General features: G+C 28.1%; 125 protein-coding genes, 2 tRNA genes, 1 other RNA gene and 1 pseudogene (2 of these 129 running past the window's edge). 113 read left to right on the forward strand and 16 right to left on the reverse strand.

The window, feature by feature from the left end; all coding sequences use genetic code 11:
- The 5 genes from ACZ5CK_RS02790 to ACZ5CK_RS02810 all read right to left on the reverse strand — a co-directional run.
- On the reverse strand, positions 1-931 hold the 5' portion of the coding sequence (locus ACZ5CK_RS02790; RefSeq protein ID WP_464582390.1) for a glycine C-acetyltransferase. The gene continues 254 nt to the left of window position 1, outside the view; 931 of the gene's 1,185 nt are visible here — the first part of the coding sequence; its start codon is at positions 929-931; the stop codon falls past the left edge of the window.
- An 11-nt stretch (positions 932-942) separates the two neighbouring features.
- Positions 943-1,980, reverse strand: a complete 1,038-nt coding sequence (gene tdh, locus ACZ5CK_RS02795; protein WP_464582943.1) for an L-threonine 3-dehydrogenase — start codon at positions 1,978-1,980, stop codon at positions 943-945.
- Between the two features lie 149 nt (positions 1,981-2,129).
- Complete coding sequence (locus ACZ5CK_RS02800) at positions 2,130-2,636, reverse strand: hypothetical protein (protein WP_464582391.1); 507 nt, start codon at positions 2,634-2,636, stop codon at positions 2,130-2,132.
- Positions 2,633-3,505 carry a Crp/Fnr family transcriptional regulator gene (locus ACZ5CK_RS02805; RefSeq protein ID WP_464582392.1) on the reverse strand — a complete coding sequence of 291 codons (873 nt, stop codon included), beginning with the start codon at positions 3,503-3,505 and terminating at the stop codon, positions 2,633-2,635. The genes ACZ5CK_RS02800 and ACZ5CK_RS02805 overlap by 4 nt, the downstream gene beginning before the upstream one ends.
- 23 nt (positions 3,506-3,528) lie before the next feature.
- Positions 3,529-5,553 carry a transglycosylase domain-containing protein gene (locus ACZ5CK_RS02810; protein ID WP_464582393.1) on the reverse strand — a complete coding sequence of 675 codons (2,025 nt, stop codon included), beginning with the start codon at positions 5,551-5,553 and terminating at the stop codon, positions 3,529-3,531.
- 87 nt (positions 5,554-5,640) lie between these two features.
- On the opposite strand from ACZ5CK_RS02810, the gene ACZ5CK_RS02815 reads away from it, so the two are divergent.
- The 15 genes from ACZ5CK_RS02815 (at position 5,641) to miaB (ending at position 18,278) form a co-directional block, all read left to right on the forward strand.
- Positions 5,641-6,195: a TIGR03936 family radical SAM-associated protein gene (locus tag ACZ5CK_RS02815; RefSeq protein WP_464582394.1), complete on the forward strand. Its 555-nt coding sequence runs from the start codon at positions 5,641-5,643 to the stop codon at positions 6,193-6,195.
- Positions 6,196-6,197: 2 nt separating this feature from the next.
- Positions 6,198-6,557, forward strand: coding sequence for a response regulator transcription factor (locus ACZ5CK_RS02820; RefSeq protein WP_464582395.1), 360 nt, complete (start codon positions 6,198-6,200; stop codon positions 6,555-6,557).
- Entirely contained in the window at positions 6,558-7,958 is a 1,401-nt protein-coding gene (locus ACZ5CK_RS02825; RefSeq protein WP_464582396.1) for a PP2C family protein-serine/threonine phosphatase, read from the forward strand.
- 21 nt (positions 7,959-7,979) lie between these two features.
- Complete coding sequence (locus ACZ5CK_RS02830) at positions 7,980-8,732, forward strand: YebC/PmpR family DNA-binding transcriptional regulator (RefSeq protein ID WP_464582397.1); 753 nt, start codon at positions 7,980-7,982, stop codon at positions 8,730-8,732.
- A 42-nt stretch (positions 8,733-8,774) separates the two neighbouring features.
- Entirely contained in the window at positions 8,775-9,548 is a 774-nt protein-coding gene (locus ACZ5CK_RS02835) for a hypothetical protein (RefSeq protein ID WP_464582398.1), read from the forward strand.
- A gap of 10 nt (positions 9,549-9,558) precedes the next feature.
- Positions 9,559-10,377, forward strand: coding sequence for a CheR family methyltransferase (locus ACZ5CK_RS02840; RefSeq protein WP_464582399.1), 819 nt, complete (start codon positions 9,559-9,561; stop codon positions 10,375-10,377).
- A 1-nt stretch (position 10,378) separates the two neighbouring features.
- Entirely contained in the window at positions 10,379-10,837 is a 459-nt protein-coding gene (gene lspA, locus ACZ5CK_RS02845) for a signal peptidase II (RefSeq protein WP_464582400.1), read from the forward strand.
- On the forward strand, positions 10,819-11,781 hold the full coding sequence (locus tag ACZ5CK_RS02850; protein ID WP_464582401.1) for an RluA family pseudouridine synthase: 963 nt from the start codon (positions 10,819-10,821) through the stop codon (positions 11,779-11,781). The genes lspA and ACZ5CK_RS02850 overlap by 19 nt, the downstream gene beginning before the upstream one ends.
- 184 nt (positions 11,782-11,965) lie before the next feature.
- Complete coding sequence (locus ACZ5CK_RS02855; RefSeq protein WP_464582402.1) at positions 11,966-12,523, forward strand: YceD family protein; 558 nt, start codon at positions 11,966-11,968, stop codon at positions 12,521-12,523.
- Between the two features lie 22 nt (positions 12,524-12,545).
- Complete coding sequence (gene rpmF / locus ACZ5CK_RS02860) at positions 12,546-12,731, forward strand: 50S ribosomal protein L32 (protein WP_464582403.1); 186 nt, start codon at positions 12,546-12,548, stop codon at positions 12,729-12,731.
- Between the two features lie 2 nt (positions 12,732-12,733).
- Entirely contained in the window at positions 12,734-13,726 is a 993-nt protein-coding gene (gene plsX / locus ACZ5CK_RS02865; protein WP_464582404.1) for a phosphate acyltransferase PlsX, read from the forward strand.
- 12 nt (positions 13,727-13,738) lie between these two features.
- Entirely contained in the window at positions 13,739-15,565 is a 1,827-nt protein-coding gene (gene glmS / locus ACZ5CK_RS02870; protein WP_464582405.1) for a glutamine--fructose-6-phosphate transaminase (isomerizing), read from the forward strand.
- Positions 15,566-15,580: 15 nt separating this feature from the next.
- Positions 15,581-15,946, forward strand: coding sequence for a ribosome silencing factor (gene rsfS / locus ACZ5CK_RS02875; RefSeq protein ID WP_464582406.1), 366 nt, complete (start codon positions 15,581-15,583; stop codon positions 15,944-15,946).
- Positions 15,947-16,038: 92 nt separating this feature from the next.
- Positions 16,039-16,854 carry a 30S ribosomal protein S2 gene (rpsB, locus tag ACZ5CK_RS02880; RefSeq protein ID WP_464582407.1) on the forward strand — a complete coding sequence of 272 codons (816 nt, stop codon included), beginning with the start codon at positions 16,039-16,041 and terminating at the stop codon, positions 16,852-16,854.
- A 74-nt stretch (positions 16,855-16,928) separates the two neighbouring features.
- The gene (gene miaB / locus ACZ5CK_RS02885; RefSeq protein ID WP_464582408.1) at positions 16,929-18,278 is read left to right on the forward strand and encodes a tRNA (N6-isopentenyl adenosine(37)-C2)-methylthiotransferase MiaB; all 1,350 of its coding nucleotides are present in this window, start codon (positions 16,929-16,931) and stop codon (positions 18,276-18,278) included.
- Positions 18,279-18,363: 85 nt separating this feature from the next.
- On the opposite strand, the gene ACZ5CK_RS02890 is transcribed toward miaB, so the two are convergent.
- The 3 genes from ACZ5CK_RS02890 to ACZ5CK_RS02900 form a co-directional block, all read right to left on the reverse strand.
- Positions 18,364-18,720: an HD-GYP domain-containing protein gene (locus tag ACZ5CK_RS02890; RefSeq protein ID WP_464582409.1), complete on the reverse strand. Its 357-nt coding sequence runs from the start codon at positions 18,718-18,720 to the stop codon at positions 18,364-18,366.
- 118 nt (positions 18,721-18,838) lie between these two features.
- Entirely contained in the window at positions 18,839-20,437 is a 1,599-nt protein-coding gene (locus ACZ5CK_RS02895) for an IS1634 family transposase (RefSeq protein WP_464581035.1), read from the reverse strand.
- 298 nt (positions 20,438-20,735) lie between these two features.
- A complete protein-coding gene (locus tag ACZ5CK_RS02900) occupies positions 20,736-21,626 on the reverse strand; it encodes an HD-GYP domain-containing protein (protein WP_464582410.1) in 891 nt (296 codons plus the stop codon).
- A 99-nt stretch (positions 21,627-21,725) separates the two neighbouring features.
- On the opposite strand from ACZ5CK_RS02900, the gene ACZ5CK_RS02905 reads away from it, so the two are divergent.
- From ACZ5CK_RS02905 to ACZ5CK_RS03050, 30 genes and pseudogenes are all read left to right on the forward strand, one after another.
- Positions 21,726-21,800 (forward strand) — tRNA-Thr (locus ACZ5CK_RS02905).
- 262 nt (positions 21,801-22,062) lie between these two features.
- Positions 22,063-23,013: a tRNA lysidine(34) synthetase TilS gene (gene tilS / locus ACZ5CK_RS02910; RefSeq protein ID WP_464582411.1), complete on the forward strand. Its 951-nt coding sequence runs from the start codon at positions 22,063-22,065 to the stop codon at positions 23,011-23,013.
- The gene (gene ftsH / locus ACZ5CK_RS02915) at positions 23,000-24,913 is read left to right on the forward strand and encodes an ATP-dependent zinc metalloprotease FtsH (protein WP_464582412.1); all 1,914 of its coding nucleotides are present in this window, start codon (positions 23,000-23,002) and stop codon (positions 24,911-24,913) included. Before tilS ends, ftsH begins: the two co-directional genes overlap by 14 nt.
- Complete coding sequence (locus ACZ5CK_RS02920; RefSeq protein WP_464582413.1) at positions 24,876-25,286, forward strand: thioesterase family protein; 411 nt, start codon at positions 24,876-24,878, stop codon at positions 25,284-25,286. The genes ftsH and ACZ5CK_RS02920 overlap by 38 nt, the downstream gene beginning before the upstream one ends.
- Positions 25,287-25,311: 25 nt before the next feature.
- Complete coding sequence (locus ACZ5CK_RS02925) at positions 25,312-26,043, forward strand: winged helix-turn-helix domain-containing protein (protein WP_464582414.1); 732 nt, start codon at positions 25,312-25,314, stop codon at positions 26,041-26,043.
- A 47-nt stretch (positions 26,044-26,090) separates the two neighbouring features.
- On the forward strand, positions 26,091-27,383 hold the full coding sequence (locus ACZ5CK_RS02930) for a sensor histidine kinase (protein ID WP_464582415.1): 1,293 nt from the start codon (positions 26,091-26,093) through the stop codon (positions 27,381-27,383).
- Positions 27,358-28,677 carry a pyrimidine-nucleoside phosphorylase gene (locus ACZ5CK_RS02935; protein ID WP_464582416.1) on the forward strand — a complete coding sequence of 440 codons (1,320 nt, stop codon included), beginning with the start codon at positions 27,358-27,360 and terminating at the stop codon, positions 28,675-28,677. The genes ACZ5CK_RS02930 and ACZ5CK_RS02935 overlap by 26 nt, the downstream gene beginning before the upstream one ends.
- Positions 28,677-30,518 (forward strand): phosphodiester glycosidase family protein, encoded by a 1,842-nt coding sequence (locus ACZ5CK_RS02940; protein ID WP_464582417.1) that lies wholly within the window; start codon positions 28,677-28,679, stop codon positions 30,516-30,518. Before ACZ5CK_RS02935 ends, ACZ5CK_RS02940 begins: the two co-directional genes overlap by 1 nt.
- Positions 30,519-30,543: 25 nt before the next feature.
- On the forward strand, positions 30,544-32,628 hold the full coding sequence (gene fusA, locus ACZ5CK_RS02945; protein ID WP_464582418.1) for an elongation factor G: 2,085 nt from the start codon (positions 30,544-30,546) through the stop codon (positions 32,626-32,628).
- A gap of 133 nt (positions 32,629-32,761) precedes the next feature.
- A complete protein-coding gene (locus ACZ5CK_RS02950) occupies positions 32,762-33,289 on the forward strand; it encodes a cob(I)yrinic acid a,c-diamide adenosyltransferase (RefSeq protein WP_464582419.1) in 528 nt (175 codons plus the stop codon).
- Between the two features lie 4 nt (positions 33,290-33,293).
- Positions 33,294-33,575 carry a DUF503 domain-containing protein gene (locus ACZ5CK_RS02955; RefSeq protein ID WP_464582420.1) on the forward strand — a complete coding sequence of 94 codons (282 nt, stop codon included), beginning with the start codon at positions 33,294-33,296 and terminating at the stop codon, positions 33,573-33,575.
- A 13-nt stretch (positions 33,576-33,588) separates the two neighbouring features.
- Positions 33,589-34,164, forward strand: coding sequence for a bis(5'-nucleosyl)-tetraphosphatase (symmetrical) YqeK (gene yqeK, locus ACZ5CK_RS02960; protein WP_464582421.1), 576 nt, complete (start codon positions 33,589-33,591; stop codon positions 34,162-34,164).
- Between the two features lie 25 nt (positions 34,165-34,189).
- Positions 34,190-34,912: a hypothetical protein gene (locus ACZ5CK_RS02965; RefSeq protein ID WP_464582422.1), complete on the forward strand. Its 723-nt coding sequence runs from the start codon at positions 34,190-34,192 to the stop codon at positions 34,910-34,912.
- 4 nt (positions 34,913-34,916) lie between these two features.
- Positions 34,917-36,101: an LCP family protein gene (locus ACZ5CK_RS02970; protein ID WP_464582423.1), complete on the forward strand. Its 1,185-nt coding sequence runs from the start codon at positions 34,917-34,919 to the stop codon at positions 36,099-36,101.
- Positions 36,102-36,193: 92 nt separating this feature from the next.
- Positions 36,194-37,171: an ABC transporter permease gene (locus tag ACZ5CK_RS02975; RefSeq protein WP_464582424.1), complete on the forward strand. Its 978-nt coding sequence runs from the start codon at positions 36,194-36,196 to the stop codon at positions 37,169-37,171.
- Positions 37,161-37,790 (forward strand): ABC transporter ATP-binding protein, encoded by a 630-nt coding sequence (locus ACZ5CK_RS02980; RefSeq protein ID WP_464582425.1) that lies wholly within the window; start codon positions 37,161-37,163, stop codon positions 37,788-37,790. The genes ACZ5CK_RS02975 and ACZ5CK_RS02980 overlap by 11 nt, the downstream gene beginning before the upstream one ends.
- On the forward strand, positions 37,790-38,236 hold the full coding sequence (gene ndk / locus ACZ5CK_RS02985) for a nucleoside-diphosphate kinase (protein ID WP_464582426.1): 447 nt from the start codon (positions 37,790-37,792) through the stop codon (positions 38,234-38,236). The genes ACZ5CK_RS02980 and ndk overlap by 1 nt, the downstream gene beginning before the upstream one ends.
- Positions 38,233-39,399 (forward strand): class I SAM-dependent rRNA methyltransferase, encoded by a 1,167-nt coding sequence (locus tag ACZ5CK_RS02990; RefSeq protein WP_464582427.1) that lies wholly within the window; start codon positions 38,233-38,235, stop codon positions 39,397-39,399. Before ndk ends, ACZ5CK_RS02990 begins: the two co-directional genes overlap by 4 nt.
- Before the next feature lie 4 nt (positions 39,400-39,403).
- The gene (locus ACZ5CK_RS02995) at positions 39,404-40,054 is read left to right on the forward strand and encodes a hypothetical protein (RefSeq protein WP_464582428.1); all 651 of its coding nucleotides are present in this window, start codon (positions 39,404-39,406) and stop codon (positions 40,052-40,054) included.
- A 4-nt stretch (positions 40,055-40,058) separates the two neighbouring features.
- Positions 40,059-41,172: pseudogene (gene glgD / locus ACZ5CK_RS03000) on the forward strand (glucose-1-phosphate adenylyltransferase subunit GlgD).
- 10 nt (positions 41,173-41,182) lie between these two features.
- Positions 41,183-42,427, forward strand: a complete 1,245-nt coding sequence (locus ACZ5CK_RS03005) for a glucose-1-phosphate adenylyltransferase (RefSeq protein WP_464582429.1) — start codon at positions 41,183-41,185, stop codon at positions 42,425-42,427.
- Between the two features lie 11 nt (positions 42,428-42,438).
- Positions 42,439-43,467, forward strand: coding sequence for a DUF4899 domain-containing protein (locus ACZ5CK_RS03010; RefSeq protein WP_464582430.1), 1,029 nt, complete (start codon positions 42,439-42,441; stop codon positions 43,465-43,467).
- The gene (locus ACZ5CK_RS03015) at positions 43,467-43,730 is read left to right on the forward strand and encodes a hypothetical protein (protein WP_464582431.1); all 264 of its coding nucleotides are present in this window, start codon (positions 43,467-43,469) and stop codon (positions 43,728-43,730) included. The genes ACZ5CK_RS03010 and ACZ5CK_RS03015 overlap by 1 nt, the downstream gene beginning before the upstream one ends.
- 1 nt (position 43,731) lies before the next feature.
- Positions 43,732-44,616, forward strand: coding sequence for a radical SAM protein (locus tag ACZ5CK_RS03020; protein ID WP_464582432.1), 885 nt, complete (start codon positions 43,732-43,734; stop codon positions 44,614-44,616).
- 13 nt (positions 44,617-44,629) lie between these two features.
- Positions 44,630-45,958: an electron transport complex subunit RsxC gene (rsxC, locus tag ACZ5CK_RS03025; RefSeq protein ID WP_464582433.1), complete on the forward strand. Its 1,329-nt coding sequence runs from the start codon at positions 44,630-44,632 to the stop codon at positions 45,956-45,958.
- The gene (locus ACZ5CK_RS03030) at positions 45,955-46,938 is read left to right on the forward strand and encodes an RnfABCDGE type electron transport complex subunit D (protein WP_464582434.1); all 984 of its coding nucleotides are present in this window, start codon (positions 45,955-45,957) and stop codon (positions 46,936-46,938) included. The genes rsxC and ACZ5CK_RS03030 overlap by 4 nt, the downstream gene beginning before the upstream one ends.
- Positions 46,935-47,639, forward strand: a complete 705-nt coding sequence (locus ACZ5CK_RS03035; RefSeq protein ID WP_464582435.1) for an RnfABCDGE type electron transport complex subunit G — start codon at positions 46,935-46,937, stop codon at positions 47,637-47,639. The genes ACZ5CK_RS03030 and ACZ5CK_RS03035 overlap by 4 nt, the downstream gene beginning before the upstream one ends.
- Complete coding sequence (rsxE, locus tag ACZ5CK_RS03040; protein ID WP_464582436.1) at positions 47,639-48,256, forward strand: electron transport complex subunit RsxE; 618 nt, start codon at positions 47,639-47,641, stop codon at positions 48,254-48,256. The genes ACZ5CK_RS03035 and rsxE overlap by 1 nt, the downstream gene beginning before the upstream one ends.
- Positions 48,253-48,828 carry an electron transport complex subunit RsxA gene (gene rsxA / locus ACZ5CK_RS03045; RefSeq protein ID WP_464582437.1) on the forward strand — a complete coding sequence of 192 codons (576 nt, stop codon included), beginning with the start codon at positions 48,253-48,255 and terminating at the stop codon, positions 48,826-48,828. Before rsxE ends, rsxA begins: the two co-directional genes overlap by 4 nt.
- A 13-nt stretch (positions 48,829-48,841) precedes the next feature.
- Positions 48,842-49,189: an RnfABCDGE type electron transport complex subunit B gene (locus ACZ5CK_RS03050; RefSeq protein WP_464582438.1), complete on the forward strand. Its 348-nt coding sequence runs from the start codon at positions 48,842-48,844 to the stop codon at positions 49,187-49,189.
- A 12-nt stretch (positions 49,190-49,201) separates the two neighbouring features.
- Here the strand turns inward: ACZ5CK_RS03050 and ACZ5CK_RS03055 are convergent, their stop codons facing one another.
- The 6 genes from ACZ5CK_RS03055 to ACZ5CK_RS03080 all read right to left on the reverse strand — a co-directional run bounded on the left by ACZ5CK_RS03055 (position 49,202) and on the right by ACZ5CK_RS03080 (position 57,508).
- Positions 49,202-50,878: a ligand-binding sensor domain-containing protein gene (locus tag ACZ5CK_RS03055; protein WP_464582439.1), complete on the reverse strand. Its 1,677-nt coding sequence runs from the start codon at positions 50,876-50,878 to the stop codon at positions 49,202-49,204.
- 196 nt (positions 50,879-51,074) lie between these two features.
- Positions 51,075-53,444 carry an efflux RND transporter permease subunit gene (locus tag ACZ5CK_RS03060; protein WP_464582440.1) on the reverse strand — a complete coding sequence of 790 codons (2,370 nt, stop codon included), beginning with the start codon at positions 53,442-53,444 and terminating at the stop codon, positions 51,075-51,077.
- Positions 53,445-53,448: 4 nt separating this feature from the next.
- Positions 53,449-53,874 carry a hypothetical protein gene (locus tag ACZ5CK_RS03065; RefSeq protein WP_464582441.1) on the reverse strand — a complete coding sequence of 142 codons (426 nt, stop codon included), beginning with the start codon at positions 53,872-53,874 and terminating at the stop codon, positions 53,449-53,451.
- Entirely contained in the window at positions 53,874-54,569 is a 696-nt protein-coding gene (locus ACZ5CK_RS03070) for a hypothetical protein (protein ID WP_464582442.1), read from the reverse strand. Before ACZ5CK_RS03070 ends, ACZ5CK_RS03065 begins: the two co-directional genes overlap by 1 nt.
- 1 nt (position 54,570) lies before the next feature.
- Positions 54,571-55,818, reverse strand: coding sequence for a S41 family peptidase (locus ACZ5CK_RS03075; protein ID WP_464582443.1), 1,248 nt, complete (start codon positions 55,816-55,818; stop codon positions 54,571-54,573).
- 34 nt (positions 55,819-55,852) lie between these two features.
- Positions 55,853-57,508: a uridine kinase family protein gene (locus ACZ5CK_RS03080; RefSeq protein ID WP_464582444.1), complete on the reverse strand. Its 1,656-nt coding sequence runs from the start codon at positions 57,506-57,508 to the stop codon at positions 55,853-55,855.
- A gap of 103 nt (positions 57,509-57,611) precedes the next feature.
- Here ACZ5CK_RS03080 and ACZ5CK_RS03085 point away from each other — a divergent pair.
- Both ACZ5CK_RS03085 and ACZ5CK_RS03090 read left to right on the forward strand, forming a co-directional pair.
- Positions 57,612-57,686 (forward strand) — tRNA-Gln (locus ACZ5CK_RS03085).
- Positions 57,687-57,796: 110 nt separating this feature from the next.
- Positions 57,797-58,669: a LysR family transcriptional regulator gene (locus ACZ5CK_RS03090; protein WP_464582445.1), complete on the forward strand. Its 873-nt coding sequence runs from the start codon at positions 57,797-57,799 to the stop codon at positions 58,667-58,669.
- Positions 58,670-58,933: 264 nt separating this feature from the next.
- Here ACZ5CK_RS03090 and ACZ5CK_RS03095 read toward each other — a convergent pair whose 3' ends face one another.
- Together ACZ5CK_RS03095 and pulA are read right to left on the reverse strand one after the other, a co-directional pair.
- Positions 58,934-59,830 carry a 3-hydroxyacyl-CoA dehydrogenase gene (locus tag ACZ5CK_RS03095; protein WP_464582446.1) on the reverse strand — a complete coding sequence of 299 codons (897 nt, stop codon included), beginning with the start codon at positions 59,828-59,830 and terminating at the stop codon, positions 58,934-58,936.
- A gap of 196 nt (positions 59,831-60,026) precedes the next feature.
- Positions 60,027-62,621, reverse strand: a complete 2,595-nt coding sequence (gene pulA / locus ACZ5CK_RS03100; RefSeq protein WP_464582447.1) for a type I pullulanase — start codon at positions 62,619-62,621, stop codon at positions 60,027-60,029.
- A 256-nt stretch (positions 62,622-62,877) separates the two neighbouring features.
- On the opposite strand from pulA, the gene ACZ5CK_RS03105 reads away from it, so the two are divergent.
- The 66 genes from ACZ5CK_RS03105 to cas3 all read left to right on the forward strand — a co-directional run.
- Positions 62,878-64,230: an MFS transporter gene (locus tag ACZ5CK_RS03105; protein WP_464582448.1), complete on the forward strand. Its 1,353-nt coding sequence runs from the start codon at positions 62,878-62,880 to the stop codon at positions 64,228-64,230.
- Entirely contained in the window at positions 64,214-64,786 is a 573-nt protein-coding gene (locus tag ACZ5CK_RS03110; RefSeq protein ID WP_464582449.1) for a CYTH domain-containing protein, read from the forward strand. The genes ACZ5CK_RS03105 and ACZ5CK_RS03110 overlap by 17 nt, the downstream gene beginning before the upstream one ends.
- Positions 64,774-65,952, forward strand: a complete 1,179-nt coding sequence (locus ACZ5CK_RS03115; RefSeq protein ID WP_464582450.1) for a vWA domain-containing protein — start codon at positions 64,774-64,776, stop codon at positions 65,950-65,952. The genes ACZ5CK_RS03110 and ACZ5CK_RS03115 overlap by 13 nt, the downstream gene beginning before the upstream one ends.
- Before the next feature lie 316 nt (positions 65,953-66,268).
- Complete coding sequence (gene rpsL / locus ACZ5CK_RS03120; RefSeq protein WP_464582451.1) at positions 66,269-66,643, forward strand: 30S ribosomal protein S12; 375 nt, start codon at positions 66,269-66,271, stop codon at positions 66,641-66,643.
- A 12-nt stretch (positions 66,644-66,655) separates the two neighbouring features.
- The gene (gene rpsG / locus ACZ5CK_RS03125) at positions 66,656-67,123 is read left to right on the forward strand and encodes a 30S ribosomal protein S7 (protein WP_464582452.1); all 468 of its coding nucleotides are present in this window, start codon (positions 66,656-66,658) and stop codon (positions 67,121-67,123) included.
- Between the two features lie 20 nt (positions 67,124-67,143).
- A complete protein-coding gene (gene fusA / locus ACZ5CK_RS03130; RefSeq protein WP_464582453.1) occupies positions 67,144-69,222 on the forward strand; it encodes an elongation factor G in 2,079 nt (692 codons plus the stop codon).
- Between the two features lie 32 nt (positions 69,223-69,254).
- Positions 69,255-70,454 carry an elongation factor Tu gene (gene tuf / locus ACZ5CK_RS03135; protein WP_464582454.1) on the forward strand — a complete coding sequence of 400 codons (1,200 nt, stop codon included), beginning with the start codon at positions 69,255-69,257 and terminating at the stop codon, positions 70,452-70,454.
- Between the two features lie 88 nt (positions 70,455-70,542).
- A complete protein-coding gene (rpsJ, locus tag ACZ5CK_RS03140) occupies positions 70,543-70,851 on the forward strand; it encodes a 30S ribosomal protein S10 (protein WP_047265687.1) in 309 nt (102 codons plus the stop codon).
- A gap of 30 nt (positions 70,852-70,881) precedes the next feature.
- The gene (gene rplC / locus ACZ5CK_RS03145; protein ID WP_464582455.1) at positions 70,882-71,505 is read left to right on the forward strand and encodes a 50S ribosomal protein L3; all 624 of its coding nucleotides are present in this window, start codon (positions 70,882-70,884) and stop codon (positions 71,503-71,505) included.
- 34 nt (positions 71,506-71,539) lie between these two features.
- Positions 71,540-72,217 (forward strand): 50S ribosomal protein L4, encoded by a 678-nt coding sequence (rplD, locus tag ACZ5CK_RS03150; RefSeq protein WP_464582456.1) that lies wholly within the window; start codon positions 71,540-71,542, stop codon positions 72,215-72,217.
- Positions 72,217-72,516 (forward strand): 50S ribosomal protein L23, encoded by a 300-nt coding sequence (gene rplW / locus ACZ5CK_RS03155; protein ID WP_464582457.1) that lies wholly within the window; start codon positions 72,217-72,219, stop codon positions 72,514-72,516. The genes rplD and rplW overlap by 1 nt, the downstream gene beginning before the upstream one ends.
- Before the next feature lie 16 nt (positions 72,517-72,532).
- On the forward strand, positions 72,533-73,357 hold the full coding sequence (gene rplB / locus ACZ5CK_RS03160; protein WP_464582458.1) for a 50S ribosomal protein L2: 825 nt from the start codon (positions 72,533-72,535) through the stop codon (positions 73,355-73,357).
- Positions 73,358-73,374: 17 nt separating this feature from the next.
- Positions 73,375-73,659, forward strand: coding sequence for a 30S ribosomal protein S19 (gene rpsS, locus ACZ5CK_RS03165; protein ID WP_464582459.1), 285 nt, complete (start codon positions 73,375-73,377; stop codon positions 73,657-73,659).
- Positions 73,660-73,673: 14 nt separating this feature from the next.
- A complete protein-coding gene (gene rplV / locus ACZ5CK_RS03170) occupies positions 73,674-74,126 on the forward strand; it encodes a 50S ribosomal protein L22 (protein ID WP_464582460.1) in 453 nt (150 codons plus the stop codon).
- A gap of 12 nt (positions 74,127-74,138) precedes the next feature.
- Complete coding sequence (gene rpsC, locus ACZ5CK_RS03175) at positions 74,139-74,771, forward strand: 30S ribosomal protein S3 (RefSeq protein WP_464582461.1); 633 nt, start codon at positions 74,139-74,141, stop codon at positions 74,769-74,771.
- A 22-nt stretch (positions 74,772-74,793) separates the two neighbouring features.
- Complete coding sequence (rplP, locus tag ACZ5CK_RS03180; RefSeq protein WP_464582462.1) at positions 74,794-75,222, forward strand: 50S ribosomal protein L16; 429 nt, start codon at positions 74,794-74,796, stop codon at positions 75,220-75,222.
- Entirely contained in the window at positions 75,219-75,425 is a 207-nt protein-coding gene (rpmC, locus tag ACZ5CK_RS03185; RefSeq protein WP_072864136.1) for a 50S ribosomal protein L29, read from the forward strand. Before rplP ends, rpmC begins: the two co-directional genes overlap by 4 nt.
- 6 nt (positions 75,426-75,431) lie before the next feature.
- Positions 75,432-75,734 (forward strand): 30S ribosomal protein S17, encoded by a 303-nt coding sequence (rpsQ, locus tag ACZ5CK_RS03190; RefSeq protein WP_464582463.1) that lies wholly within the window; start codon positions 75,432-75,434, stop codon positions 75,732-75,734.
- Positions 75,734-76,102, forward strand: a complete 369-nt coding sequence (rplN, locus tag ACZ5CK_RS03195) for a 50S ribosomal protein L14 (protein ID WP_464582464.1) — start codon at positions 75,734-75,736, stop codon at positions 76,100-76,102. The genes rpsQ and rplN overlap by 1 nt, the downstream gene beginning before the upstream one ends.
- Positions 76,103-76,111: 9 nt before the next feature.
- The gene (rplX, locus tag ACZ5CK_RS03200; protein ID WP_464582465.1) at positions 76,112-76,429 is read left to right on the forward strand and encodes a 50S ribosomal protein L24; all 318 of its coding nucleotides are present in this window, start codon (positions 76,112-76,114) and stop codon (positions 76,427-76,429) included.
- Between the two features lie 17 nt (positions 76,430-76,446).
- Positions 76,447-77,001 (forward strand): 50S ribosomal protein L5, encoded by a 555-nt coding sequence (rplE, locus tag ACZ5CK_RS03205; protein WP_464582466.1) that lies wholly within the window; start codon positions 76,447-76,449, stop codon positions 76,999-77,001.
- Positions 77,002-77,015: 14 nt separating this feature from the next.
- On the forward strand, positions 77,016-77,201 hold the full coding sequence (locus tag ACZ5CK_RS03210) for a type Z 30S ribosomal protein S14 (RefSeq protein ID WP_014296355.1): 186 nt from the start codon (positions 77,016-77,018) through the stop codon (positions 77,199-77,201).
- Between the two features lie 13 nt (positions 77,202-77,214).
- Positions 77,215-77,619 carry a 30S ribosomal protein S8 gene (rpsH, locus tag ACZ5CK_RS03215; RefSeq protein WP_464582468.1) on the forward strand — a complete coding sequence of 135 codons (405 nt, stop codon included), beginning with the start codon at positions 77,215-77,217 and terminating at the stop codon, positions 77,617-77,619.
- A gap of 14 nt (positions 77,620-77,633) precedes the next feature.
- Positions 77,634-78,188, forward strand: coding sequence for a 50S ribosomal protein L6 (gene rplF, locus ACZ5CK_RS03220; protein WP_464582469.1), 555 nt, complete (start codon positions 77,634-77,636; stop codon positions 78,186-78,188).
- A gap of 14 nt (positions 78,189-78,202) precedes the next feature.
- Positions 78,203-78,565 (forward strand): 50S ribosomal protein L18, encoded by a 363-nt coding sequence (gene rplR, locus ACZ5CK_RS03225; RefSeq protein WP_464582470.1) that lies wholly within the window; start codon positions 78,203-78,205, stop codon positions 78,563-78,565.
- A 17-nt stretch (positions 78,566-78,582) separates the two neighbouring features.
- Positions 78,583-79,116 (forward strand): 30S ribosomal protein S5, encoded by a 534-nt coding sequence (gene rpsE, locus ACZ5CK_RS03230; RefSeq protein ID WP_464582471.1) that lies wholly within the window; start codon positions 78,583-78,585, stop codon positions 79,114-79,116.
- A 3-nt stretch (positions 79,117-79,119) separates the two neighbouring features.
- The gene (gene rpmD, locus ACZ5CK_RS03235; protein ID WP_464582472.1) at positions 79,120-79,305 is read left to right on the forward strand and encodes a 50S ribosomal protein L30; all 186 of its coding nucleotides are present in this window, start codon (positions 79,120-79,122) and stop codon (positions 79,303-79,305) included.
- Between the two features lie 13 nt (positions 79,306-79,318).
- Positions 79,319-79,774 (forward strand): 50S ribosomal protein L15, encoded by a 456-nt coding sequence (gene rplO / locus ACZ5CK_RS03240; RefSeq protein ID WP_464582473.1) that lies wholly within the window; start codon positions 79,319-79,321, stop codon positions 79,772-79,774.
- Positions 79,774-81,051: a preprotein translocase subunit SecY gene (secY, locus tag ACZ5CK_RS03245; protein WP_464582474.1), complete on the forward strand. Its 1,278-nt coding sequence runs from the start codon at positions 79,774-79,776 to the stop codon at positions 81,049-81,051. Before rplO ends, secY begins: the two co-directional genes overlap by 1 nt.
- Before the next feature lies 1 nt (position 81,052).
- Positions 81,053-81,712: an adenylate kinase gene (locus ACZ5CK_RS03250; RefSeq protein WP_464582475.1), complete on the forward strand. Its 660-nt coding sequence runs from the start codon at positions 81,053-81,055 to the stop codon at positions 81,710-81,712.
- Positions 81,709-82,461: a type I methionyl aminopeptidase gene (map, locus tag ACZ5CK_RS03255; protein ID WP_464582476.1), complete on the forward strand. Its 753-nt coding sequence runs from the start codon at positions 81,709-81,711 to the stop codon at positions 82,459-82,461. Before ACZ5CK_RS03250 ends, map begins: the two co-directional genes overlap by 4 nt.
- An 11-nt stretch (positions 82,462-82,472) precedes the next feature.
- Positions 82,473-82,730: a translation initiation factor IF-1 gene (gene infA, locus ACZ5CK_RS03260; RefSeq protein ID WP_464582477.1), complete on the forward strand. Its 258-nt coding sequence runs from the start codon at positions 82,473-82,475 to the stop codon at positions 82,728-82,730.
- A 4-nt stretch (positions 82,731-82,734) separates the two neighbouring features.
- Positions 82,735-82,851: a 50S ribosomal protein L36 gene (gene rpmJ, locus ACZ5CK_RS03265; protein WP_047265664.1), complete on the forward strand. Its 117-nt coding sequence runs from the start codon at positions 82,735-82,737 to the stop codon at positions 82,849-82,851.
- A gap of 21 nt (positions 82,852-82,872) precedes the next feature.
- Positions 82,873-83,241, forward strand: a complete 369-nt coding sequence (gene rpsM, locus ACZ5CK_RS03270) for a 30S ribosomal protein S13 (RefSeq protein WP_464582478.1) — start codon at positions 82,873-82,875, stop codon at positions 83,239-83,241.
- A 17-nt stretch (positions 83,242-83,258) separates the two neighbouring features.
- Complete coding sequence (rpsK, locus tag ACZ5CK_RS03275) at positions 83,259-83,642, forward strand: 30S ribosomal protein S11 (protein WP_464582479.1); 384 nt, start codon at positions 83,259-83,261, stop codon at positions 83,640-83,642.
- 21 nt (positions 83,643-83,663) lie between these two features.
- Entirely contained in the window at positions 83,664-84,293 is a 630-nt protein-coding gene (gene rpsD / locus ACZ5CK_RS03280; protein ID WP_464582480.1) for a 30S ribosomal protein S4, read from the forward strand.
- A gap of 92 nt (positions 84,294-84,385) precedes the next feature.
- Positions 84,386-85,441, forward strand: a complete 1,056-nt coding sequence (locus ACZ5CK_RS03285; RefSeq protein ID WP_464582481.1) for a DNA-directed RNA polymerase subunit alpha — start codon at positions 84,386-84,388, stop codon at positions 85,439-85,441.
- 5 nt (positions 85,442-85,446) lie between these two features.
- A complete protein-coding gene (gene rplQ / locus ACZ5CK_RS03290) occupies positions 85,447-85,863 on the forward strand; it encodes a 50S ribosomal protein L17 (RefSeq protein WP_464582482.1) in 417 nt (138 codons plus the stop codon).
- Between the two features lie 238 nt (positions 85,864-86,101).
- A complete protein-coding gene (gene rho, locus ACZ5CK_RS03295; RefSeq protein ID WP_464582944.1) occupies positions 86,102-87,358 on the forward strand; it encodes a transcription termination factor Rho in 1,257 nt (418 codons plus the stop codon).
- Positions 87,359-87,376: 18 nt separating this feature from the next.
- On the forward strand, positions 87,377-88,123 hold the full coding sequence (locus ACZ5CK_RS03300; RefSeq protein WP_464582483.1) for an alpha/beta hydrolase: 747 nt from the start codon (positions 87,377-87,379) through the stop codon (positions 88,121-88,123).
- An 11-nt stretch (positions 88,124-88,134) separates the two neighbouring features.
- A complete protein-coding gene (locus tag ACZ5CK_RS03305) occupies positions 88,135-90,339 on the forward strand; it encodes a methyl-accepting chemotaxis protein (RefSeq protein WP_464582484.1) in 2,205 nt (734 codons plus the stop codon).
- A gap of 89 nt (positions 90,340-90,428) precedes the next feature.
- Positions 90,429-91,718: an amidohydrolase gene (locus ACZ5CK_RS03310; protein ID WP_464582485.1), complete on the forward strand. Its 1,290-nt coding sequence runs from the start codon at positions 90,429-90,431 to the stop codon at positions 91,716-91,718.
- A 3-nt stretch (positions 91,719-91,721) separates the two neighbouring features.
- Positions 91,722-92,633, forward strand: coding sequence for a tRNA modification radical SAM protein MnmL/YtqA (mnmL, locus tag ACZ5CK_RS03315; protein ID WP_464582486.1), 912 nt, complete (start codon positions 91,722-91,724; stop codon positions 92,631-92,633).
- 3 nt (positions 92,634-92,636) lie between these two features.
- Positions 92,637-92,962: RNase P RNA component class A (gene rnpB / locus ACZ5CK_RS03320), an RNA gene on the forward strand.
- 108 nt (positions 92,963-93,070) lie between these two features.
- Complete coding sequence (locus ACZ5CK_RS03325) at positions 93,071-94,231, forward strand: hypothetical protein (RefSeq protein WP_464582487.1); 1,161 nt, start codon at positions 93,071-93,073, stop codon at positions 94,229-94,231.
- Between the two features lie 50 nt (positions 94,232-94,281).
- Entirely contained in the window at positions 94,282-95,061 is a 780-nt protein-coding gene (locus ACZ5CK_RS03330; RefSeq protein ID WP_464582488.1) for a hypothetical protein, read from the forward strand.
- A 21-nt stretch (positions 95,062-95,082) separates the two neighbouring features.
- Positions 95,083-96,267 carry a class I SAM-dependent rRNA methyltransferase gene (locus ACZ5CK_RS03335; protein WP_464582489.1) on the forward strand — a complete coding sequence of 395 codons (1,185 nt, stop codon included), beginning with the start codon at positions 95,083-95,085 and terminating at the stop codon, positions 96,265-96,267.
- Between the two features lie 180 nt (positions 96,268-96,447).
- Positions 96,448-97,101 carry a CoA transferase subunit A gene (locus ACZ5CK_RS03340; protein ID WP_464582490.1) on the forward strand — a complete coding sequence of 218 codons (654 nt, stop codon included), beginning with the start codon at positions 96,448-96,450 and terminating at the stop codon, positions 97,099-97,101.
- The gene (locus ACZ5CK_RS03345) at positions 97,101-97,751 is read left to right on the forward strand and encodes a 3-oxoacid CoA-transferase subunit B (RefSeq protein WP_464582491.1); all 651 of its coding nucleotides are present in this window, start codon (positions 97,101-97,103) and stop codon (positions 97,749-97,751) included. The genes ACZ5CK_RS03340 and ACZ5CK_RS03345 overlap by 1 nt, the downstream gene beginning before the upstream one ends.
- Before the next feature lie 12 nt (positions 97,752-97,763).
- A complete protein-coding gene (gene kal / locus ACZ5CK_RS03350) occupies positions 97,764-98,159 on the forward strand; it encodes a 3-aminobutyryl-CoA ammonia lyase (RefSeq protein WP_464582492.1) in 396 nt (131 codons plus the stop codon).
- The gene (kce, locus tag ACZ5CK_RS03355; protein ID WP_464582493.1) at positions 98,159-98,977 is read left to right on the forward strand and encodes a 3-keto-5-aminohexanoate cleavage enzyme; all 819 of its coding nucleotides are present in this window, start codon (positions 98,159-98,161) and stop codon (positions 98,975-98,977) included. The genes kal and kce overlap by 1 nt, the downstream gene beginning before the upstream one ends.
- Positions 98,978-98,990: 13 nt before the next feature.
- Entirely contained in the window at positions 98,991-100,025 is a 1,035-nt protein-coding gene (gene kdd / locus ACZ5CK_RS03360) for an L-erythro-3,5-diaminohexanoate dehydrogenase (protein ID WP_464582494.1), read from the forward strand.
- 19 nt (positions 100,026-100,044) lie between these two features.
- A complete protein-coding gene (kamA, locus tag ACZ5CK_RS03365) occupies positions 100,045-101,337 on the forward strand; it encodes a lysine 2,3-aminomutase (protein WP_464582495.1) in 1,293 nt (430 codons plus the stop codon).
- A complete protein-coding gene (locus tag ACZ5CK_RS03370; RefSeq protein WP_464582496.1) occupies positions 101,334-101,744 on the forward strand; it encodes a MaoC family dehydratase in 411 nt (136 codons plus the stop codon). The genes kamA and ACZ5CK_RS03370 overlap by 4 nt, the downstream gene beginning before the upstream one ends.
- A gap of 3 nt (positions 101,745-101,747) precedes the next feature.
- Positions 101,748-102,731 carry a lysine 5,6-aminomutase reactivase subunit KamB gene (gene kamB / locus ACZ5CK_RS03375; protein ID WP_464582497.1) on the forward strand — a complete coding sequence of 328 codons (984 nt, stop codon included), beginning with the start codon at positions 101,748-101,750 and terminating at the stop codon, positions 102,729-102,731.
- The gene (gene kamC / locus ACZ5CK_RS03380; RefSeq protein WP_464582498.1) at positions 102,719-104,068 is read left to right on the forward strand and encodes a lysine 5,6-aminomutase reactivase ATPase KamC; all 1,350 of its coding nucleotides are present in this window, start codon (positions 102,719-102,721) and stop codon (positions 104,066-104,068) included. Before kamB ends, kamC begins: the two co-directional genes overlap by 13 nt.
- Positions 104,061-105,617, forward strand: a complete 1,557-nt coding sequence (kamD, locus tag ACZ5CK_RS03385; protein ID WP_464582499.1) for a lysine 5,6-aminomutase subunit alpha — start codon at positions 104,061-104,063, stop codon at positions 105,615-105,617. Before kamC ends, kamD begins: the two co-directional genes overlap by 8 nt.
- Positions 105,614-106,426 (forward strand): lysine 5,6-aminomutase subunit beta, encoded by an 813-nt coding sequence (gene kamE / locus ACZ5CK_RS03390; RefSeq protein WP_464582500.1) that lies wholly within the window; start codon positions 105,614-105,616, stop codon positions 106,424-106,426. Before kamD ends, kamE begins: the two co-directional genes overlap by 4 nt.
- Positions 106,426-107,163 (forward strand): 3-oxoacyl-[acyl-carrier-protein] reductase, encoded by a 738-nt coding sequence (gene fabG / locus ACZ5CK_RS03395; RefSeq protein ID WP_464582501.1) that lies wholly within the window; start codon positions 106,426-106,428, stop codon positions 107,161-107,163. The genes kamE and fabG overlap by 1 nt, the downstream gene beginning before the upstream one ends.
- A gap of 409 nt (positions 107,164-107,572) precedes the next feature.
- Entirely contained in the window at positions 107,573-108,778 is a 1,206-nt protein-coding gene (locus ACZ5CK_RS03400; protein ID WP_464582502.1) for an acetyl-CoA C-acetyltransferase, read from the forward strand.
- Between the two features lie 200 nt (positions 108,779-108,978).
- Entirely contained in the window at positions 108,979-109,515 is a 537-nt protein-coding gene (locus ACZ5CK_RS03405; RefSeq protein WP_464582503.1) for a DUF996 domain-containing protein, read from the forward strand.
- Positions 109,516-109,865: 350 nt separating this feature from the next.
- Positions 109,866-110,570, forward strand: a complete 705-nt coding sequence (gene cas6 / locus ACZ5CK_RS03410) for a CRISPR-associated endoribonuclease Cas6 (protein ID WP_464582504.1) — start codon at positions 109,866-109,868, stop codon at positions 110,568-110,570.
- Positions 110,571-110,580: 10 nt separating this feature from the next.
- A complete protein-coding gene (cas8a1, locus tag ACZ5CK_RS03415) occupies positions 110,581-112,335 on the forward strand; it encodes a type I-B CRISPR-associated protein Cas8b1/Cst1 (RefSeq protein ID WP_464582505.1) in 1,755 nt (584 codons plus the stop codon).
- A complete protein-coding gene (gene cas7i, locus ACZ5CK_RS03420; RefSeq protein ID WP_464582506.1) occupies positions 112,328-113,200 on the forward strand; it encodes a type I-B CRISPR-associated protein Cas7/Cst2/DevR in 873 nt (290 codons plus the stop codon). The genes cas8a1 and cas7i overlap by 8 nt, the downstream gene beginning before the upstream one ends.
- A complete protein-coding gene (gene cas5b, locus ACZ5CK_RS03425) occupies positions 113,187-113,930 on the forward strand; it encodes a type I-B CRISPR-associated protein Cas5b (protein WP_464582507.1) in 744 nt (247 codons plus the stop codon). Before cas7i ends, cas5b begins: the two co-directional genes overlap by 14 nt.
- Before the next feature lie 10 nt (positions 113,931-113,940).
- Positions 113,941-115,343 carry the 5' portion of a CRISPR-associated helicase Cas3' gene (gene cas3, locus ACZ5CK_RS03430; protein ID WP_464582508.1) on the forward strand. The gene runs 751 nt beyond the window's last position, so 1,403 of the gene's 2,154 nt are visible here — the first part of the coding sequence; it begins with the start codon at positions 113,941-113,943; the stop codon falls past the right edge of the window.

Below are 115,343 nucleotides of genomic sequence, written 5' to 3' on the forward strand. Positions count from 1 at the left end.
TATTTAATTTATCTTTAAAGTATTTTGCGTTTTCCCATAATCTTTCTACTACCTCACCACTTTGGGTTAAAATTCTAACAGCTTCTAGAGCTGCACCGGCTTCAGCAGGTGATAAAGAACTACTGAATAAAAATGGTCTAGCCTTTTGTTTTAAATATTCAATCAATTCTTTTTTACCAGCAACAAAACCACCAACTACACCAAATGCTTTGGATAAAGTACCAACTTCTATATCAACACGTCCATGTAAATAAAAATGATCAACAATTCCTCGACCGCTATCTCCTAAAACACCTTCTCCATGGGCGTCATCTACCATAATAATGGCCTCATACTTTTCTGCAACATCGACAATTTCTGGTAATGGTGCTAAATCTCCATCCATGCTAAATACACCATCAGTAATAATCAATAATCTTCTAGCACCATTTACTTTTGCTTCTTTTAATTTTTCTTCTAAATTCTTCACATCTTTGTGCTTCCATACATATTTTTTAGCTTTTGATAACCTTACACCATCAATAATACTTGCATGATTTAATTCATCAGATAATATAGCATCTTCAGCTGTAGTAATTGCTGGAATAACCGCTTGATTAGCATTAAAACCTGATTGGACAACTAAGGTAGCTTCAGTTTTTTTAAATTCAGCCAATTCTTTTTCTAACTGGTGATGAATATCCATTGTTCCTGCTATTGTTCTTACTGCACCAGGGCCAACTCCATATTTTTCAATAGCTTTAATAGCGGCTTCTTTTAATTTTTCATTGTTAGCAAAACCCAAATAATTATTAGAACACAAATTTAGAACTTTTTTTCCATCAACTTCAAACCAAGCTCCTTGGGCACCATTTAGGGTTCTTATAGTTACAAAAAGTCCATTTTCCTTCAATTCATTCATTTCGGAATTTAATTGGTCGTAAAAATTCATAATATTCCCCCTTATTCAGAAATTTTTAATACAATTTTCCCACTTTTTTTAGCATTCATTAATTCAAATCCCTTTTCGAATTCTTCCATTGGAAGAATGTGGGTTATTAATTTTGATAAATCAATTTTCTTTGTTCTTAGCCATTCAGATGCAATTTGCCATGTTTCAAACATTTTTCTTCCAGTAATACAATGAATAGTAATATTTTTAAATACAGCGGTATTCATTTCAAAAGGTACAGGATTTGTTGGAAATACTCCTAAAATGGCAGCTTCTCCTCCATTAGTTAATGCTTCTATTCCTTGATTAAGAGCAGTAGTGTTTCCGGACATTTCCAATAATACATCTGCACCATCTCCATTAGTGATATTCATAACTTCTTCAACTAAATTTTTTTCAACAGGATTAATAATATAATCTGCACCCATTTCTTTTGCCATTTTTATTCTGTATTCGGAGACTTCGCTAACAATAATTGTTGCAGCTCCTGAAATTTTTGCCACTTGAACAGCTATAGCACCTATAGGACCTGCTCCGGTGATTAATACAGTTTTTCCTCTTAAATCAGCAGCAGTAGCGGTATGTATGGCATTTCCAAGAGGCTCCATGACAGAAGCGAATTCTTTTGGAATTGAAGGATCTATTTTCCATAATACAATTTCTGGAACTGCAACATATTCGGCAAAAACACCATCTCTATCAACACCTAATATTTTCATATTTTTACAAACATGCATTTTTCCAGTTTTACATTGTTTACAGACACCACATGGTATATGTGTTTCAGAAGCAACAATGTCACCAGGTTTTAATCCTTTAACCATAGGTCCGACTTCTACAACTTCACCAACAAATTCATGTCCGTCTATTTGCGGAGTTTTTATTCTTTCTTGAGACCAATCGTCCCATTTCCATATATGTAAATCTGTGCCACATATAGAAGCATTTAAAACTTTAACCTTAACTTCATTTGGTTCTTTTATTTCTGGGATTTCTACTTCATCTAAAACAAATCCTTTTCCTGGTTGTTTTTTCACGATTGCCTTCATAGTTCCCAATATTCTTCACCGTCCTTAATTAATTTCATTAGTAGTTTAACTCAAAATTGAAAAAAATTTCAATGTCATTTTTTTCAGGTTATAAACCATTATTTGTTTTGAAAGCAAATAAATGTCAATTATATTCATTTTGCTTAATATTACAATTGTTCTTTGTTAGAATTATATATGTAAAATTCATCATCTTCTGTAATAAGTTTTTTTTCTTTTAAATCATTTATTTTATCTGTTGATATGTAATTATTTATAAAATCTTTTGGTAAACCCTTAATGGTATGGCTTCTAGCATATACTTTTTTTAAATTTAATAACAATATTTCTTCTTCTCTTTTTTTCATAAAAGATGCTATTTCAAGGAATGTAATTTTTAGATTTAAAAAGAATTTATTATAATAATCTTCATCTTTAAGTAATTCTAAAAATAGTTGATATGAATCTTTTTTGTATTTGCTTTTTCCAACTTTATAATAATCTATTAAGTTGATACCATAGACTAAAGAATCAAGGCCAAAATAATCTCCTTCGCAAAAGACTTGTCCTAATTTTTCTTCATCATTGTAGTTTAACGTAGAAATTATTATTCCGCTTTGAACATAACCTATTTCTCTTATATCTTTTGATAAATTTGTAATTAATTCACATATCATTTCTGATCACCATCTTTATTTTCTTTAACTTTCTCTTCATCAATATTTTCCTCATTAAAAATGTTAATATAGGTTTCATAATTTTCTAATCTAATAAGCATTTCTCCCCATGCAGGAACACCCCAAAATCTTAATATTTCCAAATATTCCTCTAAAAGTTCTTTTATTTTTATAGGATTTTTACAGTACATACAAGATAAATATAAAAAATATTTTACTAAAGCTCTATCTTCGATTTCTATGGATTTTTCAAATCCATAAATTAAATCATCACATAATTGATCACTATCTTGACTTTTTCTAATATAATTTGTTGTGTAAACTATAATGCCAGCCAGATCAAGTTGCTCTTTATTGAATAAAGATTTAAAACTTTCTGTGGCTATTTCAGGATCTTCCGGAAGTTCTGATTCGAAAATTTCTCCAGCATTTAAAATTTGATCTAATTCAGCTAAAATTATGTCGGTTTCTTCCATTCTAAGATCATCTAAAATATCATTTCTGTTGGTTACTTGTGCTTTGTTTATTAGTAATTCTGGTATGTTTGGTGTTATATTAAATAAGCTTTTGTAAAATAAATTAATATATAATTTAGAAATATGTTCTAAAAAAAGTGAAAACTCTTTTTCTTCCAATAGAGAGATTATTGTTGATTTATCAAATTTCAGTACTTCGACTTTAGTATTTGCAATATAACTTTCTAATAAGGGTTTTCCAGTCAAAAAACCCATGGCACCTATAAATTCTCCAGAACCTAATTCGAGATTTTTTAATGAGGTATTCACTTTTCCAGATATAATATAATAACAAAAATTATATGTCTCATTTTCTTTTAATATAATTTCACCAGGGTTAAAAAAATCTTTCATAATAAGCCTCTTTTCTTTTTTGTTTATTTAGTGATATCTTCTATAACATTATATAAATCTGGGAAAAAATAATCAAGAAATAGTTTTTCTTTAATGAATTTATTATATATCTCTTTTTCTCCTAAATCAAAATCTTTTTTAACCTCTTTTATTTCTGTATTATCAAGTTCAAACAGATTGAAATTTTCATTTTTGATGTTTTTAATATATTTTAAATATAAATCTGGGAATAGCATCTCATAGTTTTGTATATTATTTAAAAATATTTTTTTGCTAATATTTATTTTTTCTGGACTTATTTTGTTTATAATAAAATCTTCAAAATAATCAGTTGATGTTTTAGATGAATTAAAATAAAATACAGGAACTTTAATTACAGGGTTATAAGAATAATAGTTATTTAGAATTTTTCGTGCAATTGGCAAAGCGTGTGTTGTAGATAATAAAAATTTTCCATCTTTTCTTACTGAAAGTGAAATTTTTCCATCATATCCTGTAAACCATACAGATGATTCTGCGGTACCAGTTTTTCCATAAAAATCTTTTTTGTTAGAAAATAAAGTTTTTGCTGTTCCTTCGAATACGACACTTTTTAAAAGAGAGTTTATTAAGCTATATGATTCATTACTAACATTTTGGATTTTTTTCTCTATTTCAGGTATTTTTCTAAAAATTAAATTGCCATTTTTATCATATATTTCATTTATAATATAAATTTTTGGTATTAAACCGTAATTTGGAAATATGGTATAAGCTCTAGCTATGTTATAAACATTGCTTTCCAATGTTCCTAAAGAAAGAGTAATATCTTCAGGGTAATATCCATCGATGCCAATATTTTTTAAGAAATTTTCAACAAGGGATACGGATTTTTGCGGGGAATTTTCCAAACTTAGAAATAAATGAATAGAAGGTATATTTATAGAATTTATTAATGCTTCTTTAAGCGTTACTTCCCCTTTGAATGTTTTTTCGAAATTTTGTGGAGACCAATTTCCTATTTTAAATGGCTCATCAATTAGTTTTGAATCAGGATTAAATCCTTTATTTAAAGCTAATAAATAATAAAATGGTTTTATTGTAGAACCAATTTGTCTTTTTGAATAGAAAACATCATATTGATTTCCAAAAAAACTTAAAATTTCTCCAGTTTTGTTATTAATTATTATTGAACTCTGTGAAGCTTGCCATGAAATTTTTACAGTTTCAAATAAATCTCTATTAATAGTAGATTTTATTACATAACCTCCACCATTCAGATTTAATTTAGATTCTTCGTTTTTTATGGCTAGCACTAACTGTAAATTATTTTCATCAAAATTTGGTTTTTTAAATGTAATAGAATTTAATTTTTGAGTATATTTCTTATATTCATTTTTAGAAATTAATTTATTGTATAATAGAGAGTTTAATATAATTAAACCTTGATTTTTAGCTCTTAATGGGTATTTATATGGGTTGTAATATTCAGGTGCATTTATTATACCAACTAATATAGAGATTTCACTTAAATCTAGATCTTTCAAATCTTTACCGAAATATCTTTTTGAAGCAGCACCAAAACCGTAAATATCATTTCCCAGATATGCAATATTTATATAAGATTCTAATATTTCATTTTTTGAATAATTTTTTTCAATCCAAAAAGATATAAATATTTCTAAAATTTTTCTACTAATCAATTTTTTTCTAGTAAGATAAATATTTTTAACAACTTGTTGTGTAATTGTGCTTCCACCATATGATGTTTTATTTGTTAAATTTATTATTATAGATCTAATAATTCCTTTCAAGTTAAAGCCGGGATGCCCATAAAAATCTCTATCCTCAGACCATAATAAAGTAAAAAGTAAGTCAATTGGCGCTTCATTTAATTTTTTATAAATAAATTTTGGAGGTAAAATTTCAGTGCCATCAGAAAAAAGGTAAGTGTTATAATTACTATCAAAAGAAAATATGGACTTTTTTAAATAAAGATTATGTGCATAAGAAAGTAATAATAATCCTGTTATAATAACTATAATAACTCCGGACAAAAAATATTTCAATTCTATTCCTCCGTTTAAAATGATTTTAATAATAATAGTATATAATATCTCTACTTAAATATTATATCATATAATGGAGTGAGAGTTTTGAAATATCTTTTAAAATTTAAAAAATATGCTAAATCAATATATATTTCGCATAATGATACATTGGAAGAGCTTGAGAGAATGTTTAGAAGATCTAAAATAGATATGGAATATACAAAAGGATTTCATTCAAAACCAAAAATTAGTATTTCACAAGCTGTTCCGTTAGGATATATAAATAGAGTATTATATGTTTTATTAAATACAAAACAACCTCAAAATTTTTCAAATTTTAACAATTATGTATCAGAAGGTTTCAAATTAATAGAGTATAAACCAGTTGAAGAAAATTATAAATTAAAAATTGATTATTATGTTTTTAAAGTATATATGTCAGAAAATTTATTTTTAAGATTTAAAGAAAAAATATCTTTAGATGAAAAGATTAAAGAAAAATTTTTAGATTTGTCTTATCAAATTAATAAACAAGGTATTTATGTGCTAAAATATAAACAAAGATATAATAAAATTTATAATATATGGAAAACATTTGATGATATGAAAGGTGATTTTACATTTTATCCTATTGTTTGCGATGCGATTTGGGGGGATTGAATTTGAGCAAAAGAATTTTGATTGTAGATGATTCTAATGTTTTGAGAAAAATTTTATCTTTTAATTTTAAAAAAGAAGGTTTTGAAGTTTTTGAAGCACAGGATGGTGAAGAAGGTCTAAATAAAATAAAAGAATTAAAACCAGATGCAGTATGTTTGGATATAATGATGCCAAAAATGGATGGATTTACAGTATTAAAAAAATTAAAGGAAGAAAACATTAAATTACCGATATTAGTCCTTACAGCTAAAGGTGGAGAAGAAGATGAACAACTTGCCCTGTCTTTAGGAGCATTTAAAGTGGCAACCAAACCCTTCAGCCCTAAAAATATAGTAGATATTATTAAACAGGTGGTGGAATAAATGGATAAAGCCACCGAATATGGATTGGAAATTTATCGGGAATTAAATAGTAAAATTAAGTATTATAAGGATGAACCTAAAAGCTTGGAAGAAATTAAAGGCAGAGTAAAGAATTTAGTTGAAAAATTGTTAGAAGAAAGCGAGAATTATAGAGTACAACTTGAAGAATTTTCTTTACAATTAGAAGCTCAAGTTGAAGAGTTGTCGAAGCTGTATGAAGAGTTAACCGCTGTTTTGGATATTGGAAAAATTTTACATGAAACGCTTGATCCGAGAAAATCCATGGATAGAATATTAGAAAGAGTAAATGATATAATATCTTATGAAGACATTATAGTGGGGGAGTTTTCTGATTTTCCACCAAGAAAAGATTTTAGCATTCTTCATGCGGATTTTAATAAATTAGATTTTAATAACACTGTTGATATTATCGATTATTTAAACGCTTCCAATAAAATAAAGCCGATTATCTTCGAAAGAAATCCATTAACTGATGAAGAAATTCCCATAATGTTTATTCCTATTGAGTCCAGGATTAAAACATGGGGTTTTTTTCTGTTTTATGGTTCTAAAAAAGGTATATTTACTGCAGGCAATAGAAAAATTATGGAATCGATTGCTGAACAAATTGCTTTTAGTTATGATACATTAGATTTTTTAAATAAAAAAATAGAACAAGAAAAATTAGGGGAGCAATTAAGGATAGCATCAGAAATTCAAAAATCTCTTTTACCTAAGGAAATTCCAGAATTTGAAAATGTGGATATAGAAGCGTTTTATAGACCCGCTTATGATATTGGTGGCGATTATTATGATGTGGTTGATCTTGGAGATAAAGTGTTTTTAGTTCTTGCTGACGTTTCAGGAAAAAGTGTTCCTGCTGCATTAATAATGACGTCTTTCAGATCGATATTACGTCATGAGTTAGAAAAAGAGAATCAATTAACTACTATTGTATCAAATTTAAATAATTACATTTCTAAAGAAATTCCGCAAGATAGATTTGTAACATCTATTTTTATAATGTTGGATTATAAAAACAAAAATATTGAAATGATTAACTGTGGTCATAATCCGACTCTTGTAATGAAAGATAATGAATTGATGACTTTTGAAGCTGAATATATGCCTGTTGGAATAATGGGAGATTTTGAGTTTGATAGTCAAAAATTAGAATATAATAATAATATATATATTGCATTATATACAGATGGTGTAACAGAAGCTAGAAATAAGGATAGTGAAGAATTTGAAATGGAAAGGCTTACTAAAATATTTATTGAAAATAAAAATAAATCAGCAAAAGAAATTGTAGATAACTTAATTAGTGAATTAGATACTTTTGTTGGGGAAGCGCCTCAACATGATGATACAACAATAATGATAATTAAATCAAAATGATTTTAAAGGAGGTATTTTATTATGTCAGGACATAACAAGTGGGCAAATATAAAACATAGAAAAGCTGCACAGGATGCCAAGAGGTCTAAAATTTTCACAAAGCTAATTAGAGAATTAACTGTAGCTGCTAAAGAAGGTGGAGCAGATCCAGAATCAAATCCAAGATTAAGAACTGCTATTGAAAAAGCTAAAGAAGCAAATATGCCAAAAGATAAAATTGAGGCATCAATAAAAAAAGGTGCTGGTGGAACTGAAGGAGATGCATATGTAGAGATAATGTATGAAGGATATGGTCCTGCAGGAGTAGCTATAATAATGAGAGCTCTTACAGATAATAAAAACAGAGCAGCTCAAGAAGTAAGACATATTTTATCAAAACATGGTGGAAGTTTAGCAGAAAGTGGAGCAGTTGCTTGGAATTTTGAAAGAAAAGCTATGATTACAGTTCCTAAAGAAGAAGTTTCTGATTTAGATGAATTTATGATGGTAGCTCTAGATGCTGGTGCTGAAGATGTTATTGAAGAAGACGAAATACAAGTTATAGCTTCACCGGATGATATGGCACAAGTTAGGGATACTCTAAAAGATATGGGGTATTCAGTAAAAGCTACTTTAACTTATATTCCCAAAACAACAGTAAAAGTAGCAGGTTCAGATGCTGAAAAATTATTAAAACTTCTTGATGCATTAGAAGATAGTGATGATATTCAAGAAGTATTTGCGAATTTTGAAATTGATGATGAGGAAATGGAACGTTTAGCTCAAAATATGTAATTTATAAGGGGCTTTAGGCCCCTTGTTTTTAAAAGGTGATTTATGAAAAAAACGTTGATATTAATATTTCTAATATATGGAATTTTTGTATATAGTAATAATATGTATGTTTCGTATACAAATAAAGGAGAAATAAAATTAGATTATAATTATAATTTTGAAGCAACTAACCTGTATGTTGCTAATATTGATTTTTATATTGAATCGAGTAATGAAAGTAATAATTATATAAAGGTACCTGGAATAAACGAAATTTTAAATTACTTAAAATTTTATCAACCTGGATTTAGTATAAATTATAGATATAAAAATAGTATATTTAATGATCCAGATTATTTTCTATGGTTGAAAGATTCTTTCATTTTATCTTTTTCAAATGTTTTTTTTAATAATCCATTATCTTATAGTGTTTCTAATGGAATGATTGGAATAAATTTTAAGAGTAAAAATAGTAATTATTTTTATTGGATAAATTTATATGACTTTTCTGAAACATCATTAGGATATTATTATGGAAATCGCTTAAAATTTGGTTTTTTTTCAAATACATTAAGTAAAAAATATGATTATGGAATTTTTATGGTATTTGGTAATAATATAATTACATTATCCAAGGAAAAATTTTATGCTATTTTTATAAATAAAAATATTTATGCTTATTTAAATTTCAAAAATAATGAGAATGATATAAGAAATTCCTTTTTTTATATGAAAGGAAATAAATTTGAAATCAATATACCTATTATAAATAATGATATTCTTTTTATGATTAATTCAAATAAAAGTATTGGAATTAAGTTTAATTTTAAATTTTAGGAGGATTATTATGGATGAAAAAACTTTATATTCTTCACCATATGATGATAAGGAATATGTATGGCTATTAGATAATATTGCTAAACATTTTCAACTTGATTTAAGAGGTTATAAACAACATAGGGTTAGAAGAAGAATTGATATGATTATGAGAAAATATTCTTATAAAAGCTATAAAGATTATTTTAAAGATCTGAAAATGAGTAATAAATTATGGGATGAATTCTTAGACAAACTAACTATTAATGTAACAGAATTTTTTAGAAATCCTGAAAAATGGGATTATTTAAAGAAAAAAATATTACCAGAAATTTTAAAAAAAAGCGGCACAAAAACAAAAATATGGAGTGCAGGTTGTTCTACAGGTGAAGAACCATATACCCATGCAATATTATTAGAAGAGTTAAAGGCACCTAAAAATATAAAAGTGCTAGCTACAGATTTAGATAAGTTTGTAATAGAAAAAGCCAAAAAAGGTATATATAATGAAAGGTCTTTAGTTAACATTCCTGAGGATATAAGAAAAAAATATTTTAGAAAAATAGATAAAGATAAATATGAAATATTGTCTTTTGTTAAAATGAGAGTTACGTTTAAACAACATAATCTTTTAATGGATTCCTTTGAAAAAAATGTAGATTTAATTTCTTGTAGAAATGTTGTTATATATTTTGATATGGATGCAAAGAATGAATTATATAAAAATTTTGCAAATTCATTAAAAAAAGGCGGAATATTATTTGTAGGATCTACTGAAAGGATTTTTAATTATAGAAGTTTGGGATTAGAAGTAATAGAACCATTTTTTTACCAAAAAGTGAGTGATTGAATTGGATTGGTTGATTCCATTTATACTAATATTTGATCAAATAACAAAGAAAATTGCTCAAGAATATTTAAATGGAAAAACAATATCTATAATAGGAGATTATTTTACATTATCGTATGTAACAAATACAGGTATAGCTTTTGGTATGTTTCAAGGACATCCTTTTATAATGGGAATTGTTGCAACGTTTGTTGTTACGGTGATTTATATTTATAGAAAAATCCATTTGAGGAGAAATAAATCATTTTTATTTGATTTAGCCACAATATTTATTATAGGTGGTGCTTTAGGGAATATTTATGATAGAATAAGAATCGAATATGTAGTTGATATGTTTAGTGTAAAATATTTTTCGGTTTTTAATGTGGCAGATTCTTTTGTTACAATAGGAGGAATTTTACTGGCTATTTATTATTTGAATTTAAAAGGGAGTAAAGATTCGTGGAAGAAAACTTTCTAGTAACCAATAGAGAAGATGGATGGAGATTAGATAAATATGTAGTTGAAAAGGTCCCGGACTGGATTTCAAGAAATTACGTGCAAAAAGCTATTAAGCAAGGGCAAATAATCGTTAATGGTAATTTAAAAAAGCCTTCATATAAAGTAAAAAATGGAGAAATTATATCTATTGAAGTTCCAGATAAACCACCTGTAATAGAAGTATTGCCAGAAAATATTCAGTTAGATATATTATATGAAGATAAAGATATCATAGTAGTGAATAAACCACCTTTTATGATTGTTCATCCGGTATATAATAAAGTCAATGGGACATTAGTAAACGCATTGCTATATCATTGTAAAGATTTACAAGGTATAGGTGGAGAAATAAGGCCGGGAATTGTTCATAGATTAGATAAAAATACATCAGGAGCTATAGTAATAGCAAAAAATGATTTAGCTCATCAATCATTGAGTAAACAATTTAAAGAAAGAAAAACAAAAAAAAATTATATTGCTTTAGTGAAAGGTATATTAAAAAAGAAAGCTGGAGAAATAAATGCGCCAATAGCAAGGCATCCGAATATAAGAATAAAAATGGCGGTTGTTCCAGGAGGTAAAGAATCAATAACTGCTTATAAAGTTATAAAGGAATTTAAAAATATATCATCATTAGTTTGGATTAGATTAAAAACTGGTAGAACGCATCAAATAAGAGTTCACTTTAAGTATATAGGACATCCATTATTGGGTGATGAAGTATACGGAAATCCTTCTGGAGATTATAAATATGATATTAGTAGGCAGATGTTACACGCTATAAAACTTGGATTGTATCATCCAAGAACAAATGAATGGATGGAATTTGTAGCTCCAATTCCGCAGGATTTTAAAAGCGCAATTATAAATTTAGATAAGGTTTCCAGAAAGTATAAAAGAGACAAAGACTCAAAGATTGTTTGATTTCATAAAGAACATTATTTTATAATTTCCTTTATTTTAAGACATGTAATCAAGCTGTCTGAGTGATTTTGTCTTTTTGGATATTCCAAACTTAGAAAAAGAATGAAAAATATAACAGAAAATTAACATACTCTTGTTATATATTAAAAAATATTGTCGTAAAATAAAGCGCGAGGTGTTTTGTATGTTAAATGATAAATTAAGAGATCCTAGATTAATTTACGATCTTGATAAAATAGAAGAAAAAGAAAACTTTGCTTTTAGTTTAGAGTGGGAAAAAATAGATACCCCTGAAGGAGTGTTTAATATAGTTTCTCCTGTAGATGTTGCTTTCTCGATAGAAAAAAATTCTGAAGGTTTTATAATAAAAGGAAATGTTTCTTTAACAATAAAATTAATATGTTCGCGATGTCTAAAGGAATTTGAACAGCCTATTTTAGGAGAAATAGAAGCTTATTATATTGATGAAAAGTTGCAATATTTATATACAAAAAGCGAAAAATTGGAAAGCCTAGATAATATTATATTTTTTAATGAAAGCAAAGTAGATATAACTGATAGAATAATAGAATCAATCTTAATGGAAATTCCAGATAAACCATTATGTAAAGAAGATTGTAAAGGTTTATGTCCAGTATGTGGTATTGATTTAAATGAAAATCCAAATCATTCTCATGAAGAAGAGTATATTGATCCAAGAATGGAAAAATTATTAAATTTATTTAATGATGAGGAAAAATAATAAATTTTAGGAGGGATTATAAATGGCTGTACCTAAGCAAAAAACATCCAGAGCTAGAACACACAGAAGAAGAGCTGCAAATTTATACAAAGCAGTTAAGGTAAATGTAGTAAAATGTCCAAATTGTGGAGAACCAAAGCTCCCCCATAGAGTATGCTTGAACTGTGGCTACTATAACGGAAAACAAATATTGGAAATAGGAGATTAATAATGAGTAAAAAAGCCAAAATAGGCTTGGATTTATTTGGTGGAGATAACGCGCCCAATTCTAATTTAGAGGGCGCGATTTTTGCTTTAAAAAATAACTTTATTGATGAGTTGTATTTAATTGGGGGAGAAAGAAGTTTAGAAAAGGATATTCCAAAAGAATTGATCGATAGAGTTAAATTTGTTGAAGCAGAAAATATAGTTGACAACCATACAAAACCTACAGAAGTTTTAAAATTAAAGAAAAGTTCGATATATGTAGGTAATGAAATGATGAAAAAGGGTAAATTAGATGCTTTTGTAAGTGCGGGGAGTACAGGAGCACTATTAGCTGCTGGGACTTTTATTACAGGTAGAATAAAAGGAATTGATAGACCCGCATTAGTTATTCCATTACCAGGAAAAGGTGGGAAACCAAGGGTTTTAGTTGATGGAGGAGCGAATGCTGAATTAAAACCTGCGCATTTTATATCTTTAGCCAAAGAAGGAATAGCTTTTGCTAAGTTTCTTGGTATAAAGAATCCTAAAGTTCAAATATTAAATATAGGAACAGAAGAAAGCAAAGGGTCAAAGCTTGTAAAAGAAGCAGCAGAGTATTTAAAAAAAGATGAAAGAATAAATTATGTTGGGTATGTTGAAGGAAGAGATATTTTTGAAAAAGATATTGACGTAATTGTTACTGATGGTTTTACTGGAAATACAACATTAAAAACAATAGAAGGAACAGCTTATTATATATTATCTGAATTAAAAGAAAAAATATCTAAAGGTAATATTTTAACTAAAATAGGTGCTTTAATGATGAAAAAAACATTGTATAGTTTAAAATCCAGTTTAGATTATAGACAATATGGCGGAACTTTTTTCTTAGGGATTAATGGTATTTTGATTAAAGCACATGGTTCATCAGATAGTGAAGCTATTTCAAATGCATTAAAAGTAGCTAAAAAAGCAGTTGAGGAAAATATTGTGGAAAAGATAAAAGAATTGTTGTAGGAGGTAATTGTGATGTGTGGAATTGTGGGATTGGTAGGGAAAAAAGATGTAAAAGTAAAAGATATTATTAATGGATTACAAAAATTAGAATATAGAGGATATGATTCATCTGGGATAGCTTTTTCTCAAGAAGATAATATAGAATTGATAAAAACAACAGGAAAAATAGAAAATTTAAGAAAAGAATTAGGAAATGAGATAGATAATAACATAAACATAGGAATAGCTCATACAAGATGGGCAACACACGGTGGAGTAACAGATTTAAATGCTCATCCCCATACTGATTGTACAGGAAAAATAGCATTAGTCCATAATGGGATAATAGAAAATTTTCAAGAGTTAAGAAAAGAATTAATAGAAAAAGGACACAAATTTAAATCAGAAACTGATACAGAAGTAATAGCTCATTTAATTGAAGAATATTATAACGATGATTTGTTTGAAGCGGTATTAAAAGCAATAAAAAGATTAGATGGTGCATATGCAATAGGTGTAATACATTCTGAAGAGAAAAAAATAGTTTCAGTAAGGAAAGGAAGTCCTTTAGTAGTAGCATACAATGATGATTATGCATTATTAGCATCTGATATTACTCCAATAATAAAATATACAAAAAATGTATATTTTATGAACGATAATGAAATGGCTGTATTAGAACCAGGGAATATAGAATTCTATAATATAAATGGTGAAAAGATAAACAAAGATTCAGTATATATAGATTGGGATGAAAAAGCAGCAGAAAAAGGTGGATATGCTCATTTTATGTTAAAAGAAATAAATGAGCAACCAGATGCATTAAAAGCAGCAATTGCTGGAAGAATAAAAAATGGAGAACCAATAATAACAGAAATAGATAATTTAAAAGAATTTATAATAAAAAAATTAAGGAAGATATTTATAGTAGCTTGTGGAACAAGTTACCATGCTGGTTTAACCTTTAAATATTTTATGAATAGATATTCGAAAGTAGATGTGGATATAGAAGTAGCTTCAGAATTTAGATATATGAATCCTCATGTGGATAAAAATACATTAGTGTTAGCAATATCTCAATCAGGTGAAACAATAGATACATTAGAAGGTATAAGAATAGCAAAAGAAAAAGGAGCAAAGGTAATAACAATAAGTAATGTATATGGGTCAACAATCCCAAGAGAATCTAATGGTGCAATATATATGAATACAGGGCCTGAAATAGGAGTTGCGGCCACAAAAACATATACAGCTCAAATAGCAATATTATACGCATTAGGTGCTAAAATAATAGAATTAAGAGAAGGTTTAGATGAAGAAATAAAAGATATATTAAAAAACATAGAAAAAATGCCAGAATTATATGAAAAAGTATTAAAAACAAATGAAAAAATAAAAGAATTATCAAGAGAATATGTGAGTTATCAACATATGATGTATATAGGCAGGGGATTTGGTTATCCAACAGCATTAGAAGGAGCATTAAAATTAAAAGAAATAAGTTATATACATGCAGCAGGATATCAAGCCGGAGAATTGAAACACGGACCAATAGCATTATTAGACGAACAATTTCCAGTATTTGCTATAATTCCTAAAGATTCATTATATGAAAAAATGAAATCTAATTTAATGGAATCTAAAGCAAGAAATGCAAATATAATAGCAATAACAACAGAAGGAAATGATGAAATAAAACAATTAACAGATGAATATATAATGGTTCCGAAAACGCATGAAGCATTATACCCGTTATTAATGGCTCCAGTCATTCAATTGTTTTCATACTATGTTGCAGTATTAAGAAATTTAGATCCGGATAAACCAAGGAATTTAGCTAAAAGTGTTACAGTGGAGTAATGGAGGTGAAAATTAGTGAAGATAAAATCAGAAGAGGAAATTTTTGATTTGGTTAAAGAGTTAGTTAAAGTTTTAGATGAAAAAGATGGTATAAATATAAAAGTATTAGATATGAGGAATTCTCCTTTATTGATAGACTATTTTATTATAGCTACGGGTAATTCTGAAACACATATTAACGCATTAAGGGATAGTGTTGTAGAAAAATTTAAAGAGAAAAATCATGAATTATTATATTATGATAAAGATAAGGGATATGAATGGTTAATAGTTGATGGTGGTAGTATTGTAGTGCATATATTTACTGAAAAAGCAAGAGAATTTTATGATTTAGAAAATTTGTGGATAAATGCAGAAAGAGTTAATATTGATTTAAAATAACCTCACACACCGTTATGGAGTTTCCTCGGTGCCTGAAAAGGTCGGAAACATAGTGCGGTGGAGGTAAAAACCAAAAACTCGGAGGTGTTGGTATGGCAGTTATTAGTATGAAACAACTTTTAGAAGCTGGGGTACATTTTGGGCATAGAACAAGAAGATGGAACCCTAAAATGAAACCATATATTTTCACAGAAAGAAAAGGTATTTATATTATTGATTTGCAAAAATCTTTAAAAGCAGTAGAAGAAGCGTATGAATTTGTTAGAGATCAAGCTGCTGAGGGAAAAGTTATATTATTTGTAGGAACTAAAAAACAAGCACAACAAATTATTGCAGAAGAGGCAAAAAGGGCAGGAGCATATTATGTAAATAACAGATGGTTAGGAGGATTATTAACTAATTTCCCAACAATCAAAAAGAGAATTAAAAAGTTAGAAGAATTAGACGAATTCGTTAATTCTGAAGAATTTGAAAAAATGCCTAAAAAAGAGCAAAGTAAAATAAAAAAAGTTTATGAAAAATTAGATAAAAACCTTGGTGGTTTAAGAGGAATGAAAAAAATACCAGATTTATTATTCCTTATCGATCCTAGAAAAGAACAGATAGCAGTTGCAGAAGCCAATATGTTAGGATTGCCTGTAATTGCTTTAGTTGATACTAATTGTGACCCTGATCCAATAGATATTGTAATTCCTGGAAACGATGATGCAATAAGAGCAATAAAGTTAATAACATCAAAGATTGCTGATGCTTACATAGAAGGAAGAGAAGGAAGAATGGGTGAAGAAGAAGTCGTCGCATCTTCAGAAAACGAAGAAACTGTAGTAGATGCAGTAGAAGAAGTTACGAAGGCAAAAGTAGAAGCAGAAGAAAAATATGGAGAAATAGTTGAAGAAGACAAGGAGTAATTAGAAGATAATTAAATAAAAAAATTGATCCCGGGGTTATCTCCGGGATTTTATTAAATTTTGGAGGTGAATAAATGAAATTTTATATCAAGACATTTGGTTGTCAAATGAATGTAAATGAATCTGAAATCATGACGGGAGTATTAGAAAAAGAAGGCTTCGAATGGACAGAAAATCCACAAGAAGCAGATTTTATAGTTTTAAACAGTTGTGCAGTTAGAGAAAAGGCTGAACATAAATTATATGGCGCTATTGGTCAATATGAAAAGTTAAAGAAAAAGAATGAAAATTTAGTAATAGCTGTTGGCGGATGTGTTGCAGAAAAGGAAAGAGAAAATATTCTAAAAAGATTTCATGGTGTAGATTTTGTTTTTGGAACAAGAAATTATATGAATATAAAAAAAATGTATGATAAAGCTAAACAAGGAAAAAGGTTTTCTGATTTTTCAGATAATTTTGATAAAATCACAGCAGATTTACCAAAGCACCCATATAGTAAACATCATGGATGGATAAATATAATTTACGGATGTAATAAATATTGTACATATTGTATAGTTCCTTATACTCGACATTTCGAAAAGAGTAAACCTATAATAGATATTCTTAATGAGGTAAAATATTATAACGATAATAAATATAGAGAGATAACATTTTTAGGTCAAAATGTTGATTCTTATGGAAAAGATTTTGGAGATGGAAAGCCTAAACTAGATATTTTGATAAGAGAAGCTGCAAAATTTGATTCGATAAAAAGAATTTGGTTTTTAACCTCATATCCAACAGATATAACAAATAAATTAATTGAGGAGGTTTCAAATAATGCTAAAGCTGCAAAAAATTTTCATTTGCCAGTTCAAGCGGGGAGTAATAATATATTAAAAAAGATGAATAGAAGGTATACTCGAGAATTTTATCTTGATTTAATTGAAAAAATAAGAAAACAAGTGCCAAAAGTTACTATTTCTGGCGATATTATTGTAGGATTTCCTGGTGAAACTGAGGAAGATTTTATGGATACTGTTGAATTGATAAAAAAAGTTAGATATGAAAGATTGAATTTAGCAGAGTATTCCCCGAGAGAAGGAACCATATCGGCGAAATATTATGAAGATGATATACCAAAAAGAATTAAAAACAAAAGATTTCAATATTTAATGAATATTCAAAAACAAATTAATCATGAAGAAAATGAGAAATATTTAGATAAAATAGTTACGGTTATACAGGAAAATAAAACTAAAAGTGGTGCTTATATAGGAAGGACTATAAACAATAAAGTAATTATTTTTGAAAGTGAAGAAATTTTAGTAGGAAGATTTGTAAAAATAAAAATTAATAAAATATCAGCAGGGCCTTTATATGGAGAAATTGTAGCCAAGGAAAATGAGAAAAATTTTAATAAAATAGAGTCATATGTATAATAAAATATAAAATACAGCCTGATTTTTCAGGCTGTATTTATTATATATACTAAAAATAGAATAATAATATTTTTAAGTGTAATAATTAAATAAATTTTTCTTTTGAAAGAAATTCTTTAATAAAACTAATAAACTTTTCTCCTAAAATTGGATCAAATTTTTTTTCTAAATTAAATTTTATATATTCTATAGCTTCTTCTGGAGTTAATATACCAAAATGTTCAGATGTAGCCGTGTGAGTTGCAAGATCAAACCAATCAACAATACCTATAAATCTAGCTAAATAAGGTATTGATTCTCCTTTTAAATGGTCAGGATAACCGCTTCCATCCCAATTTTCATGATGATGCCTGACAACATCCATAGCATACCATAACTCTTTTCTGTTGGATAAAAAAATAGATCCTGCAACTGTGTGTTCCAAATCCCCTGAGTTTGACACTACTTTTGTAACTCAAATTCTCAAAAAGAGAAATAATAAGAAAAACAGCGATTGTTAACTTTTTGTAAAAAGAGAAATTAGCCACACACCTCCCTCTTTTTAGCTATTCATGCGTATTTTAGAAGTATTTTTCTTTAAATTCATCTAAATCCATCATTTTTTTAGGTTTTTCTATTTCTAATATTTTTAATATTGATTTTTGAAATTCATTTAAATTGGCTCTTAATGCAAATAATTTGTCTTTTAATCTTACTTCTGAATATTCCATATTTTTAATAGTCTCTCTAATTTTTTCATGTGAATAATCAATGTTATTTTTTTCTAGTTCTAATTCTAATGTTCTTTGCATTATGTAAGATATGAAACTCATTACTATATGACCTTTTATTCTTTTAGGAGTCCAATGAAATATAGGTCTTGTTTCTAGATAATTTTTTAATGTTCTAAATGTTTCTTCTACTTTCCATAATGTATGATACTGTTCTAATATTTGTTTTGGATTTAATTTAGTATTTGTCATTATTCCATAATATCCATCGTATTTTTCATCATTTTTTATTTTTTCATTATCTAATATATAATTCTGTTTATTTTCTTCTTTTAAATATTTTTTAGCTCCTCTTTTATTCATTGAATCTACATTATTATTTTCAAGCATTTTCTTTGCTTTTTCAATTAATCTAAGTCTATCTGCTCTATCTTTTTTAGCTCTTTCTTCTGAATATATTATGAGTAATCTATTATTATCGTATTGAACTTCTCTATATTTTATTCCTTTTGCTATTTCTATGAATTCTCCATCAAATATATTTACTTTTTTTAATTGTTTAATTGATTTACCTACTATGAATTCATAATTGGAATTTTCTACTACTTCTATATTTTTTTTACTCATCATTCCTCTATCTGATACTACTATTACTTTTCCTAATTGATATTCTTTTTTCATTGTTTCAACTGCATCTTTAAATGTATGTCCTTCAAATGTATTACCTGGATATATATCAAAACTCACTGGCATTTTATCTTGATCTATTGACATACCTAATACTATTTGTGATTCATTAAATTTCTTATCTTTTGAATATCCCATTTGTAATATCTCATTTGTTTGTTGTGTTTCAAAGGCTAATGTAGTTACATCGTAAAATACTAAATCTACTGTTGTATTAAACAAACTTATTCTTTGATTATACAAATGTTTTTCTATACCTTCTTTATTTTCTGCTAATACATCTAATGTTCTATACAACCAATGCAACATAACTTCATCTTTTTCTAATTCTTTTCCTTCACTAACTTCTACTGGTGTATATCCTAAATATTCTAAATTATTAAATATTCCTAATTTACTCCTCGGTTCTATTATTCTATTCATTACCATTATTTTTAACATCTCTTCTACATCATATGTTGTATTCATCTTCTCAAAATATCTTTTCATTTCATATCTGTCAAATATCTTATTTACTATTAATCGTATTCCGTAATTCTTTCTTGCTATTTCTTCCATTAAATCATCATCTATTTTTTCGTATCCTTCTATTTCAAATATCCTTAACAAACTATCTACAAGTTTAATTATATCTTTTTTAGTGTAATTATCAACATTTCCAAAATTTACCACTGTCTTTTGTTTAACCTTCTTACCTTCTCTTACACTTTCCATTATCCTTAAATATCTCTTACCTTTAACTTTTGATATTTTAGGATACATTATAATCATCCCCTTTTAGTGGTTGTCATATATATTATACCACTAAAAGAAGCTAAATAACAATATGTATAGTTAATTATATGTAACAAAAGTTAGCCACACATTTTTTCGACTTCCTGAAAAATACGCACCTCAAACCCGCATTCTACCGTCCTATTTACCCAAAAATCGCCATTTTTGTGTCAAAGTCAGGAAATAGAGTCATATGTATAATAAAATATAAAATACAGCCTGATTTTTCAGGCTGTATTTATTATATATACTAAAAATAGAATAATAATATTTTTAAGTGTAATAATTAAATAAATTTTTCTTTTGAAAGAAATTCTTTAATAAAACTAATAAACTTTTCTCCTAAAATTGGATCAAATTTTTTTTCTAAATTAAATTTTATATATTCTATAGCTTCTTCTGGAGTTAATATACCAAAATGTTCAGATGTAGCCGTGTGAGTTGCAAGATCAAACCAATCAACAATACCTATAAATCTAGCTAAATAAGGTATTGATTCTCCTTTTAAATGGTCAGGATAACCGCTTCCATCCCAATTTTCATGATGATGCCTGACAACATCCATAGCATACCATAACTCTTTTCTGTTGGATAAAAAAATAGATCCTGCAACTGTGTGTTCCAAATCCCATTCTTCAAGATCATAAATTCTTGTTTTAGAAAATAGCATTAATTGTTCAATTCCAATTCTTCCAATATCATGTAACATTGCTAAATCGTATATTAAATTTATCTCATCATCAGATTTTTTTAAATATTCAGCAAATTTTTTTGAATAAAATGCAACACGCTGGGTATGACTCATGCTACTTTTTTTATCTTCTACCTCAAATAATACAATTAAATTTTTGATAAATTCAGCAACTTCTTTTCTTTTTTCTTCCAACAAATATAATAAATCAAAAGGAGATTCATTGAAAAACTTAGAAAGGAGTTTTAATAAAATTAATTGAAAGTTTTCTGTTGAAAAATCAAGTTTGAAAAGATAATTATCTTTCTCGATTAAGAATAGTTGTTCACTTTCTAATAAAATATAAGTTTTTGAAGTATCCAATCTTTTATTAGATATTATTAATTCAGCATCATTATAATCATTAACATATTTGAAAAAGAACGAGTGTAATAAACCTTTAGTTAATTTTGTAGAATCATATAAATTATAAATTTTAAATGACATAAAATCCCTCCTTCTAAAAAATTATATCATATTTTAATAAAAAATTGACAAATTTTTCTTGACAAAAAAAAATTTAAAATATATAATATGTTGGAACATGCCGGTGTAGCTCAAGGGTAGAGCGGCTCATTCGTAATGAGTAGGTTGGGGGTTCGATTCCCTTCACCGGCTCCAGAAGTTTTGCTTAGCAAATATTTAAGATATTTTTAGTAGAGACCTTAAACTAAAATTCTCCTTTCAGGAGAATTTTTTTATTTATTATCGAATATTAAAAAAGTTTAAAAAGAAATGAAGGTTCGAAAATTTCTTAAGCTTTTGCTTCGTAAATAACTAATGACTAACTTTTTAGACATCATATGATGTAGTTGAAAACTTTTTTAAAATAAATAAAAAAATATGTTATAATTATTATAGGTGAAGATTGGAGATGTGAAAAATGAAATTGGAGTTTGAAGTTTTAAAATTTATTCGAAAATATAATATGTATGAAGAAGGTGACAGAGTTTTATTAGGAGTCTCTGGTGGAAGAGATTCCATGGTTATGTTAGATATCTTGCATAAATTAAAAGAAAATTTGAATATTTCTATAGGAGTAGCTCATTTTAATCATTCATTGAGAGAAACTGCTGATCAAGAAGAAGATTTTGTAAATAAAGAGTGTAGAAAAAGAAGTATACCATTTTATTCTAAAAAGGTTGATGTAAAGAAGTATGCTGAAGAAAATAAAATGGGAATAGAAGAAGCAGCAAGAAAACTCAGGTATGCTTTTTTTAATGAGATTCTAGATAATAAAATGTATGATAAAATAGCAATAGCTCATTATTCCAAAGATTTAACAGAAACGGTAGTATATAGATTAATAAAAGGAACAGGAATATTAGGAATTGGTGGTATAATGCCAATATACAAAAATGTTACAAGACCGATATTAAGTTTAAATTTTGAAAATTTAGAAAAATATGTTACAATTAACAATGTTAAATATGTTGTTGATGAATCAAATTATGATACAAAATATGCTAGGAATAAGATTAGACATGAAATATTGCCAAAGTTTGCAGAGATAAATGAGAAATATGAAGATGCTGTTTTTAGATTTTCAGAAATAACTTGGCAATATAGGGAATATATTAATAATAAATATAATGAAAGAGTGGTTTTTAAGGATAACAAATATATTTTGAAGATAGAAAATGATTTCTTTGATAGTGAAATTTTAAGAATGGTATTTTTGGAATTCGGTGAATTTCCACCATCCAAAGAAGAAGTATTGAAAATATTAACTATGAAATCTAAAGGGAAAAGAAAGATAAATAATTTGTCCATTACAAAAGAAAAAAACATGCTCTATATATCAAAGGAGGTAAATACTCTTGGCGGAAAATAAAGGACCTAATAGTAATAATAGAAAAAGATTACTTGGAATAGTCGCTGTTTATTTTGTCATAGGTCTTATAATATTTTTTATTATAAGAGGCATGACTGTAGACTCAACGAGTTTAACAATTAGTTATACAGAATTTATGGATATGGTTGATAGAGGAAAAATTTCTAAAGTTTTAGTTAAAGATACTGGAACCTTGAACATAAAAACTATTGATGGGCAGACTTATGAATTATTCGCTCCAATAGTATTGAGAGATGCGAATTTAGTAGATAAATTGATAAATAAAAATATTGAAGTAGACTTTAAACAGGATGTTACATCTGGTTGGTTATATGGAATATTAAGTTATGTAATTCCATTTATAATACTGATATTTTTATGGATGTTAATGTTGAGGCCTTTAACAGGGAGAGGGCCGCAAGGGATGAATTTCACAAAAAGTCCTGCTCGAAAATACGACCCTGAAAAAGAAAAAGTAACTTTTAATGATGTTGCAGGTGTTGATGAAGCAAAAGAAGAATTAGAAGATATAGTCAGATTTTTAAAAAATCCTCAAGTATTTAATAAAATGGGAGCGAGAATGCCGAAAGGAATTCTATTAGTAGGACCTCCTGGTACTGGAAAAACATTGATAGCAAGAGCAGTAGCTGGTGAGGCGAAAGTTCCATTTTTCTATATAAGTGGTTCTGATTTTGTGGAATTATTTGTAGGTGTTGGTGCAGCAAGAGTTAGAGATTTGTTTGCACAAGCCAAAGCAAATGCGCCTGCTATAATATTTATAGATGAAATAGATGCAGTTGGAAGGCAAAGAGGTGCAGGCCTTGGTGGCGGCCATGATGAAAGAGAGCAAACATTAAATCAATTATTAGTTGAGATGGATGGATTTGATCCAAGAGTTGGAATTATAGTAATGGCTGCAACTAACAGACCAGATATATTAGATAAAGCATTATTAAGACCAGGAAGATTTGATAAAAACGTAATATTAGATTTACCAGATGTAAAAGGGAGAGAAGAAATTTTAAAAATCCACATGCGTGGAAAACCTATTTCTCCAAGTATTGATATAGCTGTTTTAGCGAGAAGAACACCAGGCTTTTCTGGTGCTGATCTTGAAAACTTAATAAATGAAGCTGCTTTATTATCAGCTAGAAAAGGGAAGAAAATTATTGAGATGGATGAATTAGAAGAGGCTATAGATAGAGTTATCGCTGGTCCTGCCAGAAAAAGCAGAGTTCTTTCGGATAAAACGAGAAAAATCATTGCATATCATGAATTAGGACACGCAATTGTTGGAGCGCTACTCCCTAATGCTGATCCGGTACACAAAGTAACAATAGTTCCTAGAGGTCATCAAGCTTTAGGGTTTACTCTACAATTGCCATTAGAGGATAAATATTTGATGACTAAAGATGAAATTCTTGATAGAATAACTGGAGTTCTTGGCGGTAGAGCTGCAGAAGAACTTGTGTTTAATCAGATAACTAGTGGTGCTGCGAATGATTTACAAAAAGCTACAGAATATGCAAGAATTATGGTATTAAAATTTGGCATGAGTGAAAGATTGGGACCAGTTGCATGGGGGGCGGAAGAGGAAGAGGTTTTCTTGGGAAAAGAATTGGCTAAGATGAAAAATTATAGTGAAGAAACTGCAAACGAAATAGATAATGAGATAAAGAGAATAATTATAGAATCATATGATAAAGCAAAAGCTATTTTGTCAGAAAATATGGACAAATTACATGAAATTGCAAATGTGTTATTAAGTAAGGAAACCTTGAGTGGCGAGGAGTTAAATGAATTATTAGGGGTGAAAAAAAGCGATTCCTCATCTGAGGAGGTGGAAGATGATGGAGGTGATTTTGAAAGAAATAAAGAAACTGGAGAGGAAGGAGTTTAATTATTCGTTTAGTGTAAATGATGAAAGTTTTTTGTGGTCAGAAAGAGAAGAATATAAAGATTTTAATTTACTTTCTACCACAGCATTATTAGAAGAAATTTTTAGAGCATCTACAGAAATTCTTGAACCGTTTATTCCTGAGTATGTAGCGGTAGTTTCTTCTGCGAAAATAAATCATATTGCACCAACACCTTATGGATTTAAAGTATATATGAAATTTAAAATTGTTTATGTAAAAGAAAATAAAGTAAAGTTTTTTGTTGAAGTATATGATGAGATTGAAAAAATAGCTGAGGCAGAGTTTAAAAAGGTTATTGTTAGTAAAAAGGCATTAAAAAGAAAAACTAATGAGAAATCATCAAAATTAATTTAGTTATATTGAAGGGAGGAACAAAAAAATGGGTAAAAAAGTTATCATGATTATTGAAGACGATCCAGCTATTTCTGAAATGTTAAATTTTAATTTAACAAAAGAAGGATACGATGTAGTTTTAGCTTCGGATGCTGATGAAGCAGTTAAGGTTATTGAAGAAAAAGAGGTGGATTTTTTCATTGTTGATATTATGTTACCAGGTTCTATGGATGGTTTTGATTTCATTAGAACTGTAAAAAGCAATGATAAATTCAAGAATGCTCCAGTTTTAATTTTAAGTGCTAAAGACGATCCGGCTGATAAGGTAGCAGGTTTAGAATTGGGAAGTGATGATTATGTCACAAAACCATTTAATGTACGAGAATTGATTGCAAGAATAAAATCTATCTTCAGAAGGCAACAGCAAGCTATGCAAATAAAGGAAGAAGGTCCTAAAAAAATTATTGCAAAAGACTTAGAAATTGATACAGAAAGATACGAAGTTTTAATTAGAGGAAATCCAGTTGAATTAACACCACTTGAATTTGAATTATTAACATTTTTAGCAAAAAATGAAGGTAAAGTGTTTAGTAGAGATGTATTATTAGATAAATTATGGGGATATGATTATTTTGGAGATACTAGAACAGTTGATGTTCATATTAGAAGATTGAGAACAAAGATAGAAGAAGATCCTTCGAATCCTAAATATATTATCACTGTTAGAGGAAAAGGATATAAATTTAGAGATCCAGGAAAAGAAAAATTAGATTATTAAATTAAAGCGACAGGTGAGTCTGTCGCTTTTTTGAAATAGGTGATAAAATGCTTTATGTATTAATTGTATTGTTATTTTTAATAATATTATATTTTGTTTTTAATAATTATATATTTTTAAAAAGAGAGAATACTAAATTAAAGAAGTCTATAGCTAAAGTTTTATCTATTAGTGCGAATGACCCAGCTTCTGAATATTTAATACATTCTTTGGAAGAAAAAATAAATAGTTTAAATAAGAAAGTATCTCTTGAAAAAACAAAAAGAAAAAATATTTATTCGATATTGAATAATATTTCAGAAGCAATAATGCTAATTTTTTATTCTGAAGATTCTGATACTTTGGTTTTAGATTATGCGAATAAGAGTGCTCAAAATTTATTTATAACTTCAGATTTCTTGGGAAAAACACTTTCAGAAATTTTAGAAGACCATAATTTAATTGATATAATATTAAAAAGTTATAGGGAAGATAAAAATATCAGTGATGAGATTATCGTTTATAGTCCTAAAAAAACTTTTTTTCATTGTGAAATAAAAAAAGTTTTTTTAGAATCAGAGAAAAATCAAAAGTATAGAATAATAGTTTTAAGAGATATAACAAAAGAAAAAGAATTGGATTTGATGAGAAGAGAATTTTTAACAATAATGTCTCATGAATTAAAAACTCCATTAACTGTTATTCATGGATACTCTGAAACATTATTGATGAATGAAGAGGCTTTATCTCCTCAAGCATTGCGATTTTTGAGGATAATAGAAGATGAATCATCGAGGTTAACTAGATTGATAAATGATTTATTGGATATAAATAGGCTAGAAAGAAAAGATTATGAATATCAATTTAAAGAAATAAATCTTTCAAATTTATTGAAAAAGATGTATGCAATTTTTAATTCATTAACAAAAGAAATGGATATTGATCTAATATTAGAAGTAGAAGATGATTTAATTATTTATGGTGATGAAGATCGTTTAATGCAGGTGATTTATAATATATTAGATAATGCAGTAAAGTTTACGCATATCAAAGAATCTAAAGAGAAAAAAGTGTTTATTAGATTATATGAATCTAATGGTGAAGTAATATTTGAAGTTGAAGACACCGGAATAGGAATTCCAGAGCGTGAAAGAAATAAAATATTTAATTTATTTTATAGAGTTGATAAGTCAAGGACTAGACAGGTTCCGGGAACTGGATTAGGATTATATATTGTTAAAGAAATTTTAGAAAAACACAGAGCATATATAGAGGTGGATAGTGAAGAAAATCAAGGTACATTGATTAAAATTATTTTTAAAGGGAGGAATAACATTGAGGCCAGTAGATATAATTTATAAAAAAAGAAATGGAGAATTAAATACAAAGGAAGAAATAGAATTTATGATAAATGGTTATGTAAATGGTCAAATACCAGATTATCAAATTTCAGCATGGTTAATGGCTATATTTTTTAATGGTATGAGTAAAGAAGAAAGATATTATTTGACAATGGTTATGAGAGATAGTGGTGATATAATCGATTTATCAGGTATTCAAGGAATAAAAATAGATAAACATTCAACTGGAGGAGTAGGAGATAAGACTACATTAGCTTTAGGTCCATTAGTAGCTTCTGCAGGACTTAAAGTTTCTAAACTATCTGGTAGAGGATTAGGACATACAGGTGGAACAATAGACAAATTAGAGTCAATACCAGGTTTCAAAACTGCAATATCTAAGGATGAGTTTTTTAGAATTGCTAATGAAGTTGGAATGGTTGTTGCAGGTCAAACAGGTAATATTGCCCCTGCAGATAAAAAAATTTATGCATTAAGAGATGTAACGGCAACTGTTGATGAAATTTCCCTGATTTCAGCAAGTATAATGAGTAAAAAATTGGCTGTTAATTCTGATGGAATAGTTTTAGATGTAAAAACTGGAAGTGGCGCTTTTATGAAAAGTGTAAAAGATGCAATAGAATTAGCAAAATCTATGGTTGAGATAGCTGAATTGAATAATAGAAAGATAATAGCTTTAGTAACTAATATGGATCAACCTTTAGGAGATAATGTAGGAAATTCTTTAGAAGTATTAGAAGCGATTGATACGTTAAAAGGGGAAGGGCCAGAAGATTTTACAGAATTGTGTATTGAGTTAGGCGCAAATATGCTAGATTTATCAGGATTATATACATATGAGGAAGCATTAAAAGTTTTAAGAAAAAATATTGAAAATGGGAAAGCTTTAGAAGTTATGAGAAAATGGATTAAAGCTCAAGGTGGTGATGAAAGAGTAATAGATAATCCTGAAGAAATCTTGCCTATTTCTAAAAATATAGTTGAATTTAAAGCTGAAAAAGAAGGATATATTTCTCATATTGATGCAGAAAAAGTTGGGATAGCATCAATGGTTTTAGGTGCTGGTAGAAAGAAAAAAGAAGATGAAATTGATTATTCGGTTGGTATTAAAATTTTGAAAAAATTAGGAGCTAAAATATCAAAGGGAGATGTAATTGCAAAATTATATGTTTCAGAAAAGAGTAATGTAGAAGAAGCTTTAAAATTATTAACTGAAGCATATGAAATTACAGAAAATCCTCCACATGAAGAAAAAATGAAATTAATATATGAAAAAATTGTAGGAGGTAAATAATGTATAAGAAATTCTTTCTTATATTTGCTGTATTGATATTATCTTTAGTTGCATTATCACAGGTATATTATATTGATATAACAAAAGAATCAACAGAATTTTATTCAATGAAATTTTCTGATAAGATTTTTGTAGATGTAGAACAAATTGTCTCATTTTTTAAATTACAACAATTTCCATCTAAGAATATAATATATCTGTCAAATCCTAAAAATAATGATATTTTGGAACTAGATTTAATAAAAGGCACAGCAAGGGTTAATTTTAATATTAATAGATCTTTTTCATCTGCAGTACTATCTAAAGATAAAAAATTATATATATGGATTGATGCTGTTAATGATTTTTTAGGATTAAAATCTTTCCATATAAATAATGATATTTTTGTTTATAACAGTATTCCAAGAATTATAAAAATCGAATATTCTTTTGATAAAATTATTTTTACATTAAGCCATTTAATAAACAATAAAATGATAAAGATTGAAAAGGATGGTTTTTTAATATATCCAGCAGTTAATGAATTTCCAGTCCCTCAGGATATGGATTTCAAAGTAGTATCTGATAATGTAGTAAAATATACCATAAAAAATTTTGAGAGTTATGATATATCTATATCTAAGAGAAGTATTATACTTTCTTTAAATAAATCAAAAATTAATAATAATTCTAAAGAAGATAATATAACAAATAATGTTGCTATAAACACAAACACAGAAACAGTAACATCGACAACAATTTCTAAGACCGATGAAAGTAATACTGATCAATCATCACCTTTAGAAAAAAAATTAAATGAAATAAAAAATAAAACAACAGTTTCAAATGCTAGTTCAGGAAATATTAAAACTTATAGTATTGACACAGAATTGCTTAATGTGGAAAATAAAATGATAGAAATAAATGGAAGAATAGTTCCAGTCCACATTGCAAGAATAAATCCAAAAGAGATGGAAATTAAAGTTATATTTAATAATTTAGGTTCTCCGAAAGATGCGGAAGATTTTTTAAATGAAAAAAAGCCAATTTTAGCAATAAATGCAGGATATTTTGACGTATCTACTTTAGAACCTATTGGAAAGATAATAACTGATGGTAAGATACAACATATATCTTCTTATTTGAGGCCATGTTTTATTATTGATAGTCATAATATACCAACTATCAAAGATGTAGTTATGGAATACAAAATATATGTTAAGAACGTTTTGTTTTGGATAAAAGCAATAAATACAGCTTGGAAAGGTGATGTTAAACTATATACAAGTGAATATAAAGGGAAAATAAAAGAAAGTGATGAAGATTATATATTTTTACTTATTGAGAATGGCTATGTAGTTCATATAGGAAAAGAAAGACCTATAAAAAATCAAAAATTATTACTTATAGATAGAAAATATTTAAAATATATAAAAGATGTTTCTGAAGGAGATGAAGTTGTTTTTAATATTGATATAAACCAACAGATAGCCATTAAAGAAATGGTAGAGGGTGGTCCTTTAATAGTTTCTGATGATTTGATGCCAGAAGCATTGAAAGAGGAGAAATTATCCTATTCATCGAGCATTATTGGCCGAAAAACACCCAGAACGATAGTTGCAATTGATAACGATAATATGGTATTATTTATAGTAGTTGATGGTTACATGGAATCGAATCCTGGTATAAATTATGATGAAGCTCAAATACTAATAAAAAAGATAGGAAATATTAAACAAGCAATGATGTTAGATGGTGGAAGTTCTTCATTATTTTATTATAATGGAAAAATATTAAATTATAGGTCTGAAAATTGGAGAAATAAAATTCCTGCTTTCTTAGGGGTATTTAAGAAAAAATAGATTTTACAGTGGGGGTGTATAGTGTATGGGAATCATTGAATCAGATAAAAAAAGAATAGTGGGTCTTTTTGGACACCACGGATGTGGGAAAACCACGTTAATGGATGCAGTTTTGAAAAATTATAGTGGGGCAGATAGAATTGGTCAAAGATACTTAGATTCAGAAGAGGTTGAAAAAGATAAAGGTGCAACTTTTTCAAATCATGTAGTATCTGTAGACTATAAAGATTCAAGGATTTACTTTTTTGATACCCCAGGGTTATCGGATTTTTTAGGTGATATAGATGTTGCAGTGAATGCTGTAGATAATGTCGTTTTAGTTGTTAATGCAAGTTCTGGTATTGAAGTTACAACAGAAAGAATTTGGAAAATAGCAAGAAGAAATAAAAAGCCTATATTTATTTTAATTAATCAGCTTGATAAAGAGGGAGTAAATTTTGGTGCCCTCGTATCTTCTATTAAAGAATTTTTTGAAGATGGAGTTAAAGTTGTTCCGTTACAGACTCCTATTGGTGAAGGATTAGAATTTAAAGGAATAGTAAATTTAATAACTAAAGAAGCATTCGAATATGAATCAGATCAATCTGGGAAAGATAAGAAGTTAGATAAAATTCCAGAAAATGCACAAAAATATTATGAAGAATATCATCAAGAATTGATTGAAGATGTAGTAGAAACAAATGAGGAGATGATGGAAAAATATTTAGAAGAAGGGGAAGAAGCTTTAAATCCTGATAATGTATTTAAGGCATTACATCAAGCATTTGAAGAAGATGAAGTTGTACCTATAATAATTACTTCAGCTGAAAAAAACATAGGTATAGATAGATTTATGGAAATGATTAAGTTGGTTGGTATGTATCCATCAGAAAGAACTTTTAAAGGTAAATTAGGAGAAAATGAAATTATTGTTGAAGGAAAAGAAGAAGAGCCTTTTGTAGGTTTAGTAGTAAAGAATGCAGTAGACCCATTTGTGGGTAAATTAACTTATATAAGGGTTTTAGCTGGGACAATAAAAGCTGGTGATTCCTTTGTAGAAGTTCAAGAAGACTCAAATGAAAAAGTTTCTCATATTTACGTTCCAAAATTTGATAAAAATGAAGAAGTTTCTGAAGCAGGAGTTGGAGATATAATAGTTGTTCCTAAATTAAAAAAGAGTAGAATAAATGATACAGTTGCTCATTCATCAAGATTAGTGAAAATAGACGTTCCAGAATTCCCAGAACCAATGATTTCAAAATCTGTAAAACCAACATCGAAAAATGAAATTGATAAAGTAAATAATTCTCTATCAAAATTACAAGAATCAGATCCAACATTTTCATGGGAATTTGATCCTGAAACAGGTGAAACTATTGTTTCAGGTTTAGGAACAACTCATTTGGAAATCATGATTGAAAGATTAAAGAAAACATTTAAAGTAAATGTAGAAGTCGGAAAACCAAAAATAGCATATAGAGAAACAATTAGAAGAAAAGTTGTTGCTGAATATAAACATAAAAAACAAACTGGTGGCCATGGACAATATGGACATGTAAAAATAGAATTAGAGCCATTACCAAGAGGAGAAGGATATGAATTTGTGGATAAAATTGTTGGAGGAGTAATACCAAAGAACTTTATACCTTCTGTAGATAAGGGTATTAGAGAAGCAATGAAAAAAGGTGTTGTTGCAGAATATCCTGTAGTTGATATTAAAGTTACATTATTTGATGGTTCGTATCATGATGTAGATTCTTCAGATATTGCGTTCCAAATTGCGGCAAGGCAAGCATTTAAAGATGGAATGAAAAATGCAAATCCTGTAATATTAGAACCAGTTATGAAAGTTGAGGTATATACTCCAACAGAATATACAGGTGATGTTATGGGTGAAATATCATCAAAACGCGGAAGACCAATGGGTATGCAATCATTAGGAAGAGGAATGGATAGGATAGATGCTGAAATACCTTTAGCTGAAATGCTTGATTTTTCTCCTAGATTGAGTTCTATAACAAGTGGAAAAGGTTATTTTACAATGAAATTCTCAACATATCAAGAAGTAACCCCAGATATTCAACAAAAAATAATTCAAGAAAGAGAAAGAGAAAAAGAGGAACAAGAATAATAAGAATAATAATTAAAGATGGTTGCAAATGCAACCATCTTTTTATTTTATAAAAAGTTCTTAAAAATTCACATTTAAAATGGTATAATAAAATAGATAAAACTATATAGTTTTATAAAAAGGAGGTCTATTGATGTCAATAAGCACAGGTGGTGGCGATAAAGGAAAAACTAGTCTCTGGTCAGGAGAAAGAGTGTATAAAGATAGTTTAAGAGTAGAAGCATATGGAACTATAGATGAATTATCTTCTTTTTTAGGAGAAGCAAAACATTATGTAAAATCTTTTGAAGTAAAAAAAATAATTAATGAAATACAAAATGATTTATTTAAAGTAGCAGGAATTTTAGCTTCTAAAAATAAAGAATTTATACAACCTATAGAAACATTAGATGTTGATAAAATAACGAATTATATAAATTTATTTGAAAATAAAATAGGATTGAAAGGATTTGTAATACCAGGAAATACAATAGAATCGGCTAAATTAGATATATGTCGAACGATTTCTCGAAGAGCTGAAAGAAGAATAATTACACTTTCAAAAGAAGAAAAATTACCTGTTGAACTTTTAAAATATATTAATAGATTATCTGATTTATTATTTATAATGGCAAGATATGAAGAATATTTAATAAATAAAATTGAATATAAAAAATGGTGATTAAATGAAAATATTAGTTGCAACGTATCAATTTAGAATAAATGAAATTTTTTCATTGAAAGATAAAAGAAGTATTATTAAAAAGCTTATAAATGGATTAAAGAAAAAATATAATATTGCAATATCCGAAAGCGGTTTTAATGACCATAAAAAAATAGGAGAAATTACTGTAGTTACTTTATCTAATGATGTAGATTTTTTATTAAATTTATATGAAACAATAGAAAATAATATAGAGTATTCTTATGGTTTAAACATAATAAGATCCAATTATGAGATTTTATAGGAGTGAAGAGAGATTGAATGAAATAATAAAAGAAATTAATATTATACTTAAAAATATTGTATCGGAATATAGATTGAAACATATTATGGGAGTAGTATATACAGCAAAGATTCTTGCTAATAAAAATAATATTAGTGAAAAAAAATCGGAAATAGCAGCATTGGGGCATGACCTGTTTAGAGATGTAAAACCCTATAAACTTATTAGAATCTCAAAAGCATATGAAATAGATATTTCATATATAGAAGAAAGAAATCCTATATTGTTGCACGGTAAGATTGCTGCAGAATTTTTAAGAAGAAAATTTAAAATAAAAAAAGATATATATGACGCAATATATTATCATACCAGTGGATATAAATACTTTGATACTCTTGGGAAAATTATTTTTATTTCAGATTCTATTGAACCTACTAGAAAATATGAAAATGTAGAATACTTTAGAAATTTGGCTTTTTATGACTTAAATAAAGCATATATTGAAATACTAAAAAATAAAATAATATATGCATTAAAAAAAGAACATTTATTATTACCAGACACAATAGATGCTTGGAATTATACTAAAATAATAAACTTTAATAAATAATAGAACTTTTTGGAGGTGTATTAAGTTGGCAGCTAGAATTCAAGTTGGTGGAAGTAGAAGATCTTCAGGGAAATGGATTTGGATTTTATTAATATCTATAATCATTATATTGGTGAGCGGAATATTTTATTATTATAACAGTTTAAAAAATTCAGCTGATATGAAAGCTGACGCGGTAAGCTATTTAGTAACTTATGAAATGCCACAAAAAACTGAATTATATTTTATTAGAGTAAAAAATAACTCTAGGAAAATTTTTATTGTTAAAAGTTCAGATAATATTTTCTATTCTGATAAAGGATTAAGTATTGACTCATTAAAACCAGAAGAAGCTTTAACTAATTTTGAACAGATGTTTGATATAACACCATCAACTATAAAATATCATTTTGTATTAAAAAGTGAAAGTATTAGAGAAGTAGATTCTTTGTTAAAAGGTAGAGGTAACTCGATTGATGATTTCTTTGATACATTAAAGACAAGAAATGCAGGAATTATGGATATACTAGTTTCTAATAATTTTGTTAATGAAATTAGAAAATTTGGAAATACAAATCTCTCATTTAATGGTGCTTTTGCTTTATTACAAGCTTTTTCAAAATATTCTATAACAAGTTATGATAAGTTAGTTATTAAAACATTATTATCTAAACCTGTAGAAATAAATTTACCAGAATTAAAGAAAAAAATGAAAAGAAATTATGTGGATAAAACAGTTATTGAATCTTTGAAAACTATTTTGGAGTGATCAAATGAAATTTTTAATGTATTTTTTAGGCATTATTTTTTCATTAATTGTGATAATGTCTATGTTTTTCCCTTTTTTTAATATTTATGCTAAAATGGATAAATTGCCAGATCCATATTATTTTTTAGTATTAGGAATGGACACAACAAATGTTACCGAAAAGGTTTCAAGAACTGATTCTGTTCTATTAGTTGGAATTAGCGAAGGGAAAAAAAAGATTTTAGTTTTGCCGATTCCTAGAGATTTATTAGTAAATGTAAATAATGAAACTCTGAGAATAAATGCTATTTATGTAAAATATGGTATTGGAAAATTGAAAAACATTATAGAAAATACATTTAGTATTAAAGTGTCAGACTATATAATATTTGATTATAGTTTATTTAAAGAAGTTGGAGATATATATTCTCCCGTGAAAATATATGTTCCAAAAGATATGTATTATGAAGACTTTCATCAAAACCTTCATATAAATTTTAAACAGGGATACAATTATTTGAATGGTGAAGAATTGCTATATTATGCTAGATTTAGGCATGATGCTTTAGGAGATTTAGGGAGAATACAAAGACAAAAAGATGTATTATTTGCTCTTATGAATGCTGCAAAAAATTCAGGATTGTCTAAAATTTTTTACTCAATCGATAAGGTATTAAAAAAAACGGTTAATTCATTTGATTTTAAAAAATTGTTTTCTATTTTTTTAGTATCTAAAAAAGCAAGCATAACCTTTTTATCTTTGCCTATAGATGTAGTAGGGGATTATGTGAAATTAAAAACTGATAAAATAGAATATATGAATAAATATTTGTCTGATTTTGAAAAACCACCTGAAAATAAAAAAATTTGGATTACATTAATTAATAATATGAAAAATTTTAATTTGAGCTTTTATACAGTTACAAGAAATAGGTGGAAAAATGCATATGGATTTTTAATAGAAATAGTAGATATATTACCTAATATAGAAGGAATTAATAATAATAAATCCTATTTAATAATTAAGAATGAAAAAATAAGAGGTAAAATACTTAGCGAAATAAAAAAAAGATATTCTAATTTAGTTTTTCAAATAATAGATATTAAAGAAAATCCAATTCTTTACTTTTCTGTAGTGAAATTTTTAAGTGAAAACTTCTATAATACTCTTAATTCAGATGTTATTGTATTGGTGGGAAGCAATTTATGAAAGAAATCTTATTATTGGTGAAAGGTTTTTTTAAAAAAAATAAAAAACATTTTCTTTTTCCTTTTTTATCAATATTTATAGGAGTTTGGGGGATGATTGTAGTAATTTCTGTAATAAAAGGATTTGATAAATCCTTAATTGATTCTTTGACATCAATTTATCCTCATATTATTGTATATGATAAATATAATGAAAAATTAAAAGACGAAAAATTTAAAATGTATTTTTCAACATTCCAAGGTTTTTTTAATCATGATGGAAAAAAAATAACAGCAACTTATTGGAAAATTGATAACATTAAAAATTTTAATAACATCATAATTAAGGGCGATGCTAGTTCTTGTATTGTTGGGGATGTATTAGCCCAAAGTATGAATTTAGCTTTAGGAGATAAGATCAATTTATTTTATACAGATAATTCAGGGAAAATTAAATTAGAAAATATAAAAATAACAGGAATTTTTCATTCCGGAATATATATAATAGATTCCACTTTTTTAATAAAAAAAGAATCATATGAGAATTTGAATTATACGGGAATTTACCTAAATAATCCAAAAGAAGCAAAAAAAATAAAAAACACTTATTTGAAAAATTATTTGGCATCAACATGGGAAGAACAAAATGAAAACTTTTCAAAAGCAGTTGAAATTGATTCCTATTTTGCATTAATAATTACATTTTTTGTTGTATTAATGAGTGGTTTTAGTATTTCTAATTCTGTTATGTATTCTATTTTTGTTAGAAAAAAAGAAATAGGTATTTTATATTCTCTTGGATTAACTCAAAAAAAGATATCCTTAGTGTTTATTCTTGAAAGTTTGATAATATCCATTTTAGGTTATGTTTTAGGATTATTATCAGCAATTTTTACTATATTTATTTTAAAATCTATTGATATAAAATTACCATCAGGAGTGTTTTATATAGATAAAATTCCTTTTTATATATCTTTTAATGATATACTTCTAAGCTTTATATTTATAATAGGACTGTCTGTAATTTTTTCATACACTTCATCAAAAAGATTATTATCCTTTGATCCTGTTGAGGTGCTACATGATGAATAATTTAATTGAATTAAAAAATATATATTTTTCTTATGATAAAACAAAAAATGTATTAAATGATATTAATTTAAATATAGAGGAAAACAATTTTTACGGTATATATGGTCATTCAGGAAGCGGTAAAAGTACTTTATTGTTTATAATTGGCAATTTATTAAAACCAGATCGTGGAAAGATAATGTATGGTTTTGATAATATAAAAAAAAGAATAGGGTTTGTTTTCCAGTTTTTTAATTTGATAAATGAGTTAACCATTTTAGAAAATGCAAAATTAGCTCAATATATAAGAACTAAAGATGAAAATATTGATGAAATAAAAGAATATTCTGAAATATTAGGTATAGATGGTTTACTACATAAATATCCTGGTGAAATATCTGGTGGTGAAAAACAAAGAGCCAGTATTTTAAGAGCGATAGTTGGAGATACAAAAATCATTTTGGCAGATGAACCTACAGGGAGTTTAGATACGAAAAATAAATTAATAGTATTTGAATTATTTCAAAAGTTGAATAAATTGAATAAAACCATTATAGTTGTTTCTCATGAAAAAGAATTAATGAATTATTGTAATAAAGGAATTTATATTGAAGATGGATATTTAAAGGGGGAATTTTGATGAAAGAAAGAGAATTTTTATTTTTAAAGCCTAATACTGTTAGAAGAGGTTTAGTTGGTGAGGTTATAAGCCGATTAGAAAGAAGAGGAATAAAAATTATTGCAATGAAAATGATAATGGCTACAAAAGATCAGGTAGAGGAATTATATAAAGAACATAAAGGGAAAGATTTTTATGAAGATTTAATAGAATTTGTTTTATCTGGACCAGTTGTTGTAATGGTTTTAGAGGGGCCAAGAGTTATTGATATGGTGAGACATATTATAGGTAATACAGATCCATTAAAAGCTTCTCCAGGAAGCATCAGAGGAGAATTTGGTATGAGTGTAACTAAAAATATAGTTCATGCTTCAGACTCCATTGAAAATGCAGAAAGAGAAATGAAAATATTTTTTAATGAAAAAGAATTAGTTGAATATAGATTGGATGTGCAACACGACTTATGATAATTGTAAAATTAAAAAAAGGAAAAGAAAAAAAGATAAAAAATGGATATTTGTGGATATTCAAGGATGAAATTTCTGAAATAACAGGTGAAAAAATTGATGGCGAATTATGCAATGTTTTTTCTAATAATTTTGAATTTATTGGAAAAGGAATATTTTCTAAATCATCTAATATAACAGTAAAAATTTTATCTTTATCAGATGAAGAAATAGATGAAAAGTTTTTTTATAAAAGATTTATAAAAGCATTAAAGCTAAGAACGGGATTCGGAAAATCTTATCGTTTTTTCCATGCAGAAGCAGATGGGATTCCAGGATTAATTATAGATAAATATAATGATTTTTTAGTAATTCAATTTAGAAATAAATGGGTAGAAAAAAATAAAGATAGCATTATTAATACTTTAAAAGAAATATTTGGAAATGAAATAAAGGGAATATATGAAAGGAGTGACTTTGAAACTTCATCAAAAGAAAATTTGGAAAGATATGTTGGAGTTTTGTGGGGTGAGGAACCTTCTGATAATTTAATTATTGAAGAAGAAGGAATAAAATATATTGTGGATATAAAAAATGGTCAAAAAACGGGGTTCTTTTTTGATCAAAGAAAAAACAGAATATATATTAGGCAATTTTCAAATAATACTATAGGTTTGGATGCATATTCATATACAGGTGGATTTGCACTAAATATGGCAAAATTTGGTGCTAAAAAAGTAATAGCTGTTGATAAAGATAAATATGCTTTAGAATTATTAAAAGAGAATGCTAAGTTAAATGATATAGAGAATAAAATAGAAATAATTTATGGTGATGTTGAACAATATCTTTTGGAATCTTCAGAAATATTTGATTTAATGATGTTAGATCCTCCATCTTTAATAAAGAAAAAAAATGAAAGGTTTAAAGGTGTTCAAATATTTAAAGGAATTTCTGAATTAGGTATTAAAAAGTTAAAAAATTTTGGTATTTTAAGTTTGTGTAGTTGTGCATATCAAGCTGATATTTCATTGTTAATAGAAGCATTAAGAAGAAGTGTAGAAAATGAAGGGATTATGTTGCAAAATTTAGATATTATAATCCAGTCTAATGATCATCCATGGATACTTCAAATACCAGAAAGTTTGTATTTAAAATGTTTATGGATTAGAGTTTTGAGGTGAAAAAATGCCAAGTATTTTAGCGCATATATTATATTCTATGAAGAGTTCACAAGAATATTGGAAGCCGGAATTGTATTTGGGAGCACAAGGACCAGATGTCTTTTTTTATGCTAATGAAAAAAAATATGTGGAAATTGGATCTCGATTACATGAACTAAAAAGTTCAGAATATGCAAAAATAATGAAAAATTTTCCTGAAAGTTTTCGTTTGGGTTATATTTCTCATATGGAATTGGATGAAAAATTGCATTCATTAATAAATAGTTATTATTCAGAAAGTATATCACATACTAGGTTTGAATATAATTTTGATGAAATATTATCTTTAAAATTTTTTGGAACGCATTTTATAGAAAATAAATGGTGGAAAATATTAAAAGTAAAGGATATAAGTAGGATATCGATTGAATTCAACAATATGCTAAAAAGAGAATTTGGGATTAAAGATATAAATTATGAATATGCATATAATAAAATGCTTAAAAATTTAAGATTATTATTTGAATATCCCAATTTTAAGAAATATATATTAGTAAAAATATTAAAATTAATTGGTTTGGATTATTCATATTTATTTCCTGAAATAAAGAAAGAAGATGAAAATAAGTTATACCATCTTGAAAAGGAATTTTTTTTAATTCTTAAGGGGGATTGATAAAATGAAAATATTAGGTTTAATTTTAGCAGGATCATCGACAAGTGGAATTAAAGAGTTAACCAAAAAAAGAGCAAGTGCAGCTGTTCCTGTTTTTGGAAAATATAGAGCTATAGACTTTACTTTGAGTAATTTTGTCAAACTCTAAAATTAAAAAAGTTGGGGTATTAACTCAATATTATCCTAGGAGTTTAATGGATCATCTTGGCAGTGGAAAAGAATGGGATTTGGATAGGAAAACAGGAGGTTTGTTTATATTACAGCCATATTTTAAAAATAAAGATGAAATACCGGTTTATAAAGGTACGGCAGATGCAATATTTCAGAATATGACATTATTAAGAAGAGGCGATGAAGATTTTGTATTAATTGGTTCTGGTGATCATATATATAATTTTGATTTTAATAAATTATATCACTATCATTTATCTAATGCAGCTGATATTACTATATTAACTAAAGAATTAGTTGATGATGAATTTATAAATACTTATGGTCAGATTATTACAGATGAGGAAGGGCGAATTTTAGAGTTTTACGAAAAACCTGAAAACACGAAATCTAACAGAATATCTCTTGGTGTATATTTTATAAATAAAGCATTATTAGTTGAGTTGTTATATACGACAATTCCAAATGGAGGAAAGGATATTGTTCATGATTTGATTATTCCGAATTTGAATAAATTAAGAGTGTTTTCATATGATTTTAAAGGTTATTGGTCTAATATAAAAAAATCTATAAAAACATATTATAAAACCAATATGGATATTTTAAATGATAATATAAGGAAAGAATTATTCTATAATAATAAAATTTATACTAAATTAAAAGATTATGCACCACCTAAAATAAATATTAATGCAAATATAAAAAAATCATTTATAGCGGATGGAACTATAATTAATGGGAATGTGAAAAATTCTATTATTTCAAGAGGGGTTAAAATAAGGGCTGGAGCTATAGTAGAAAATTCAATAATTTTGCAGGATACTATAATTTCTGAAGGAAGTGTCATAAAAAATGCAATAATAGATAAAGATTGTGAAATAAGAGAAGGAAAAAAAGTAATAGGTGAAAATAGAATTTTGGTAATTGAAAAAGGTACGATTATTTAGGGGGGATAATATGAATATTGTTGCTTTAATATTAGCAGGAGGGCAAGGTACAAGATTAGGTGTTATTACGGAATATTTAGCAAAACCAGCCGTTCCATATGGGGGAAAATACAGAATAATTGATTTTGCTATTAGCAATTGTGTGAATTCGGGAATATACAATGTAGGAGTTTTAACTCAATACAGACCTCATGTTTTGAATAAACATTTAGGTATAGGAAGACCTTGGGACTTGGATATAAAAACAGGTGGATTAACAATTTTACCTCCTTATGTAAGTAGTACAGATCAGTCATGGTATATGGGTACGGCAGATGCTATTTATCAAAATGTAGAATATATAGACACATATGATCCGGATTTTGTATTAATTTTATCAGGTGATCATATATATAAAATGGACTATAATGAAATGATAGATTTTCATATAGAAAAAAATGCTGATGCAACAATTGCATGTATGGAAGTTCCTTTAAATGAAGCTCATAGATTTGGAATAATGGTAACAGATTCTTTTGGGAAAATTGTAGAATTTCAAGAAAAACCCAAAGAACCAAGAGGAAATTTAGCTTCTTTAGGTATTTATGTATATTCCTGGAAAGTTTTAAAAAAATTATTGATAGAAGATGCAAAAGATCCAAATTCTGAACATGATTTTGGGAAAAATATAATTCCAAGAATGCTTGAAGAAAAAAATAATCTTGTGGCATTTAATTATGAAGGATATTGGAGAGATGTTGGAACATTAGAATCATACTGGGAATCAAATTTAGAGCTATTAGGGCCATTACCTTTATTAAATATTCATGATGTTAATTGGAAAATATATACTCAATCTGAAGAATTACCTCCAGCATTTATTTCAGATAAAGCTAACCTTTCTGGATCTTTAATTAGTGAAGGATGCGAAGTTTATGGAGAAGTTCATAATTCTGTTTTGTTCCAAGGAGTAATTATTGAAGAAGGCGCTATTGTTAAGGATTCTGTTATTATGAATAGATGTATTATAAGGAAAGGAGCATATATAGAAAAAGCAATAATAGCAGAAAATGCAGAAATTGGAGAAAATGTAAAAATAGGAATAGGAGAATTCAAAGAAAATAAATTCAATAGCAAAATTTATAATTCTGATATAACTTTAATAGGATTTAATGTTTCTATTCCTTCAAATATAAGCATTGGTAAAAATGTTGTAATTGGTAATTCTGTAAAAGATATCCCTGATGATGTACCTTCAGGAGGCTATGTATTATAGGGGGTGGCCAGATGGATTTTTATGCTGTGAAATTTTATGCTACGTCATCTCTAACTGCAGAAGTTTTAGTAGGATATATGTTTGGTAAAAAGAAAGGAAATCCTGAATATAAAATGATTTCAATACCAAAATCAAAATTGCCAAAATATGAAATACCTGATATTAATTTATCTTATATAGAGTTTAAATCTGCATTAGAGGAATTATATTATAAAGCAATAAAAGACTCAACGGTTTTAGATTTAAATAAACAGTTTTTGGCATTTGTTCAATCAACGATGAAAAGATATGGCCCGGAAATTATTAATGCTAAAATGTTTTTAGCTGTAAGGGACTCTGATGTAGCAGTTGTAAAAGCGATTATTTCAGAAATATTTGAAGATTGGGAGGGAGAAGTAAATTTAAGAATTGTAGCTGAAAAGTTAACCTATCAAGATTTAGTATGGTTAATGACAGAGCATAGAAGCTTTTCGGAGAAAGAAAAATCTTATTTGAATAGAGTAGATGTTCAGTCTTCTCCTGAAGTATTACCATTATCTGACCCGCTAAATGGTATGACAGTGAATAATATAGATGTTGGGGATCCGATATATACTTTGGTTATTGATGCTGTTGATCCAGCTAATCTTAATAGATTAAAAGAAATGTATCCTGACAAGTTTGACGAAGCTGGGAAAAATATTTTACCAATCGAATCGAAGCTTATTGCTAAGGAATTAATACCAGATACCGATTATTATTTTATTAAAGTAGATCTAGGTGGAAGGCTTATTGGGAAGACTGTAATTTCAAAAAATTTAAAAATGATGGTTGATAGTAATAAAATAGAAGAAATGCATAGGAAAAGAGAAGAATATTTTAATCCTCCTGAAGATAAAATAATTGGAGATATTTTGAAAGAATCTATTGCAGGTTTAAAAAAAGAAGCAAATTTACCTGAAAATAAAGTTAAAAGCAGTGATATATTAATAATTTTTGGATTATCAATAGGTTTAATTATAGGAGCAATATTATTGGGTATATGGTTAGGTGTTTTTTAGTGAAAATATATTCATTAATCTTAATAATTTCTTTAATAATTGTTGGTATTCTATTTAATCTATTTATGATAGATTACATATATACAACATCTGTTGCTATGAATAAAAGATTGAAGAAAAATCTAAATACTATCAACATAATAGAGAAAAAATTATGTAATAATGAATATAATAAAAATATAATTTATGAAACAAAATCATCTACTTTACTAAAAATTACTTTTGATAATGGAATTGAAGGAATTATAATTCAGGAGGAATAATATGAAATTAAAGTTATCTTATGCTACAGCAATAGCCTTAGGCTTAAAAAAAGGAAAGTTGAAGTTTGATATGCCAACTGCATATTTAATGTTAGGTGAAAAATGTATATTTAATTGTAGTTTTTGTGCTCAAGCAAGGGAGGCAAAAAGCGATAAAGATTATTTATCTAGAATAAAATGGCCTGAATATTCATTAAATGAATTTATTGAATCTATAAATACTAATAATCCTTTTAAAAGGATCTGTATTCAAGTTGTAAATTCTTATAATTATTTTGAAGAATTAAAAAATTTTTTAAATGAAATAAAAAATATTGAGGTATTAAAAGCGGTATCTTTAAGACCAAAAGATATTGAAGAAGTGAACGAAATATTTAAATATAATATAGATAATTTGGGGATTTCCATCGATGTAGCAAGTGAGAAATTATATTCCGAAATTAGAGGGGGGAGTTTTAACTCTCTCTTTAATATTTTAATTGAAGCATCAAAAAAGTATCCTAAAAAGATAACGACACATATAATAGTTGGTTTAGGTGAAAATGATGAAGAATTAATAAAATTAATGTTGAAAATGAAAAAATATGATATATTAGTTTCTCTTTTCTCTTTTACACCAGTAAAAGGAACTAAATTAGAAAATAGAAAACCTCCTTCAATAGAAAGATATAGAAAGATTCAATTTGCAAGGGAAATTATAGAAAAATATGATGTAAATATTGAAGATTTTAAGTTTTATGAAGGTAAACTAATAAAATTACCAGACGTAAATATTAATATTGAAGAAGCTATAAAAACCAGTGGATGTAGCTATTGTACAAGACCATATTATAATGAAAAACCAAATAAAGTATTATATAATATACCACAAATCAGAAAATCATGAAAGGAGGAAGGAAATGTCTCTATTGACTTTTAAGGGTGGAGTGCATCCACCTGAAAAAAAGGAGTTGGCAGAACATAAAGAAATAAAAGTTTTGCCATTACCAGAAAAGGTATACATCTATACTACTAACCACATAGGGGCTCCAGCAAAAGTTTTGGTAGAACCTGGTCAGAAAGTAAAGACTGGGCAAAAAATCGGAGAAGCAAATGGTTTTATATCCGCAAATATTCATTCTTCTGTGACTGGTGAGGTAGTAGAAATTACTAAAATGACTAATGCTGCAACTGGAACAAAGAATGACGTTATTGTTATTCAAAGAACTGGAGAAGATGAATGGGATTTAATACCAAATCATGGTGATTTTTCAAAAAAGTCTCCTAAAGAGATAGTAGAAATTGTTAAAGAAGCTGGAATTGTAGGGTTAGGCGGAGCTATGTTCCCTTCACATGTGAAAATGAGTATTCCTGAAGGTAAGAAGGCAGAATATTTGATTATCAATGCAGCAGAATGTGAACCTTACATAACAATAGACCATAGAATGATGTTAGAAAGATCAAAAGAAATAGTTAAAGGTATTAAAATTATTATGCATGCAACAGGTGTAAAAAAAGCATATATAGGCATAGAAAGCAATAAGCCTGATGCAATAGAAAAAATGAAAGAAGCAGTATCAGGAGAATCAATTGAAGTAAAAGTATTAAAAACAAAGTATCCACAAGGTGCAGAAAAACAATTAATTTATGCAATTACTAAGAGAGAAGTTCCATCAGGTGGATTACCATTAGATGTAGGAGCAATAGTTTTTAATGTTTCTACAACTTATGCAATTTATGAAGCCGTAGAAAAAGGAAAACCTTTAGTGGAAAGAGGTATTACATTAACGGGTGAAGGTGTAAAAAAACCTGGAAACTTTATATATAGAATAGGAACATTAGCTAAAGACTTATTAGAACATGTAGGATTAGTAGAGGAAGAAAAAATAGATAGAATACTGTATGGTGGTCCAATGATGGGAATTCCATTACCTAATATTGAATTACCAACATTTAAAGGCAACAATGCTTTAACTGTAATGACAAAGGAAGTAGCCCCTAAAAAAGAGCTTTTTCCATGTATCAGATGTTCTAAATGTGTTCAGGTATGTCCAATAAATTTAATGCCATATTTATTAAAAATGCAAGTTGAAAAAAGAGAATATGATAAAGCTCTTGAATATGGATTAATGGACTGTATAGAATGTGGATCATGTTCATATGCATGTCCTGCTGGAATAGAATTAGTAAAAACATTTAAAACGGGTAAAAAGGTAGCAAGAGCTTTAAAAGGGAGGGCAAAAAAATGAAGTTGAATGTTGCAGCGGCACCACATTTAAGATCAAAAGATAGTGTTAGAGCTGTGATGGTAGATGTATTAATAGCCCTCATACCATCAGTTATTGTGTCAACATGGGTATTTGGATTAAGGGCATTGTGGATAATGCTATATACCATGGTTTTAGCAGAAGGTATGGAATTATTTATAATGAAAGTTTTAAGAAAACAAAAGAATTTCAAACCAGATTTTAGCGCATCAGTTACAGGTTTATTATTGGCAATGAACCTTTCGTTAGCAGTTAATTGGTGGCAAATATTAATAGGAGTTTTTGCTGCTATTGTTTTAGGAAAAAATGTATATGGCGGATTAGGAAAAAATATATTTAATCCAGCATTAGTAGGTAGGGTATTTATGTTAATTTCTTTTCCAGTTGCTATGACAACATGGTATAGACCATTTTATTATAAATTTGATACAATAACTACAGCAACTCCTTTAGCAATATTAAAGGAAAAAGGGTTATCTGCATTATCAAATTGGCCAGATTATACCATAAATTTAAAAACATTATTTGTTGGTACAATTCCAGGTTCTATAGGAGAAGTAAGTGCATTGGCTTTAATAATTGGCTTTATATATTTGGTTATTAGAGGAAGAATAAAAATATGGATACCTATTACATACATATCAACGGTGTTTATTATTGCATCTATTTTTTATTTATCAAATCCTGATAAATATGCATCACCATGGTTTCACATATTAAGTGGTGGAATAATGCTTGGAGCATTATTCATGGCAACAGATATGGTTACTAGTCCTATGACTGTAAAAGGGCATGTTATTTTTGGTATAGGATTAGGAATTATTACAATGACAATTAGATTATTTGGTGCTTATCCTGAAGGAGTATCATTTTCAATATTAATAATGAATTCTCTTGTTCCATTGATTGATATTTACGCTAAACCACGTATTTTCGGCACAACAAGAGGTGGTAAAAAATGAAAAATTATATGAAAACTGGTTTTATTTTAATGTTGTTTGTAGTTATTTCAGGACTCATAGTTTCATGGGTATATGTTTCAACAAAACCAGCTATTGATAATGCAGAATTACAAGCTAAGTTAAAAGCAATAAAGAAGGTTTTACAAAATTCTAGAGGTGAAGGGTTGCTAATTAGTGATAACAAGATACCAAAAACATCTCAAGAATTAGATTCTGCAATATGGGATTCAAATGATAGTGGGGTTTTATATTCAAAAGGAAAAGCGAAAGTATATTCTCCAGCATATAAATATATTAATGATAAGGGGCAAGAAATTTATATATTAACAGTTTCAAGTGTAGGGTTTGGTGGAGAAGTAATTTCTGTAGTTTCTTTTGTGAAAGACAAAAAAATATATTTTAATAATTTGGAAGTAATTTCTTATTCACAAGAAACTCCAGGTTTAGGTGCAAATATTTCTGAAGAAAAAGTTAAAGAAAGATTTTATCCGATTTCTTATGAAGGATTAATAAAAGGTGTAAAAGTGAATAAGGATGCTGGAGTTATATTGAATACTCCAGATAAAATTAAAAAAGGAAAAGAAGAGGGAATAGTTCAAACAAGTGATATAATGACAGGAGCTACAATTACTCCAAGGGCTGTTGCGAATTCTATTAATATAGGATTTGAATACCTCAAATCCAAAGGGGTGATTCAATAATGGCTAATATAAAAAATTTCAAAGCTGGAATAATTCAACAAAATCCAACATTTGTTCAAGTTTTAGGTATGTGTCCAACACTTGCAACGACTACAAATGCGGAAAATGCTTTAGGTATGGGATTAGCCACATTGTCAGTTTTAATTTTATCAAATATTGTGGTTTCTATAATAAAAAAATGGGTTCCTAAAAATATTAGAATACCTATTTATATAGTTGTAATTGCTTCATTTGTTACAATGGTTGATTTATTAATGCATGGGTATACATATGATTTATGGAAAACATTAGGATTATTTATACCTTTAATAGTTGTTAACTGTATTATTTTAGGTCGTGCCGAATCATTTGCATCAAAAAATGGTATTTTAGATTCTATATATGATGCATTGGGAATGGGTTTAGGTTTTACAGGTTCTTTAGTTTTGTTGGGATCTGTTAGAGAATTATTAGGTAATGGAACTATATTTGGATTACCTATTTGGGGAGATGCAATGAAATTATATGTTATGATTCTTCCACCAGGAGCATTCATAGTTTTAGGAATGCTATTAGCAATGTTCAATACTATTGGAATACATAATAGAAACAAAGCAAAGGCTGGTGAAAAGAAATGAGATTATTTTTTATATTTCTTTCAGCGATATTAGTAAATAATTTTGTTTTATCTAAGTTTTTAGGGATATGTCCATTTTTAGGAGTATCTAAAAAGATAAGTTCTGCTTCAGGCATGTCGATGGCAGTTATATTTGTAATGGTTTTATCTAGTGTAATAACATGGTTTTTGAATTTAATATTAGTTAAAATGGGATTAGAATTTTTAACTACAATAGTATTTATTTTGGTAATTGCGACATTAGTTCAATTTATAGAATTTTATATTAAAAAGGTATCTCCTAATTTATATGAATCATTAGGGATTTATTTACCTTTAATTACTACAAATTGTGCCATTTTAGGGTTGGCATTAATAAATGTGATGAACAATTATACATTAGTAGAAACAATAATAAATTCATTAGGAGCAGGTTTTGGATTTGGAATGGCATTGATAATATTCTCTGCTATTAGAGAAAGAATGGATTATTATGATATTCCTGAACCATTTAAAGGAACTGCTATAGCATTGATTACTGCAGGATTGTTATCAATGGCTTTTATGGGATTTTCTGGTCTCATAAAATTATAAGGGAGGAATTGTAATGTCTATTATTATAAATGCAGTTATATTACTTGCTATATTAGGATTTTTTGCTGGTGCATTTTTAGCTTTTGCTGAAAAAAAGTTTGAAGTAAAAGAAGATGTTAGAGTCATATTTGCTGAAAATTTGTTGCCTGGTATTAATTGTGGTGCTTGTGGATATCCAGGATGCTCTGGATTTGCAAAGGCTTTTGTTAAAGGAGAAGTAAAACCTGATGGATGTCTTCCGGGGAAAAGGCAAGGGGTACCAGATAGATTAGCAAAATTATCAAAAATGTCAGATGAAGAATTAAATAAAATTTGGGAAGAAATAGGAGAAAATCCAGAAAAAATAAAAGAAAAATTTTAAAATTGGAGGGGATTATATCCCCTCCAATTTTCTTATTATAGTATCTTTTAATTTTACATCATCAGGATTTTTTAATATATAATTTAACCAATTTAATAGGATATATATTTTATTTTTTTTCAAAAGAGATGTTAAAATATTAATATCAGATTCTTGATGATATTTTAGAACTTTTATATATAAAGAAATAATTTCATCAAAGAATTTATTAGCCTGATTTACAGAATATTTATGTTCAATAAATTTCGTAATATAATATTTTTTTAATTCATATATGTCTAAATTTTCGAAGAAATTAATATAGTTTATAGGTAGTTCGATTTTGATAATAGAATCTCCATTAGAAATATTTAAAAATATATTTCCCTTTAAATCAGAAATATATCTTTTTATTAAAGCAATATTATACATTTTAAAATTAGATTTATCAATGAAAATATCTTTATTCAACATTAAAAGATAATCATTGAATATATTGTCATGGTCTATAATTTTTATTTCTAAAATATCATTTGAAAAATTAAATGAATAAGTTAGTATCCCTTCGTTTTTTTCTGATATTATTAAATGTGATAATTCATATAAAAGGCCAAATAGTTTTTCTTCATCGGAAAATATATAGGTATTATTAACATTAATACTTTTCTTTAATATAATATTTTTTTTACTTATAATAGAGGATAAATAATAAGAAAGAGAGTTATATAGTTTTTTAATGTCGATAAATTTTAAAAAATTATTATTTGATTCATATAAATATATATTTTTAAACTTATTTATGATTCTATTTATTTCATCAATTTCATTAAGAATATTCTCTTTATTTATTGAGTTTGTAGAAGTTAAATAAAATAAATTTTGTAACGGATTATTAATAGAAAAAATTAAGTCATTTAAAAGAGTGTCATTTTTATCTTTTATTTCATCAATTTCATTTTTTATTAGAATAATCTCATTATCTTTTTCTTTTATTTCTTCAATATATTTAGAAATCTTGTTTTTTAGGATCTTTCCGTATGGAGACTTTAATTCCAGGTTTTCAATATTTTTAAATTCAGTAGTTAATAATCTCATATCTTGAAGATTGATGCTATTTATTTTTATTAATGAGAATAAAATAAGTATAAATAAAATACCATTAATTAAAACGAAAAATAAAATATATCTGTTAAATATAGATTTTGAAATTTCTCCGGAATAAAAAATATAATAGTTGATATCTTGATAAGAAAATTTTTTATAATGAATTAATAAGCGTTTATAGGTATTTGGATAAAATTCATTTTTATATTGTATAATAATATTTTTAATAAGAAAAGTACGTATAAAATTAGTATAATCAATTATTGAAAAGTAATATGTATATTGGGTATCATCTATTTCTATAGATTTTTGAAAAAAAGTTTTTGTATTGACATCAGATGTGCTTGCAAAATCTGAATATATAATATCAGATTTTTTATAAATTGCTAATTTTATAGGTTTAAATGTAAATGTATGATTTTTAATATAACTATATATACTTTTTTCTATATTGTATTCTAAATTGATAATTTCTTCTTTTAAAAACTTTTCGTTTATTTTTATTTCATTGGAAATAATATCATGCTTTAATGAATATATAAAGATAAAGAATGTTGCTATCATAGATAAAAATACTGAGATTAATAATACGAAATATTTTCTCATAAAACACCTCTTTATTATTTTTATTATATTATACCATAAAAAAAAACGGATCCTTAGGATCCGCTAAATGTCTATCCATCTATTTCAGGGGGGGATAGGGGGATTTTCTTTTTACAACAATAGTATACAAAAATAAATGTTACTTTTCAATACTTATATATTAATTGTGAATTTTCAAACGTAACAAAACCTGGAGTTATGTAAAATTCTTTTTTTTCAAAGAAGGTATTAATAATACAGTCATAATCCATACTATTGAAATACCTAAAACCATAGTTAAACTGAATTGTTTAAGCAATTTTCCTCTTGAAAGTTGGAAGGTTATAAAAGATGATATTGTTGTTAAAAAAGATAATGATGTTGCTTTTAATGTATGCCAGTAATGAACCTTATCTTCGTCAATAGCATGGAAAATATGAATATAGCCATCAACACCAATACCAAATATTAAGGGGAGTGAAATAATTGTTAAGAATGTTGCTTTAATATCAAAAAGGTAAATAATACCAAATGTAATTAAATTTGTAAAAATTAAACCTATTATAGCAATTAAAGTTTCTTTTATAGATTTTCTTGAAAAATAAGTTAAAATACCTATTACAAATACAGAGAATAAAATAACATTATAAAATCTGTTTTCAATAAGATACATTAATTCATATAATGCTTTTTTATTGCCTAAAAATCTTCCAATATATTTTTTTAATGAATCAAAAAAATATTTCATTCCATTATTTGTATTTAAATCTATAGATGGAGTAACATAAACAATAAAATAGTCTTTTCCATTTTTATTTATCAAAATATTTTTTCTAAAACTATCAGGAATTAATTCTGTTATTCCAAGAATGAAATCTTTTTCATTTTTAGATTTAGCAGCTAAATCAATAATTTTTAAAGTTTCTGAGTAAATATTGTATTTTTTTAACACAGCAACAGAAAAAGGGTCATTTACCAATTGTGAAATCTCTTGAGTTTTGAGTTTGAGTTTTTCAAAGTCTCCTAATTGTTTTTTTAATATATCTAAATAACTTTCAACTTTTGAAACATATGGAGATTTTTTTAAATCATTTATTATTTTTTGCGAGTCTTCATCAATACCGATAATAAATTGCATTTCATTAAATAATGATGTTCCAAAATGGTTAGCAATATCATTAAATACTATACTACTTTCAGAATTAGTTGGAGCCAATCCTGGTGGTGTATAAGAAAAATTAGAAAAGTTTATTAAACCAAAAATTGAAAAAGAAATAATTAATAATGTGATAAAAGATAATAATAATTTTCGATGTTTTGGAATCCATATACTGAATTTTTGAAACCAAATGTTTATCTTGTTTTCTTTATAAGTTTTTAAAATTATGTTTCTAAAAGGATAAAAAATTATAGGGGTTATAAATACCATTATTAAAGCAAAGACAAATAAACCTATGCTACTAATTATAGCCATTTGAGTAAAAGCTGGTAACTTCATTAGTATTAAAGCTAAAAAGACAAATACCGTGGTTAAAACACCATACATTACAGGTATTAAAACTGTTTCATATGTAATTGCTAAAGCTTCAATATAATTTTTTCTTTCTTTGAATTCTGTTATTAGACGACTTGTAATATGAATTCCATAATCAATACCAAGTCCGAGAGTTATAGCGGCAACAAAAGAGGTTAATATATTAAATTCCTTAAAAATAATTGTAGCTAATCCCAAAGAAATTCCAGTAGCTACTATTAAACTTAAAAAAACTATAAAAGTAGCTATTAAATTTCCAAATGTAAAATAGAAAATAATAATAATTAATAATATCGACAAATATGTTGTGATAGAAAAATCAAAAGATACCGTTTTATTGGCTTCGTAAGAATAAATATAAGCTCCAGTCAACCCAGTTTTTATCGAATAGTCATGATCTATTGTATTTAAAACATTTTTTACTTTTGGAATTATATAGTCTACAAAATTCAAATCAGACGTTGGTTTTTTAAAAGTTATACCCATAACCATGATTTTTTTATCAGGAGATAAAGTATAATACCCCAGCAAGGGATCAGATTCTTTCGAGTTTTGAAAACTATTGTCTAATTTATTCAAAAGAGATATAGTATCGTTTATATACTCAAAAGATTTAAAGTCATATGGGTTAACATTTGAAAATGCATTAAAAGTTTTTTTAACGTTTTTCATTAAATTATCTATTAATTTTGAATTTGATATATTTAGGAAACCATAAGAAAGCAATAAAGAAACATCAGTTTTTGCTAGGTCTTTAAATTCTGGTAGAGTTTTCATTCTATCATAAAAATCTAGGGCTAATTTTTTATAATCAGTATCATCATTTAGATAAAAAGCAGTAATCATCACCTCAGATTCTGATTGTTGTTTTAACTCATTTTTATAAGACATAACAATTGGATCATCATCAGGAAGCAATTGTAAAAGATCGGAATTTATTTTTAAATTTTTTAAATTATACATTATAGCTACAGAAAAAATAAAAAATAAAATTAATATCCATTTATAATTTTTTGTTAGAAATTCTGATATAAGTAAGTATCTCTTTTTCATTTTTTCATCTCCATAATATTATATAAAAAATTAAATCTAGTATTGTTCCGATAATTAATGCAGTCAAATTTTTTTCACTAAAATCTTTATACCCTTTTAATAATTCTATCCAAATAAATGGAATTACTAAAAAAAATTTAAAAAAAGAAAAAAAACCAATAAGTAGTAATGGAGATAAAGAAAGTATATAATATGGGAAAATTACTCTAAATTTTTCTATAGGGTGAAAAAAAGATCTTATAATATTAGATAAGAAAATAAAAAATAATAAGAATATACTTTTTATAAAAAAAGTATACAATGTTAGGTTTCTAAAAAAAGGGGAAAACCAAAAATAAAATAATATAATAAAACCTATAAATATAGTATCATATTTAACCCTTGAAATTTTTGTTGGAGTAAAAATAATTTTAAATATGTTATAAAACATCAATGTATGCCTCCAGTGTAAACTTTCATATCATATATTACATTAATACCTAATTCGGTAAATACGTTTAATAAAGGTTTGACGCCAGGATTTTCTATAATATTATAATCTAAAATAATACCATTTTCGTTTTTTAATTTTTCAAGAATCTCCGTTTTAAATGAATAAGGTTTATAATTTTCTTTATCTAAAACAAAATATTTGAGTTTCAAAAAGCTTAATTCTTCTAAAGTTAGTTTAGATAAATCAGTTACTGCAATTGTTGGATAATTAATTAAAGTAAAATTTTTAGAATATGCAATATTCTTATTTAGTTGTAGTCCGTAAAAAGTTAATTTTTCTTTATACTCTTTTAATGATGAATCAAAAGATTTTAAAGTTGTTTTTAATTCATCATATATATCATTATTAACAACTGCAATAAAAACATGATTATTTGAAAAATCAATCTTTATTTTACCAATGAAAACCCCTAAATCATCAATAACAAAAAATATTCTAGAAAGATTCTTTGATTTGTTTACCATATCGATTATATCATTTTTTATATTATTATGATAATTTAAAACAACATAAGTAGGGATAGGCTCCCTAATTATTACCTGTTTATCAATATTTCCAAATAAAAAGTATACAGTTACACTTAATAAAAGAATGGTAATAGAAAAGACTATTACCATTCCATATATCCTCAATTTATTTTCCTCCCATTTTCAAAACTTCAATGGCCTTTAAAAGTTGCGTGTCATTATTTAAATCAATGACAGCTTCGTATGTAGTGGTGTTTTTAGCTTCCATTTGTTCAACATTTTTAACTTCTTTTTTAGGATTATCAATTTCAATATCAGGCTTAATTCCTTTCAAATGAATATCTTTTCCTGAGGGTGTAAAATAATGTCCAATAGGTAACCACACTTCTCCACCATTGTCTAATGGTATAGGTCTCTGAACAGCAGCTTTACCATATGTGGTTTTTCCAATAACTGTTGCAATTTTATTATCTTTTAAAGCTCCAGTTAATATTTCAGATGCTGATGCAGAAGATTTATTTACTAATAATACAATTGGTAATTTATCTAGAAAATCGAAATGCTCATATGTTTTAGGTTTAATAACCTCTTGAGAACCATCAAAATATCTTACAGTAACGATAGTTTTATCTTTAATAAACATACTTGCAATATCTATAGCAACATTTAGGAAACCACCAGGATTATTTCTTAAATCTAAAATTATTCCATTAACATTATCTTTTTCAACAGCTTTTAAAGCTCTTTGCATTTCTGAAGCACTTTTTTCACCAAAATTAGTCAATTTAATATATCCAATTTTGAAGTTATCACTTTCAAAAACTTTATATTTAGCAGTAACAGTTTCAATTTTTTCTCTAACTAAAGTAATTTTTTTTGGTTCATCCCAACCATCTCTAAATACTTCTATTTGAACTTTAGTTCCAGGTTTTCCTCTCATCATATTTATAGCGCCAATGTATCCAGTTTGAGAAACTGGTGAGCCATCAACACTAATAATTAAATCATCTGCTTGCAAACCAGCCTCATATGCAGGAGTTCCGATCATTGGACTAACTATTCTAATGGCATTGAGTTTAGAATCATAACTTACAAGAATTCCTAAACCACCATATTCTCCCGATTCTTCAATTTTACTTTCAGTTACTTGTTGAGAATCTAAATACCATGCAAAAGGATCATTTAATCCATCAACTAACCCCTTCAATGTTGAATCTAAAACCTTATCGTAATCAACTTTATCTTTTTCATAATAAATGTTATTAATATAATAAAGCAGCGTATAAATAGGATTTTGAAACTTATCCAAATATAACTTTTCAACATCTTTCTGATTATTTGTATTTGCCCATAATAATACAAAAGAAGTTGTAATTAATAATATTACTATAAAGCTCTTAAATCTTTTATTCAAAAAAATCTCTCCCTTCCTAACAGTATTATTTTTATTAATATTTAAATGTACTTCTACCTATAAATTCTCTAATAATAGATTTTCTTGGTATTTCTTCGAGTTCTGTGATAGGTAAAAAATAATCAAGAAATTTTAATAATCTTTTTGCTTCCGAATATTCAGGATTACTATTATCGACAGACAATAGTAAAGGTTCAGCAAAAATCTTCAAAACAGATAATTCATAAATTAAGTTAGAATTAAACATAATATCCGCTTCTTCTTGGAAAGGGAATATATTTCTATCTTCACCTCTTCTAACACTTGGCCACATTTTTAAAGTAGCAAGAGCGGAATGCCCTCTAAATTTAAAGTCTCTAACTATTCTTCTTATTAAGCGCGTATCTGTAGTAGTAATTCTATTCATGGCATCTAAGTTCATTTGTGTTAAAGCACTTACGTATATTTTATATTTATAATCTCTTGGAATACTAGCAGTCAGTATTTCGTTTAATCCATGTATTCCCTCAATAATAAGTATTTGATCGGAATTCATTCTTATTTTTTTTCCGCTAGGTAGACTTTTTCCGTGTACAAAATCAAATTTTGGAAGTTCAACCTCTTCACCTTTTAATAATTTTTGTAAATGTCTATTAAATAAATCTAAATCTAAAGCATATATTGACTCAAAATCATAATTTCCATTTTCATCTTTCGGCGTTTTTTCTCTGTCAACGAAATAATCATCTAAAGAAATAGGTATTGGTTTAAGACCGTTTACTTTTAATTGTAAAGACAATCTTTTTGCAGATGTAGTTTTTCCAGAGGATGATGGCCCTGCGATTAATACAATTTTTACATTTTTTCTTTTAATGATATTATCAGCAATTTGAGCATATTTTTTTTCATGAAGTGCTTCAGAAACTCTTATTAATTCAATAACTTCATTAGGCCCTTTTGTAATTAATTCATTTAATTCGCCAACCGTACTAACCTCCAATATTTTTAACCATTCTTTATATTCATTAAAAGTAAAAGATAATTTTGAATAATGTTTGTATTCTGGGATTTTATCTGGTGATTTTGGTGTGGGGTGAATTATTACAAATCCATTATCTATAGCTACAAGATCGAATAAATTTGTATAGCCTGTGGAAGGAGGCATATAACCATAAAAATAGTTGAAATACTTATCGCATATGTAAATATTAACTTTATCCTTTTTTCTATATTTAAATAAGTCAGATTTATCTTTTAAATCAACATTTTCAAAAATTTTCATTGCTCTAAATTTACTTATAGTTGTTTTCTCAAAAGGTAAATCCTTTTCTACATATTCTATCATTTTCTGTTTTAAAATTTCAAGTTTTTTTTGTGAAGGTTTTCCACTCCTGAGTTCACAATATAATCCACTCCCTATAGCATGATGAACATAAAGTTTATCTTCAGGAAATAAATCTTTTAAAGACATATATAAAAGAAATAAAACACCTCTTTGATAAATTCTAAATCCATCAAGAGTTGAAGTATCTAATAATTCAATTGTTCCTGAATCTTCTATAGGTTTCATTAATTCTTTAATATTATTATTATGTTTAACAGCTAAAATTTTTAAGGAATGTTTTTTCTGAATATCTTTTATAATTTCAAGATAAGTTGTTCCTTTATTAGCATAAATGATTTCATTATTAATCTTTAATTCATATCTCATAAATATTCCTCCTTTATTTATTTTTTTGTAATAATCTTATTCATAATCAGAAACAATGAGGTATTGACAAATGAAAAAAATATGATATAATAGATACTGTGATTGGGGCGTGGCCAAGCGGTAAGGCGGCGGATTTTGGCTCCGTTATTCGGTGGTTCGAATCCATCCGCCCCAGCCAGAGCCGGCGAAAGCCGGCTTTTTGTTTATGCAAAGTAGGGAAATGCTCAAACTTTTTAACAACGTATAATTATATCATAAAATAAATTATTTTTGTAGTGGAGATGTAAAATGGATCTTTTACAATTGAAATATTTTAGGGAATTAGCCTATTGTCAACATATGACTGAGGTCTCAGAGAAATTACATATTTCTCAACCTGCATTGAGTATAACAATATCCAAGCTTGAAGAAGAGCTTGGAGTTAAATTATTTGACAGAGTAGGTAGAAAGATAATTTTAAATGAATATGGTAAAATATTTCTTTCTCATATAGATAAAATATTTAATGAATTGGAATGTGCAATGGAAGAAATTAATAAATATAAAGGGATAAAAAATAAAAAAATTATATTGGCTACAACGGGGACAACTTTTCTTGCGGACTTTATAATTACTTTTTTAGAAAGATATCCAGATTTAAACATAAAACAATTTATAATTGATAATAGTGAGGCAATAAGACTTCTTGAAAAAGGAGAAATAGATTTTGCAATTACATATCCACCAATAAAGTTAGCTCATATCGAAAGCAAAGTTTTAATTGAAGACGAAATTTTAGTAGCTGTTCCACTAAATCATAATTTATCTAAAAGAGATTTTATTAGTCTTAAAGATTTAGAAAATGAGAATTTTATAAATCTGGTAGAACATTACGGTTTTAGAAAAATAGTAGATAAAATATACCATGAAGCTAATTTTAATCCTAATATAATACTTGAAGGTGAAATTTCTTTGGTAGAAAAGGCTTTAAATGCTGGTCTAGGGATAGTAATAGTTTCTCGGAAATTTGTTGAACAATATCCGGATTTTCCAGCTAAAACATTAAAGTTAATAGAGCCATATTTTAAATGGGAAATAGCAATATCTTGGCTCAAAGAGAGGCATATGAATGAAGTATTAAAACAATTTAAAGACTATGCTCTTCGATATTATAAAAAATAAGTTCCTTTTGGGAACCTACAGTTTGTAGACAAAGCACAAAATAAAATAATCAAAATAATATTTGCTCATCCAATGAAAATTCTTATTCCTCAAAAATACAAGGTTTTACAAAAAATATTTTAAGTTTTTTCTAACCAAAATATTTATATTAAAAGTTTTTTATTTTCCCAAAGCGAATGTTTCTGGGATTTTCAAGTATTCGCTCATATTATTTTCTCATATTTTATTTTGTTAACAGTTTGAAATAAGTTCCCTTTTGGGAACTTATTTCAAGAAATCTGTTTTTTGATATTCTGGATTAGGATATTTGTAGAATCCTTCACCAGTACTTACTCCAAGTTTGTTTTTATCAATAAAATTCTTCTTAATCTTTTCAGCTCTGCTTAAGATTTTTTTATCATTTAATTTTTCTCCACGCATTTTAATAATATTATATAAAGTATTCATTCCAATCAAATCAATTATTCCAAATGGGCCGAATTTTGATCCTGTACTAATCATCCATGTTTTGTCAATATCTTTGTAATCAGCCACGCCATCAAAATATAATGTCTCAGCTGCGTGTAATAAAGGTACTAACAATGAATTTAATACATAACCACTTTGTTCCTTTTTTATTGGAATAGGTATCATACCTATATCTTTTGCAAAGTTAACAACAATTTCAAATATTTCAGGCGATGTTTCTTCATGTCCCATAACTTCTCCAATATTAGCCTCCCAAACCGGATTTGCAAAATGAAGCGCAAGAAATTTTTCGGGCCTTCCTGTATATTTTGCTAATTGTGAAGGTAACATCGTTGATGAATTAGTTGTGAAAATGGTTTTTTCAGGAGCTAATTTTGAAAGTTTTTCATATATTTCCTTTTTTATTTCAAATACTTCAGGGACGGATTCGCTTATTAAATCAGCATTTTTAATTGCTTCTTCAAGGTTTGTAGTATATTGTATATTTGAAAATGTTTTATCAATATCTTTTTCTGTAGCATTTTTATAGTTTTTAAAATATTCACTAAATCCTTTATGAAATTTTTTTGATTTTTCTAAAGATTCTTCGCTAATATCATATATAATAACATTAAAACCCTTAAAAGCTGTTTGCCATGCTATTTGTGATCCTAAAACACCTCCGCCCAAAACAGTAACGTTCTTTATTCTCATAATACCCCTCCTCAATATATATAATTGTAATGTTAGAATATTAGAAAATTCTAAAATTCTAACATTACAATTATATTACTGAGAGAGTGAAAAATCTAATACAAAAATATTTATAAGCTTATAAATACCAGTATATATAAAAATCCCTCATAAAACTATGAGGGATTTTAGTTAATAATAAAGTATTTGAATAATTTTATTGTTGATACAAAACATAGGCACTTAATGGTTCTAAAACAACATTCTTTTCGGTAGTTTTTATTATTTTTGTTCCAGCAATTTTATCATTTACAACAATATTCCATTCACCATCAGGCAAATTAAAAATAACTTTTGAAGAATTTGCATTATATATTACAAGTATATTTTTCCACGAATCATTATTTGCATTTTCTTTAATAATAAAAGCAACCATTCTTTTTTTAGGAGCTTCTAGAAATTCTAAATGAGATTTTATCATGTCGGCATTTGTCATTCTAAATGCAGGATGGGATTTTCTTAATTCAATTAATCCTTTATAATATTCAAAAATATCATAATATTTCTCTTTTCTAGACCAGTCAAAAACATTAGGAGTTTCTTTGTTATACGGATTATCATTTCCCATTTTTGTTCTTGCAAAATCAACACCACCATGTAAAAATGCGATTCCTTGAGAGGTTAAAATAATAGCATTTGAAAATTTCTGAGCTTTCTTTAATTTTTCTTCGATGTTTTGAGGTATTTTATCTTCCCATGGTTTATAGCCTAAAGCTAAAGCATTTTTATCCCATAAAGTATGATTATCATGATTTGAAACATAATTTATAGTTTCTTCTGGATCACTTGCCCAGAGTCTTATTCTTGAATTATATTCAATAGAACCAACAACACCTTTTTTTATTTTTGTTTCTTTCCCTAAAGATCCTAATCCAAATCCTTTTATTTTAACATTAAAAACACTACCTCTAATTGCATTTCTGAAATCATCATTAAACATAGCAATATGCATATTTTTTTGATCGCCTTTTCCAAATAATAATTTTCCTCCGCCAGTCCATGGTTCACCATATAATAATATTGAAGGATCTATTTTATGAAGTTCTTTACTGACCAATTCCATCGTTTTTTTATCTATCAAACCCATTAAATCAAATCTAAAACCATCAACATGATATTCTTTTGCCCAATATTTTACAGAATTCAGTATAAATTTTCTTACCATAGGTCTTTCTGTAGCGATTTCATTACCAACACCTGAGCCGTTTGTATAATGTCCAGTATCATCAGTTCTATAATAATAATAAGGTACTGTTTGATCAAAAGCAGATCCTTCACCCACAACAGCAGTGTGATTATATACAACATCAAGGATAACTCTAATACCATTTTCATGGAATTTTTTTATCATTTCCTTTACTTCTTTGATTCTTGAATTTGGATCAAAAGGATTAATGGAATAAAAGCCATCAGGCACATTATATAATTTCGGATCATATCCCCATCCATATTGTTCTTTGAATTTTGTTTCGTCTATAAAATAAATATCTTGAATAGGCATGATATGAACATGGGTAATTCCTAATTCTTTTAAATGGGAAAGTCCTGTTTTTACTCCATTAGGACTTGTGGTATTTTCTTGAACTAAACCAAGATATTTCCCTCTATATTTTTCATCAACACCAGAATTTTTATTTATGGTAAAATCTTTAACGTGTATTTCGTAAATGATTGCATCTTCAGGATTAATAAAAGGTGGTTTTATATCATTATTCCAATTTTCCGGATTTGTATCTTTTAAATCGATGATAGCGGATTTTTCAGAATTAACAGAAACAGCTATAGAATAAGGATCAACAGTTTCTCTATATTTTCCATATGATAAAAATTTGTATTTATAGAACCAACCTTTTAAATCACCTTTAATAGTTGTACTCCATACGCCGTTTTGAGATTTTTTCATTTTTATAGTCTTATCGGGTTTTTTAGATAAATAATTTTTGTATAATAATACTTCAGCAGTTTTTGAAACAGGGGACCATACTTTAAATGTGGTATAATCTTTTTTATAAGTAATTCCTAAGTCATCTCCATTATAATAAAAATCATTTAAAATGTTTCTCATAATAGCGGTATTTTCCACGTATCCAGAAATACTAATTTTTACTATTTTATCAACATCTTTAAAAGGTTTATTTAGTATAATTTTAATTTTAGTTGTTTTTGAAATATCAGTAGGATCCAGTTTTTCGACGTTTTTAATTTCTAATTTTTTACTTTCAGCAAAAACGTTAATTTTCCCTTTCCAATTTTTAGTATCAAAAGGAGTTGTTAAACTTACCTTTATTTCTGTAGGAGAGTCCATAATAGCACTTAGAATTCTTGGGCTTATATCAATGTTATTAGGATCTATATAAGGTTCTTCAACGCTTGTAATTATCCAAATTTCTGCAATTCCGTTTTTGGGAATTTTTACAAATCTATCCTTTGATACATCTTTTGCTTGCCATTCATTCAGTCTCACAATATAACCTAATTCAGTATATTTCTCGTTAAATTTAATAATAGAATAGGGGCCAAAATCATCTTTTCCAGTGAATTGATATGCATGACCATCTAATGATTGCGGTTTATGCGGCCATACCCACAAATTCCATCCTTCATATTTGTTATCAAAACGATGATAATGTAAAATTAATACTGTTTTTGCTCCAAAATCCTTAGCGCTTTTTCCAGTGCCATAAGATGGAAATGTTGCAAAGAAAGTAGAAATAATTAATAAAAATAAAATAAGTAAGTTTTTTCTCTTCATAAAATCCCTCCTAAAAGAATTTGTTATACCATAAATACATTATATCAATTTACATAATAAATAAAAATAATAAAATTGGTTATTATAATAAACTAAATAAGATTATTTAAAATTAAATTTATTTAAGTTAATTATATTATAATATATTTCTAAATATATATAAAATGAATTAAAGTTATACTTCGGAAATAAAATATTGCACTACTTTAAAAATAGTATGATATAATCAAGTATACAATGTCAAGGTGGTGTTGCCATGGAGAAGTTGAGTGGAACATTGAAGCTTTCAATTTTTGAAGGAATGTTTTTTAATGCTTTTTTTGTAGCAACACAGACTTTTATAATAATTTCTATCGCATTATATTTTAATGCAAATCCATTTCAAATATCTATAGTTTCATCATTTCCTGTATTTTCGCAGATGTTTCAAATCTTTACTCCATTCTGGTATAAATTATTAAAAGGTAGAAAGAAAAGTTTAATAGCAGTAGCTATTATAGGAAGAGGAGCTTTAATTCTATTGCCTTTAGCCGTTTTGTTTGATTATAAGAACTCATGGGTGTTTGTCTTTATAATGATTATATATTCATTATTTGGAACTTTTATTAGTAATATATGGACCTCTGCAATGAGGGAATTAGTCCCATTTGAAAAAAGAGGAAAGTATTTTGGTTTAAGAAATGTTTTTGCTTCTGCGATAGGGATATTGGTAACATATATTTATGGTAAACTTTTAGATTTTCCGAATAAAAAGATGGGAATATTAGTTGTTACAACATTAGTAGCTATATTTTCTATTACTACAATTATTCTTTTTATATTTCATAATATTCCAGAAATTAAAGAAGAATCTGCAAAAATAAATTTAAAAAAACCACTTTATGATAAAAGGTTTCAAAGTTTTTTAATTTTTGTAGCTATTTGGACTTTTGCTATAGAGTTAACAAGACCGTATTTTTCTTATTTTCAATTAGCTGTTTTAGGAGTAAAAACAACTTTTTTAGGAAATATATCCGTATTTTCTGGGTTAATAACTCTTGTATTATATCCATTTTATGGAAAGTTAAGCGATAAGTATGGGAATAAAAATATTTTAATGATAGGAATTTCATTAGCTACTATAGCTCCTTTATTATATTTTGTAATGACTGATTATAACTATCATAGTTTGATATTATTAGATGGTATATTTTCAGCATTTGCATGGTCGGCAATAAATCTTACTTTTTTTAATTTGCTTTTAGAAACGGTTGCAGAACCTGCAGAAAATTATATAGGTGCTTATGCGTTTATTTCCGGATTAACAGCTATAGTTGCTTCAACCTTAGGTGGTTTTTTTGGTAATATATTAAAAGATAAAACATTTTATATATTGGGGGATAAATATCATGGAATACAATTTTTAATATTAATGGGTTTTTTATTAAGAATATATTCTTTGCTTCATTTAACAAGTGTTGAAGCATATGAAAAGCCAATAAGGTATAAAAGTTGGTTATTATCAAATCCTTCATTATTTAAAAGAAGGGAAGTACATTTACCTATATATCTAAAAATATTGAAACCTAAGAAAAGAAAATTGGAGGATAAATATGTCAATAGAGATTGAAAGAAAATATATTATTGATGAAACTGAAGCTAATAAATTAAAAGGAAGATCTATCAAAAAAATAGGAATAATACAATGGTATTTAAGATCAGAAGAAAATGAAATAGAAAGAATAAGACTACAATTAATTAGAAAAAATGGTGAAATAATAGAAAAATGGAATTATGCATATAAAGCCAATACAGATATTCCACATGTAAAAATTGAGAATGAAAAAGATTATTTTATAGAAAATATTACTGAATTATTCAATAAGAAAATGGTAGTAAAAATTAGGCACGTAATTAAGGAAAATCCAGAAATTGTTTTAGATGAATTTATTGAATTCGAATATTTGCATTATAATATAAATGAAAGATATCTTTTAGAAATAGAAATGAAAGATATAAAAAAGTACAATACTGAAGATTTTTTAAATGAATTAAAAAGAGAAAATATAAAAATTATGAAGGATGTAACTGAAGATTATAAATATTATAATAATAATATAGCAATGAAATCAGTGAAAGCCTTAGGGTTAAAAGAGATTTTAGAGGTGCTAAAATGGAAAATATAATAGAAAAAGCATGGATAGAATTAGGAAAAGAGAGTGTATTTTATAATTATCTAAAAATGTATTTTGATAATATTCCTACAGAGAATGTAAGAACTATAAAACTTACGATATCAAAATCTGGAAGATTTAAAATATTGTATAATCCAAGAAGATTAAGATCAAAGGGAGAGATATTTTCAAAAGCGATATTAAAGCATGAGATATTTCATATAATACATGGACATATTTTTATTAAGCCAAAAGATAAAATAGATAAAGCAATTTGGAATTTAGCAATGGATGTGGCGGTTAATCAACAAATTAAGGAGTTGGATGCTTTTTCAGTTCCTTTAGATACTATATTAGATGAAGGTTGTGGAACAGATAATGAAAATTTTTTTGTTGGACCTCCTATGAACTATATAAATAAAACAACAGAGGAATATTATAAATGGATATTAGAATTTTTTGAAAAATCAAATAAAGCAGATCTAGAATTAATTGAAGAAAATAGAATAGATTCACATGAAGATTTTGGAAATTTTGAAATGATGGAGGAAATTGTAACAGATCTTGTAAGTGAGGTTATAAGTGAAACATATGAAAAATCAAAAGGAGATATTCCATCTGGATTAGAAGTGCCTATTGCATTACTGATTTCTAAATCAAAGAGAAATTGGAAAGATATAATTAGAAGATTTTTTGGCAACTCTACAGTTATAGAAAAATATAGAACTCCATTAAGACCAAATAGAAGATATGAAAATCAACCAGGCTGGAGAAGCTTATTTGGACCAGAAATAGCAGTAGTGATTGATACTAGTGGTTCGATAATAGAAGAAGAATATTCTGATTTTTTTTCAGAAATAGAAAAAATTTCTAAAATATATGATTCAAGAATATATCTTATTCAAATTGATAATAATATACAAAATATTTTAAGATATGGAAGTGGTGATTGGAAGAATATTGAAATCAAAGGAAAAGGAGATACTGACTTAGATCCTGCAATTTCATATATAGAAGAAAATATTAGACCTGAAGGCATAATAATATTTACTGATGGATATGTGGATTTACCTATTGTTAAAAGAAGAGTGTTATTTGTTTTGACAAAGAATCACAATGTCGAATTCAAAAGAGATGTTGAAGAATATTATGGTACAAATTCCATAATTGTATTGTGATTTCTTAACAAACACCCAAAACCGTGTATTATATCGTAACAAAATAATAAAACTATTTTTGTATAAAACGAGTAAAATATATAGCGTAAAAAGAATTTTCTTTATAATGAAATGATTAAATACTTTAATAAAAAGGGTTTAACATAGATCGAAATTATATATATTGTAAAAAACCACTGAAGAATCGAAAATATATCAATTAACACTGTTGTAACTTCACAAAAAAAACACAACATTTTAATTGAAAATTAAAGTGGCCTGAGGTAAAATACACTTGGTATTTTTTAAAATATTGAAAGGAGGAAGAGAAAATACTATGCCAACTATAAATCAGCTTGTAAGATATGGAAGGAAACAAACCAAGAAAAGATCAAAGTCACCAGCATTACAAAGCAATCCTCAAAAAAGAGGAGTGTGTGTTAGGGTATCAACCATGACACCTAAAAAACCTAACTCAGCTTTAAGAAAGATCGCAAGGGTTAGACTTTCAAACGGAATTGAAGTTACAGCATATATTCCAGGTGAAGGTCATAATTTACAGGAACACTCTAATGTTTTAATTAGAGGTGGAAGGGTTAGAGACTTACCAGGTGTTAGATATAAAATAATTAGAGGTACATTAGATACAGCTGGTGTTGATGGAAGAAAACAAAGCAGAAGTAAATACGGAACAAAAAGACCTAAGAAGTAAGGAGGTAAGTAAATGAGAAGAAGAAGAGCGCCAAAAAGGCCAGTAACTCCTGATCCAATTTATAATGATACATTGGTTTCAAAGTTAGTAGTTAGAATTATGAAAGATGGAAAGAAAACTGTTGCACAATCAATAGTATATGGTGCATTTGATATAATAAAAGAAAAGTTAGAAAAAGATCCTTTAGAAGTTTATCATCAAGCGCTTGAAAATGTAAGACCATTAATTGAAGTTAGACCTAGAAGGGTTGGTGGAGCTACATACCAGGTACCATTTGAAGTTCCAGAAGATAGAGCTATATCTTTAGCTTTAAGATGGATTGTTAAAGCTGCTAGAGATAAATCAGGAAGACCAATGAAAGAAAAATTAGCTCAAGAATTAATTGATGCTTATAATGGAGTTGGTGCAGCAGTTAAAAAGAGAGATGACGTACATAAAATGGCTGAAGCTAATAAAGCTTTTGCTCATTACCGCTGGTAATTTTTTGAGGAGGGATTGTTTTGAAAGAGCGGTTATATGCTTTAAATAAAACAAGGAATATAGGAATTATTGCGCACATAGATGCAGGTAAAACAACAACTACAGAAAGAATATTGTTTTATACGGGTAAAAAACATAAACTAGGTTCTGTTGATGATGGAACAGCTACAATGGACTGGATGGAACAAGAAAAAGAAAGAGGTATTACAATTACTTCAGCTGCTACAACATGTTTCTGGAAAGATCACAGGATTAACATCATTGATACACCCGGTCACGTGGATTTTACAGTTGAAGTTGAAAGGGCGCTAAGAGTATTAGATGGTGCAGTTGCAGTATTTGATGCTCAAGTTGGAGTTGAGCCGCAATCAGAAACAGTTTGGAGACAAGCAGATAGATATCATGTTCCAAGAGTTGCATATATGAACAAAATGGATAAACTTGGAGCAGATTTTTATAACGCTGTGCAAACAATGATTGATAAATTAGGAACTAATCCTTTACCATTACAAATTCCAATCGGTGCTGAAGCAGATTTTGAAGGTGTAGTTGATTTAGTAAAAATGAAAGCAATTTATTGGATTAGTGAAGATGGAGCGCAGTTTGAATATAGAGATATACCAGAAGATTTAGTAGCAAAGGCAGAACAATATAGAGAAGATTTAATTACAGCTATATCTGAATATGACGAAGAAATAATGGAATTATTCTTTGAAGGAGAAGATATACCAGAAGATAAAATTAAGGCAGCAATTAGAAAAGGTACTATTGAAGGTGCATTTGTTCCAGTGGTATGTGGGACATCCTTTAAAAATAAAGGTGTTCAACCAGTATTAGATGCAATAGTAGATTATTTACCATCACCACTAGATTTACCACCTGTTAAAGCTTATGATGAAAGAACTGGTGAATTTGTAAAAGAATTGCATCCAGATGAAAATGGTCCTTTTGTAGCTTTAGCATTTAAAATTATGGTAGATCCATTTGTTGGTAAATTAACATTTGCAAGAGTATATTCTGGAAAATTACAAAAAGGAAGTTATGTAAAAAATAGTACTAAAGGTAAAAAAGAAAGAGTTTCAAGATTATTGTTCATGCACTCAGATCAAAGAGAAGAAGTAGATTATATCAGAGCAGGGGATATAGTAGCCATAATTGGTTTAAAAAATACAACTACAGGAGATACTTTAACAGATGAAAACGAAGAAATAGTATTAGAAAAATTAGAGTTCCCAGAACCAGTTATCTCATTATCTATTGAACCAGAAACAAAGAATGATGAAGCTAAATTAACAAAAGCATTACAGGCATTGACTGAAGAAGATCCAAGTTTAAATGTAAAACTCGATCATGAAACTGGAGAAACAATACTTTCTGGAATGGGAGAGTTACACTTAGAAATTATTGTAGATAGATTAAAAAGAGAATTTAAAGTTGGAGTAAAAGTAGGACAACCTCAAGTTGCATATAGAGAAACAATTAGAGGAACAGCAGATGTAGAAACGAAATATATTAGGCAATCTGGAGGTAGAGGTCAATACGGTCATGTTAAGATTAAAATTGAACCTATTGATAATACAAAAGTATTAGAGTTTGAAGATAAAATTGTTGGTGGTATAATTCCTAAAGAATATATTCCTGCTGTTGAAGCTGGTATAAAGGAAGCAATGCAATCAGGTATTTTAGCAGGGTATCCAATGGTTGGAATCAAAGCAACATTATATGATGGATCATACCACGAAGTTGACTCTTCTGAAATGGCATTTAAAATTGCAGGTTCTATGGCATTAAAAGATGCTGCAAGAAAAGCAAATCCTGTATTATTAGAGCCTATAATGAAAGTGGATATTACAACTCCAGAAGAATATATGGGAGATATTATTGCAGACTTAAATTCAAGAAGAGGAAGAATTGAAGGATTTGAAAATGTAGGAAATACGAATACAAGATTAATCCATTCATTAGTTCCGTTATCAGAATTATTTGGTTATGCAACAGTGTTAAGATCATTATCTCAAGGTAGAGCTACACAATCAATCCAATTCTCTCATTATGAAGAAGTTCCTTCTTCAGTAGCAGAGAAAATAATAAATAAATAATTCATCACAAAAGATAGAGGAGGGAAAAGAAAATGGCAAAAGAAAAGTTCATCAGAAACAAACCACATATGAACATTGGTACTATAGGGCATATTGACCACGGTAAAACAACATTAACAGCAGCTATTACAAAATCATTAGCAATGAAAGGATACGCAGATTTCACACCATTTGAACAAATTGATAAAGCTCCAGAAGAAAAAGCTAGAGGTATTACAATTAATATTGCACACGTTGAATACGAAACAGATAACAGACATTACGCACATATTGACTGTCCAGGTCACGCTGACTACATCAAGAACATGATTACAGGTGCTGCACAAATGGATGGTGCTATCTTAGTTGTAGCAGCAACAGATGGGGTTATGCCACAAACAAGAGAACACGTATTATTATCAAGACAAGTTAATGTTCCTGCAATAGTTGTATTTGTAAACAAAACAGATATGGTTGATGATGAAGAAATTATTGAATTAGTTGAAATGGAAGTAAGAGAATTATTAAATCAATACGAATTTCCTGGAGATGAAGTTCCTGTAATTAAAGGTTCTGCATTAAAAGCATTAGAAGCAGATTCTCCAGATGATCCATGGGTACAAAAAATCTATGAATTAATGGATGCAGTAGATAGCTACTTCCCAGAACCACAAAGACCTGTTGATCAACCATTCTTAATGCCTGTTGAAGATGTATTCTCAATTACAGGTAGAGGTACAGTTGTCACAGGAAGAATTGAAAGAGGTGCTATTCACCCAGGTGATGAAGTAGAAATTGTTGGTATGACAGATGAAATCAGAAAAACAGTTGTAACTGGTGTAGAAATGTTCAGAAAATTATTAGATGAAGGTATTGCTGGTGACAACGTTGGTTGTTTATTAAGAGGTATTGACAAAGATGAAGTGTGGAGAGGTCAAGTATTAGCAAAACCAGGTTCAATCACACCACATAAAAAATTCAAAGCACAAATTTATGTATTAAAGAAAGAAGAAGGAGGAAGACATACTCCATTCAAAAAAGGTTACAGACCACAATTCTACATTAGAACAGCTGATGTTACAGGTACATTATTAGAATTTGAAGGCGGAGCAGAAATGGTAATGCCTGGTGACAACATTGTAACAACTGTAGAATTAATTTACCCAGTAGCATTAGAAAAGAATATGAGATTTGCTGTTCGTGAAGGTGGAAGAACAGTTGGTGCTGGAGTTGTTACAGAAATAGTAGAATAAGAAAATCTTTTTGCAAAGTTTTTACTATAAAATATAAAATCGGGGAGCTTCCACGCTCCCTTTGCTAAATGCTTAAAGGAGGGTTTATATGGCAAAGAAATTGATCAAAATAAGATTAAAATCTTATGATCATAGATTGTTAGATGAATCTGCTCAAAAGATTATTGATGCAGTAAAACAAAGTAATGCAAAGGTTTCAGGACCTATTCCATTACCAACAGAAAAAACAATTTATACAGTAATCAGATCACCACATAAATACAATTATTCAAGAGAACAATTTGAAAAAAGAGTACACAAAAGAGTTATTTATATTTACGATGCAACTCAAGAAACAGTTACACAACTATTAAAGATACAATTACCATCGGGTGTATCAGTAGATATGAAAGCTTAATTTTTGATCGGGCTCTGGAGGTGAATTAGCATGAAGGGTATTTTAGGAAGAAAAGTAGGTATGACAAGAGTTTATAAAGATGGTAAAGCCATCCCGGTCACAGTTATTAAAGCTGGACCTTGTGTAGTAGTTCAAAAGAAAACTGAAGAAAAAGATGGTTACAAAGCAATTCAAGTTGGTTTTGAAGAAATGAAAGAACACAGAGTAAACAAACCAAAGTTAGGAATTTTCAAGAAAGCTGGAGTAAAACCAATGAGAGTTTTAAAAGAATTTAAAGTAGAAGATGTAGATAATTATGAGATTGGTCAAGTTATTGATGTAACGGTTTTTGAAGAAGGAGAAAAAATTGATGTAACTGGTTGGTCAAAGGGTAGAGGTTATACTGGTGCGATGAAAAGATGGAATTTTGGTGGCGGAAGAAAAACTCATGGTTCAAAATTCCATAGAGCATTAGGTTCAACAGGTAACCATACAGAACCAGCTAAAGTATTTAAAGGTAAAAAGATGTTTGGACAATATGGAAATGAAAAAGTTACAGTATTAAACTCAGAAGTCGTAAAAATTGATAAAGAAAACAACCTATTAGCAGTTAAAGGTGGAGTTCCAGGTGCGAGGGGTGGATTATTAATAATCCGAGAGGCAATAAAAAAATAAGCCCCGAAAATGAAGAACGAGGAGGTAAGTAAGAATGGCTCAATTAGACCTTTATTCGGTTAAAGGAGAAAAAATCGGAACTATAGATGTTAATGATTCTATATTTTCAATTGAACCTAATTTAGACTTGTTGTACAGATATGTTGATATGCAATTAGCAAACAGAAGAAGAGGGACAGCTTCAACGAAAACCAGAGCAGAAGTTAGAGGTGGCGGAAGAAAGCCTTGGGCTCAAAAACATACTGGTAGAGCAAGAGCAGGTTCTACAAGATCACCGTTATGGAGACATGGTGGGGTTACTTTTGGACCAAAACCAAGAGATTGGTCTAAAAAGATAACTAAAAAGATGAAAAAATTAGCTTTAAAATCAGCTTTAAGTGTAAGGGTAAAGGAAAATAATTTATTTGTTATTGATGATTTAAGCTTTGAAAAACCAAGAACAAAATCTATGAAAGAAATTTTAAAGAATTTTGGTCTTGAAAACACAAAAACATTAATTGTTTTGCCGTGGAAAAAAGATGGATATATTAATGTTAAATTATCATCAAGAAATATCCCTGGGTTAAAGGTTATTATTGCAGATAACCCTAATCAAGGAAAAGATGGGAATAAAACAAATGTTGATGGATTAAATGTATTTGATTTAATAAATAATGAAAAAGTAATTCTTACAAAAGATACAGTTGCAAAAATTGAGGAGGTGCTCGGCTAATGAATAAAAATGAATTTAAATATGATATTGTTATAAGGCCGATCCTCACAGAAAAAACATATATGCTAATGAGTGAAGGTAAATATACTTTTGAAGTAGCAAAAGATGCAACAAAACCAGAAATAAAAAAAGCTGTTGAGGATATATTTAATGTAAAGGTTGAAAAAGTATATATTATGAATGTTAAACCAAAACCAAAAAGGTTAGGTAGATTTGAAGGTAAAACTAGATCATGGAAAAAAGCTATAGTGAAATTAGCTGAAGGATACGTTATAAAAGATCTTCAAGGTAATTTATAAGGAGAGGTGAGCAAGAATGGGTCTTAAAAAATTTAAGCCAGTAACTCCTTCTAGGAGATTTATGATAATTACTGATTTTTCAGAAATTACAAAAACCTCCCCTGAAAGATCATTGTTACAACCTCTCAAAAAAACAGGCGGTAGAAATGCTTATGGAAGAGTAACAATGAGACACAGAGGTGGAGGACATAAAAGAAGATATAGATTAATAGATTTTAAAAGAGAAAAATTTGGAGTTCCTGCAAAAGTTGTTTCAATAGAATATGATCCTAATAGAAGTGCAAGAATTGCTTTATTAGTATATTCAGATGGTGAAAAAAGATATATATTAGCTCCTAAAGGTGTAAAAGTAGGAGAAATATTAACATCTGGTTCAAATGCTGAAATAAAACCTGGTAATGCATTACCTTTAGAAAATATTCCTGTTGGTACAATTGTTCATAACATAGAATTTGAACCAGGAAAGGGTGCAAAAATAGCTAGATCAGCCGGAACATATGCACAATTAATGGCAAAAGAAGGTAAATATGCATTATTAAGAATGCCTTCAAGTGAATTAAGAAGGGTTCACGTAAAATGTATGGCTACAATAGGAATGGTAGGAAACGAAGATCACATAAATGAAGTATTTGGTAAAGCAGGTAGAACAAGATGGTTAGGTAAAAAACCACATGTTAGAGGTATGGCTATGAACCCAGTTGACCATCCAATGGGTGGTGGTGAAGGTGCAAGTAAAGGTCATATACCAAGAAGTCCTTGGGGAACACCTGCTAAAGGATACAAAACAAGACGTGGTAAGAGAAAATCAGATAAATTTATTGTAAGAAGAAGAAAAAAGTAACCTAGGGGGTGCTGTAAGTGAGTAGATCATTGAAAAAAGGGCCATATGTACACCCAAGTCTGTTGAAAAAGATCAGAGAATTAAATGAAAAAGGTGAAAAGAAAGTTGTAAAAACATGGAGTAGAGCTTCTATGATTTTACCTGAAATGATTGGACATACAATTGCTGTACATAATGGTATGAAACATATACCTGTTTATATAACAGAACACATGATTGGACATAGATTAGGTGAATTTGCACCTACAAGAAGATTTGGAGGTCATGCTGACAAAAAGGCAAAAAAAGGTAAGGTGAAATGAGGAGGGACGTAACCATGGCTGTATCAAGAGTTCAAGATGGTAAAAGATTGAAAAGATCAGTTTTTCATAAATTAAGAAAAGAAGCAGAAGCAGCACAGCCAAAGATTGAAGCAAAAGCAACAGCAAAATATTTAAGAATTTCCCCTAAAAAAGCAAGGTCAGTAGTTAATGCTATTAGAGGAAAAGATGTAGATGAAGCATTACAAATATTAATGTTTAGTCCAAAAAAAGCTGCAAGATTAACATATAAAATTTTAGTGTCTGCAATTGCAAATGCTGAAAATAATTTTGGTTTAAATGCTGACAATTTATATGTTGCAGAAGTATATGTAAATGATGGTCCAAGAATGAAAAGATTGTGGCCAAGAGGAAGAGGAAGAGCTGATATTTTACAAAAAAGATTAGCACATATTACTGTTGTTGTTAGAGACAGAGAAAAAGAAAAAGAGTTAAAATCTCAGAAGTGAGGTGGAATGTCCGTGGGTCAAAAAGTACATCCATATGGATTTAGGTTAGGAATTTCAAAACCATGGAAAGCTAATTGGTTTAGTGAAAATAATTATGCAGAATTCTTAAAAGAAGATTTAAAAATTAGAGATTATATTAAGAATAAATATTATGAAGCAGGTATTGGAGACATCTTAATTGAAAGACCATCATCAACGCAAATAAACATTACAATAAAAGCTGTAAGAGTTGGAATAATAATAGGAAGAAAAGGTGTTGAAATTCAAGGTTTAAAAAAAGAAATTGAAAAAATGGTTAATGATAGAAATGTAAGAATAAATATTGATGAAATTAGAAACCCTCAAGTTGATGCATTGTTAATTGCTGAAAACATTGCAGCACAGATATTAAAAAGAGCATCATACAAGAGAGCAATGAAGAGAGCAATTTCAGCTGCTTTAAAGAAAGGTGCAAAAGGAATTAAAATAATGGTTTCTGGAAGACTTAATGGTGCTGAAATAGCAAGAACTGAATGGTATATGGAAGGAAGACTACCTTTACAAACCTTAAGATCAGATATTGATTATGGAACTGCAGAAGCACAAACATTATCTGGTACAATTGGTATAAAAGTATGGGTTTATAAAGGCGACACTCAGTTATGAACTAAAGGAGGGCGTGATTTAAATGTTAATGCCAAAGAGATATAAATATAGAAAGATACAAAGAGGAAAAATGAAAGGTAATGCAAAAGGTGGAACATTAGTTGATTTTGGTGAATGGGGTTTAAAGGCATTAGAACCAGCTTTAATAACTTCACAACAAATAGAAGCATGCAGATTGGCAATGGTTAGAACTTTAAAAAGAAATGGTAAAATTTGGATAAAAATATTCCCTGACAAACCAATAACCTCAAAAGGAATTGGAACAAGAATGGGTAAAGGTAAGGGTGATGTTGAAGGTTGGACAGCAGTAGTAAAACCAGGTAAAGTATTATTTGAAATTGCTGGAACTTCCGAAGAATTAGCAAAAGAAGCACTATTATATGCAGCAACTAAATTACCAATTAAGACAAAAATCGTACCCAGGTACCATATAAGGGGGGAAGCAAAATGAAAAAACAAGTAGCAGAATTAATCAATTTAACAGATGATGAATTAAAAGCAAAATTAGAAGAATCAAAAAAGAAATTATTTGAAATGAGATTTCAACATGAATTAGGACAAATAAAAAATACTGCTTCCATAAAAATGGTAAGAAGAGATATAGCAAGAATAAAAACAATTCTCAGACAAAGGGAATTGGGTATAAGGAGGTAATGAGTAATGCCTAAAAAGACCTTAATAGGCGAAGTTGTAAGTGACAAAATGGATAAAACTGTTACTGTTAAAGTTGAAAGAAGAATAAAACATCCTATATATAAGAAATTTGTAAAAAAATCAAAAAAATTTCATGCTCATGATGAAAATAATGAATGTGGTTTAGGAGATATTGTGGAAATCGAAGAATCAAAACCATATTCAAAGACAAAAACATGGAAAGTTGTTAGAATAATTAAGAAGAATATTTTCGCGGAAAAAAATAATGAAACACCCGAAGCAGTGGAAGAAGTTGGGGGTGACGCATAATGATCCAGGCTGAAAGTTATTTAAGGGCAGCAGATAATTCAGGAGCAAAAGTTTTAAGAGTAATAAGAGTTTTAGGTGGATTCCATAAATCAGTAGGAACAATCGGTGATGTTGTGGTATGTTCCGTTAGAGAAGCTATTCCACACACAGACATAAAAAAAGGTCAAGTTGTAAAAGCAGTAGTTGTTAGAACTAAAAAAGAAATAAAAAGAAAAGATGGTTCTCATATAAGATTTGATGAAAATGCTGCTGTATTGATCGATAAAAATAATATGCCTGTTGGAACTCGTGTTTTTGGACCAATTGCTAGAGAAGTGAGAGAAGCAGGTTATACTAAAATAGCATCTCTTGCACAAGAAGTATGGTGAGGTGAGAGTATGAAAGTAAAAAAAGGTGATTTAGTTAGAGTAATTTCTGGAAAAGATAAAGGAAAAGAAGGAAAAATATTAAGAGTTATTCCTAAATTAAACAAAATTATTGTTGAAAATGTTAATGTAGTAAAAAAACATCAAAGACCTACTCAACAATTAAGAGAAGGTGGAATTATAGAACAACCATCTCCTATACATGTAAGTAAAGTAATGGTTGTTTGTCCAAGTTGTGGAAAACCAACAAGAGTTGGATACAGATTCTTAGAAGAAGGAAAAAAAGTAAGAATTTGTAGAAAATGCAACGAAATTATAGATAAGGTTTAATGAGGGAGGAATAGATTATGAGATATGAATACATTCCATTGAAAAATGAGTATGAAAAAGAAGTAGTTCCAGCCCTCATGAAGGAATTTGGATATAAAAACATTCATGAAGTTCCAAAAATTGTTAAAATTGTTGTAAATATGGGAATTAGCGAGGGCTCAAGAAATGCTGATGTTGTTGAGAAACATGCACAAGAATTATCAATAATTACTGGTCAAAAAGCTATTATTACAAAAGCAAAAAAAAGTGTTGCTAACTTCAAATTGAGAGAAGGAATGCCTATTGGTGCTAAAGTAACATTAAGAGGCATGAAAATGTATAATTTTTTATATAAATTAATTAATATTATTTTCCCAAAACTAAGAGATTTTAGAGGAATGAATCCAAATAGTTTTGACGGAAGAGGAAATTATACATTTGGTTTAAGTGAACAATTAGTATTTCCAGAATTGAAACCAGATCAAGTTAAAAGGGTTCAAGGTATGGATATTACAATTGTAACAACTGCTAAAACTGATGAGGAAGCAAGAAAACTCCTTCAATTAATGGGCTTCCCTTTCAAGAGAGATTAAGGAGGAGGTAAATAATGGCAAAAAAATCAATGGTTGCAAGATGGAAGAAACCAAAAAAATATAAAACTAGAGAATATTCTAGATGTATAGTTTGTGGAAGACCTAGAGCTGTGTATAGAGAATTCGGATTATGTAGAGTATGTTTCAGGAAGTTAGCCTTGGAAGGAAAATTACCAGGCGTTAAAAAGGCAAGTTGGTAAGGAGGGAATCTTAATGTGGAGTGATCCCGTAGCAGATATGCTTACAAGAATAAGAAATGCAAACCTTGTTATGAAAGAAAGTGTAGAAATTCCAGCATCAAATTTAAAAAGAAATATTGCTGAAATTTTAAAAAGAGAAGGATATATTTCTGATTATAAATTTATAGAAGATGGAAAACAAGGAATTTTAAAAATTCAATTAAAATATAAAGGCGATAGAAAAAATAGACAACACGTTATTCATAGTATAATAAGAGTTTCAAAACCTGGTAGAAGAGTTTATGTATCAAAAGATAGAATTCCAGTTGTAAAAGGTGGAATGGGTATATCAATAATTTCAACTTCAAAAGGCGTTCTTACCGACAAAGAAGCAAGAGAATATGGAGTCGGTGGAGAATTAATTTGTTACGTTTGGTAGGAGGTGCTGAATAAATGTCACGTATATCAAAAAATCCAATAGATATACCAAATGGAGTAGAAGTGACAGTTAACGAAAATATAATAAAAGTTAAAGGTCCTAAAGGTGAACTATCTCAAGAATATTTACCATATGTAAAATTTAGAATTGAAGATAATAAAATATATGTTGATGGAAATGAAAATAGCATGAAAAGAAAAAGTGATGCCAAAAGAATAAATATGTTCCAAGGAACATATGCATCATTAGTAAAAAATATGATTAAAGGTGTAACAGAAGGTTTTACTAAAGAGTTGGAAATTTTAGGAATTGGTTATAGAGCTGCAATGCAAGGATCAAAATTAGTATTGCAATTAGGTTATTCACATCCTATTGAATACCTTCCACCTGAAGGAATTACAATAGAAGTTCCAGCACCTAATAAAGTTATAGTAAAGGGAATAGATAAATATTTAGTAGGTGAAGTTGCAGCAAAAATAAAAAGATTTAGAAAACCAAATGTATATTCAGGAAAAGGTATTAAATATGTTGGTGAAGTAATTATCAGAAAACAAGGTAAGAAAGTTTAAGGGAGGCTGACCAGATGATTAAACCCATCCAAAGGAAAAAATTAAGAAATAAAAGGCACTTAAGGGTTAGAAGAAAAGTTTTTGGAACTCCTGAAAGACCAAGAATGGCAGTTTTCAAGAGTAATAAACACATATATGTTCAAATTATAGATGATACAAAAGGTCATACATTAGCAGCTGCTTCTACTATTGATAAAGATTTCAATTTAGAAAAAACATGGGATATTGAAGCTGCTAAAGAAGTTGGAAAATTAATAGCAAAAAGAGCTTTAGAAAAAGGATTAAAAAAGGTAACATTTGATAGAGGCGGCTTCCAATACCATGGTAAAATAAAAGCATTAGCTGATGCTGCACGTGAAGCAGGTCTTGACTTTTAAGGAGGTGTAGACAGGAAATGGCCTTAGATAAGAATTTAATGGCTTCAGCAGCTGCTGAAGAATTTGAAGAAAGAATAATAGAAATAAGAAGAGTTACAAAAGTTACAACAGGTGGAAAAAATATTTCATTCAGAGTTGTAGCTGTCGTTGGAAATAAAAATGGAAAAGTAGGAGTAGGTAGTGGAAATGCTAGAGAAGTTCCACAAGCTATAAGAAAAGCAATCCAGAATGCTAAGAAAAATATAATAGAAGTTCCAATAAAAAATGGTACTATTCCTCATGAAGTTCTTGGAAGACAAGATGCTTCAAAAGTTCTTTTAAAACCAGCAGGACCAGGTACTGGTATTATTGCTTCTGCGGCAGTTCGTGCTGTTGTTGAATTAGCAGGAGTTCATAATATTCTTTCAAAAGCTTTAGGATCAACAACATCAATAAATTTATCTAAAGCTACATTGAATGGATTAAAAGAATTAAAGTCACCAAAAGAATATGCAGAGCTCAGAGATTTGAGTGTTACAAAGGTATTCCAAGGTGCCCATAAGGAGGGATAAGAAATGGCTAAATTAAAAATAACACTTGTAAGAGGAAGAGCGGGAAAAAATTATAGACAACTCGCCACCTTAGATGCCTTAGGTTTAAGAAAGCCAAATCAAGTAGTAGTAAAAGAAGACAGACCTGAGATAAGAGGTATGATAACAAAAGTTCAACATCTCGTGACTGTTGAAGAAATTGAAGAATGAGGGGGTAGCAAATATGTCTTTAAAAATATCAGACTTAAAACCCACCGAAGGATCAAGAAAAGTTGCAAAAAGAACTGGAAGAGGTTGGAGTTCAGGGTTAGGTAAAACAGTTGGTAAGGGTCATAAAGGTCAAAAGTCAAGAGGTAAAGGAAAAGTAAGACCAAGTTTCGAAGGCGGTCAAACACCATTATTTAGAAGAATACCTAAATATGGTTTTACTAATGCGCCGTTTAAAAAAGATTTTGCAGAAGTAAATATTTCTGTATTAGAGAATAAATTTGAAGCTAATGAAGAAGTAACACCAGAAAAATTATTAGAAAAAAGAATAATTAAAAAAATAAAAGATGGTGTAAAAGTTTTAGGAAATGGAGAATTGACAAAACCATTAAAAGTTAAAGCACATGCATTTAGTAAAAAAGCACAAGAAAAAATAGAATCAGCCGGCGGAAACGTCGAGGTGATTCACTGATGAAAGACGCATTCAAAAATATGTGGAAGATCCCGGAACTCCGGGATCGTATTATATTTACATTGTTAGCTTTAATTGCATTTAGAGTAGGTATATATATTCCTATTCCTGGAATTGATTTATCTAGATGGGAAGGCTTTATTGCAGGATTAGGTGGAGCATCACAAGGGCTTATTAGTTTTTTTGATGTATTTACTGGAGGTTCTTTAAAACGATTTTCTATATTTGTTTTAAGTGTAACTCCTTATATTAATGCATCAATTATCTTACAATTATTAGCTTCTGTAATACCAAGTTTGAAAGAAATGTTAAAAGAAGGGGAAGAGGGAAGAAAAAAATTTGGAAAATTAACAAGACAAGTTACATTAGGTCTTGCTTTACTTCAAGGATTTTTCTTATCATTAGGAGTTGCAGCATATAGATCTCAAAATTTAAATTATTTATTATTTATATTAATTGCAACAACTTCAATTGTGGCTGGAACAATGTTCTTATTATGGTTAGGTGAAATGATAACAGAAAAGGGTATTGGTAATGGTATTTCTGTATTAATTTTTGCAGGTATTGTTGCTAGATTTCCTCAATATATCGCTAGTGGTTTAGTAGGAAGATTAAGCGTATTTGAATGGATAATATTAATTATAGTTGCAATAGCTGTTGTAGTAGGAACAGTTTATTTACAAACATCAGAAAGAAGAATTAATGTACAATATGCAAAAAGAGTTGTTGGAAATAAAATATATGGTGGAGCTTCAACATATATTCCAATAAAAGTTAACGGCGGTGGAGTTTTACCAATCATTTTCGCATCAGCTATTATGACTTTACCAACTATGCTTGCTACTGCAACAGGATCTCAATGGATTTCTAGATGGTTTGGTTATGGAACACCATTGTATTTGATTATATATGCATTATTGATATTCTTCTTTGCTTATTTTTATAATTCAGTGGTTATAGATCCAAATGACATTTCTGAAAACATTAAAAAATATGGCGGTTTTATTCCTGGAATAAGACCTGGAAAACCAACATCGGACTATATAACTAAAACAATGATGAGAGTTACATTTATTGGTGCTTTATTTTTAGTAGTTATATCATTAATACCATATATTATTAGAAGTACTTCTGGAGTTAATATATGGATTGGTGGAACTTCAGCACTTATTGCAGTTGGTGTTTCGTTAGATATAATGCAACAAATTGAAGCACATATGATTACAAGACAATATGAAGGATTTATGAAGAAAGGTAAACTCCGCGGGAGGAGATAATATGAAAAAATTAAATTTGTTATTTTTTGGACCTCCTGGAGCAGGTAAAGGCACAATTGCTAAAGAGGTTTCTAAACATTATAATATACCTCATATTTCAACTGGAGATATGTTAAGAGAAGCAGTTGCTTCGGGAAGTGAACTAGGTAAAAAAGTTAAATCAATTCTTGATAGTGGCCAATTAGTTCCTGATGAAATAATGTTAGATGTAATAAAAGATAGATTAATAAAGGAAGACGTAAAAAAAGGTTTTATTTTAGATGGATTTCCAAGAACACTACCACAAGCTGAAGCATTAGAAAAAATTTTGAATGAATTAAGTAATCCTATAACAGGAATCATTTACTTTGAGGTAGATGAAGAAACAATAGTAAAAAGAATTACCTCCAGAAGAATTTGCCCTAAATGTGGTAAAATATATAATACAATAACTTTAAAACCAAAAGTAGATAATAAGTGTGATATTTGTGGAGTGGATTTGATTCAAAGAGATGACGATAAAGAAGAAGTAGTAAGGGATAGATATAAAGTGTATATGGAAAAAACATATCCTGTAATTGAATTTTATAAAAAATATAATCATTTCTTTACAGTAGACGGTAGTGGTACTGTTGAAATAGTTACAAAAAAAGTGTTTAATATATTGGAAGCGATAGAATGATTTTGATAAAGACACAATCCGAAATTGATAAGATGAGGCGGGCTGGGCAACAGCTCGCTATCCTCTTTGAGAAAATAAAAAGTTTAGTTGTTGAAGGATCAAATGCTTATGAAGTTGAAAAATTTGTAAATAGCTATATGAAAGAAAAAGGTTTTATACCAACTTTTAAAGGATATGCAGGATTTCCTTATGCAACTTGTATCTCTGTTAACGAAGAAATAGTTCATGGATTCCCACTAAAAGATAAAATATTTAGAAATGGTGATTTAGTATCAATAGATATGGGATTAACTTTAGAAGGCTATATTGCAGATGCTGCTAGAACATTTATTATTGGTGAAGCAACTGAAGAAGCAAAAAGATTGGTAGAAGTTACTGAAAAATCATTTTGGTTAGGTATTGAACAAGCAGTTCCTGGAAATAGAATAGGAGATATAGGCTACGCAATACAAACATATGTTGAATCATTTGGGTTTTCTATAATTAAAGAATATGTTGGTCATGGGGTTGGTAGAAAATTACATGAAGATCCACAAATCCCAAATTATGGGAAAAAAGGTAGAGGGCCATTAATTAGGGAAGGAATGACATTTGCCGTTGAACCTATGGTTTCTATGGGTGATTGGAGAGTAAAGGTGCTGGACGATGGTTGGACAGCAGTTACTGCTGATGGTTCATTGGCGGCCCATTATGAAAATTCCTTTGTAGTTACTAAAGATGGTCCGGAAGTATTGACGATATTAAATTAGCCCGAGAGGTGATGTTCGTGGCAAAAAAAGATGATGTTATTGTAATGGAAGGTCATATTGTAGAATCTTTACCTAATGCAACGTTTAGGGTAGAGTTGGATAATGGACATAAGATTTTAGCCCATATATCTGGTAAAATGAGAAAGAATTTTATAAGATTAGTTCCAGGAGATAGAGTAATAGTCGAAGTATCAATTTATGATTTAAATAGAGGTAGAATAATAAGGAGAGAGAGAATAAAGAAAAATCCAAGCAGTGAGGAGGAATGAGCAAATGAAGGTAAGAGCCTCAGTAAAAAAAAGATGTGAACATTGTAGAGTTATAAGAAGAAAAGGTAGAGTATGGGTAGTTTGTTCAAAAAATCCTAAACATAATCAAAGACAAGGATAATTTTAAAGGAGGGAAATTTGAATGCCACGTATTTTGGGTGTTGAGGTGCCAAATAACAAGAAGTTATTCATTGCTCTCACATATATATATGGAATAGGAAAACATAGAGCAATGGAAGTATTACAGGCAACAGGTGTTGATCCAGATAAAAGAGCAAAGGATTTAACAGATGATGAAATTAGTAAAATAACTCATTATATTAATGAACATTATCTTGTAGAAGGTGAATTAAGACAAGAAGTTCAAAAAAGTATTGCAAGGTTAATAGAAATAGGTTCATACAGAGGTTATAGGCATAAGAACGGATTACCAGTAAGAGGTCAAAAGACTCATTCAAATGCAAGAACAAGAAAAGGTCCAAGACCTTCAAAAATCGGTAAGAAAAAGTAAAATAAGGAGGTTTAGCGATGGCTAGAAGAACATCTCAAAAGAAAAAGAAGATATCTCTTGAAAAAGCAGTTGTACATATTCAATCAACATTCAACAATACAATTATTACATTAACTGATCCATCAGGTAATGCATTATTTTGGGCAAGTGGAGGAACAGCTGGTTTTTCAGGAACAAAAAAAGGAACACCTTATGCTTCACAATTAGCAGCAGATAAAGTTGCAAAAGAAGCTTTGAAATATGGCGTAAAAAGATTAGATGTATATGTAAAAGGACCAGGTGCTGGAAGAGAATCTGCAATAAGAACTTTACAAGCTGCAGGATTAACAGTTGAAAATATTAAAGATAAAACTCCAATACCTCATAACGGTTGTAGACCAAAGAAAAGAAAAGGAATGTAAAGCCAAAGAGGAGGGAATGTAATGGCAAGATATATAGGATCTCTTTGTAAATTATGTAGAAGAGAAGGATTTAAATTATATTTAAAGGGTGAAAGATGTTATACAGATAAATGTGCTCTTGCAAGAAGGCCATATGCGCCAGGGCAACATGGAAAACAAACTAAAAAACCTACACAATATGGGTTGCAATTAAGGGCAAAACAAGCTTTAAAAAGAATTTATGGAATATTAGAAAGACAATTTAAAAGATATTTTGAAGAAGCATCAAGAAAAGAAGGAAATACAGGAGAAAACTTGATGAGAATTTTGGAAACTAGATTAGATAATGTAGTATATCAAATGGGATATGCAGTAAATAGAAGAACAGCTAGACAATTAGTAAGACATGGACATTTCTTAGTTAATGGTAAAAAAGTTGATATACCTTCATACAGAGTAAGACCAGGAGATGTTATCGAAGTTAAAGAAAAAAGTAGATCAATATTACCTATTAAACAAGGTATAGAATTAGCTCAAAAATCAAATAGAAAATTAGATTGGATAGAAGTAGATTATAATGCATTTAAGGGTTCATTCTTAAGATTACCAACATTAGACGAAATGGAAGTTCCTGTAGATTTACAAGCTATTATCGAGCTTTACTCAAAATAATATTGATTATTATCTTGAATATCGCAAAAACGCGCCTAACAAAAAGAAAGGGGGTGCACTCCAATTTAGAATAGCTAAATTGGGGGTAATGAATGGAATTTGTAAAACCAGAAAAAATGATATTAGAAACTTTGGAAGAATCAGAAGAATTGGAATACAAATATGGAAGGTTTGTCTTGTCGCCTTTAGAGAGAGGATATGCTGTTACGATAGGTAACGCATTAAGAAGAGTTTTATTATCCTCAATACCAGGACTAGCTATAACAAGCATTAGAATTCCTGGTAAATTGCATGAATTTGATGTAATAGAAGGCGTTCAAGAGGATATTTTAGAAATTACAGTTAATTTGAAAAAGGTTGAATTAAAAGTTTTGGATTTTGATAATATAAATAATTTAAAAGAACCTATAGTATTAAGAATAGATAAAATGGGCCCTGCAAAAATTACAGCTGGTGATATAATAACCCCTGCAGGAATCGAAGTAGCTAATCCAAATTTAGTAATAGCTAATATGAACGCAAGTAAAAAATTTGAAATGGAATTATACGCAACAGTTGGAAAAGGATTTTTATCAACATCTGAAATGGACTTATCAAAGGATATAGAATACATATATATAGATGGTGTTTATAGTCCTGTAATTAGAGTAAACTATTTAACAGAAAATGTGCGTGTGGGTAAAAGAACTGACTATGACAAATTAATATTGGAAATTTGGACAAAAAAATCTATAGATCCAAAGGAAGCATTAGTTAAAGCTACTAAAATATTAATTGAACATTTTAATATAATTTATTCTTCTTGGAAAGAAGATATGCCTATTTCAGAAGAAACTTCTGCATTTATAGAAACTAATGAAACTACTAATGTAGAAGAAAATGGTTCAGGTGCAGCTGTTGAAGAAGAATTTAAAAATATAAATATAGAAGTGTTAGAAACAAAAATTGATGAACTTGATTTAAGCAAAAGAGCTAAAAATTGTTTAAAGAGAGAAAAAATACATACAGTTAGAGATATCCTTAAAAAAGATCCTGAAGAATTAATGAAAATTAAAAACTTCGGTAAAAAATCTTTAGATGAAATTAGAAAGGAATTATTAGAAAAATTCCAATTGGATTATGATGAGATCCAGAAGGGAGGAGCCTAAGAATTATGAGACATAGAGTAAAGATAAATAAATTAAGCAGATATGCTTCACATAGGAAATCTTTATTGAAAAACTTAGCTAGAGAAGTATTCGAACATGGGAGCATTATAACAACTACTGCAAAAGCAAAAGCAGTAAGGCCCATGGTTGAAAAAATATTAACTAAAGCCAAAGAAGCAAAAACCACAGATAATAAGGATAGAAGTGTAGCTTTGAGAAGACAAATAAACAGATATTTCAATGATAAAAGATTTACGAATAAAGTTGTAGATGAAATTGCTCCAATATTTGAAAATAGAAATAGTGGATATACAAGAATATTAAAAATAGGTTTTAGAAAAGGGGATGCAGCTGAATTATCGTTATTGCAATTAGTTGAAAGTATAGATAAAAAAGAAGAAGAAAAAGCAGAAAGTAAATAATCTTATTTATAAATTCCCAGAATTTTATAATTCTGGGAATTTTTTTATTTAAATGTGATATAATATCTATATAGTTCTTCTAATATCTCCTGAATTTCTGCTAATGATAAAATTATACTTCGTTGTTTGTTATAAATAAAAATAATTTAAACTATAGTATTTTTGAAGAGGTGGTAAAGTGAGTGAAAATAATGGAAGAGAATTAAAAAAGGATGAAATAATTCCTGTTGAGATTGATATGGGGAAATTAAATCAAATGTCTAGAAGACAACTATATAATCTTGCGAGGAAGTATGGGATAGAAAATTATTCAGCATTAACTGATCATGAATTAAAATTCAAAATATTAAGTAAACAAACGGAATCTTTTGGATATTTTTTTCATGAGGGAGTTTTGGAAATTCTTCCTGATGGATATGGATTTTTAAGAAATACACATAATTCATTATTAAATGGTAATGATGATGTCTATGTTTCTCAATCACAAATTAGAAGATTTAACTTAGCTACAGGAGATATAGTTGCTGGACAAGTTAGGCCCCCAAAAGAAGGAGAAAAATTCTTTGCATTGTTAAGAGTTGAGGCGGTTAATTATCAAGCACCAGAACAAGCTAGAGATAGAATTTCTTTTGAAAATCTCACACCTGTTTATCCCAATAAAAGACTTCAATTAGAATATGAAAATTCCCCTGTAAGTTCAAGAATAATAGATATATTTTCTCCTATCGGGAAAGGTCAAAGAGGACTTCTTGTAGCTCCCCCAAAAGCTGGTAAAACTACATTATTAAAAGATATAGCAAATTCTATAGCAAAAAATAATCCTGAAACTAAAAGAATTGTATTATTAATAGATGAAAGACCTGAGGAAGTTACAGATATTAGAGAAACTGTTGATGCTGAAGTTATAGCGGCTCCTTTTGATATGGATCCTCACAATCAAATAAAAGTTGCTGAAATGACATTAAATATGGCAAAAAGACTCGTAGAATTTGGTCATGATGTAATAATATTAATGGATTCATTAACCAGATTAGCTCGTGCTTATAATTTATATGTTCCACCAAGTGGTAAATTGTTAAGTGGTGGTGTTGATCCATCAGCATTGACATTTCCTAAGAAATTCTTTGGTGCAGCAAGAAGAATCAGAGAAGGTGGAAGTTTAACCATTTTAGCAACGGCGCTTGTAGAAACAGGTTCTAAAATGGATGAGGTTATTTTTGAAGAATTTAAAGGGACTGGAAATATGGAATTGATATTATCAAGAGAATTAGCCAATAAACGAATATTCCCAGCAATAGATGTAAAATTATCCGGCACAAGAAAGGAAGAATTGTTATTTACTAAAGATGAATTAAGGTATTCTTGGATACTAAGAAATTGGTTGAATAACTTGTCCACAGAAGAAGCTTTGATGGAAATTTTTAGACTTATGAGAAAATATGAAAATAATAAAAAGTTATTTAAAGAAATAGAAAAACAAAAATTTATAGATTAATTCAATTGGAGGGATATGATGTTTTTAAAAAGATTTAAGAAAATAGAAAACCCAAAAAAAACATTTGTAATTGTTCATGGTCTTGGAGAACATTCCGGAAGATATAAGTTTTTAATTGATAAATTATTAGATATAGATTATGAAGTAATAGCCTTTGATCTTCCTGGTCATGGATTAAGTGAAGGTAAAAAAGGGTATATTAAAGATTTTTATGAAGTATATAATTATATAAAAGAAATAACTCCAGATAATTTTATATTGTTTGGGCATAGTTTAGGAGGAATGATTGCATTAAGATATGCAGAATATTCAGATAAAAAACCGGAAAAGTTAATTTTATCATCTCCTGCTGTTGGGAAATTATATACATCTTTTCAGAAATTTTTGGCAAATACGTTAGGTTCTTTTGGAAGTTTAACAATAAGCAACGGTATTGATCCAAAAGATTTATGTCATGATGATAATGCGATTAAAAAATATATTGATGATCCATTAGTTCATAATAAAATTTCTTTGAAAACTGCAAAACAACTATTTTCAGAAGCTGAAAAAGCTTTAGAAGAATCGGAGAAATTAAATATTCCAGTATTACTGCAGTATGGGGAAAGTGATAAAATAATAAATGTTAATGGATTAAAAACATTATCAGAAAAACTACCAATAGCCTATATCAAAACACATAAATACGCTAAACATGAAGTGTTTAATGAACCAAAATATAAAAATCAATATTTAGATACATTATTTGAATTTATAAAAAATTAGGAGGGGTAATTATGAAAATAAATGGAAAAATTCTAACTTTGGTATTTGTATTGCTATTTGCATCTTTTACCCTTTTTTTCTTAATTAGCGTTAAAAATTCACAATCGTCACTTCAAGAGAGTTTTGCAAATAAATTAATTGTAGCGAGAGATTCAAGAAAAGTTTTTTTAGAAAAAACATTTTCTGATGTGGAAAAAGATATAAAATATTTTTCTGAATTACCTGTTATAGTTGAATATTTAAATGGATTATATGGGGAAGAAGATTTTTCAAAAAGTTTGGGTAGTTTCGATAAATATTTAAAATATTTGAAAGAAGTATATCATGATAATAATCCATATAAAAATAGAGAAAAGCTGGATAATATTTTTTATGATGATAATTTTGATCAAAGCAAAGTTGATTCAGATGCATTGGATGAATTATATCAATATAACTCTATACATGAAAAATTAAATTCATTAATGAGGAAATTACTTTTAACTAAACCTATATATTATGATATCTTTTATATAACTTCTGATGGATATATAATATATTCTACTAAAAAAAATAAAGATTTTGCTACTAATATAGAAACAGGAGAATTTAAAGATACAAGTTTAGGAGATTTATACAAGACTTTAAAAGGAAAAAATGATGATAACGTGCATTTTTCGGACATAAAATATTACACAGCTGGCGATGAAGAGAATGGATTTTTTGCAGGAAAACGTGTAATATATGATGATCAAAATATTGGATATTTAGTAGTTCATATTTTAAATAAAGCTTATGAAAATATTCTCCAGGACAAAAGTGGAATGGGAGAAACAGGGATAACATATATAGTAGGACAGGATAAAATAATGAGAAGTAATTTACCGGGAAAAGAAACAATACTAAAACAAAAAGTAGATACAGATTACATAAAAAAAGCATTAAATGGAGAAACGGGATGGGAAATATCAAAAAATTTTAAAGGAGAAGAAGTATTAGCAGCATATACACCATTCAAATACAAAGAAATAAATTGGGCATTTATATCTGAAGTATCGACAAAAGAAGCATTCAGAGCATCGGAAAAAATAAAAAATATACTGATGATAACAACAGTATTGGTATTAATAATATCCATAATAATATCATTATTCTTCTCAAGAAAAATATCAAAACCGTTAATAGAACTAAGTAAAAAAGTAGACAAATTTGCAACAGGAGATTTCACAATAAAATTTGAATCAAAAGGGAAAGATGAAACAGCAATGATAGCAAACTCATTACAAAACATGGCAAATCAATTAAGTGAAACAATAAAATGGCTATTAGAAGCGGGTAAAAAAATAGAAGAATCATCAGAAATATTAACAGAAGTATCAGAAAAAACCATATCAGCAAATGAAGAAGTATTAGGAAAAACAAAAATGATAGAAGAAAATGCAGAAAATGCAGCAGCAACAACAGAAGAACTCACATCTGGAGTAAATGAAGTATCAACAGCAGCACAAAACGTATCAAGTACAGCGGTAGAAATAGCGGAAGAAGTAAATGAAACAACACAATTAACAGAAGAAGGAGAAAAATCAATAACAGAAATAACAAAAATAATAGACAGTGCAGTAGAAAAATCAAAAGAAACAGAAAAAACAGTAGAAGTATTAGCAGAAAAAGCAAACAACATAGGAGAAATAGTAGACACCATAACAAACATAACAGAACAAACAAATTTATTAGCATTAAATGCAGCAATAGAAGCAGCAAGAGCAGGAGAAGCAGGAAAAGGATTTGCAGTAGTAGCAGATGAAATAAGGAAATTAGCAGAAGAAAGTAAAAAAGCAACAGAAGAAATAGCCCAAATCCTAACAGAAATAAAAGAAGGAGCGCAAAATGCAAACAAAGCAACAGAAGACACAGTAAAAGTAATAAATGAAGTAGAAAACAATGCAGATGAAATAAAAGAAAAGTTCCAACAAATATTAGAAAGAGTAGAGAACATAAATCAAAGGATAGAAGGATTAACAGCAAGTGCAGAAGAACAAAGTGCATCAACAGAAGAAATGGCAGCAGCAAGTGACAAAACAGCACAAATGATATTAGAAATATCAAATGAAATAACAGAAATAACAGAAGAAATCGAAGAAGAAAGTAAAGAAATAGAAAATGTAAATATCAAAGCAGAAGAATTAGAAAAATTAGTGGATCAATTAAATAATAAGCTTAATCAATTTAAAATATAACAGATATAATAAAATCCCCTTTGGGGGATTTTATTATATCATCAAAAAAAATTAAAATAAAGGTGCTATAATAATTCAGAGGTGATTGTATGAAAAAAATTTTAAAAAACGCTTATGTATTGATGAGTGCTGATGCTGATATAAAAAAAATGGATATATTAATTGACGATGATATAATAGTAGAGTTATCAGATCAAATGTATATTGAAGATAAAGAAAAAATAGAAGATAAATATGAAATATATGATTTTACAAATAAATTAATTATACCAGGATTTATAAATACACATACTCATCTTGCAATGTCTTTGTTTAGAGGAATAGGTGATGATTTAACATTACAAAATTGGTTATTTAATGAAATGTTTCCTAGAGAAGATTTATTAAATGATGATTTAACGTATTATGGTTCTTTAGTTTCTATTTTAGAGATGTTATCCAAAGGAATAACCACTGTAGTAGATATGTATCTTTTTATGGAAGGAACTGCTAGAGCTGTTAAGGATACAGGAATAAGAGCTTTTTTAACAAGAGGATTAGGATATGATAATGATGATGGTTGGAAAAGACGAATTGATGAAACAATTTATTTATTTGAAAATTATCATAATAAATATAATATTAAAGTGGGATTTGGACCACATGCTCCATATACATGTCCCATGAATAAACTTGAAGAAATTTCAGAATTAGCAAAAAAATACAATACATTTACTACAATACATTTGTATGAATCAGTTAATGAAAGAGAAATGTATTCAATACAGGAAATTGAAAAGACGGGATTATTTAAGAATAATGTTATAGCGGCTCATTGTGTTCATGTTGATGAGGAAGATATCAAAATTATTGCAAAAAATGAAGTAACAGTAGCGCATAATCCTTCTAGTAATCTAAAATTAGGAAATGGAATTGCACCTATTTTAAAAATGTTGGAACATGAAGTTAATATAACTTTGGGTACAGATGGTGCGGCAAGTAATAATACATTAAATCTTTGGGAAGAAATGAGATTAGCTTCATTATTGCAAAAATCCAATGGTCCAGAAAAGTTTAAAACAGAAGAAGCACTTAGAATGGTTTGGGAAAATGGTGGTTATGCATTAAATGAAAAAATTGGGAGAATTGAAGAAGAGTATAAAGCAGATTTAGCAATAATAGATTTGAATAATTTTGAATTTTATCCAATAGACTTAAACAGATTGAAATCACATTTAGTGTATTCTCCTATAAATAAAGTATATGCAACAATGATAAATGGAGAATGGGTATATTATGATGGTGAATATCCTAAGCTAAAAGAATCTGATTACTCCGGAAAATTCCATAAATTATATTTTGACTTAGAAAAAAAATTTAAAAAAAGCAAAGGAGAATAAATAGTGTTATATAACAAATTAAGTGATTATCTAAAAGGTAAATATGGGGAAAGGGTTCAACGTTTACCTATAAATGCAGGCTTTACATGTCCTAATAAAACAGGATTAAGAGGAACTGGAGGATGTATATATTGTGAAGAAAGTGGGAGTGGTTTTGCAGCATTATCACCAAAAACTCCAATAGCTGATCAATTAAAATTTATGATAGAAAGATATAAAGGAAAAGCTAACAAGTTTATGGCATATTTTCAATCAAATACAAATACATATGCACCCACTCATGTATTAAAAAAAATATATGATTCAGCATTGATAGATGATAGAATTATAATATTAGATATATCCACAAGGCCTGATTGTGTAGAAGATGAAAAATTAGATTTAATTGCATCATATAAAGAAAAATTAGATGTATATTTAGAATTTGGCCTTCAAAGTGTTAATTACAATACATTGAAAATACTCAATAGAGGTCATACATTGGCAGAATTTATAGACGCTGTAAATAGGGCAAAGCAAAGAAATATAGAAGTTATTGTTCATATGATAATAGATTTACCTTGGGATAATGAAGAAGATATAATAGAAGGTGCAAAAATATTATCTGCCTTAAATGTGGATGGAGTAAAATTGCATTCTTTATATATTACAGAAAATACAGTGTTAGGTCAAATGTATAAAAATGGTGAGATAAAACCTCTATCTTTAAAAGAATTTATAAATAGAAATATATTATTCTTAGAATATCTTGATCCAAAAGTAGTAATACATAGGCTTGCGGCTGATCCTCCTAAAGAAGGAGTATTGCATGGGAATTGGGGTATGTCAAAAATTAAAATAATTAATATACTCGAGAAAGAAATGAAAAATAGAAATACATACCAAGGTAGATTGTTTAATTATTTAAATAGATAATTGAAAGTGGGGCGATCGGTCGCGTGGCGAAATACAATTCGTCATGAGGAAAGTCCGGACTCTAAGGGCAAGGTGCCGGTTAACTGCCGGGAGGAGAAATCCTCGGAGTAGGGCCATAGAAATGAAAACCGCCATAATGGCAAGGGTGGAACGGTGAGGTAAAAGCTCACCAGCATCAGGGTAACCTGATGGCTTGGTAACCCCCACCTTGAGCAAGATCAAATAGGAAGGGCAAGCTTGTCCCGGCATGCTTATTAGCCCCTTCCAGGTAGACCGCTTAGATAAATGACCGATTAACACAGAATCCGGCTTATAGCCCCACTTTTTTCTAAAAAAATATTTGTTTTATTTGCAAAAAAGATGTATAATAGTATAAAAAGTATTTAAATTAATATTAACTAAGAAGCATAATATTTTATGAAAGTGGAGGGGATATTATGAAACGTGTTTTTGTGTTGTTATTGGTAACGACTCTTGTTGTATTGGCTTTTCCACAGATTGAAGTATTATCACAATGGAATAAAGATCTAAATCCTGCTCTTGTTTCTTGGTCTGCGAGAAATTTTGTTGAATTAAATGGGGGATTATCTTCAAGGTTAATTCAAGAAAGTTTGACAGATTTTACTGAAATTGCTGATTTAAACTTATTAGGTAATGAAGGTAATTATTATGATTTAAGTTCATCGAATGTTTTAGGGAGAAATGTATCCTTTGAAAGTTTTGGTAAAATAAAATTAGGGACATTTGTTTTAGCGCCTGAATTTAAAATAACAAACATTGATATGCATAATAAGAATACTTTAAATTTTATTAATTCATTATGGATAGATAGTGGACTACACATTGGATTAAGAGGTAAAGATTTTTCATTTGGTGGGACGATAAAAAGTCATTTACCTATATACGATGTTAGAAGATCTAATAATGATTATACTTTGATAACAGCATTTCCAGATGAAACTTCTAATCTTCCATATACATACTCTTTGTTTTATGATGGACCAACACAAATATTTAATGAACTTGATACTTTAATGGATAAGATGATGAATAACGGAATTATTACATTAGATGTAGGATTTGTTGCTGGTAATAATTATCCTGCAATAGGATTTGGTGTAAAAGATATTCCTATTGCAAGTGGTGTGGGTATATATAAATATAATACATTTGCGCATGTCAATTTTAGTTCGGAAGCATTAGAATTTTCTGAGTTTGATATTGTAAATAAATCCGATGAAGTGATCTGGTCTAAATTTAAGCCTTGGAAAATGACATTTTTTATAACTTTACCAATATTATTAGATTTTGTTCCATCAATAGAATATGCTCCAGATACAGAAGATTTTATATGGGGAGTAGCAGCTGGAAAAAGAATATTATGGGGTGCATTACCTTTCTGGGCTGAAATAAAAAATTACAATATTAATGCAGATACAGGAGATTCATATAATTATTGGACTTTTAATAGTGGAATAGGATTAAATATTTATTTAGCTGAAGTGCATGTTTCATTAACTACTCAAGCCCCAACAACTGATGAATTATTTGATGGGCGAAATACAACGATTAGAGCAAATATGTCTATAGGATTTTAATATTTAAGAACCAGACTTAGTTCTGGTTCTTTTATTAGGAAGGTGGAAAAATGGTAAAAAGAATAATTATAATTGTTTTTTTTATTTCAATAATATTGACTTCTTGTATGAATTTTAATATTTTTGATAGGCATAGAGATGAAGTCTCTCAAGAATATGATCCAACTATTACATTGTTTAATATTAATTATAATGATTTGAATTTAGATATAAGATATCAACCTCCAGAATATGATTTATTGGAATCTGATGATAAATATATGTTTTTTGCATGTATAGGATTTAATACAAAATATATAGATAAAAATAAAATGAAAGTAGAATTATATATTGATAATAATGAAGATGGGATAGCAGAGGCTAAATTAATTGATATGCCATTATCTTGGTATGATGAGGAAACAACATATTTTGAATATAGAAAATATTTAAAAGATTCTGAAGTAACAAATTATGAAAATAAGACATTTGAAATAAAATATATAGATGGAAAAATTTCAGGTAATTATATATATACAATAGGAAGTCATTTTGTTGAAAAACCAAATATATATTTAAATAAAAGTGTTGTTCATAATGAAGAATATAACTTAATAATAGATAATTTAAATAATAATTATCATATTTATATATCTGAATTGGAACAAAAGCCTGGTGATTATGTTAATTTTAAGCCAATAAATAATTGGGGGTATCATAGCAATTCAGTAAGTTTAAAATTAAAAAAGAATGATAAAATAAGTATGAATTATTGGTATGATATATTTATATATGGAAAATATCATGTGGGATATTACACTGTAAAAAAAATTGAAAATAGAGTTCAATAATAAATACAGAGGAGAGATGAGATGGCGAATATATATTTAAAAAAAGATATAAAATCAAGAGTTTTAAACGGTCATAGTTGGATATATGAAAATGAAATAGATAAAATAATTGGTGAATATGAAAATGGAAATATAGTCGATGTTTTTTATAATAAAAAATTTATAGGAAGAGGATATATTAATGATAATTCAAAAATAAGGGTTAGATTATTGACAAAAAAACATGAAACCATAGATTATGGATGGATAAAAAATAAAATTAAGAACGCATATGAATATAGAAAATTATTATTTAATAATAATGAGAAATCATTTAGACTTATTTTTGGAGAAGGAGATTATTTTCCGGGACTGGTAATAGATAAATTCGAAAATTTTTTTGTAGTTCAAATAAATACTCTTGGGATATATAAACTAAAAAAGCAAATAATAGATGTATTAATAGAATTATTTAATCCTGAAGGTATATTTGAAAAAGATGATGATAAAAATGCAAAAATAGAAGGTTTTGATTATACAGAAGGATGGGTATATAAAAAAGGACCAGAATTAATACCGTTTGAAATAAATGGAATAAAATTTTTTGCAGATACAAAAGGTCAAAAAACAGGTTTTTTCTTAGACCAAAGATACAATGCTTTGAAAGTCAAATTGTTGGCAAAAGATAAAAAAGTATTGGATGGGTTTGCATATACAGGTAATTTTGGTGTTCATGCTTTGTTGGGAGAAGCAAAGTACGTAACATTTTTAGATTATTCAGAAAGAGCATTATATGTTTTAGAACAAACGCTAAAGGCTAATAATATTTCAAAGGATAAATATGAATTATTTGAAACAAATACCTTTGATCAGCTGAGAAAGTTTGATGATGCAAACATCTATTTTGATTTTGTAATAATAGATCCGCCGTCATTAGCAAAATCCAGGAGTTCTGTAAAGAATGCTATTAGAGGTTATAAAGAATTAAATCTTAGAGCTATGAGGATAACGAAAAATAAAGGATTATTTGCGACAGCTTCGTGTACTCAATTAGTATACGATGAAGAATTTAAAAGAATAGTATTTGATGCAGCTAAAGACAATAAAGTTTTCTTAAAACAAATTTTTAGAGGGTCACAATCTCCCGATCATCCGATATTATATAATATATTAGAAACAGAGTATCTTAAATTCTATTTATTTGAAATAGAAAGCTATAAAGGATAAGAGCCGTAAGGCTCTTTTTTTATTATTATTGTATATATGAAAAAAATTTCATTATTTAAGTTTAAAAGGTAATTAATACTTTTAAATCAGATTAACGACAATTCTTACGATTTTTTTTCTAATGTAAAAATTGATAAAATTTTCGTGAAATAAATTTCATAGGAGTTAAGGGGTGATTAAATGAAGATAGTAAAAGCCGAAGAGGCTATTTCTTTTGTTAACAACGGTGATAGCATTATGATAGGGGGCTTTTTGACAGTAGGTACGCCGGAAACATTGATTGATGAGATAATTAAACAAAACAAAAAGGATTTAATCATTATTTGTAATGATACTTCTTTTGAAGATAAAGGAATTGGGAGGTTAATATATCATAAACTTGCAAAAAAAGTAATAACTTCCCATATTGGTACAAATAAAGAAACACAAAGGCAATATATAGAAAAAGAATTAGAAGTGGAATTAGTTCCTCAAGGAACATTAATTGAACAAATAAGGGCTGGTGGTGTTGGATTAGGTGGTATATTAACCCCTACAGGAATAGGCACAGTTGTTGAAGATGGAAAACAAGTTATAGAAATTGATGGTAAAAAATATATACTTGAAAAAGCTATTAGAGGAAAGGTGGCATTAGTTAAAGCAAAAAGAGCAGATCATATTGGGAATCTCCAATTTGCATATACAGCAAGCAACTTTAATCCTATAATTGCAATGGCTGCTGATTTGGTAATTGTTGAAGTAGATGAATTAGTGCCAACGGGTTCAATACCACCAGAACAGGTGCAATTCCCAGGAGCACTTGTTGATTATGTGGTTGTAAGGGGGAGAGAATAATGACTGCAAAAGAAAGAATTGCTAAAAGAGTTGCAAAAGAGTTCAAGCCAGGAAACATTGTAAATTTAGGAATTGGACTTCCAACATTAGTTGCTAATTATGTGCCGAAAGAAATGAATATATTTTTTCATGGTGAAAATGGTGTTTTAGGTATTGGATCTGAAGTGCCAGAAGAATTATCCAATCCAGATTTAACAAATGCAGGAGGAAAATTTATTGAAACTGTACCAGGTGCTATGACATTTGATACAGCATTTTCATTTGCTTTAATAAGGGGAGGTCATCTTGATTATACAGTATTGGGAGGTCTTCAAGTTGATGAAGAAGGTCATTTAGCTAACTGGATGGTTCCTGGAAAATTAATTCCTGGAATGGGTGGAGCAATGGATTTGGTAACTGGTGCTAAAAAAGTAATAGTTGCTATGACGCATACAACCAAAGGAAAACCTAAAATAGTGAAAAAATGCAATTTGCCTTTAACTTCTTCAAGAAGAATAGATTTAATAGTTACAGAGTTCGCAGTTATTGAGCCTACTGACGAAGGATTATTATTAAAAGAAATATCACCAGATATAACATTAGATGAATTAAAAGAAATAACAGATGCAGAATTAATAATTCCAGAAAATTTGAAAACAATGGAAATTTAAGGGGGAAAAAATATGGGTGAAAAAGTTATGATAAGGGTAAGAATGAGTTTGCATGATGCTCATTATGGTGGAAATCTTGTAGACGGAGCAAAAATTTTACAACTATTTGGTGATGTAGCAACAGAATTATTGATCAGACATGATGGTGATGAAGGGTTATTTAAAGCATATGATGACATAGAATTTATAGCACCAGTATATGCTGGTGATTATATAGAAGCTACAGGTGAAATTGTAAAAGTGGGAAATACATCAAGAAAAATGGTATTTGAAGCAAGAAAAGTAATAGCTCCAAGACCTGATATATCAGATTCTGCAGCAGATTATTTAGAAGAACCAATAGTTGTATGTAGAGCAAGTGGAACATGTGTTGTTCCAAAAGATAAACAAAGGAAGGGAAAAAAATAATGGAAAAATTAATTATCACAGTTGCATTAACTGGTGCAGAAGTAACAAGGGAACAACAACCAAATCTGCCAATTACACCTGATGAAATAGCAGAAGCTGCATATGAATGTTATCTTGCAGGAGCATCTATTGCTCATGTTCATGCAAGAGATAAAGAAGGGAACCCAACACAATCATATGAAGTGTATAAAGAAATAAAAGAAAAAATAGAAGCTAAATGCAATATGATATTTCAACCATCAACTGGCGGAGCAGTATATCACACCTTTGAACAAAGAAAGCAACCATTGGAATTGAATCCAGAAATGGCAACATTATCAGCGGGTACTACTAATTTCGGTAGTGATATATTTGTAAATTCAGAAGAGTATATAGAAAAGTTTGCAAAAGAGATGAAAGAAAGAGGAATAAAGCCGGAAATAGAGGTATTTGAAAGAGGTCATATTGCAAACGCATTAAGATTGGTAAAGAAAGATTTATTGGATACACCAATACATTTCGATTTTGTTATGGGGGTACCTGGTGCAATTCCTGGCGGAATAGATGATTTGTTATATTTAGTAAATCATATACCCCAAGGTAGCACATGGACTGTAGCAGGAATAGGAAGATATGAATTACCATTAGCAGTACATGCAATATTAATGGGTGGTCATGTAAGAGTTGGATTCGAGGATAACATATATTATAAAAAAGGAGAATTGGCCAAATCAAATGCACAACTTGTTGAGAGAATAGTAAGAATAGCAAAAGAATTGGGTAGAGAAGTAGCAACTCCAGATGAAGCAAGAGAAATATTAAACATAAAAAAGAAATAATGGAGGGAAAAAAATGAAAAAAGGTTGTCCATTTGGAACACATAGGGTAATAGAACCAAAAGGATTATTACCTCAAGCAGCAAAAAAAATTGATAATACAATGGAGATATATTCAAATGAATTGCTAATTGATGTAATAACTTTAAATATTGATTCAGCAAGTTTTACTCAAATCAAAGAAGCGTGCAATAAAGATGTAAAAAAGATGGAAAAAGTGATTCTTGATATAGTAAATGAAAGGGGTAAGATGCAAAATCCTGTAACTGGATCTGGAGGAATGCTTATAGGTACAGTAAAAGAAATAGGTCCAGATTTTCCAGATAAAACATTAAAAGTTGGAGATAAGATTGCTACATTAGTATCCTTATCTTTAACACCATTAAAAATAGAAAAAATAAAAAAGATTAATATTGAAAATGATCAGGTTGATATAGATGGTCAGGCAATATTATTTGAAACAGGTATATATGCAAAATTACCAGAAGATATACCTGAAAAATTGGCATTAGCTGCTCTTGATGTAGCGGGTGCTCCAGCTCAAGTAAATAAATTAGTAAAAGAAGGAGATACAGTTTGTATTATTGGTGGTGGAGGAAAATCAGGAGTATTATGTTCATACCAGGCGATGAAAAATGCTGGAGATAAAGGTAAAGTTATAGTTGTAGAATATTCAGAAGCTAATGCAAAAAGAATTAAAGAAATGAAATTAGCTCATGAGGTAATTATAGCAGATGCTACCAAACCAGTTGATATATATCATAAAGTATTGGAAGTTACTAATGGTAAATATTGTGATGTAACAATTAATAATGTAAATGTTCCAAATACTGAAATGTCATCTATATTAATAACCAGAGATGAAGGAACAGTATACTTCTTCTCAATGGCAACATCATTTACAAAGGCAGCCTTAGGTGCAGAAGGTGTTGGTAAAGATATTAATATGATGATTGGAAATGGATATACAAAAGGTCATGCTGATTTAACTCTTCAAATATTGAGAGATTCAAAAGAAATAAGAGAATTATTTGAAAAATTATATATATAATCAGGGGGGACAAAAAAGGATGAAAAAAAGAAGACATTATACAGAAATACCATTATGGAAAGATGTAACAGAAGAACAATGGAACGATTGGCATTGGCAAATGAGAAATAGAATTACAGATGTAGACACATTAAAACAGGTAATAAATTTAACTCCAGAAGAAGAAGAGGGAGTTAGAAATGCATTAAAAACATTAAGAATGGCAATTACACCATATTATGCATCATTAATGGATCCTGATGATCCAAAATGTCCAATAAGAAGACAAGCTGTTCCTACAGCTAAAGAATTAGTAAAAAGTGTTTGGGATATGGTCGATCCATTACATGAAGATGAAGATTCACCTGCTCCGGGTTTAACTCATAGATACCCTGATAGAGTTTTATTCTTAATAACAGATATGTGCTCGATGTATTGTAGACATTGTACAAGAAGAAGATTTGCTGGTCAAACTGATGCTCATAAAAGTATGGATGATATAAATGCTGCACTGGAATATATTAGAAACACACCTCAAGTTAGAGATGTCTTATTATCCGGTGGAGATGCATTAATGGTTGGTATTCCAATGCTTGAATATATAATTAAAGAATTAAGAAAGATTCCACATGTTGAAATTATTAGAATTGGTACAAGAACACCTGTAGTATTTCCACAGATAATAACAGATGAATTAGTAAATATGTTGAAAAAATATCACCCAATTTGGTTAAATACACATTTTAATCATCCAAAAGAAATTACACCAGAATCAGCAGAAGCATGTAGGAAATTAGCAGATGCTGGTATTCCACTTGGTAATCAAACAGTATTATTAAGAGGTGTAAACGACAGCAAATATATTATGATGGAATTAATGCATCAATTAGTAAAAATAAGAGTAAGACCATATTATATCTATCAATGTGACCTGTCTCAAGGTATAGATCACTTTAGAACATCAGTATCAAAAGGTTTAGAAATAATGGAATCATTAATTGGGCACACATCAGGTTTTGCAGTTCCATCATTTGTTGTAGATGCACCTGGTGGTGGAGGAAAGATAAGATTAATGCCAAATTATTTACTAGCAAGAAATGATCACACAGTAATACTTAGGAATTATGAAGGGGTAATAACAACATATCATGAACCAGAAGATACAACAACAGATGTAGATGATACAGAATACAGAGAAAAATATAAATGGTATGGTGTAGCAGGTTTATTTGATAGTAAAGATAGAATATCCTTAGAACCTAATCATTTAGAAAGACATGAAAGAGCAAAATTAAGGGAAAAATATCAACATTTAGTGGAGGAGAAAAAATGAGGTATGAAGATATAAAATTGAACCAAACATATGAAGTAAAAAGAAAAATTACAGCACATATGGTAGAAACATTTGCAGAAATAACAGGCGATAAAAATCCTGTTCATTTAGATGAAGAATTTGCATCAAAGACAATATTTAAAAAAAGAATTGCACATGGTATATTGAGTGTTGGTTTAATATCAGCGGTCTTGGGAATGGAATTTCCAGGGCCAGGAACAATATATATGAAACAGGATTCAAAGTTTTTAAAACCTATATATCTTGATGAAGAAATAACAATTAAAATAACAGTAAAAGAAAAAATAGAAGAAAAATCAAGATTAGTATTAACCACTCAAATAATAAAAGAAGATGGAAAATTAGCAGTAGATGGAGAAGCATTAGTATTATTCAAAGGAGAATAAAAAGTGAATTTTGAAAGCATATCTGTAGTAGGTCTTGAAAAAAACACAGGAAAAACAGAAACCTTGAATTACATTATAAAAAAATTAAATAAAAAAATAGGAATAACCTCAATAGGAATAGATGGTGAATCTATAGATCAGGTAACAACAACTCCAAAACCTGAAATAAAAATAAAAGAAGGAACCATATTTGCCACAGCAGAAAAATTTTATAAACAAAAAAAGCTTACAGCAGAAATATTATCTGTAGAAGATTCTTTGAGAACATCTTTAGGTAGAATAGTTATAGCAAAAGCTTTAGATAATGGGAAAGTAATATTAGCAGGACCTCAATCAACAGTTAAAATAAAAGAATTAATAAAAAAGATAAAAAGTTTTGGAACAGAAATAGTATTAATAGACGGGGCTTTATCAAGATTAAGCCCCGCTTCTCCAGTAATAACTGATGCGATGATTTTAGCAACAGGAGCAGCTTTAACAATAAATATCAATGAACTTGTGAAGAAAACAAAACATATAGTGAATTTAATACAATTAAAAGAATGTGAAAATAGTGAAAAACTTTTTAATTTAGAAGATGGAATATACTCTATATCAGAAAATATAGAAAAATTACCTATAAAATCATTATTAACCTTTAAATCTTTGGAAAAACATATATTAGAGTATGGAAAGAAAATATATATAACAGGAGCTTTAACTGAAAGTTTTTTAAAACATTTAACCAAACAAAAAAAGCTGAAAGATGTTGAAATAATAGTAAAAGATTTCACAAAAATTTTTGTGTCTCCAGAAACCTTTAATCTTTATATAAAAAAAGGTGGAACAATAAAAGTTCTAAAAAAGACAAAATTAGTAGCTATAACAATTAATCCATATTCACCTCGCGGATATATGTTGGATTCAGATGAAATGAAAAGGAGATTAAAAGAAGTAATAGATATACCTATACTAAACGTAAGGGAAGATGAATTATGTTTGAAATAAATTATCTTTTAAATAAATTACAAATAATAACACCTTTAGGTCAAAAAAAAGCAAAAAATCTGATTTTCTTTACAGAAGAAAATCGAATCTTTAAAGAGCTCAATAAAATAGAGGAAACAATAGAAGCTATTCAACATCAAAAAGAAAGCATTGAAAAAACAAAGAATAATTTAATGTATATAAAAGATATAACAAATACAATAGAAAAATTAAAAGGAGAATATATACTAGATGATATTGAGCTTTATGAAATAAAATATTTTTCATTATATTATGAAGAGATAAGAAAAATAATACATTTTTCTTATTTAAAACAGCTTTCTTTAGAAAAAGTAATAGAAATACTGGATCCAGATAATAACAAATTACCTACATTCTATATATATGATTCATATTCAGAAGAGTTGGCAAAAATAAGAAAAGAGAAAAAAAGAGTAACAGATGAAAAAAAAGAAGAGTTACTTCTAAAAGAAGCAGAGTTAGAAGAAAAAATTAGAGAAAAACTAACTCAAAAGTTAAAAAAATATATAAATAATCTTGAAGAAGCATTAAAAGATGTAGCAGAATTAGATTTTGTATTGGCAAAGGCAAAACAAGCAATAGAATATGGTTTTACAAAACCTGAATTTTCTGATTACATAAGTTATCATGGATTATTTAATCCTGTAATAAAAGATAGATTAGAAAAAGAAAATAAACAATATCAACCAGTAGATATTGAATTATTTGAAGGTGTTACATTAATTACCGGTGCAAATATGACTGGTAAAACAGTAGTATTAAAAACATTAGCCTTATCACAATACTTATTTCAATATGGTTTTTATGTACCAGCAAAATTTGCAAAATTAAAAGTTCTAAAAAAGATATTCTTAATTTCAGGAGATTATCAATCAACATTAAGTGGATTATCATCATACGCTGCAGAAATGATAAAATTAGATGAAATATTAAAATATCTAAAAGATAATGATAATGCACTAATATTACTTGATGAATTAGCAAGGAATACGAATCCACATGAAGGAAAATTAATAGTAAAAGCTGTAATCACAATGCTTAATGAGTTAAATTCTATTTCTTTAATAACAACACATTTCAATAATGTAGCAGGTGGAAAAATAAGAAAATTAAGAATAAAAGGCATAAAAAAAGAGCGACTAAAAGAGAAAATATCGCCAGAAAATATAACAGAAATTATAGATTATTCATTAATCGAAGATAAAAAAGAAATAGTTCCAGAAGAAGCATTGACAATAGCAAAATTATTAAATATAGATAATAAATTGATAGATACAATAGAAAAGTTAAAAAAGGAGGAAAACTCTAATGAGTAAATTAGGTTTAGATTTTAAAAAAGTTGAATACGCAAGGAGCTTAGCAAAAAAAATAGCTGAAGATGTACAGAATTTTGTAGATAAAAGATCAACAGTCTCTGTTGAAAGAACTATATGTAGATTATTAGGAATTGATGGAATAGATGAAAATGAAGTACCATTACCAAATATAGTAGTTGATCACATAAAAGAAAAAGGATTATTAGAACAAGGAGCAGCATTCCTATTAGGAAATGCAATAATCGAAACAGGATTAACGCCGCAAGAAATTGCGGAAAAAATAGCTAAAGAAGAAATGGATTTATCAAAAATAAAAATCCATTCTATAGAAAAAATTCAAGAAGCATTAACTCCTTTTGTGGATAGTATGATAAAAAGAATTCAGGATAATAGAAGAAAAAGAAATGAATACTTAGAAAAATTAGGTGAAGGGCCACAACCATATTTATATGTAATAGTTGCTACAGGTAATATATATGAAGATGTTATTCAAGCACAAGCTGCTGCAAGGCAGGGTGCAGATATTATAGCTGTTATAAGAACAACAGGACAGAGTTTGTTAGATTACGTTCCATATGGTCCAACCACTGAAGGATTTGGCGGAACAATGGCGACACAAGAAAACTTTAGAATAATGAGAAAAGCATTAGATGAAGTTGGTGAAGAAGTTGGAAGATACATAAGATTGGTAAATTATGCATCAGGGTTATGTATGCCTGAAATATCAGCAATGGGGGCTATGGAAAGACTTGATGTAATGCTTAATGATGCATTGTATGGAATATTATTTAGAGATATAAATATGAAAAGAACAATAATAGACCAATATTTCTCAAGGGTTATAAATGGATTCTCAGGAATTATCATTAATACAGGTGAAGATAATTATTTAACAACAGCAGATGCATATGAAGAAGCACATACAGTTCTTACTTCTGATTTAATAAATGAGCAATTAGCACTAATGGCTGGTATTCCTGAAGAACAAATGGGCTTAGGTCATGCATTTGAAATGAATCCAGATCTTACCAATGGTTTCCTGTATGAATTAGCTCAAGCTCAAATGTTAAGGGAAATATTCCCTAAAGCCCCATTAAAATACATGCCACCTACAAAATATATGACAGGAAATATATTTAAAGGTCATGTTCAGGATGCATTGTTTAATGTAGTGTCTATATGGACACATCAAGGAATACAATTATTGGGTATGCTTACAGAAGCAATACATACTCCGTTTATGTCAGATAGATACTTATCAATAGAAAATGCAAGATATATCTTTAATAATTTAAAAAATATAGGTGACGAAATAGAATTCAAAAAAGATGGAATAATTCAAAAAAGAGCACAACAGGTATTAGATGAATCCATAGAATTATTAGAAAAAATGGTTCATGATGGATTATTTGTATCCTTATCAAAAGGAACATTTGCAAATATAAAAAGACCAATTGATGGTGGAAAAGGATTAGATGGAGTATTTGAAAAAGGTAAAAATTACTTTAATCCATTTATTAAAAAGATGTTGGAGGCTGAAAGACCATGAGTGGAGGATTATATTCAACAGAAAAAAAAGATTTTGATAAGACATTAAATTTAAAAGCTATTAAACCATATGGCGATACAATGAATGATGGGAAAACTCAATTGAGTTTCACATTACCTGTGCCAGATGGTGATGAAGCAATAGAAGCAGCAAAACAATTAATGAAAAAAATGGGATTTGATGAACCGATGGTGGTATATCATAAAGAATTAACGAAAGGTTTTACGTTTATCATAGCATATGGTAGCTGTACGCATACAGTAGATTATACAGCTATTCATGTGCCAAAGGTAGAATCAACAACATGGTCTATGGAAGAAACAGATGAATTTATTAAGAAAAATATTGGAAGAAAAATAAGAGTAATAGGTGCAAGTACAGGTACAGATGCTCATACTGTTGGTATAGATGCTATCATGAACATGAAAGGATATGCAGGACATTATGGACTTGAAAGATATGAAATGTTTGAAACATTAAATATGGGAAGTCAGGTGCCAAATGAAGAATTCGTAGCAAAAGCAATCGAATTTAATGCAGATGCATTGCTTGTTTCACAAACCGTAACTCAAAAAGATATTCATATAAAAAATCTTACAGAATTAGTAGAATTATTAGAAGCAGAAGGTATAAGAGATAAAGTAATATTAATTGCAGGTGGTCCAAGGATCACTCATGAATTAGTAAAAGAATTAGGATACGATGCAGGATTTGGAGCTAATACTTATGCAGATGATGTTGCTTCATATATCGCACAAGAATTATATAAAAGAATGCAAGAAGAAAATAAAACAGGAGGGAAAGAGTAATGAGAATGGAAGGGAAAGTATGTATAGTAACAGGAGGAGCAAGGGGATTAGGAAGAGCGATGGTGGAAAGATTTGCAGAAGAAGGAGCAAAAGTAGTATATGCATGTGATTTAAATGAAGAAGCATTAAAAGAATTAGAAAGTAAATATGAAAATGTAAAAGGATATAAATTAAGTGTAACAGATAGAAAAGCAATAGCAGAGTTTAAAGAAAAAGTAATAGCGGAAGAAGGGAAAGTAGATGTATTAGTAAATAATGCAGGAATAACAAGAGATGCATTAATACAAAAGATGAGTGAAGAAGATTGGGATATGGTAATAGATGTAAATTTAAAAGGAGTATTTAACATGACCCAACAATTTGGACCAGAAATGATGAAAGCAGGGAAAGGATCAATAATAAACATATCATCAGTAGTAGGGATATATGGAAACATAGGACAAACAAATTATGCAGCAACAAAAGGTGGAGTAATAGCAATGACAAAAACATGGGCAAAAGAATTTGCAAGAAAAGGGGCACAAGTAAGAGTAAATGCAATAGCACCAGGATTCATAAAAACACCAATGACAAAAGATTTACCAGAAAAAGTAATAAATATGGTAAAAAGCAAAACAGTATTACAAAGAATGGGAGAACCAGAAGAAATAGCAAACACAGCATTATTCCTAGCAAGTGATGAAAGTAGTTTTATAACAGGGCAAGTAATAAGTGTAGATGGTGGATTAGTACTATAAAAATGGATGTCCAAAAAGATAAAATCACTCAGACAGCTTGATTGCATATCTTTAAAAATAAAGAAAATTATAAAATAAAGTTCTTCACCCAGTGAAAATTCTGAGTCCTCAAAAATTCTCATTTTAGCAGGCCGTATCAGACTCACATCCGTGTTCGGCTTCACTCAATTTTGCATCCGTGCAAAATTGACCTGCTTCATTCGAATTTTTTCGGGAATTTTCAAAGGCTCATCACATTATTTTTACAAATTTTCTTTTATGAAGATCAAACAATCTTCGAGTTTTCATTCGTTTTAATTTTGAATTCCAATAATATATTGAGAACTAGCAGATTTTTCTCGAAAATTTTTAAAACTTCATCTCTTAGGCATTACGTATGAATAAAAGAAGGAAAAAAGGAGGAAAAGAAATGGAAAAAGTATATATAGTAGGAGCCAAAAGGACAGCAATAGGGAGTTTTGGAGGGACCTTAAAAGACAAAAAAGCAGCAGAATTAGGAGCAGAAGCAATAAAAGGGGCATTAGAACAAGCAGGAGTAGCACCAGAACAAGTAGATCACACAGTAGCAGGGAACGTATTAATGGCAGGACAAGGAATGGGACCAGCAAGGCAAGCAGCAATATATGCAGGAATACCAGTAGAAAAACCAGCATATACAGTACATATGGTATGTGGAAGTGGAATGAAAGCAATAATGTTAGCAGCAAATGAAATAAAATTGGGAAATTCAGAAATAGTAGTAGCAGCAGGAATGGAAAGCATGTCAAATGCACCGATGTTGCTACCAGCAAAAGCAAGATTTGGACTAAAGTTTGGAAACATAGAAATGATAGATCACATGGTATATGATGGATTAACAGACGTATTCAATCAATATCACATGGGAGTAACAGCAGAAAACATAGTAGAAAAATATGGATTAACAAGAGAAGAACAAGATGAATTTGCAGCAATAAGTCAGCAAAGAGCAGAAAAAGCGATAAAAGAAGGTAAATTCAAAGACGAAATAGTACCAATAGAAATAAAAACAAGAAAAGAAACAAAAATATTTGACACAGACGAATATCCAAGATTTGGAACAACAAAAGAAACATTAGCAAAACTCAGACCAGCATTCAAAAAAGATGGGACAGTAACAGCAGGGAACTCATCAGGAATAAACGATGGAGCAAGTGCAATGATACTAGCATCAGAAAGTGCAGTAAAAAAATATGGCCTAAAACCATTAGCGGAAATAATAGCCTATGAACAAGGAGGAGTAGATCCAAGCATAATGGGAATGGGACCAGTAGCAGCGATAACAAACTTAGTAGAAAAAAAAGGAATAAAATTAGAACAAATGGAACTAATAGAATTAAACGAAGCATTTGCAGCACAATCGATAGCAGTAATAAAAGAACTCAGTGAAAAATATGGAGTAACAAAAGAATGGTTTATGGAAAGGACAAATGTAAATGGAGGAGCAATAGCGTTAGGACATCCAATAGGAGCATCAGGAAACAGAATAACAGTAACATTATTATATGAAATGAAAAAGAGGAATTTAGAATATGGATTAGCATCATTATGTATTGGTGGAGGTATGGGTACCGCTATTGTTATTAAAAATATTTAATACACAAAATTTAAAAATTAGAAAAAATTAGAAATATTCCAGAACTCTTTAAGGGTTCTGGAATATTTTTATAAAATAATTTTTTCACAAGTATTGAAATTTCATAAAAAATATGATATCATATGATATGTTATTTGTATCTTTATTTATAATAAAATTTAATTAATAATGTTAATTTTAATAATATAGGAGGGATGGGTATGAATTTAAAAAACGCAAAAATAATGGCAGGTATAGGAGTAGTTCTTGGTATGACGGGATATTTTGGAATTGTTGGGGTAATACTTCTATTAATTGGAGTTTATAGGATTAGTGAGAAAGTAAATGATAAAAGAATATTTAATTATATATTATGGCCTGAAATAATTGGTTATGTCTTATTTGCAGGTGCTTTATTATCAAAAGCTATATATCTTTCACGAACGGTTACAGATTATGATTTTTCATATGGAATAAGTGGATTTTCTTCGTTTTTAATTATCTTATCTATTATAGCTATAATGATAACTCCTGTGATTTACGAAATAAAAGCATATAGATTATTAGGTGATTATTTTGGTAATGATTATTTTTATAAAGCGGCAAAATTCCTAAAATGGGGTTTAATTCTTTCAATAGTTTTGGTTGGCTTTTTATTGATATTTATAGCTGATATTTTTAAGATTATAGGTTATTTTACCTTACCAGACGAATATAAATTAGTAAAAGAAGGAGAAGAAGAATGGAGAGTTAAATAATTATAAAATAATGTGTTTTTACTATTATTGAAATATATGAAGTGTTTATTATTATATAGTTTTTATATTATCAGTTAATGTTAAAAAAATAAAAAATAACTTGACAAATTAAAAATTTTTTATTATAATAGAAATAGGAATTTTAATGGGGGATGGTTATGTTTTATTATATTATAAAACTAAAAGCACAAACCAATAAAAATTTAATATTATTAAAAATAGACAACGAGGCCTAAAAGGGTCTCGTTGTTTTTATTAATTAATATATCGAGTGATATATTAATTTTCAATATTGGAGATAAAATTTTTTCATTAGAATTATAATCCATACAGAGATACGAGGTGAAATTATGAGATTAAAATTAGTATTTCGTTTAAAATCTAAGGAAATACCAAAAGACTATAGACGTATATTTATGAGTTTTATAAAAAAATCATTGGAAAGTTATGATGAAAATGTATTTGGAGAATACTTTAGAAATAAAGATCCTATATTAAAGGATTATACATTTTCGGTGTATTTTGGGAAATGTAGTTTTGAAGAAAATATAAAAATTGAAAATGAAAATATATCAATGTTTTTATCAACCTCATCCTATAAAACAGGAATACATTTTTACAATGCTTTTATTAATATGAAATACAAAGAATTTCCGATAAAAAATAATGTTTTGAAATTAAATAACATTATTAAATTACCAGAAAAAAATGTATATAAAAATGAAATAATAATAAAGACATTATCTCCAATAATTATTAGAGAACACAATAAAGAAGAAGATAGATATTATTATTTTGATGAGGAAAATGCTATAGATATACTAAAAAATAACATTAAATATCAATATAACAAATTGTTCAAAAGTGAAAATGGAGAATTAGATATTAAAGTATTAGATTTTAAAAAAACAACAATATTAAATTATAATAAAAAAATCAAAAGTAATTTAGGTATTTTGAAAATACAAGGAGATAAAAAAATATTAGACTTTGTATATAAATCGGGGATTGGTAGTAAAAGAAGTTCTGGGTTTGGAATGGTAGATATAATTTAGGGGTGATAAAATGGATAAATTGAAAGAAGATTATATAACTTTGAGATTATCAGATTGGTTATATAATGCCGGAATAGTAGGACTGATTAATATATTAGGTGAAGATAATGTTAGGTATAGAACATATGAGAAAAATCTAGATATGGAATATGATGAAATAGAAATCAAAATTGAAGCTTTTGAAAACTTTGAAGAAAAATATTTTGATTATTTTATTAATACATATAAAAATTTGAATTGGCATCAATTGGTTTCATATAAAGAAATTATAGAAAAAAAAGAAAATCAAAAAAATTTTTCAAAAGAAGATATAGATGAAATAAATGCTATAATTAAATCTTTTAAAGATACCCTAAAAAAACCAAGTTTTAAAAGTGCATACGATTTAATATACCAAGAATTAAATACTTTAAATATTTTAGAGGAAATTAATAAATTTAAAAAAATAAGTAAATCATCTAAGGTTGAAGTAATAAAGAACAATTTATTGATATTAAAAAAAATAATTGAATTTTTAGAACATCCTATAGTGAAAAAATATATAGGTGCAAAAAATTCAATATTTACAATAGTAAAAAAGGCGTTGGATGGGGTTAGTTTTTTGAATCGACAAAGACAGGATAAAAACATGTATGATGAATATAAAAATTATTTTTTAGAACCATTCTTAGAGTATGTAAAATTAGAAAATGATGAAATAAAAAAATATAAATATACATGTTTTTCTTGTAATAGACCAATGAAAAAACTGGAAACAAATATGTCTTTTTTAAAAAATATTGGCTTTGATGATGCGAGAAAACCGTCTAATGTATGGAATTTTATTAATGATACATATATATGCCCGATTTGTAAATTGGTTTATTCATGTATTCCAGCAGGATTTACTTATGTGTATGATAAAGGGCTTTTTGTTAATTTGAATCATTCAGTTGAAGATATCTATAACATAAACAAAAGAATAATGATGGAAACCTACAATGATTCAATTAAGGAATATGATAAATATATGTTTTCATATAAAACATTATTAAGTAGTATATATGAGAACTTAAATAAAACAACAAAATATGAATATTCTGATATTCAAATAGTTAAATTGGTAGTTAAGTTGGTGGATAAGTTGAAAAATAAAAAATATAAATATTATTTTAACATATTATCGAAAAAGATATTATCAGCATTAAAAAAATCATCAAAAATATTGAATGAATTGATAAATAATTATTACTATCCAACAAAAAAGGGGGATTATAAAAAGGAGGATTATAAAGATAAAGTAATGTTGTATGAGGAGGTTATTTTTAGAATAACAAATAATATAGAATTATATGATCTAATAAATGATCTTCTAAGAATAAAACTTTCTGATAAAACAAATGGATATTATTCAATAAGAACTATAAATAACCTAATTAAAATAAATTTAAATTATTTAAGCGAGGTGAAAGATATGAAGGATTTTAATGAAAGTGAAGTTAAACAAGCGAATTATTATGGATATTTAATGAGACAGTTCTATTTATCCAAAGGAAGTGAACACAAACTTTCAGGTATATCATACAAGTTGTTAAATGCATTAAAAGTAAATAATAAAGATAGCTTTATGGATACATTATTGAATTGTTATTTATATGTTGATAAGCCAGTTCCAAAAATAATTATAGAAGCCTTAGATAATAACGACATTTTCAAAAGTGTAGGATATGCCTATATAGCTGGATTATTTGGAGAATATAAGAAAGGGGATGAAAATAATGGATAAAAAAGGATTAACATTAACAATAATTTTTGAAGCTGAAAGTGCCAATTTTGGCGAAGGATTAGGTAATGTTACAACATTAAAAAAGTTATCAAGGGATGGCAAACAACAGACTTATATATCCAGGCAAGCAATTAGATATAATATCGTTAATCAATTGGGATATGAGTTAGCTCCAGTAAAATCTGAAGGAAGTGGAGATAAAAAGGTTATACAATTTCATCCTGATGCAACAATAGATAAATATCCTGAAATAGACTTTTTTGGATATATGAAAACGAAAAAAGGAGAAGGAAGTTTAACTAGAGATGCAAAAGTCAGAATATCACATGCTATATCTTTGGAAGATTTTAAAGGAGATCTTGATTTTTTAACAAATAAAGGACTAGCTGATAGATTAAATGAAAATATGAATATAGCTCAATCAGAAATACATAGATCATATTACAGATATACGATAAATATAGATTTAGATGAAATAGGTGTTGATAAAAATGAAGATATTGAAATACCTAATGAAGAAAAATCTAAAAGAGTTCAAAAGTTATTAGATACTATAGCCTTTTTATATAGGGATATTAAAGGAAGAAGAGAAGATTTAAAACCATTATTCGCAATTGGAGGAGTTTATGATATTAAAAATCCATTCTTTCAAAATCTGGTTGAAGTAGAAAATAATAAAATTAAGGTTGAACCATTGTTATCGATATTGGAATATCAAAAGGTAAAAGAAAATACAGTATGTGGGATTATTGATGGAAAATTTGACAATGAGAATGAAATTAAAGAAAAACTTAATGCTGTTTCCATTCCAAAATTATTTGAAAAATTAAAAGAGAAGGTAAGGGAGTATTATGAAGGCAATTAAGATAAAAATAGAACAAGAAACTGCTAATTACAGGATTCCTACAAGTTTTGGGTTGAGGGAAACATATCCTCTCCCACCTTATTCTACTGTAATAGGTATGATTCATAAACTATGTGATTTTAAAGGATATAAAGAAATGCAAGTAAGTATTGCAGGTAAATATTATTCAAAAGTTAATGATTTATATACTAGATATGAATTTAAACCTGAAATGAAATTTGAAAAAGGAAGACATCAATTGATGGTGAAAGGATATGGAATAACTCAAGGAATAGGTACAACAGAAATGCTTATAGATGTCAAGTTAATGATACACATAGTACCAGAGGATGAGAATTTGATTGAATTAATAGAAAAATCATTAAAGTATCCAAGAGAATATCCTTCTTTAGGAAGAAGAGAGGATATTGCTATTATTAGAGAAGTTAAAGTTGTCGAATATGAAGAAAGAGAATTAGATAAAGATATTTATACAGATTTTTCCTATTATATACCAATAAAAAAATATAAAAATATAGAATTTCAAAATTATACAGAAGGAGTAAAATATGTAGGAACAAAATATATCCTAAATAAAAACTATATTTTAGAGAATATAGGAAATAATAAAAATAAGAAATTCATAAGAAAGTGGAATAAAGTAGAGGTATTATATGCATCAGGTCCCATTTTTTATACAGATGAAAAATATATTGTAGATGAAGAAGGAGACGTATTATTATTAACTTGAGGTGAAAACTATGATTTTTTTAGCAAAATCTAATCCTCCAGAAACAATACAAGAACATACTGATAATTTAATTGAGCAATTGAATAATTTAAAAGCATTATATAATAAAAAAATTTCTGTTAATTGGAATTTGTTAAAATATGCATGCATATATCATGATTTAGGAAAAATAAACCCAGACTTTCAAGAGAAATTGAAAAAGGGAAAGAGGAATGAGAATGAAATTCCTCATTCCCTTTTAAGTTTATTGTTTTTGAATCCAAGAGAATTAAAAAATAAATTTACAGAAGATGAAATAAAGTTGTTATATCAAATTATCGCATATCATCATGAAAGAGATTATAGTAATTATGATTTAAATATGATTAATAGTAAAATAGAAGAAATGAATTCTTTAGTGAATTTTTTTGATTACTCTAAAATAAATAAGAGTATAAAGTTAAATAAAATTAGTGCAAGGTATTTTGTTCCTAAGAAAAGAATATATAAAGAGGACAAAAATTTCAAAAACTATGTTTTATTAAAAGGATTATTAAACAAAATTGATTATGCAGCTAGTGCTCATATACCCGTAGAAATTTCAAATAACTTTTTATTAAGCAATATGGAAAAACTTGGATATCAATGGAATGATTTACAAAAATATATGATCGAAAATAGAGATAATAATGTTATAGCAATAGCTCAAACAGGTATGGGCAAAACAGAAGCAGGATTATTGTGGATAGGAAATAATAAAGGATTTTATACTTTGCCTTTAAAAGTGGCCATTAATGCTATATATGATAGAATCACTAAAAAAATATTAAAAGATAAAAATACAGAAAATGTTGGTATTTTGCATTCGGATACTTATTCTGAATATTTAAAAAGAGAAGAAAATATAGAAGATGTTGATTATTATTTTACTAAAACAAAACAATTATCATTGCCATTAACAATAACAACTTTAGATCAGTTATTTAATATTGTTTATGGATATAAAGGATTTGAACTTAAAGTAGCAACAATGTCTTATTCAAAAATAATTTTTGATGAAATCCAAATGTATTCACCTGACTTACTTGCTTACCTAATATTGGGTTTAAAAATAATTACAAAATTTGGAGGAAATTTTTCAATTTTAACAGCAACCTTTCCAAAATTTTTATTAAAAGAGTTTAAAGATGTTGGTATAAATAATTTTATTATCTCTGAAAAGCCATTTATTAATAATGATATAAGGCATAGTTTAAAAGTTATTAATGATAATATTGATGCAAAATATATTATAGAAAAATATAATAAAAATAGAATTTTAGTTATATGTAATACAATAAATCAAGCACAAAGAATATATAATGATCTAATAGATTTAGGAGTTAGTTTTGATGAAGTTAATTTACTTCATTCAAAATTTATTAAAAAAGATAG

The organism is Marinitoga okinawensis (assembly GCF_055387075.1).

Bases quoted from the DNA above. Each gene is read 5' to 3' on its own strand.
- tdh (WP_464582943.1), bottom strand. From the start codon at position 1,980: ATGAAGGCAATCGTGAAAAAACAACCAGGAAAAGGATTTGTTTTAGAT.
- ACZ5CK_RS02800 (WP_464582391.1), bottom strand. From the start codon at position 2,636: ATGATATGTGAATTAATTACAAATTTATCAAAAGATATAAGAGAAATA.
- ACZ5CK_RS02805 (WP_464582392.1), bottom strand. From the start codon at position 3,505: ATGAAAGATTTTTTTAACCCTGGTGAAATTATATTAAAAGAAAATGAG.
- ACZ5CK_RS02825 (WP_464582396.1), top strand. From the start codon at position 6,558: ATGGATAAAGCCACCGAATATGGATTGGAAATTTATCGGGAATTAAAT.
- ACZ5CK_RS02830 (WP_464582397.1), top strand. From the start codon at position 7,980: ATGTCAGGACATAACAAGTGGGCAAATATAAAACATAGAAAAGCTGCA.
- ACZ5CK_RS02835 (WP_464582398.1), top strand. From the start codon at position 8,775: ATGAAAAAAACGTTGATATTAATATTTCTAATATATGGAATTTTTGTA.
- ACZ5CK_RS02840 (WP_464582399.1), top strand. From the start codon at position 9,559: ATGGATGAAAAAACTTTATATTCTTCACCATATGATGATAAGGAATAT.
- ACZ5CK_RS02855 (WP_464582402.1), top strand. From the start codon at position 11,966: ATGTTAAATGATAAATTAAGAGATCCTAGATTAATTTACGATCTTGAT.
- rpmF (WP_464582403.1), top strand. From the start codon at position 12,546: ATGGCTGTACCTAAGCAAAAAACATCCAGAGCTAGAACACACAGAAGA.
- plsX (WP_464582404.1), top strand. From the start codon at position 12,734: ATGAGTAAAAAAGCCAAAATAGGCTTGGATTTATTTGGTGGAGATAAC.
- glmS (WP_464582405.1), top strand. From the start codon at position 13,739: ATGTGTGGAATTGTGGGATTGGTAGGGAAAAAAGATGTAAAAGTAAAA.
- rpsB (WP_464582407.1), top strand. From the start codon at position 16,039: ATGGCAGTTATTAGTATGAAACAACTTTTAGAAGCTGGGGTACATTTT.
- miaB (WP_464582408.1), top strand. From the start codon at position 16,929: ATGAAATTTTATATCAAGACATTTGGTTGTCAAATGAATGTAAATGAA.
- ACZ5CK_RS02895 (WP_464581035.1), bottom strand. From the start codon at position 20,437: ATGTATCCTAAAATATCAAAAGTTAAAGGTAAGAGATATTTAAGGATA.
- ACZ5CK_RS02900 (WP_464582410.1), bottom strand. From the start codon at position 21,626: ATGTCATTTAAAATTTATAATTTATATGATTCTACAAAATTAACTAAA.
- tilS (WP_464582411.1), top strand. From the start codon at position 22,063: ATGAAATTGGAGTTTGAAGTTTTAAAATTTATTCGAAAATATAATATG.
- ACZ5CK_RS02925 (WP_464582414.1), top strand. From the start codon at position 25,312: ATGGGTAAAAAAGTTATCATGATTATTGAAGACGATCCAGCTATTTCT.
- ACZ5CK_RS02930 (WP_464582415.1), top strand. From the start codon at position 26,091: ATGCTTTATGTATTAATTGTATTGTTATTTTTAATAATATTATATTTT.
- ACZ5CK_RS02940 (WP_464582417.1), top strand. From the start codon at position 28,677: ATGTATAAGAAATTCTTTCTTATATTTGCTGTATTGATATTATCTTTA.
- fusA (WP_464582418.1), top strand. From the start codon at position 30,544: ATGGGAATCATTGAATCAGATAAAAAAAGAATAGTGGGTCTTTTTGGA.
- ACZ5CK_RS02950 (WP_464582419.1), top strand. From the start codon at position 32,762: ATGTCAATAAGCACAGGTGGTGGCGATAAAGGAAAAACTAGTCTCTGG.
- ACZ5CK_RS02955 (WP_464582420.1), top strand. From the start codon at position 33,294: ATGAAAATATTAGTTGCAACGTATCAATTTAGAATAAATGAAATTTTT.
- ACZ5CK_RS02970 (WP_464582423.1), top strand. From the start codon at position 34,917: ATGAAATTTTTAATGTATTTTTTAGGCATTATTTTTTCATTAATTGTG.
- ACZ5CK_RS02975 (WP_464582424.1), top strand. From the start codon at position 36,194: ATGATTGTAGTAATTTCTGTAATAAAAGGATTTGATAAATCCTTAATT.
- ACZ5CK_RS02980 (WP_464582425.1), top strand. From the start codon at position 37,161: ATGATGAATAATTTAATTGAATTAAAAAATATATATTTTTCTTATGAT.
- ndk (WP_464582426.1), top strand. From the start codon at position 37,790: ATGAAAGAAAGAGAATTTTTATTTTTAAAGCCTAATACTGTTAGAAGA.
- ACZ5CK_RS02990 (WP_464582427.1), top strand. From the start codon at position 38,233: ATGATAATTGTAAAATTAAAAAAAGGAAAAGAAAAAAAGATAAAAAAT.
- ACZ5CK_RS02995 (WP_464582428.1), top strand. From the start codon at position 39,404: ATGCCAAGTATTTTAGCGCATATATTATATTCTATGAAGAGTTCACAA.
- ACZ5CK_RS03005 (WP_464582429.1), top strand. From the start codon at position 41,183: ATGAATATTGTTGCTTTAATATTAGCAGGAGGGCAAGGTACAAGATTA.
- ACZ5CK_RS03010 (WP_464582430.1), top strand. From the start codon at position 42,439: ATGGATTTTTATGCTGTGAAATTTTATGCTACGTCATCTCTAACTGCA.
- ACZ5CK_RS03020 (WP_464582432.1), top strand. From the start codon at position 43,732: ATGAAATTAAAGTTATCTTATGCTACAGCAATAGCCTTAGGCTTAAAA.
- rsxC (WP_464582433.1), top strand. From the start codon at position 44,630: ATGTCTCTATTGACTTTTAAGGGTGGAGTGCATCCACCTGAAAAAAAG.
- ACZ5CK_RS03030 (WP_464582434.1), top strand. From the start codon at position 45,955: ATGAAGTTGAATGTTGCAGCGGCACCACATTTAAGATCAAAAGATAGT.
- ACZ5CK_RS03035 (WP_464582435.1), top strand. From the start codon at position 46,935: ATGAAAAATTATATGAAAACTGGTTTTATTTTAATGTTGTTTGTAGTT.
- rsxE (WP_464582436.1), top strand. From the start codon at position 47,639: ATGGCTAATATAAAAAATTTCAAAGCTGGAATAATTCAACAAAATCCA.
- rsxA (WP_464582437.1), top strand. From the start codon at position 48,253: ATGAGATTATTTTTTATATTTCTTTCAGCGATATTAGTAAATAATTTT.
- ACZ5CK_RS03050 (WP_464582438.1), top strand. From the start codon at position 48,842: ATGTCTATTATTATAAATGCAGTTATATTACTTGCTATATTAGGATTT.
- ACZ5CK_RS03055 (WP_464582439.1), bottom strand. From the start codon at position 50,878: ATGAGAAAATATTTCGTATTATTAATCTCAGTATTTTTATCTATGATA.
- ACZ5CK_RS03060 (WP_464582440.1), bottom strand. From the start codon at position 53,444: ATGAAAAAGAGATACTTACTTATATCAGAATTTCTAACAAAAAATTAT.
- ACZ5CK_RS03065 (WP_464582441.1), bottom strand. From the start codon at position 53,874: ATGTTTTATAACATATTTAAAATTATTTTTACTCCAACAAAAATTTCA.
- ACZ5CK_RS03080 (WP_464582444.1), bottom strand. From the start codon at position 57,508: ATGAGATATGAATTAAAGATTAATAATGAAATCATTTATGCTAATAAA.
- ACZ5CK_RS03090 (WP_464582445.1), top strand. From the start codon at position 57,797: ATGGATCTTTTACAATTGAAATATTTTAGGGAATTAGCCTATTGTCAA.
- ACZ5CK_RS03095 (WP_464582446.1), bottom strand. From the start codon at position 59,830: ATGAGAATAAAGAACGTTACTGTTTTGGGCGGAGGTGTTTTAGGATCA.
- pulA (WP_464582447.1), bottom strand. From the start codon at position 62,621: ATGAAGAGAAAAAACTTACTTATTTTATTTTTATTAATTATTTCTACT.
- ACZ5CK_RS03105 (WP_464582448.1), top strand. From the start codon at position 62,878: ATGGAGAAGTTGAGTGGAACATTGAAGCTTTCAATTTTTGAAGGAATG.
- ACZ5CK_RS03110 (WP_464582449.1), top strand. From the start codon at position 64,214: ATGTCAATAGAGATTGAAAGAAAATATATTATTGATGAAACTGAAGCT.
- ACZ5CK_RS03115 (WP_464582450.1), top strand. From the start codon at position 64,774: ATGGAAAATATAATAGAAAAAGCATGGATAGAATTAGGAAAAGAGAGT.
- rpsL (WP_464582451.1), top strand. From the start codon at position 66,269: ATGCCAACTATAAATCAGCTTGTAAGATATGGAAGGAAACAAACCAAG.
- rpsG (WP_464582452.1), top strand. From the start codon at position 66,656: ATGAGAAGAAGAAGAGCGCCAAAAAGGCCAGTAACTCCTGATCCAATT.
- tuf (WP_464582454.1), top strand. From the start codon at position 69,255: ATGGCAAAAGAAAAGTTCATCAGAAACAAACCACATATGAACATTGGT.
- rpsJ (WP_047265687.1), top strand. From the start codon at position 70,543: ATGGCAAAGAAATTGATCAAAATAAGATTAAAATCTTATGATCATAGA.
- rplC (WP_464582455.1), top strand. From the start codon at position 70,882: ATGAAGGGTATTTTAGGAAGAAAAGTAGGTATGACAAGAGTTTATAAA.
- rplD (WP_464582456.1), top strand. From the start codon at position 71,540: ATGGCTCAATTAGACCTTTATTCGGTTAAAGGAGAAAAAATCGGAACT.
- rplW (WP_464582457.1), top strand. From the start codon at position 72,217: ATGAATAAAAATGAATTTAAATATGATATTGTTATAAGGCCGATCCTC.
- rplB (WP_464582458.1), top strand. From the start codon at position 72,533: ATGGGTCTTAAAAAATTTAAGCCAGTAACTCCTTCTAGGAGATTTATG.
- rplV (WP_464582460.1), top strand. From the start codon at position 73,674: ATGGCTGTATCAAGAGTTCAAGATGGTAAAAGATTGAAAAGATCAGTT.
- rplP (WP_464582462.1), top strand. From the start codon at position 74,794: ATGTTAATGCCAAAGAGATATAAATATAGAAAGATACAAAGAGGAAAA.
- rpmC (WP_072864136.1), top strand. From the start codon at position 75,219: ATGAAAAAACAAGTAGCAGAATTAATCAATTTAACAGATGATGAATTA.
- rpsQ (WP_464582463.1), top strand. From the start codon at position 75,432: ATGCCTAAAAAGACCTTAATAGGCGAAGTTGTAAGTGACAAAATGGAT.
- rplN (WP_464582464.1), top strand. From the start codon at position 75,734: ATGATCCAGGCTGAAAGTTATTTAAGGGCAGCAGATAATTCAGGAGCA.
- rplX (WP_464582465.1), top strand. From the start codon at position 76,112: ATGAAAGTAAAAAAAGGTGATTTAGTTAGAGTAATTTCTGGAAAAGAT.
- rplE (WP_464582466.1), top strand. From the start codon at position 76,447: ATGAGATATGAATACATTCCATTGAAAAATGAGTATGAAAAAGAAGTA.
- ACZ5CK_RS03210 (WP_014296355.1), top strand. From the start codon at position 77,016: ATGGCAAAAAAATCAATGGTTGCAAGATGGAAGAAACCAAAAAAATAT.
- rpsH (WP_464582468.1), top strand. From the start codon at position 77,215: ATGTGGAGTGATCCCGTAGCAGATATGCTTACAAGAATAAGAAATGCA.
- rplF (WP_464582469.1), top strand. From the start codon at position 77,634: ATGTCACGTATATCAAAAAATCCAATAGATATACCAAATGGAGTAGAA.
- rplR (WP_464582470.1), top strand. From the start codon at position 78,203: ATGATTAAACCCATCCAAAGGAAAAAATTAAGAAATAAAAGGCACTTA.
- rpsE (WP_464582471.1), top strand. From the start codon at position 78,583: ATGGCCTTAGATAAGAATTTAATGGCTTCAGCAGCTGCTGAAGAATTT.
- rpmD (WP_464582472.1), top strand. From the start codon at position 79,120: ATGGCTAAATTAAAAATAACACTTGTAAGAGGAAGAGCGGGAAAAAAT.
- rplO (WP_464582473.1), top strand. From the start codon at position 79,319: ATGTCTTTAAAAATATCAGACTTAAAACCCACCGAAGGATCAAGAAAA.
- secY (WP_464582474.1), top strand. From the start codon at position 79,774: ATGAAAGACGCATTCAAAAATATGTGGAAGATCCCGGAACTCCGGGAT.
- ACZ5CK_RS03250 (WP_464582475.1), top strand. From the start codon at position 81,053: ATGAAAAAATTAAATTTGTTATTTTTTGGACCTCCTGGAGCAGGTAAA.
- map (WP_464582476.1), top strand. From the start codon at position 81,709: ATGATTTTGATAAAGACACAATCCGAAATTGATAAGATGAGGCGGGCT.
- infA (WP_464582477.1), top strand. From the start codon at position 82,473: ATGTTCGTGGCAAAAAAAGATGATGTTATTGTAATGGAAGGTCATATT.
- rpmJ (WP_047265664.1), top strand. From the start codon at position 82,735: ATGAAGGTAAGAGCCTCAGTAAAAAAAAGATGTGAACATTGTAGAGTT.
- rpsM (WP_464582478.1), top strand. From the start codon at position 82,873: ATGCCACGTATTTTGGGTGTTGAGGTGCCAAATAACAAGAAGTTATTC.
- rpsK (WP_464582479.1), top strand. From the start codon at position 83,259: ATGGCTAGAAGAACATCTCAAAAGAAAAAGAAGATATCTCTTGAAAAA.
- rpsD (WP_464582480.1), top strand. From the start codon at position 83,664: ATGGCAAGATATATAGGATCTCTTTGTAAATTATGTAGAAGAGAAGGA.
- ACZ5CK_RS03285 (WP_464582481.1), top strand. From the start codon at position 84,386: ATGGAATTTGTAAAACCAGAAAAAATGATATTAGAAACTTTGGAAGAA.
- rplQ (WP_464582482.1), top strand. From the start codon at position 85,447: ATGAGACATAGAGTAAAGATAAATAAATTAAGCAGATATGCTTCACAT.
- rho (WP_464582944.1), top strand. From the start codon at position 86,102: ATGGGGAAATTAAATCAAATGTCTAGAAGACAACTATATAATCTTGCG.
- ACZ5CK_RS03300 (WP_464582483.1), top strand. From the start codon at position 87,377: ATGTTTTTAAAAAGATTTAAGAAAATAGAAAACCCAAAAAAAACATTT.
- ACZ5CK_RS03305 (WP_464582484.1), top strand. From the start codon at position 88,135: ATGAAAATAAATGGAAAAATTCTAACTTTGGTATTTGTATTGCTATTT.
- ACZ5CK_RS03310 (WP_464582485.1), top strand. From the start codon at position 90,429: ATGAAAAAAATTTTAAAAAACGCTTATGTATTGATGAGTGCTGATGCT.
- ACZ5CK_RS03325 (WP_464582487.1), top strand. From the start codon at position 93,071: ATGAAACGTGTTTTTGTGTTGTTATTGGTAACGACTCTTGTTGTATTG.
- ACZ5CK_RS03330 (WP_464582488.1), top strand. From the start codon at position 94,282: ATGGTAAAAAGAATAATTATAATTGTTTTTTTTATTTCAATAATATTG.
- ACZ5CK_RS03335 (WP_464582489.1), top strand. From the start codon at position 95,083: ATGGCGAATATATATTTAAAAAAAGATATAAAATCAAGAGTTTTAAAC.
- ACZ5CK_RS03340 (WP_464582490.1), top strand. From the start codon at position 96,448: ATGAAGATAGTAAAAGCCGAAGAGGCTATTTCTTTTGTTAACAACGGT.
- ACZ5CK_RS03345 (WP_464582491.1), top strand. From the start codon at position 97,101: ATGACTGCAAAAGAAAGAATTGCTAAAAGAGTTGCAAAAGAGTTCAAG.
- kal (WP_464582492.1), top strand. From the start codon at position 97,764: ATGGGTGAAAAAGTTATGATAAGGGTAAGAATGAGTTTGCATGATGCT.
- kce (WP_464582493.1), top strand. From the start codon at position 98,159: ATGGAAAAATTAATTATCACAGTTGCATTAACTGGTGCAGAAGTAACA.
- kdd (WP_464582494.1), top strand. From the start codon at position 98,991: ATGAAAAAAGGTTGTCCATTTGGAACACATAGGGTAATAGAACCAAAA.
- kamA (WP_464582495.1), top strand. From the start codon at position 100,045: ATGAAAAAAAGAAGACATTATACAGAAATACCATTATGGAAAGATGTA.
- ACZ5CK_RS03370 (WP_464582496.1), top strand. From the start codon at position 101,334: ATGAGGTATGAAGATATAAAATTGAACCAAACATATGAAGTAAAAAGA.
- kamC (WP_464582498.1), top strand. From the start codon at position 102,719: ATGTTTGAAATAAATTATCTTTTAAATAAATTACAAATAATAACACCT.
- kamD (WP_464582499.1), top strand. From the start codon at position 104,061: ATGAGTAAATTAGGTTTAGATTTTAAAAAAGTTGAATACGCAAGGAGC.
- kamE (WP_464582500.1), top strand. From the start codon at position 105,614: ATGAGTGGAGGATTATATTCAACAGAAAAAAAAGATTTTGATAAGACA.
- fabG (WP_464582501.1), top strand. From the start codon at position 106,426: ATGAGAATGGAAGGGAAAGTATGTATAGTAACAGGAGGAGCAAGGGGA.
- ACZ5CK_RS03400 (WP_464582502.1), top strand. From the start codon at position 107,573: ATGGAAAAAGTATATATAGTAGGAGCCAAAAGGACAGCAATAGGGAGT.
- ACZ5CK_RS03405 (WP_464582503.1), top strand. From the start codon at position 108,979: ATGAATTTAAAAAACGCAAAAATAATGGCAGGTATAGGAGTAGTTCTT.
- cas6 (WP_464582504.1), top strand. From the start codon at position 109,866: ATGAGATTAAAATTAGTATTTCGTTTAAAATCTAAGGAAATACCAAAA.
- cas8a1 (WP_464582505.1), top strand. From the start codon at position 110,581: ATGGATAAATTGAAAGAAGATTATATAACTTTGAGATTATCAGATTGG.
- cas7i (WP_464582506.1), top strand. From the start codon at position 112,328: ATGGATAAAAAAGGATTAACATTAACAATAATTTTTGAAGCTGAAAGT.
- cas5b (WP_464582507.1), top strand. From the start codon at position 113,187: ATGAAGGCAATTAAGATAAAAATAGAACAAGAAACTGCTAATTACAGG.